The following is a 103,459-nucleotide window of genomic DNA, read 5'->3' on the forward strand; positions in this document are numbered from 1 at the left end:
CGTGGTTCGACAGGATGGGTCTGGTGCGTCTCTCATAACCTCAATCTCTCGAACCGCCCGGTGCGGACCCGCATGCCGGGTGGTGTGGCAGGGGCGCGGCCTATGAAGGCCGCCCCCTATGCCGATTGTGCCTGAAAGGAATGCTGTGGGGGTATTTCCTGGCGTTACAGCGGACACATCCGGGTTCAGTCGAAAGCGTCCACCACTGTTGGCACAGTTCTTTTTCGTGTAGGCCTTCGCTTACTCGTTATGTAGGAAATCGCAGTAGGCTTTAGTAAATCGTTGTCTTTTTCATTGTGAGTTTTTTTGTAACTCATTGATGTAGTGGGAATTTGTTGTTTGTTTCAGTAAGGTCTCCGCAGCTTTTTGAGAGCTTTGACCCGTTGCTGGAAATACTGCAGAGGCTAGTATCTTAACTGTGTCTACGGACTGACACAGGCTTTCAAGGATGACGGCCAAGGACATCGCAGGATGCGATTCATCAGGATGATGAAAGGGAACAAAGGGACTACGGAAAAAATGTGGGCGGGTTAAACCGCCCCTTTTTTTGCCCGCAATAAACATGAAAAAAGGCCCTCGCGAAGGGCCTTTTTTGTTGATCCGGGGCGCTTAGCGCTCCAGGTCGGCAATCTTGCCTGGCTTGCCATCCCACTCTGCGGCGTCTGGCAGCGAATCTTTCTTTTCGGTGATGTTCGGCCAGATTTCCGCCAGCTCGGCATTGAGCTCGATGAAGTTCTCCATGCCGCTCGGCACTTCGTCCTCCGAGAAAATGGCAACGGCGGGGCATTCAGGCTCGCACAGTGCACAGTCGATGCACTCATCCGGGTGAATGACCAGGAAGTTCGGGCCTTCGTAAAAGCAGTCCACCGGACAGACTTCTACGCAGTCGGTGTACTTGCACTTGATGCAGTTGTCGGTGACGACGAAGGTCATTTCTAGTTCTCTCCTCAGGCGACGGCAGCGATACCCTTCCAGACAGGGTCGCTCGGTTTGGTCGTTCGGCTGCAGGCCAGGCTAGTAACCTGCAGCACCGCCAAACCGCGCGGGATTCTATCAGCTTGTGCGGGCTCGCGTTATAACAGAGTCTTCAGTGTATAGAGCATTTCGATAGCTTGACGCGGCGTCATGTTGTCCAGGTCGAGCTTCCCGAGCTTCTCGATGGCCGGGTGTGGCAGGCTGGCAAACAGATCGCTCTGGTGCGGAACATCTGGCGCACCCTTGGGCAGCACAGGCATTTCATGGGGCAGGCTGGCGGTTTCCAGTCGGCCCAAGTGTTCGCGTGCGCGCTGGATGACTGGTGTCGGTACCCCAGCCAACTGGGCCACGGCCAGGCCGTAGCTCTGGCTGGCAGGCCCCGGCAGCACATGGTGGAGGAACACGATGCGCTCATTGTGCTCGGTGGCGTTCAAGTGCACGTTGGCCACCAGTGGCTCGTTCTCCGGCAGCACCGTGAGTTCGAAGTAGTGGGTGGCGAACAGGGTATAGGCACGCAGTTGCGCCAGGCGTTCTGCGGCGGCCCAGGCCAGGGACAGGCCGTCGAAGGTGCTGGTGCCGCGGCCGACTTCGTCCATCAGCACCAGGCTGCGGTCGCTGGCGTTGTGCAGGATGTTGGCGGTTTCGCTCATCTCGACCATGAAGGTCGAACGCCCACCCGCCAGGTCGTCGCTGGAGCCGATACGGGTGAAGATCCGGTCGACCAGTGACAACTCGCAACTGGCAGCCGGCACGAAGCTGCCGATATGCGCCATCAGTACGATCAGGGCGGTCTGGCGCATGTAGGTGGATTTACCGCCCATGTTCGGGCCGGTGATCACCAGCATGCGGGTGTTGTCGTCCAGCGCCAGGTCGTTGGCCACGAATGGCGTGGTCAGTACCTGCTCGACCACCGGGTGGCGGCCCTGAGTGATGCGCATGCACGGCTCGTCGACGAAGGACGGGCAGTTCAGGTCCAGGTTCAGCGCGCGCTCGGCGAGGTTGCTCAGCACATCCAGCTCGGCCAGGGCGGCGGCAGTGTCCTGCAGCGGTGCCAGATGGCCGATCAGGGTTTCCAGCAGCGCATCGTAGAGCATCTTCTCGCGGGCCAGGGCACGGCTCTTGGCCGACAGTGCCTTGTCTTCGAAGGTTTTCAGCTCAGGGGTAATGAAGCGCTCGGCGCCCTTGAGGGTCTGGCGGCGAATATAGTCGGCAGGCGCCTGCTCGGCCTGTTTGCTCGGCAGCTCGATGAAGTAGCCGTGCACGCGGTTGTAGCCGACCTTCAGGTTGGCAAGCCCGGTGCGCGCTTTTTCCCGCGCTTCAAGGTCGATCAGGAACTGGCCAGCGTTCTCGCTCATCGCCAGCAATTCGTCCAGTTCGCTGTCGTAGCCGGTCTTGAGCACGCCACCGTCGCGGATCACCGCGGGCGGGTTGTCGATGATGGCTTTTGCCAGCAGGTCGGCCAGCTCTGGATAAGTTCCGGCAATGGCCGCCAGCAGCGCCAGGTGTGGCGCTTCCAGTTCGGCCATGGCGCTCTGCAGCTCCGGCAGCGCGCCGAGGGCATCGCGCAGGCGCGCCAGGTCCCGTGGGCGGGCGTTGCGCAGGCCGATGCGGGCGAGGATCCGCTCGATATCGCCGATTTCCTTGAGCTGCGGTTGCAGCTTTTCAAAACGGTAGCTGTCGAGCAGGCAGCGAATCGAACCCTGGCGCGCTTGCAGCACCTTCAGGTCGCGCAGCGGACGGTTCAGCCAGCGGGTCAGCAGGCGGCTGCCCATGGCGGTCTGGCAGCGATCGATGACCGACTGCAAGGTGTTGTCGCGGCCACCGGCCAGGTTCACGTCCAGTTCGAGGTTGCGGCGGCTGGCGCCGTCGAGTACCACAGTGTCGTCCAGGCGTTCATGCTTGAGGCTGCGCAGGTGCGGCAGGGCAGTGCGCTGGGTTTCCTTGGCGTAGCCCAGCAGGCAACCGGCGGCGCCGATGGCCAGGGTCAGCTTCTCGCAGCCAAACCCCTTGAGGTCCTGGGTTGCGAATTGCTGGCACAGGCTCTTGCGCGCCGAGTCGCGGTCGAAATCCCAGGGCGCCCGACGGCGCGTGCCGCGGCGCTTCTCTGCGGGCAGGCCTTGGGGCCAGTCGTCGGGGATCAACAATTCCACCGGGTTGATGCGCTCAAGCTCGGCCAGCAGGTTCTCCCAGCCCTTGATCTCCAGCACCGTGAAGTTGCCGCTGGTGATATCCAGCACGGCCAGGCCGAACAGGCGCTCGTCACCCAGCACGGCGGCGATCAGGTTGTCGCGGCGCTCATCGAGCAGCGCCTCGTCACTGACCGTGCCCGGGGTGAGGATCCGCACCACCTGGCGTTCCACCGGGCCTTTGCTGGTGGCCGGGTCGCCGATCTGCTCGCAGATCACCACCGATTCGCCCAGCTTCACCAGCTTGGCCAGGTAACCTTCGGCCGCGTGAAAGGGGATACCACACATGGGAATCGACTGGCCCGCTGACTGCCCTCGGGCGGTCAGGGTAATGTCCAGGAGTTTTGCGGCCTTCTTCGCGTCTTCATAGAAGATTTCGTAGAAGTCGCCCATGCGGTAGAACATCAGTTGATCTGGGTGCTGGTTTTTCAGCCTCCAGTACTGTTGCATCATCGGAGTGTGTGCGGAAAGATCGCTCATTACAGAAACTTGGCTCACAGTGTCGTTTAGACCAAAGGCAAGCGCGCAATGGTACAGGGATTTTGCCCTCGATGCCGAGGCCAACAGCCCCGCCGCGACCATTTGTCCATGCATTTGCGTGCATATCGGCAATTGCATTTTGCATAAACCGGTTGCATTATGCGGGTTATGCAAAAACGCAACGTAGCATCTGTCTTGAGAGCGCTGCTCGACCGTCACGGTATCTCCCCCACGGAGCTGTACCGGCGTACCGGCGTGCCGCAATCCACCCTGTCGCGCATTCTCAGCGAGAAGATCGTCGATCCTTCCGACAAGCATGTGTCGAAGATCGCCGAGTATTTCGCTGTAAGCACCGATCAACTGCGCGGCCGCGTCGAGCTCGGTGAAAGCCGAGAGGCCGCGCCTGCACGCAGCCATGCCGAGTTGCGCGATATCAGCCTGTGGGATGACGACACGCCTGTCGAGGACGATGAGGTATCCATTCCGTTTCTTCGTGAGGTTGAGTTGGCAGCAGGATCAGGACGATTCGTCATTGAAGAAAGCGAGAAGGCCAGCCTGCGTTTTGGCAAGCGCAGCCTGCGCCATAACGGCGTGCAGTTTGACCAGGCCAAGTGCGTCACGGTGCGCGGCAACAGTATGTTGCCAGTGCTGCGTGATGGCGCCACGGTGGGGGTCAACGCTGGCAAGAGTGGCATTGGCGATATCGTCGACGGCGACCTGTACGCCATCAACCACAACGGCCAGCTGCGGGTGAAGCAGCTTTATCGCCTGCCTACCGGCATACGCCTGCGCAGCTTCAACCGCGATGAACATCCAGATGAAGACTACAGCTTCCAACAGATGCAGGAAGAGCAGATCAGCATCCTCGGCCATGTGTTCTGGTGGGGCATGTACGCTCGCTGATTCACACCCAGGTCGTCAGAAAACCCGCTTCGGCGGGTTTTTTTTCGTCTGCGGGAAAGCGCTTCAAGCCACGCGGGATAAGGCCTACATGCACTTTCGCATTTTCTTATGCATAAATATTTCCACAAGTGCATTGACAGCCTATGCATCAATGCATAATCTTTATCTCAAGCCGGTCGACACCGGCAGCGGCAAAGGCAGCGATGAACAGGCCTGAACTGTTCAGAGGGTTGGCAACTGGCCCGGGTGTGCAGCGTAAAGCACCACAAGCAGTTATCCGGCGGGCAGGCGGCCGCGGTCGGAGGAACAATTTGAAGCGGAGTTGCCCGGGTACCAGTCGTGGCGGGCGGTTCGACAACGCATTACTGAAAAGCCTGGGAGACCGGGCTTTTTGGAATGCCGAGTGATCGGCGCTTGAACATCAGAACAACCCCACCGGCCGCAAGCCTGAGTGGGATAGCAAAAAGGAGACAGGACAGTGACAAACGAACAACAGACGTTGCTGGAAATGCCGATCTGGTTGGTGGTCGTCCTGGCATTGCTGGGCGGAGTGTCCGGCGAGATGTGGCGTGCGGACAAGGCGGGCGCCCATGGCTGGGCGTTGTTTCGGCGGCTGGTATTGCGCTCGGGAGCCTGCATGGTGTGTGGCGTCTCGACAGTGATGCTGCTGTACGCCAGCGGGCTGTCGATCTGGACTGCCAGCGCTTTTGGTTGCCTGACCGCGATGGCTGGCGCCGATGTCGCCATCGGCTTGTATGAGCGATGGGCGGCCAAACGCTTGGGGCTGGAGCAACCGGCAGCGGGGCAAGCGGGTGGTTGTGAACGGGAGGACCGCCAATGAGCGAATTGCAGACCTTGCACGGTGCCATCACCGCGACAATCAAGGCCGCCATGCCTCAGTTTGAAACCGTTGAAGCCTATGCAACAGCGGACCAGAACACAGCGCTTCCGGCGCTGATTCACGCCGTCACCGGCCTCAAGCCGGGAGCTGATCCGGGCGATGGTCGCGCTTGCGTCCTGGCAACCTTCGAAGCGTGCATCCTGGTCGACGCCAGCCATCCACAGGCAGCATTGCAGGCGGCCATGCTGGCAACGCGACTGACAGTTCTGTTGCGCCAGCAGTTCTGGCAAATGGACTTTGTCGAAGCAGTGAAAAGTGTTCAGGCCTTACCTGTTCAACCTACCACAGCCTCGACTCACCCAATCATCTGGCGGGTGCAGTGGGAGCAGGCTCTGTACCTGGGCGCCGCGCAATGGTCATGGCCCGATGAGCCGGGCCCGCTGGCCTTTGCGTTCAGCCCCGATACCGGTCCAGGCCACGAAGCGGGCTACCAGTCACCGGAGGACATGCAATGAGTTACGCCAGCGCCATGCATGACCGCATGCTCGCCGGCCTGGTCATTCCCTGTCGGGTGGTGGCGGTGGATCTTGCCGCCGCCCGGGTAAGGGTTTGCGATGGTGTCGGCTGGACCAGCACCTGGCTGCGCTGGCACAGCCAGGCCGCCGGCAAGGCCCGCCACTGGCGCGCGCCGAGTCTTGATGAGCAGGGGGTGTTGGTCAGCCCAAGCGGCGAACCTGCGCAAGGTACCTTTGTGCCAGGCCTTTACGGCAACGCCGGCGCGCCACCGGACAACCGCGACCATGTCGAGGTCTGGCGCTTCGAAGATGGCGGCTCGCTGGTCTACGACTGGCAGGCCAGCAGCTACACCATTGACCTGCCCGGCGGCATCCTGACCCTCAGGGTCGGTGGCAGTTCGGCAGTGGTTACCGCCGAGTCCATTGATGTTAAAGCCACCAATATTTCCTTGACCGGTGAGGTGCAGATCAACGGGCCGTTACGGGTAACGGGCGACATCCTTGGCGGCGGCAAGATCATCGACACCGCTGGCAACACCGCCAATCACAAGCACTGAAACCAGCCCGCCGACGCGGGCTTTTTTACGCCTGGAGCAACCATGGTCACACAAAAGAAGGAGTAAGCCGATGATCGGAGTGAATCGCCGTACCGGCGCATCGCTGTCGGGCATCGAGCATGTGCGCCAATCCATTGAAGACATCCTGACCACACCGCTGGGCAGCCGGCGCATGCGCCCGGCCTATGGCAGCGCGCTGCGACGCTTTGTCGATCTGCCGGTCAATGACGGCTGGAAAAGCGCAGTGCAGGCCGAGGTGGCGCGTTCTCTCAGCCGTTGGGAGCCGCGCCTGAAACTGGAGCGGGTCCGGGTGCTGGCGGTGGTGGGCGGGCAGATCACCTTGCAGCTCAGCGGGCAGTACCTGGGCGATAGCCGGATGCTGGAGGTGACGGCATGAGTAGTCTGGATCTGTCGGCGCTGCCCGCGCCGCAGGTGCTGGAAGACCTCGATTTCGAGGCCATTTTCCAGGATGACCTGGCGACCTTCCGGTCGCACATGGGCGAAAACTGGGACGCGTTGCTGGAGAGCGATCCGGTGACAAAACTGCTGGAAGTCGGCGCCTATCGCAAGCTGCTCAACCGGGCGCGGGTCAATGACGCCGCCAAGGCCTTGCTGCTGGCTTATGCCCAAGGCACTGACCTGGACCAACTCGCCGCTAACGTGCGCCTTGAGCGGCTGGTCGTGCAAGCCGAGAACCTGAGCTCGGTGCCGCCGACGTCCAAGGTACTTGAGGAGGACCAGGCCCTGCGTGAGCGGGTCCAGCTGGTCTATGAAGGCCTGAGCACCGCAGGGCCACGCAATAGCTACATCTTGCATGCGCGCAATGCGTCCGGGCTGGTGGCCGACGCCACGGCGCAAAGTCCTTCGCCTGCCCAGGTGGTGGTCACGGTGCTGGCGCTTGAAGGAAACGGCAGTGCCGGGCCTGAGCTGCTGGAGGTTGTTCGGCTCAAGCTCAATGATGACGACATACGCCCCGTAGGTGATCGACTCACGGTGCAGAGCGCAGAGGTGTTGCGCTACCGCATCGACGCCGTGGTGCACATGAGCGGCAGCGGCCCGGAAATCGAGGCAACGCTGGCCGAATGCAAGCGCCGCCTGCAGGCCTGGGTCAATCCCCGTCGACGTCTGGGCGTTGAGGTGGCGCGCTCGGGTGTGGATGCCCAGTTGCACATCAACGGCGTGAGCCGGGTCGATCTGAACGACTGGACCGACATTCGCCCAACCCAGGCGCAAGCGGCCTGGTGCGAAGGGATCACCGTGACGCGGGGGGGCTGACATGGACAGCCTGCTCCCGCTCAACAGCAGCGCCCTTGAACAGGCCATCGAGGCGGCTGGCTTTGAAACCACCGAGATTCCACTGCGTGCGCTGTACAGCCCCGACACCTGTCCGGCGCACTTGCTGCATCAACTGGCCTGGGCCTGGTCAGTGGACCGCTGGGACGATACCTGGTCCGAGGCCATCAAGCGCTCGGTGATTCGTTCGGCGTTCTACGTGAATGCGCATAAAGGCACCATCGGCGCTTTGCGCCGGGTGGTCGAGCCGCTGGGCTATCTGATCGAGGTTCGCGAGTGGTGGCAGGGCGTGCCCGAGGGCGTGCCGGGCACTTTCGAGCTGCAGGTGGGGGTGTTGGATACCGGCATCACCGAGGAAATGTATCAGGAGCTGACGCGGCTGATCGATGACGCCAAGCCGGTCAGCCGTCACCTGATCGGCCTGGCCATTTCCTTGGCCAGCACCGGCTACATGCGGTTGGGCGTGGGCCTGTATGAGGGCGAGGAAATCGACGTTTACCCGCCCATGTCACACGACATCGAGGTCAGTGGCAGCTTTGGCCATGTTGGCTGTGAACATCAAATCGAATATCTGGATGTGTACTCATGACTACTGCGAACAGTCAGTTTTTCGCCATCCTCACGGCAATAGGCGAGGCCAAGCAGGCCAACGCCAATGCCCTGGGCGTGCCCTGGACGTTTTCCCAACTGGGGGTTGGCGATGCCAACCTGACCGACCCGCTGCCTTCCCGCGAGCAAACCCGGCTCATCAACGAGCGGCGCCGGGCACCGCTGAATCAGCTCAAGGTCGATCCGGCCAACCCGAACCTGATCATTGCCGAGCAGGTGATTCCGCCAGATGTCGGTGGCTGGTGGATTCGCGAAATCGGCCTCTACGATGCAGATGGCGATCTGGTAGCGGTGGCCAACTGTGCGCCGAGTTTCAAGCCGTTGCTCAGTCAGGGCACGGGCAAGACTCAGGTGGTGCGGTTGAACATCATCGTCACCAGCACGGCCAATGTGCAGCTCAAAATTGACCCGTCGGTGGTCCTGGCGACGCGCAAGTATGTTGATGAGGTGCTGATCAACGTCTTGCCAGCCAACAAGACCGCAGGCACCTGGGCCCGTGTCAGGACCAATGACCGGGGCCTGGTGGTCGAGGGTGACAACCCGTTGACGCTGGCTGGCAATGGCATCACCGACGCTTACACGCGTGAGCAAGTCGACGCCATCATTGCCCAAGCTTCGGCGTTGCCGGTCGGCGCTATGGTGGCATTCCCCAGGGAGTCGGTGGCGCCGGGCTTCCTTGAGGTTGATGGCAGCGTGAAGAGCATCGCTGTCTATCCCGATCTGGCTGCCTACCTGGGGACTACGTTCAACAAAGGTGATGAGGGCGCTGGTAACTTCCGGATGCCTGAGTCGCGCGCCGAGTTCCTGCGGGGCTGGGACCATGGGCGCGGGGTGGATGTTGGTCGAGCTATTGGGACGTACCAGCTAGACGACTTCAAGTCGCACACCCATGACTTGACTGCTACCCCTACTAACTGGGGTGGCCGTACAGACACGCTGTCTGGCGGCACCGGCATCTACGTTTCAAACTCACCTACTACCAAGGTCAGCGCTGCAACTGGTGGCACTGAAACCCGTCCGCGAAACTTTGCGGCGATGTGGTGCATCAAGGCCTGGAACGCACCGGTGAACCAGGGGCAGATCGATGTCGCAGCATTGGCCGCCCAACTCGGCCAGGCCACCGAGGTGAAGCCCGGCATCGCCAAGGTCGCGACCCAGGACCAGGCCAACGCTGGCGATAGCGATGAGGTGATGATCACCCCGAAAAAGCTACGCAAAGGGGTGACGCTTTTTCGAAGCGGCAAGGCATTTTGCTTGGCTCTACCAACCTGGCTGGGCGGCTACATCCTTCAGGTCGGAAAGACCGCGCCGGGCTCCGTCAGCCCAAGCGGCCAGTCATTTACTGCTGCTTGGCCGGTGACGTTCCCGAATGAGTGCATCTTCGCCGCAGCGAGCTGCGATACCACCGGCGCCACGTCAAACTCGATCAGCTCATCAGTCTTCAATGTCGCGCCGGAAACCGTGGGGATTGCACTCACCAATAGCAGCGCAGGCGCGCTACTCACGAACGGAACCTTCTACTTCGGTATTGGACGGTAATCCATGCACTTTTCAATCGATAGACAAGCGTTCTACAGCACGAAGCTCGGCGGAGTGATGCCGAGTGATGCGATCGAAATCACTGATGAGGACTATCGCGCGCTGTACGACGGGCTCATGCAGGGCAAGCGCGCCCAGCGAATTGATGGGCTGTTCGTGTTCGCTGATCTGGCTGTGTACCCGGCGCCTTCTGAGCGCGCCTGGCGTGACGCCGAGCTGGCCAACCTGGTCTGGTTGCGTGACCGTCACCGCGATCAACTGGAGATAGGCGCTGCCACCACCCTGACCGCCGAGCAGTTCACCGAGCTGCTGACGTACATGCAGGCCCTGCGCGACTGGCCCCAGTCGGAGCAGTTCCCCGAGATCGAGCACCGCCCCGTGGCGCCGCCGTGGATCGCCGAACAAACCCAATAGAACTCGCACTGTCGGTGCTTCTTCTTTCCCGCAACACACTTTGGCCCTGCACTGCAGGGCCTTTTCATTTCTGGAGCATGTTCATGAGTGGATTTTTTCACGGCGTTACCGTAACCAACGTCGACACCGGCGCACGTACCATTGCGCTGCCATCGTCCTCGATCATCGGCCTGGTCGACACCTTTACCGAAGGTCCGACGGCCAAGGCCAAGGCCAATGAGCTGGTACTGATCACCAGCGAGCGAGAGGCCATCGCCGCCTTCGGCGCGAATGCGGCAATCACCAAGGCCTGCCAGGCCATCTACAGCCGCGCCAAGGCAGTCATCGTCGCCTGCGGCGTAGCCAAGCTTGAGGATGCTGCCGAGCAGACTTCGGCGATTATCGGCGGGGTATTGGCCGACGGCAAACGCACTGGCCTGCAGGCGCTACTCGACGGCAAAAGCCGCTTCAACGCCCAGCCGCGCCTGCTGGTGACCCCAAAGCACAGCGCGACCCAGGCTGTCGGTACTGCGCTGGTGGCCCTGGCTGACAAGCTGCGTGGCCTGGCCATCCTCGATGGTCCGAACACTACCGACGAAGCGGCAATTGCCTATGCCGAGAACTTCGGCGCCAAGCGCGCTTTCCTGGTCGATCCGGGGGTCAAGTACTGGGACACCACGGCAGACGCCACAGTCGACGCGCCGGCCTCGGCCTGGGTCGCCGGCCTGTTTGCCTGGACCGACAGCGAGTACGGCTTCTGGGCGTCGCCGTCGAACAAGGAGTTTGTCGGCCTAACCGGCACCAGCCGCGCCATCGAGTATCTGGACGGCGACGCCACGTGTCGGGCCAACCTGCTCAACAACGCCAACATCACCACGATCATTCGTGATGACGGTTACCGCCTGTGGGGCAACCGCACCCTGAGCAGCGACCCGAAATGGGCCTTCGTCACCCGCGTGCGGACCATGGACATCGTCATGGACGCCATCCTCTACGGCCACAAGTGGGCGGTCGACCGCTCGATCACCCGCACCTATGTCAGTGATGTCACCGAAGGCCTGCAGGCCTTTATGCGTGATCTCAAAGCCCAGGGCGCGATCATCAATTTCGAGGTGTTCGCCGATCCTGAGCTGAACACCGCCAGCCAGCTGGAGCAGGGCAAGGTGTACTGGAACATCCGTTTCACCGACGTGCCGCCAGCCGAGAACCCGAACTTCCGTGTCGAGGTCACCAACCAGTGGTTGACCGAAGTCCTCGACCAAGCCGCTTAATCAAGGAGCAACAAGCATGGCAATGATTCCCGAAACCCTGGCGAACCTGAACCTGTTCGTCGATGGCGTCAGCTTTCAAGGCGACGTCCCCAGCCTGACCCTGCCCAAGCTGACCCTGAAGATGGAAGAGCACCGTGCCGGCGGCATGGACATGCCCATCGAGCTCGACATGGGCATGGAAAAACAGGAGGCCGGGTTCGTCACCACCGGCGTACGCCGCGAGTCGCTGAAGTTCTTCGGTCTGGCTGACGGCTCGGCCTTCAACGGTACCTTCCGTGGCGCGTTCAAAGGCCTCAAGGGCAGCGTTACCCCGCTCATCGTGACCCTGCGTGGGGCATTGAAGGAAGTCGACATGGGCGACTGGAAGTCTGGCGACAAGGCTGAGATCAAACACAACGTCGCGTTGACCTACTACAAGCTGGAAGTGGACGGTCGCCTGGTTTACGAAATCGATCCGCTGGGTATGAAGCGGGTCATCAACGGTGTCGACCAGCTCGCCGCCCAACGTTCGGCCCTGGGCCTGTAAGGAGATCCCATGAATCAGGCAAACAAGACGCCGAGCTGGTTGGCGGTGAGCACCGAACGCGTGGTTGTGACCCTTACCAAGCGGTCCGAGGCCAATGGTGTGCAGGTCGACAGCCTGTCCCTGCGTGCACCCACGGTGCGTGACATTCGTGCCGCGCAATCGGCTGCGAATAGCGACGACGAACAGCGTGAGCTGAACCTCTTCGCCTCGCTGGCCGAAGTGGGCGTCAAGGACCTCGAAGGGCTTGCCCTGAAAGACTACAGCCGCTTGCAGGCCGGGTATTTTCGCCTGGTGCAAGACGACGAGGTTTGACCCCGCCGTGCAGAAAGCGGCGGCAAAGCGGCTCGCCAAGGAGCTGAATTTTTCCGCCGCCGAAATCATGACCATGTCGTTCAGCGACATGGTCTGGTGGCTCACGGATTAAGCCTGTGGCGTGGCTATAGGGGAATCAGATGGCGAGCAATCCGGCATTGAAACTGGAGCACGGTGCTGCCGTGGCGTTTACGGTAGGCATCGCGTTCAAGTCGGTCGAAGACCGAATCAAGAAAAATACCAAGGTAGTGGAGAACATTTTCGCTGAAGTCTTTCGCCTGCGTAACGAGGTGAAGCCTGCACCGAGCAGTGGCGTTAACGAGGTGGGCGTGTTGCGACCGTACCTGCAAGCAACGCTCAACCTGCTTCAGCAACAGCTCGTTGCGCTGCGTCAGCAGCACCAGGTACCGGTATCGGTGGGGCAGACTGGCACACCGGCAAAAGCGGAAGTACCTGAGCGGGATAACCTGAAGGTCTTCGAGGGCCTTGCGCTGATCGGCCAGCCGGTAACGATTGGGCGGGCGATGGTGTTACCTGCTCAGATCAGCGCGCAATACCAGAAGATCACCCGCGACATTGCGATCAGCGCGGGAGTAGCTGACGGTGTTGCACCTTCGCAGCAAGAGCAGAAAGTGATCGGCACAGTGAGCGCGATCAACGAGGCTGCCGGGATGGAGCGTAACCAGGCGGCCACTTTGATCAAACAGCTGTACGGCACCGGCATGGGGCTGGACAAGGTCTTGGCCTACGCCCCCGTGGCGGCCAGGTTTTCGGTTGGGCAGGATGCCTCGACCGATGACACAGCACGCTTGATCGGCGAGTTGCAAAACAACCCGAAGATCAAAGGGCCGGCTGAATTGGAAAAGGCGCTGGAGTACATCGTGTTCCAGCGCAAGGGAACGGGCGAGGGCGTTACTGACAGCTTGTCCGCGTCGCAGAATCAGGGCCTGGACCAGGCGCTCGACAGCACTCAGCCCGAGGGTGGCAAAGGTATCCTCGACAGGGACCTGATCTCGCGGCGTGGGACTTCTGATCGACGCTTGAGCGAAGCGTCCGACGCAGTTGACGACTCGCTCCGCAGCCTGGGTGATTCCATTCGACCGTTGTCGGACGGATTGGCCGAGGGGATCACCGCCACGGCAAAAGCATTCACCGGCGCCCCGGATGCAATCAAGTGGTTGATCACCGGGGCCACGGTTCTCGGTACGGCTTTCCTGGCGCTCAAAGGACGTGGATGGTTCAAGGGCACACCGATCCCGGAAGGGGCTGGTAACGGCCCAGGGCAGGGCACCGATTTGTCGAAGGTGTTCGTGCTCAACGACCCGCTCAATGTAGTCGTGGTCAATGCCGGCGACATCGGTTGCTGCATGGGCCCGCGGGGGCGTGAACGAAAACCTCCCTCCCGGAGCGGAAGAAAGGCGCCGCAACGTCAGTCGCCCTCATCGAGACGGCGCGGGCGTTCTCGCTCGGCACCTGCTCCATCCGCGCCGCCGACCAAACCGCCGGCACCCAACCGTTCGGTGAGTACTGCGGGCAAGATCGGCGCCGCGATCAAGGAGGTTCGTGGCCCTGCGGTTCTGGAGGCGGGGATCAAGGGCGTCGCTACGCTTGTGACTGCCGATACCCCTGAAGAGAAGGCCGAGGGTTACGGTGCTGCCGCTGGCGGTTTGGTCGGATCGGTGCTGGGTGGGATGCTTGGGGCATTCGTGCCGGTGATCGGGCCGCCGATTGGCGCCTTGCTCGGCGGCATGGCGGGCGATGCAATAGGTGGCTGGCTGGGTAAGAAGATGGTGGCACCCCGCGATGAGCCAGCGCCAGCCGCTACACAACCGGGTGACGTGGTGCGTTCGCTGGAGAGTACGCTGCCCGTCCCGGCCCCTCTGGCAACGCTCAGCCAATCGACGGGGCCGCAGCCTGGCCCACCGCAACAGGTCAGTCAGCAGTTCACCTTCACCCCGAGCATGCCCATCACCATTCAGGGCAGCGTCAGCGATCCGATGCTGCTTGCCCAGAATCTGCAAGCCATGGTCCGCCGTGAGTTCGAGGAGTTGATGCGCATGGCGACCGCGCGGCAACTGTCCGATATCCCCCACGTCAACTAAGGAGCGCTCATGAACTACATGCAACAGCTGCAGTCGTCGCTGCGCTACCTAGTGGCGGCAGGGCAGGCGGGGCGGCGCAGTGCCGATGAAATGCTGGCGCCGATGAATGGTGCGGTCAGTGACATCACCGGTGCTGTGGCCGAGCTTGAAGGCATTCCCTTTGTCGGTCCGCTGATCGGCGCCAAGCTGCAACGCACGATGCGCGCTATTTATAGCGCGCAAGCGACGGTCAATCAGGTTTCGGCCAAATATGACCAGGCGCTGGCGGTGGTGGTCCAGGTTCAGGACCGGGTTCAGGCCTTCGGTGAGCAGGTGGACAAGGCCGCGGCAAAGATCAACCAGATTGCCGGCAAGATCAGTCCGTCGCTGAGCAACATCCTGCCCAGCGGCAGTTTCGCGCCTCCTGTTAGCCCGGCCGCGGAAGCGGTCAAACCTTTCCCTCATTTGTTGATCCTGCAACCGCTGGATGGCAAATCACCGGGTTACTACTTCAACCTCGACACCGCCGCTTTCGAAGAGCTGCGGCGCCAGACCAGCTTTCGCTGGGTCGGCCAGGAGCGCCTGACGCGCAGTGCCGCCCAGCAGGCGGTGAGTCTGGGTGAGGAAAAAATCAATATCAGGGGGGCGATATTCCCGGCGCTCAAGGGCGGCCTTGGTCAGTTGCAGACGTTGCGCAGCATTGGCCGGTTACTGCGGCCACTGAGCCTGATCACCGGCTATGGTGAGGTGCTGGGCAACTGGTGCCTGACTGGCATCGATGAAGAGCAGAGCTACCTTTTGGCTGGCGGCATTCCCCGAAAACAGGCTTTCACACTGGAGTTTGTGAGCTATGGCGACGACCTGCAGAACCTCTGAGGGGGACTTGCTCGACACCTTGTGTCAGCACTACTACGGGCACCTGAACGGCAGCGTCGAGGCGGTGCTCAATGCCAATCAAGGCCTGGCCGACGAACCGCAGCCGTTTCACACCGGGGTGCTTATCCAACTGCCGGAACTGACCAGCGCTGCCGATGCCACGGTGCAGCTATGGGATTGACGCTCCGGCGTTACCTGCAACCGGCCGACCCCGCCTTGTGCGGGGTCGGCTTTTTTCTGGAGCATGAGCCATGCAACCTGTGTTTCGTATCGTCGCCGACGGCAACGACATCACTGCCGTGATCAACGACCGGCTGTTGCTGCTGCGCACCTCGGACAAACCAGGGATGGAGTCGGACGATTTCGAGCTGCGCATCGATGATCGCGACGGCGCGGTGACCCTGCCCGCACGCGGGGCGCTGATCGAGATTCATCTGGGCTACGCCGGCCAGACACTGACCCGTCTGGGGCGCTACACCGTGGATGAAGCCGAGCTGTCCGGCCCCCCCGATAGCGTGATCATTCGTGGCAAGGCCAGTGACATGCGTGGTACCGGCAAGACCACGCGCAGCGGCAGTTGGGAGAACGTCCCGTTGCAGCAGATCGTGCGCGATATCGCCGCGCGCAATGGCTGGCAGCCGGGGTGTCCAGTGCTGACCAAGGTGCTGCGGGTCGATCAGTTCAACGAATCGGACTTCAACTTCATCACCCGCCTGGCCAAGCAGTACGACTGTACCGCCAAGATCGGCGACGGCACCTTGTTGGTGTTGCCGCGTCAGGGCGGGCAGAGCGCCAGCGGCAGGGCCCTGGGCGTTGTCAGCCTGCGCCGCGCCGATGTCACGCGCTGGCAGTTTCGCCTGGCTGACAAGGGGACGTACAAGGCCGTGCAGACCCGGTATCAGGACCTGCGCAGCGGTCAGCTCAAGGTAGTCGACCTGGCCAACGACGAAGCGCCGCAGGGCATGGTGCCAGTTCACACCGACCGCCATCTCTATCCGGACCAGGCGTCGGCGCAGCAGGCGGCCAAGGCCAGGCTGGCGGCGCTCAACCGCAGCACGGCCAATGTGCGTCTGGACATGCCAGGACGCAGCGATGTGTTCACTGAGCGGACGGTCGATCTGAAAGGTTTCAAGAACGGACTTGATGGGGAGTACTTGGTGGAGTCGGTGGAACAGGTTTTCAGCGCTTCTGGCTGGACAACCACGGTCGAGTGCAATGGCGGCAAGCAGGGCAAGGCCAAGGTCAAGGGCGCCAAGCCGCGCAAGACCGGCGCTTCGCGTTGAATGGACTGGTGATACAAGCGAGGTAGCTATGGAAATAACTGAAAAAACGCTGTTGTCGATTTTCCCCAACGCCCGCCAGCAAGCGGGCGTTTTTGTTCCTGCGTTGAATGCCGCCATGCAGCGTTGGGAAATCGATTCCCCGCGGCGCATGTCGGCTTTCCTGGCGCAGGTCGGCCATGAGTCCGGCCAGCTGCGTTATGTGAAAGAGCTGGGTGGTGAGCGCTACCTGTCGCGTTATGACACCGGCAACCTCGCCCTGCGTTTGGGCAATACCTCCGAAGCCGATGGCGATGGCCAGTTGTATTGCGGCCGCGGCCTGATCCAGGTCACCGGCCGCAACAACTACCACGCCTGCAGCATGGCGCTGTTTGGCGACGAGCGTTTGCTGGCGCTGCCGCAGCTACTTGAACAACCCCAATGGGCGTGTGAGTCGGCGGCCTGGTTCTGGCATTCGCGTGGGCTCAATCAGCTCGCCGATCGTGGCGAGTTCAACCGTATCACTCGCCACATCAATGGCGGGCTCAATGGCCTTGAGGATCGTCTGAAATTCTGGGCACGGGCCCGCGAGGCACTGTGTTGAGCCGCTTGCGGGTCGTGCTCGTGATGATGCTGTTGCTGCTGATTGCAGTGCTGACTTGGCAGGTTCAGGCATGGCGATACGGCACGCAGTTGGCACAGCAGGCGCGCGCCCACGCCCAGGAGCGCCAGCAACAGGCCGAGGCCTTGGCCAGCCAGCAGCTTGGCGAGCGTCAGCAGCGTCAGGTACTGGAGCAGCAGATACAGGCCAACGACCAATCCCATTATCAGGAGCTACTTGATGCGCAACAGACTCAAGCTCGCCTGCGTGACCGCCTGGCTACTGCTGATCTGCGGCTGTCAGTCCTGGTCGCAGGTGACGCCGGCGGTTGTTCCGGTCTGCCTGCCAGCACCGGCACCGGCAGCCTGGATCATGACCCCATACGCGCCCGACTTGAGCCGGCGCATGCTCGACGAATTGTCGCCATCACCGACCACGGCGATCAGGGACTGATCGCCCTGCGTGCCTGCCAGGCTTATGTGCGGGCGCTGCAGCGCTGAGGATTTGTACCGGACGGCAGCTGGTGTAGGGTAGGCGACAGTCTTTCAAGGAGCTTGCCATGGACCCGATCACTGCGCTTTCCGCCCGCCTGGGCGAACACCTGCGGCGCTTCAATGCCCAGGTGACCACCGCCGAATCCTGCACCGGCGGCGGCATCGCTGAAGCCATCACGCGGATTCCGGGCAGTTCGGCCTGGTTTGAAGCCGGCTATGTCACCTATTCCAATGCGCAGAAGACCCGCCAGTTGGGCGTACCTGAAACCTTGTTCGCCCAGGTCGGGGCGGTCAGCCAGGAAGTGGTCGAGGCCATGGTCCGCGGTGCCCAGGCCGCCAGCGGCGCCCGCTTCGCCGTGGCGGTCAGTGGTGTGGCCGGGCCGGACGGCGGCTCACCGGCGAAACCGGTGGGTACCGTATGGCTGGCCTGGGCCGATGGCAGCCATGTCAGCACCGAGCACAGGCACTTCGACGGCGACCGCGACGAGGTACGCCGACAAACGGTAATCGCCGCGCTAGAGGGCTTGTTACAGCTTGGTGCAGAGTAAATCGCAATTCGGGGGTAGGCGGGAAGAAAACCCTGTGGAATAATACTGGCTACTTATACAGGTGTTCTGGCCGTCAGGCCCTATCGATTACGTGAGGACTCAATGGACGACAACAAGAAGCGCGCCTTGGCTGCGGCCCTGGGGCAAATCGAGCGTCAATTCGGTAAAGGCGCGGTCATGCGCATGGGCGACCACGAGCGTCAGGCGATTCCGGCCATTTCCACCGGCTCCCTGGGCCTGGACATTGCCCTGGGCATTGGCGGTCTGCCAAAAGGCCGTATCGTCGAGATCTACGGTCCTGAGTCGTCCGGTAAAACCACGCTGACCCTGTCGGTCATCGCCCAGGCCCAGAAGATGGGCGCTACCTGCGCCTTCGTCGACGCCGAGCATGCTCTCGATCCCGAGTACGCCGGCAAGCTGGGTGTGAATGTCGACGATCTACTGGTCTCGCAGCCTGACACCGGCGAACAGGCCCTGGAAATCACCGACATGCTGGTGCGTTCCAACGCCGTTGACGTGATCATCGTCGACTCCGTGGCCGCCCTGGTACCCAAGGCCGAAATCGAAGGCGAAATGGGCGACATGCACGTGGGCCTGCAAGCCCGCCTGATGTCCCAGGCGCTGCGCAAGATCACCGGTAACATCAAGAACGCCAACTGCCTGGTGATCTTCATCAACCAGATCCGCATGAAGATCGGCGTGATGTTCGGCAGCCCGGAAACCACCACCGGTGGTAACGCGCTGAAGTTCTACGCTTCGGTCCGTCTGGACATCCGCCGTACCGGCGCGGTGAAGGAAGGCGACGAAGTGGTCGGCAGCGAAACGCGGGTCAAGATCGTCAAGAACAAGGTGGCGCCTCCTTTCCGTCAGGCTGAATTCCAGATCCTCTACGGCAAGGGCATCTACCGCAACGGTGAGATCATCGACCTCGGCGTGCTGCACGGCTTCCTGGAGAAATCCGGCGCCTGGTACAGCTACCAGGGCAGCAAGATCGGTCAGGGCAAGGCCAACTCGGCCAAGTTCCTCCAGGAAAACCCGGAAATCGCCGCCACCCTCGAGAAGCAGATCCGCGACAAACTGCTCAATGCAGGTGCTGTTGAGGCTGCTGGTAAGGCTGCTGCGGTTAGTGTCGAACCTGAAGACGACCTGGCAGACGCCGAAGCCGGCTACTGATCGTTCCCATGTCCGTCGTACTCGACACTCCCGTCGCCGTAAGGCGGACAGCCATGGACCTGCTCGCACGTCGCGAGCACGGTCGAGTCGAGCTGACGCGCAAGTTGCGTCAGCGCGGCGCTCCCCCCGAATTGATTGACCAGGAACTCGACCGCTTGACGGAAGAGGGCCTGCTCAGTGAAGCCCGTTACCTGGAAAGCTTCATCAGCTATCGCTCGCGTTCCGGCTACGGCCCTGCACGCATTCGCGAAGAGCTGGGCCAGCGCGGCCTGCAACGCGGCGATATCGACCAGGCCCTGCGCGAGAGCGGTGTGGATTGGGCGGGGCAGTTGCAGGATGTCTGGCAGCGCAAATTTTCCGGTCAGTTACCCATCGATCCGCGCACCCGCGCACAGCAAACCCGTTTTCTGGTCTACCGTGGCTTTTCCATGGAGATGATCGGCCGCCTGTTGAGCGGCCGAGGGCTGGACGACTAGGGTTTGTACAAAAGTCGCCGAGCGGCGATCAGGCAAGGCGAAAACAGGCGAGGAAGCGGAGTTTACTGGCTGTAAATGAGCATTCCGAGCCTGTTTTCAACGCAGCATGATCGACGCGCAGGCACTTTCGTACAAGGCCTAGCCGCGCACCAGTGTCAAGTGACCTTCAGTGCTTCGCGGGCGTGTTGTGTGGTGTGCATCGGCTCGGGCTTGGCCCAGTTTTCCGACAGATTGATGAAGTCCACCAGCTCGCGCAGGCGCCCCTGGTCACGGCCATTGAAGGCGAAGGTCAGGCGTGTCAGGTGGCTGAACCTGGGCTCGTCGTGGTGTTCGCCAGCATAGGCGTGCTGATGGTATTGGCCGCTCAGGCGCAGGTCGGCAAAACCATCCTGAAGATCGAGCAACGCGCCCCCGCTGAGCGGGTGGTGCATGCGGATCACGAACTGGTTTTTCAACCAGCGGCTGGAGTGGTAGTTGCGGTAGAACTGGTTGATCTCCTCCACGGCTTCTTCGGCACTTTGCACCAGGCGCAGCAGCTTCAGGTCGCTGGGCAGGATGTAGCGGTTTTCTTCCAACTGCCGGGTAATGAAATTCAGTGCGTCTTGCCAGAAGTTGCCGCCCGGGGAATCCAGTAGCACCACAGGCACCAGCGGGCTCTTGCCAGTCTGGATCAGGGTAAGGACTTCCAGCGCTTCGTCCAGGGTGCCGAAGCCACCCGGGCAGAGCACCAGGGCATCGGCCTCCTTGACGAAGAACAGCTTGCGCGTGAAGAAGAAGTGAAACGGCAGGAGCTTGTCGGTGCCGTCTACGGTGGCGTTGGCATGCTGTTCGAACGGCAGGGTGATGTTAAAGCCCAGGCTGTGATCGACGCCTGCGCCTTCGTGAGCAGCGGCCATGATGCCGCCGCCAGCGCCGGTGATGACCATCAGGTTCGAACGGGCCAGAGTCGCACCCAGTTCCCTGGCCAGTGCGTACATGGGGTGTTCGATCGGGGTGCGGGCTGAACCGAACACGGTGACCTTGCGCCGGCCCTTGTACTGTTCGAGGGTGCGGAAGGCATGGTCCAGCTCGCGCAGGGCTTGCAGGGTGATCTTGGCGTTCCAGCGGTTGCTGTCGTCCTGGGCCATGCGCAGGACGGTCAGAATCATGTCACGGTACAGCGGCAAGTTGGGGCTCTCAGGTGCAACCAGCTTCAGTTGTTCTTCCAGCTTGCTCAGGTCTATTCCGTTGTTCTTGAAATGACTCGATAGCAGTTCGTTCGGTTGGTAAGGCATTCAACGTCTCCTTCTGCAGCAAAACCTCTGACCGGATCTTTGGGGTTCCGGCCGCGACACTGCGTGTGTCGCTGGCTGCCGTGGCCCGAGTGTGCGCCTCGGGCATTGCAGTAGACCTGCAAGGTCTTAGTGCAGTGATAATGGGCTCTTTGTTGTTTTCGCTCAGCAATGCTGATGCAAGGCGTCGGCAGGCATCCCCCTGTGCGAGCCCAAGAATGGGCAGACGCTTGCTATCAATCTAGACCCTGGCGGGTGTTTATGCCGAAAGGATCTTCACTGTATCGGGTAAGAAGAGGAATTGAACACAGACCGCTCGTCAGCCGGGATCCAATCCTGGTGTGGGTCTGGTTAACTGGAAGTCCGAGCGACTGTCGCGGTGCAGGGAGGCTGTCACATGCAACGGCTTAATCTGGAGCTCGATGCACAGCTGTTCGAGCTGCTCGAGCGCTCGGCCCAGGCGAATAACCTGAGCCTTGAAGAAGAGTGCCTGCGTCGCTTGGGGGGTGGGGTGCGGCACTCACGTTACGTCCAGGCCCTGGTGGCTGAACTGCGCGCCGATGAAAAGCAGCGGCGCGACAGCGAGCAACTGGTTTAGGCTTACTTGGTAATCTTAAGGCCGCAGCTGGCGGCATTGAAGGCCTGCTCACCCACCAAACGGTTGGTCTTGTACTCGGTGAAGCGATAGGTCAGCACTGCGCCTTTGGTGAGCAACTGGCGAAAGCCGGTGTTCTTGCAGATGCTGTCACCCAATTGGCTGCGCACCCTGTTCGGGTCGGCTTGCATCTTTTCGGCATGGCTGGCACGCACGCTCAGGTGGTTGATCAGTTGCTTGCCTTCGACGGTATAACCCTGGTCAAGGATGTCTTCGTTGATCGCTCGCGGCGTGCCCACGCTGCTTTCCGTGGCAACTTTTTGCAGCATCTTGCTTAGCTCGTATTCCTGCTTGGAGGCAGCATTGGCAGCCAAGGGCAGGGTGAGCAGCAAGCTCAGGGACGGGGCGATGAAACGCAACATGAATTTCTCCTGGTTCGGTAACTGGCGATTGGACCGGCAACTGCGCACGGTGTTCCCTCACGCACGTAGTCGTGGTGCCAGCGGGTAGCGACAGGGGGAGGATTATAGGGAGTCGGCACGCTGGCTGCACAGCAAATACCGTCTGCCCACGGGCAGGCTCTGATAAACTGGGGCGGATTTCCTGTCTTGCCGAGTTCGCGCAGTGCCATCCCTTTCTTGCCTACCCCTTTCTTGTCTACGCAGTCTGCTGCCATGAGCCATGCCGTATCGCGCCTGCGCGCCGAGCGCCTGGCGCGCAGTGTCAAACCTTTCGTTGCTCGTGGATCACGGGCGCCACGCTGTCCGCAGTGTCGGGTGATTTTCAGCCATTGCCTGTGTGCCTGGCGTCCGCAGGTGCCGTCCGATTCGGCCATGTGCCTGTTGATGCACGACACCGAGCCATTGAAGCCGAGCAACACCGGCTGGCTGATCGCCGACTTGATTGGCGACACCTCGGCGTTCGGCTGGCAGCGTACTTCGGTCGATGAAACCTTGCTGGCCTTGCTCGATCAGCCGCACTGGCAGCCTTACATCGTCTTTCCCGGTGAGTTCGTTGCGCCGCAAAGAGTGGTCAGCGAGGTGGTACGCGAGCCTGGCAAGCGGCCTTTGTTCATCCTGCTCGATGCTACCTGGACCGAGGCACGCAAGATGTTTCGCAAGAGCCCTTACCTGGATCGCTTCCCGGTACTCAGCCTGCAGCCCGAGCAACTGTCGCGCTACCGCTTGCGCCGTTCCAAGCGTGACGATCATTTCTGCACCGCCGAGGTAGCGGCCATGTGCCTGGAGCTGGCCGGCGACCAGCGCGCTGCGCAGGCCCTGGGTGCTTACCTGGATGTGTTCAGTACGCACTACTTGAGTGCCAAGCACCAATGGCCAGTGGATGAACAGGATGCGGTACACCAGCGTTTGCATACCTTCCTATAGTACAAGGGGCAGGTGCTGCACATTGCGTCATAATGGGCAGGCTGGCGACCATGGCGTGCTTACCGCGACCGGGCAATCAACTTGACCACCCGGTCCTGGCTCGGCATCCTTGGCGCCGATTCTTCCTCGCTGCGCTTGCACAGAACAGGACCATTAGATCGATGGCCACATACGAAATCCTGATTGCCGATGACCACCCGCTGTTTCGCAGTGCCCTGCGCCAGGCTGTTACCTTGGGCCTGGGCCCGGATGTACGTCTGGTAGAAGTGGCGAGCATCGCCGAACTGGAAACCCATCTTACCGAAAAGTCCGATTGGGACCTGGTGCTGCTGGACCTGAACATGCCCGGTGCCTATGGATTCTCCGGCCTGGTCCTGCTGCGCGGGCAGTACCCACAGATTCCGGTGGTGATGGTCTCGGCGCAGGAAGAAGCCGCAGTCGTGGTGAAATCACGCGAATTCGGCGCCAGCGGTTTCATTCCTAAGTCCAGCCCCCTGGAAGAGATCCAGGAAGCGGTGCACAAGGTGCTCGACGGTGACGTCTGGTGGCCACCGCAAGCCTTCGAGAAGGTCGATGTGTCGGCTGAAGCCAAGGCCGCCAGCGAAGGCTTGGCCAGCCTCACGCCGCAGCAGTTCCGCGTGCTGACCATGGTCTGTGAAGGTTTGCTGAACAAGCAGATCGCTTATGAACTGAGCGTCTCGGAAGCCACCATCAAGGCCCACGTAACCGCAATCTTCCGCAAGCTCGGCGTGCGTACCCGGACTCAGGCCGCACTGCTCTTGCAACAACTGGAATCGGTTTCAACGAGTTGAGGCTACTGCCTTCACTGTTTTTTGACCCGACCTACACTAGGCTGAAACGCATTTTCAGTGGATGAAGTGACCTTCTATGTCATCGCCTTTCAAGGGCCAGACCGGCCTCAAACGTATTATCAACGCTGCCGGCTATTCGTTTGACGGTCTGCGCGCGGCCTTTACCGGTGAAGCGGCTTTCCGCCAACTGGTGTTGCTCAATGTGGTGCTGATCCCGTTGGCGTTCTGGCTGCAGGTCAGCCGTGCCGAACGGGCAATCCTGATCGCGGTGTGCCTGCTGGGCCTGATTGTTGAATTGCTCAACTCGGCGGTCGAGGCGGCGATCGACCGGATTTCCCTGGACCGTCACCCACTGTCGAAAAATGCCAAGGATATGGGCAGCGCCGCCCAGCTCGTCGCCCTGACGATGGTGGCGCTGGTCTGGGCGGTGATCCTTCTCTAGGCAATGCTGGGCAGGACAATTTCATCGCTGCGCTGCACGCCAGCGGTAAAGCTGCGGCACAGTTCGAGGAACTCGCGCATGGCAGAGGTCTGGTACTTCTGCTTGTGCCAGATGAAGTAGAACTGCCGGGCCAGGTCCAGCTCTGGTGTTTCCACTGCCACCAGGCTGCCGCGACGAAATGCGTCGCGCAATGCCAGGCGTGAGATACAGCCGATGCCCAGGCCCGACTCTACGGCGCGCTTGATGGCTTCGGTGTGCTCAAGCTCCAGGCGGATGTTCAGGTTGGAGCGGTGATGGCGCATCGCCTGGTCAAAGGTCAGGCGGGTGCCGGAACCCTGTTCGCGCAGAATCCAGGCTTCGTGGGTCAGTTCTTCCAGGCTGGCCTGGCCGCGGCGGGCCAACGGGTGCTGCGGCGCACAAAACACCACCAGTTCGTCCTCAACCCAAGGTTGTACTTCAAGATCTGGATGGTTGCAGTCGCCTTCGATTAGACCCAGATCAATTTCATAATGGGCAACCTGGTGCACGATATTCGCAGTGTTCTGCACATGCAGCTTGACCTGACTTTCCGGGTGGACCTGCATGAAACTGCCGATCAGCAGCGTGGCCAGGTAATTGCCGATGGTCAGGGTGGCGCCGACCGCCAGGGAGCCGAAGCCGGACTTGCCGTTGAGCAGGTCTTCGATTTCCTTGGCCTGGTCGAGCAGGGCCACTGCCTGTGGCAGCAGTTGATGACCCAGGGCGTTGAGGCTCAGGCGTTTGCCGGCACGGTCGAACAGCTGGCAGCTGGACTGGCGCTCAAGTTCGGTGATCGAGGTACTGGCGGCCGACTGCGATAACGCCAGTATTCCCGCGGCTCGTGAGACGCTTTGATGCTGGGCTACGGCGACGAACACCTGGAGCTGACGAAGGGTAAATCGCATATCTATATAACCGATAAGACATATCTTGATAATTCAGTTAACAGATATTGTCGCTCGCACTAAACTATCGCGCAATCGCGCTCTAGGTTAGCGCTGCGTTTTATTTCAGGAGCCCGTACATGAGCAACATGAACCACGAACGTGTCCTCAGTGTTCACCACTGGAATGACACCCTGTTCAGCTTCAAGTGCACCCGCGATCCGGGCCTGCGCTTCGAGAACGGTCAGTTCGTGATGATCGGCCTGCAACAGCCCAACGGCCGCCCGCTCATGCGCGCCTACTCGATCGCCAGCCCAAACTGGGAAGAGCATCTGGAGTTCTTCAGCATCAAGGTGCCGGACGGCCCGCTGACCTCGCAGTTGCAGCACCTGAAGGAAGGCGATGAGATCATCATCAGCAAGAAGCCTACCGGCACCCTGGTACTGGACGACCTGAATCCGGGCAAGCACTTGTACCTGCTGAGCACCGGTACTGGCCTGGCGCCGTTCATGAGCGTCATCCAGGATCCGGAAACCTACGAGCGCTTCGAAAAAGTGATCCTGGTCCACGGTGTCCGTTACGTCAACGAAGTCGCCTACCGCGAGTTCATCACTGAGCACCTGCCGCAGAACGAGTTCTTCGGCGAGGCGCTGCGTGACAAGCTGATCTACTACCCGACCGTGACCCGTGAGCCGTTCGAAAACCAGGGGCGTCTGACCGACCTGATGCGCAGCGGCAAGCTGTTCAGCGACATCGGCCTGCCACCGATCAACCCGCAGGACGACCGTGCGATGATCTGCGGTAGCCCGAGCATGCTGGATGAAACCAGTGAAGTGCTCGACAGCTTCGGCCTGAAGATCTCGGCGCGCATGCGTGAGCCGGGCGACTACCTGATCGAGCGTGCATTCGTCGAGAAGTAAGCAGCGCTGAAACAAGAAAGCAGGCCTCGGCCTGCTTTCTTGTTTCAGCCCGCTCCCACCCCAATAGTTTTTTAGAGATCGATAACCACTTCCAGCACCCGGATCTGCTCCGGCTGCGGATAGTGCCAGCGTACCTGCACATCCCAGAACTTCACCCCATACACACGCTCCGGTGGTGGGTTCTGGTAAGCCGGGCGCGGGTCCTGGGCCAGGCACTGTTCGATCAGCTCAACCAGCGGCTCGCCAAGGCGTAAGGCATGTTCGCGGGCCTGGGGCTGGGCAGTCTCACTCCAGGCGACTGGAATCGGCGCTGGTGGCGCGCTGGCCATCTGGTTGGTTGCGCAACTGACCGCGTCGGCGTAAGGCACATAGGGCTTGATGTCGAGCACCGGGGTGCCGTCGAGCAGGTCGATGCCCGACAGCAGCAGGCGTCCGGCTTCAACCTTCTCCAGTCGCACAACCGATTGGCCGATGCCGTTGGGCCGATGAGTCGCTCGGGTGGCGAACACGCCCATGGACGTGTTACCACCCAGACGCGGTGGACGTACCTTGAGCCGTGGCTTGTCTTCCAGGGCCTGGTGGAACATGAACAGCAACCAGACATGGCTGACCTGTTCGAGCCCGGCCACCGCATCACCGTTGTCGAAGGGTGGCAGCAGCTCCAGCACGCCGCGCGCCGCTGGCGCCAGCTGGGGCTGGCGCGGGATGGCGAACTTTTCCTTGAAGCAGGAACGGACGAAGCCGATCGGTGCAACGCTGTAGTTCATCGACGTATTAGCCACGGACTCGCAGGGTCAGGCCCTTGAGGAAGTTGCGCAGCAACTGGTCGCCACACGGACGGTAGTTGTTGTGCCCGACCTTGCGGAACAGGGCGCTGAGCTCCGGCTTGGATACCGGGAAATCGGCAGCTTTGAGGATCGCATGCAGGTCGTCTTCCTTCAGCTCGAAGGCCACTCGCAGTTTCTTCATGATGATGTTGTTGGTCACTGGCAGTTCGACTTGCTGCGCGGGGCGGCTGTCGTCCTTGCCACGCTTGAAGATCACCAGGCCATCGAGAAAGTGTGCGATGACTTCGTCGGGGCAGCGCACGAAGCCTTCTTCTTCGTCTTTCTTGAGGTAGGAGACGATATCGTCCGTGGCGACTTCGAAGCCGCTGAGCTTGATGATATCGCTCAGTTTGGCGTCGTTGACGTCCAGCAGGTAGCGCAGGCTGCGCAGTACATCGTTGTGAATCATGGTGACAATCCTGTTCGGGGCGCTACCCGGGTGGTTGCGCCTTGTTGCTAGAATTTTTCGCTGGCCGACAGATAGCGCCACTGGCCCAGGGGCAGCTTGCTCATGGACACGCCACCAAGGCGAATCCGCCGCATGCTCAACGGAGTGACCCCAACGCTGTTGCACAGCAAGGCGATCAGGCCCGGCTGCGGGTTTTTCAAGACCATGCGCAGGCGCGTCTCGTTCTGCCAGCTGGCCTTGATCTTTGGCAGCTCCTTGCCCTTCCAGGTGAATCCGCGGTTCAGCCGCTCCAGGCCGTGTGCAATCATTTCGCCACTGACTTCAACCACATACTCCTGTTCGAGCTTGGCCAGGTCGGCGTCGAGCTTGCGGGTGATCCGCCAGTCCTGGGTGAACACCTGCAGGCCGCTGGCGCCTTGTTGCAACGGCGCCACGCTGCTCAGGCGGGCGAAGTGGCCCTTGAGTGGGCGACGGCCATGACTGTGTTCTTCTGAAAGGCTGGCGGCCGTAATACTGTTGCAGGCGCTGTCGATGTCCAGGCCGGACGGCTGGTTGAGCAGCAGGGTGACCGGTTCCAGGGCTTCGGCGCGGGCGCCGGCCTGCAATTGGACCTGCTGTTCGCTCACCTTGAATTGCGGCTCGTCGACCACCGCGCCGTCCACGGTGACCCAGCCGCCTTCGATATACAGCTCGGCCTCCCGCCGGGAACAACCGACCAGTTCGATAAGGCGTTTGGAAAGGCGAATGGGTTCAGACATGACGACAGCCGTAGGTACAGGGAAAGGTGCCTATTGTAACCGTGCGGACAGGCCGAGGTCCGGCAACATTCGCCCATCGGGTCATTAATCTGCGATTTCGCTGCATTTCAGAAAGGTATAACGCTTTCTGTCAGCCAGTTTGGACGGCTTTTGTCTGAATCAGTCTCAGATGCAGCAAGGGATAGGGTTGACCCATGCCATCCGTTTCCGAGCGTCCGACGACCTCGAACCCCTGGCGCAGATAGAAGCCCAAAGCCTGGGGGTTCTGTTCGTTGACATCGAGCTGGACAGCGTTGAGTTCGTCGATGGCGTAGCGCAACAGGAGTTTACCCAGGCCCTGGCCGCGCATGGACGGATCGATGAAGAGCATTTCGACCCGCCCGGCGGCAACGCCGGCAAAGCCGGTGATCCGCTGCTGGGCATCCTTGCAGCAGATCAGCATCACCGCATCCAGATATTGGCTGAGCAACAGCTCGCGTAACAGGCAGATGTAGCTGTCGGGCAGGAAGTCATGGGTCGCACGCACAGACGCTTCCCATACGCACGCCAGCTCCGGGTAGTCGCTAAGCCTCGGGGTTTGCACGCTGCTGTGCTTGTACATCGCTCCGCTCTCCTTGGGTAACAGGGAAACGATAGTTGCAAAAAAAAGCCCCGCCAGGGGCGGCAGGGCTATTTTTCAGCGGGTCGGGATCAGATCGGCTCGGCCCACATGTCGTACTCGTCGGCGTCGGTGACCCGGCAGCGCACGGTGTCACCAGGCTTGAAGCCGTGGTTACCGTCGATGAACACGTTACCGTCGATCTCCGGCGCGTCGAAGTAGCTGCGGCCGACCGAGCCTTCTTCTTCCACTTCATCGATCAGTACATCGATTTCGCGGCCAATGCGCAGTTGCAGGCGGGCACTGCTGATTGCCTGCTGGTGGGCCATGAAACGATCCCAGCGTGCCTGCTTGATGTCGTCAGGGACGATATCCAGCCCCAGGTCGTTGGCCGGAGCGCCTTCGACCGGCGAGTACTGGAAGCAGCCGACGCGGTCGAGCTGGGCTTCGGTCAGCCAGTCGAGCAGGTACTGGAAGTCTTCTTCGGTTTCACCCGGGAAGCCGACGATGAAGGTGGAGCGGATGATCAACTGCGGGCACTGCTCGCGCCAACTCTTGATGCGCGCCAGGGTCCGGTCTTCGAAGGCCGGACGCTTCATCGACTTGAGCACTTTCGGGCTTGCATGCTGGAATGGAATGTCCAGGTACGGCAGGATCTTGCCGGCAGCCATCAGCGGGATGATGTCGTCGACGTTCGGGTACGGGTAGACGTAATGCAAGCGCACCCAGGCACCCAGGCTGCTCAGCGCTTCGCACAGTTCGAGCATGCGGGTCTTGACCGGGCGACCGTTCCAGAAGTCGGTCTTGTACTTGACGTCGACGCCGTAGGCGCTGGTGTCTTGGGAGATCACCAGGATTTCCTTGACCCCGGCCTTGACCAGGCGTTCGGCCTCGCTGAGGACTTCACCGACCGGGCGGCTGACCAGCTTGCCGCGCATCGACGGGATGATGCAGAAGCTGCAGCTGTGGTTGCAGCCTTCGGAAATCTTCAGGTAAGCGTAGTGGCGCGGGGTCAGCTTGACGCCTTGCGGCGGCACCAGGTCGATCAGCGGGTTGTGGTCCTGGCGCGGCGGCACCACTTCGTGCACGGCGTTGACCACCTGCTCATACTGCTGCGGGCCGGTTACCGCCAGCACGCTCGGGTGCACGTCGCGGATGCTGCCTTCCTCGACACCCATGCAGCCGGTGACGATGACCTTGCCGTTTTCCTTGATGGCTTCGCCGATAACTTCGAGGGACTCGGCCTTGGCGCTGTCGATGAAGCCACAGGTGTTGACCACCACCACATCGGCGTCCTGATAGGTGGGCACGACTTCATAGCCTTCCATGCGCAGTTGGGTCAGGATGCGCTCGGAGTCGACCAGGGCCTTGGGGCAACCCAGAGAGACGAAGCCGACCTTAGGCGTGGTGGGCGTAGGAGTGGTGGACATGACTAACCTCGGTGTAATGGGGACAGTCGTGCGAGCGCCGCTGTCCTGTTGGGCGCTAGGCTTTGTACGAAAAGTGCCTGCGCGTCGATCATGCTGCGTTGAAAACAGGCTCGGAATGCTCATTTACAATCAGTAAACTCCGCTTCCTCGCCTGTTTTCGCCTTGCCTGATCGCCGCTCGGCGACTTTTCGTACAAACCCTAGCAGCGCCTCTGATCAAAAAGTGCGCAATTCTAGCGGTGCGCAACGGAGTTGACCAGCTTTAAACAGGGAAATGTGACGAGTGCTGTGCGCTGGAGTTCGGCGTTACTGCGCTTTGAAAGCCGCTTGCGCCTCAGGACAGGCAAGAATCGAGTAGCGCTTCGTGCGAGAGACCTTTGTGCTGAGGAAACGTTCGAACACAGGCACGAATACACCGCGGTCCAATGCCGGCTGCTCGGCACTTAAATAGTGCTCGCAGCAAGTCCGGTAGTCGTCCATGGAAATGAATCGCTTGATCCAGTAGTGGAAAAAATAACCCATCAGAAACCCCAGGCTAAAGTCGCGATCAATCACCGAGTGCGCACAACATTCGAAATCAATCAGTCGCAGCTGACCATCGGGGGCGATCAGGATGTTCTTGGGGTGGGGGTCCATGTGCACGAAGCCTTCATCGAGCATGCGTGCGAACAGATGAAAGACCTGCGGCAACAGTGTTGAGGCCTGTTCGGGGTGGGCAATCAAACGATCATCGACGCTGCAGTGATCCTCTAGAAAGTCAACCAGCAGATACTCTTCCTTGAGAAACGGAAACCGCCCCTTGTAGCCAAAGGCTGCAACTTTAGGGGCGTAAGCGGATTTGGCGGACACCGCTGAGAGGTTGATGAACTCGTTGGTCAAGTCATGCAGGCCAAAGGCCTTCTTCAGGCCCAGATAGTTCCGCAGCTGCTTTTTCCAATGGATCAAGCGATTGTGCTTGAGCACCCATTTGCGCTCACCTTCCAGCAGGAAAACCCCACGGGTCGCTTCTGGGGTGTCCAAGGGAATGTGCTGTTCCGGGGTAGCAAAAAAGCGCTGCACAGCTGTGGAAAGCGCGTGGTGATGGTGCGGATCAAAATGAAAGGTGACGCCCTCAATCCGCTGTTTGTGGAGCGTTCGGGTAAGGCTCCTGAGGTGACGCATGTGCCGCTCCTGAATCAAGACAAAATGGCCAGCGCCTCTGTTCTCCCTGGGACTGATTGGGAGGGATAAGGGCCTCTGATCGAAAAGTGCGTAATCCTAGCGAGCGTGATGCTACTTGGCCAGCAGAGGTGCGAACTACCCACAGACAGATAGTTGCTTGCACAGGTCAATTTTGTTTGGCGACGCTGGTTTTGCCTTGGCGATTCTCGATATCACCGATCAAGCGCTTGGCCAGCGCCGGGTAGTTCTCGTCGAAATGATGTCCACCCGGCAGTTTCAGGCGCTCGCCAACCGCCGTGTGGTCCGTGCAGCCACTTTCACCGGCTTCTTCCTCGCCATAGATGCAGACCACTTTGGCTGCCGGCAGCTTGGCCATTTCCGGCCCGGTAGGCGCTTCTTTGCCGGCATTGCCCAGCCAGCCTTCGACTTCGATCTCGAAGCTGCCACTGCGGGCGAAGGCCAGCAGGATTACCGCGTCGATACGTTTCTGGTCTTCAGTGGGAAGGCGGTTGTAGATGGCAGGCAAGACGTCTGCGCCAAAGGAGTAGCCGGTCAGCACGAAACGCTTGGTGCCCCATTTCTGCCGGTAGTGCTGCATCAGTTCCGACAGGTCGACGGCGCTTTGTTCTGGGGTTTTGTGCTGCCAGTAGTAACGCAGGGTGTCGATGCCGACCACCGGGTAGCCAAGTTTGGCCATCTCACCGGCCACGTCGCGGTCCAGGTCGCGCCAGCCGCCGTCGCCGGAGAGGAACAGGGTCACGGTGTCGGTGGTCTGGCCAGCCGGGACTTCCACCACCGGGATGCTCAAGGCGTTGCCTTCTTTGCCCACCAGGGCCTGGATCAGTTGTGCCTTGAGCACTTGCGGCAGGTGGATGTCGTAATCGCTGATGCTGGTTTCGGCGTTGGGCTGATCGCGCACGAAGGCTGCGCTGGCGTCGTCCGGGTTGTCGTTCCAGGCCACGCTCCAGTGGCCGTGGGCAGCTGACTTGGGCAGCGGTGTGGTGCAGCCGGGGCGTTCGACGCTGAAATCTACCGAGATAGCCTGGGCCTTATCGTCGTTCTGGCTGGCCAGCCAATCCCAGGCTTGAGCGGCACCCGGGCCGATACCCGCAACCAGGGTCGCAGGGCCTTGCAGTTGTTGCAGCGCTTGTTTCAAGGCGGCTTGTTGCAAGGTGCAATCGGCTGGCGGCAGGATTACCTGAACCAGCTGCGCTTCACCGCTCTGGCTCAGGTTTAACAGTTGCTTGTCAGTCAGGGCCTGGTCCTGGGGCACGGCAATGGCCACCAAGGCTTTAGTGTGGGTACCAGGGGTAACCCGGCTCAGGCTGCTGCCATCGCCCAGGCTCAGGTGTTCCAGGCGTGGCTCAGGCGCTGGGCGGGTCCATAGCCAGAAGCCCAGGGCAGCGGCCAGCAAGCCCAGGGCCAGTGTTGCCAGGAGGTACAGCCAGTAGCGTCGGATCATCAGCGTTTCACCAATCCGGTTAGGCCGCCTGCGATCAGGGCGGCGGTGTCAGCCAGTGCCACCAGCGGATCGAGTCCGGCAGGCACAGCCATGTAGCGAGGTTCCCAATCAGGTTGGAACTTGTCCTTGAAACGACGCAGGCCCTGGAAATTGTAGAGCTGCTCGCCACGCTGGAACACTATCGAACCCAGGCGTTGGGTCAGGGGCGCGCCACGGCGGGGTTGCAGGCCTGAGAGTGGCACCATGCCCAAGCTGAAGCGGGCGTAAGCCTGGCTCTTATAGTGCTGGATCAGGCCGATCATCATGAACTCCATGGTCAGCTTCGGGGCTTGTGGATGGGCGCGCATCAGGTCGAGGCTGGCCAATTCGCGGCTGTGGGTTTCGAGCAAGTTGGCAAAGGCTACCGGGCGCCCCTCGAAGCGGATCAGGGCAATGCGGAAATGTTGCAGGTACTCGGGGTTGAATCGGCCAAGGGAAAAGCCTTTCTCACGCACGTTCTTGCCGCTCAGCCAGGCGTCGGAGATGACCTTGAGTTCCTCAAACGGGGCTTGCCCCGGCTCATGCACTTCCAGGCTCAAACCATCGCGGCCACCGCGGTTCCAGGTGTAGCGCAGGTCTTTCATCTCCTTGCCCTTGGTATCCAGGTCAAAGCGCTTGAGGTCGACCCGCGCCTCTTCGCCCAGCTTGATCGCGGTCAAGCCGATGTCCATGTAGAACGGCAGGTTCTCGGCACGCACCTGATAGAACACGGGGCGGGCGTGGTGCACGTCACACAGGTCGCGGAACTGCCAGATCATCTCGGCGCGCTTGTGCGCCGGGCCGATCGGATCGTACAGGGCGACCAGGCTGCGACCACGGCGGGCGTACATGAGGAAAGCGTCGTCATCGGGATGGAACAACAGCGCCTTGTCGCCGGTCAGCACCAGGCCGCCGTCAGGTTGGTCCGAGGCCTGCAGAATGCGCTTAGCGTGTTGCAGCTCTTCAGTGTTTGGCAGGTCAATCACCGGGCGTGCGGTACGCAGCAACCAGGTCAGAGCGACCGCCACCAGCAATACCGCGCTGCCCAGGGCTGAGCGCAGGCCACGTGGGGCGTCGGCGTCCAAGGTGAATTGCCACCACAGTTGATGGCTGTAGGGTACATCTTGATAGGCGAACAGCAGCAGCCAGATCGACGCACCGAGTACACAGGCACTGGCTGCCAGGTAAACAGGCGAGAAGGGCAGCTCCAGCAAGCGGCTGGGGCGGTAGAAGGCGCGACGGAACAGCGCCAGCAGGCAGGCAGTGAACGTCAGGATAGTGGCTTCTTCCCAGTCGAAGCCTTTAAGCAGCGAGAGCAGGGCACCGGCCAGCAGCAGGATGGTGGTCAGCATCCAGGCGGCGGACAAGCGTCGACGCAGGCCCTGCGCCAGCAGCAGGCAAAGCACGCCAATCAGGCTGGCGCCGAAATGCGATGCGTCGATCAGTCGATGGGGTATGAGAAAGCCCAGATGTTCGAGGCGTTCGTCGATCTCCGGGGTAGCACCGGAAAACAGCAGCACCACACCGGAGAGGAACACCAGCACTGCCAGCACCGGGGTAGCCAGTCCCGATGCCACCTTGATGGCCTGCCGGGCTACCAGAAAACGCCGCGCCTCGCTGGCCAGCAACAAGGCGCAGGCCAGCAGCAATGGCAGTACCACGTAAATCAGGCGATAAAGCAGCAGGGCGGCGGCCAGGGGGGCAGCGCCGAGCTGATCGGCGAAAGCGGCCAGCAGGATGGCCTCGAATACCCCGACGCCCCCGGGTACATGGCTTAGCACGCCCGCAGCCAGGGCCAGCAGGTACACCAGCAGGAATGCAGCGAAGGGCGGCGCTTCAGGCAGCAGCAGGTACAGCACGGTCGCCGCAGCGGCGACGTCGAGGGCGGTGATCAACAATTGCAGGAAGGTCAGGCGTGCGCCCGGCAGGCGCAGGGTGCGTCGGCCGATCTGCACCAGCAGGTTGTCTGCTTGCGGCTGCTGCTGCAGGCGTCGACGGTACAGGCCGTAAGCCAGCAGAGCGCTCAGGGCCAGAACCGCCAGTGCAATGCTTGTCAGCAGTGCTTGAGGAAAATGCAGGGCTGTTGCCGCCGCTGGCAGGTTGCTCAGGGTTGCCAGGGCCGCCAGCGGCGGCAGCGCACAACCCAGCGAGAGGCTGGCGAACAGTGTCATGCGCGCGACTTCAGCAGCACCAATACCCTGGCGGGCATACAGTCGGTAACGCACTGATCCACCGGAGAGCAGCGACAGGCCGATGGCGTTACCAATGGCGAAAGCGCTGAATCCACCCATGACCAAGGTCTGTGGTGGCAACCGAACGCCGGCATAACGGCTGGCTGACCACTCGTAACCCAGCAGGATGATGAAGCCGACGACAGTTGTCAGGAAGGCTCCGGCCAGGGAGGCGGGGGGGACGCTGAGCAGCGAATCATGCAGGGCATAGATGTCCAGTTCGCTGAGCAGGTGACGGCAGGCGATCAGGGCGATGCTGAACAACAGCAGGGTCACGGCCAGGCCGATGGGCTGTCGATAGCGGCTCAAGCGCTCAAGCCAGCGCAAATGCTGGGCGGCGTTGGGCAGGGCGGAGGTGAAGGGCGCTTCTGTTTCGGATGTCTGGCTGCGCATCAAGCACCTCGTGGAGGGTGCACGCCAGGAGGAGAGAATCCAGCCAAGGTACCGATCCCTATGGAAAGTAGTGGCGACTATGATTGGGCCGCTGCCTGCCAAGAGGATAGTTAAAGAAAATTTATATTGCCGCGTGGGCTTGAAAGGGGGGAAGCTGAATCGCAGATGCAAAAAAGGCCACTTTTTGCAAAGTGGCCTTTTCTGTTGTTTGGTTGCGGGAGCCGGATTTGAACCGACGACCTTCGGGTTATGAGCCCGACGAGCTACCAGACTGCTCCATCCCGCGTCTGATTTGGCGGATTCTACAGCCTTTGGCTAAGCTGTCAACGCTTAATTGTTGATTTACAATAAATTTATGTCTGAGCACTTTCTTCAGCGCAAAGAAAAAGGCCACTCCGAAGAGTGGCCTTTTCTTAATCTGGTTGCGGGAGCCGGATTTGAACCGACGACCTTCGGGTTATGAGCCCGACGAGCTACCAGGCTGCTCCATCCCGCGCCTGTGAGATGAATTCTACAGTTATGCGCTGGGGTGTCAAGCACTCATTTTAAGAAAACCTTTTTTCTTCAAATGCTTAGCGCTTTGATTGGGGGCTACAAGGCAGCTCTGGTGGGGGATGAAGGTTTTTAGTGTGTATATTTATCCAGTGTCTGTGGTGCATGGGCACAGTGGGGTGAGATACTGCCTACACCATTGTTTACCTGTGGCTACGGTTGCTGATGTCCCTGCGCAAGATCATCCACATCGATTGCGATTGCTTTTATGCCGCTATTGAAATGCGTGACGACCCACGCCTGGCCGGGCGGCCGCTGGCGGTCGGTGGTTCGGCTGAGCGCCGTGGTGTGATCGCGACCTGTAACTATGAGGCACGGGCCTATGGCGTACGTTCGGCAATGTCCTCCCGGCACGCCCTTAACCTGTGTCCCGATCTGTTGATCGTAAAGCCACGCATGGATGCCTATAAAGAAGCATCCAGGGAAATACACACGATCTTTCGCGATTACACCGATCTGATCGAGCCGCTGTCCCTGGATGAAGCCTACCTGGATGTTTCAGACAGTTCCTGGTTTGCCGGCAGTGCGACGCGGATTGCCGCCGATATTCGCCGCCGGGTTGCCCAACAACTGCATATCACCGTGTCGGCCGGGGTGGCACCGAACAAGTTCCTGGCCAAGATTGCCAGTGATTGGCGCAAACCCAATGGCTTGTTTGTGATTACCCCTGATGAAGTCGAAGCATTTGTTGCTGCGCTGCCGGTCAGCAAGTTGCACGGTGTGGGTAAGGTGACTGCGGACAAACTCGGGCGCCTGGGCATCATCAGTTGCCTGGATCTGCGTGACTGGAGTCGCCTGGCCCTGGCCCGCGAGTTCGGCAGTTTTGGTGAGCGGCTGTGGGGGTTGGCGCGGGGCATCGATGATCGAGTGGTGCACAATGACAGTCGCCGCCAGTCAGTCAGTGTTGAAAACACCTACGACACGGATCTGCCTGATCTTGCCTGTTGCCTAGAGAAGCTGCCGGAACTCATGGAAACCCTGGCCGGGCGCATGGCGCGTATCGACGACAGCTACCGTCCGGGCAAACCCTTCGTCAAAGTGAAGTTCCACGATTTCACCCAGACCACCCTGGAGCAGGCCGGCGCCGGGCGCGACCTGGGCAGTTACCAGCAACTGCTCAGCCAGGCGTTCGCCCGGGGTGGCAAGCCTGTGAGGCTATTGGGTATTGGTGTGCGCTTGCAGGATTTACGCGGTGGGCATGAGCAGTTGGAGTTGTTTAGCCGTGATTGAATGAAAAAACGCCAGCAAGCTGGCGTTTTTTCAGAGCAGGGGCATCAATGCACGCCAGGGTCGGCGACCAGGCGGCCGGCATCCTTGGTCAGTGACTGGAGAAATTCCTGCTGCAGCTCGGGATCGTTGCGGGTGAGTTCGATCAGGCTCTGTTCCAGCTCGCTGGCTTCTTCTTCCAGACCCAGTTCGGACAGGCGCTTGACCCGGTGCACCCACTGACTGACTTCATCGTCTTCCAGATCGTCGAAGATCAGGTCGTGGGCTTCCACCAGCTTGTTGCGCAAGGTGCTGCTGATCAACAGGCTGGCATCGCCACGGACGTTGTTGTCCTCATCGGCGACCTGCAGGTGCAGGGTGCCGATGTGGGTCAGGTTCTGTTCGGAGAACGGGCTGTTGAGCAGGTTCAGGAGCAGCACCCCGTTGCGATCGGTAGTCAGCATATGGCTGATCTTGCCAGCTTTGACCTCAACTGGACGATCACTCCATGGCAGGCTGGTGTACTCCTGGCGTTTGTCCTTCTGTACCTCGGTGATCCCGGCAAGGTTCTGCTGGGCGCGGCCATTGGACTGGGCATTCATCAACGGGTTGAGTCCGTCGACACCATAGCTGAACCAGTCGCGCGTGACGCTATCGGGCAGGTTGCCCAGGGCGAAGATATTGACCACGTTGGCACCGACGCCGGCAACCACCGCCACCGCGCCCAGGGGAATCTCGTAGATTTCCCGCCAGGGTTGGTAGGGCGTGTAGCGATCATAACGACGGGTGACTTCGAATTCGGTGACTTCGAAGTTCTTCTGTTCGTGAATGCGTACACGCCGCTGAGGCAGTTCGATCACCTTGGGGTCCCCGACATCGATCTGCAGGCTGTGTTCGAGCAGCTTGCGCTCGATGCGTTCCTCATGCTCGCTGCGCTGGGACATCTGGTTGGCGCAACCGCTGAGCAACAGGGCACCGCACAGTGCGGCGCCCCCCAGGGTAAAGGTACTTCGCTTGAACATGATTACTCTTGCGTTGGCTTAGCGGCGGATGCGGGCTTGCAGGAACGACAGCACCTCGGCCACTGGCAGCGGTTGCGCGTCACGTTCGGTGCGGTGCTTGTATTCCAGGTTGCCGTCGGCCAGGCCGCGGTCGCTGACCACGATCCGGTGCGGAATGCCGATCAGTTCCATGTCGGCGAACTTGATCCCCGGGCTGGTTTTCTTGTCGCGGTCGTCCAGCAGTACCTCGAAACCGGCAGCGGTCAGCTCGGCGTAGAGCTTGTCGGTGGCTTCGCGGACCTGTTCGGTTTCGTAGCGCAGCGGTACCAGAGCGATCTGGAACGGGGCCAGGGTGTCGCTCCAGATGATGCCGTTGTCGTCGTAGTTCTGCTCGATGGCCGCAGCCACCACGCGGGACACACCGATACCGTAGCAGCCCATGCTCAGGGTCACTGGCTTGCCGTTTTCGCCCAGTACCTGGCACTTGAGCGCTTCACTGTACTTGGTGCCCAGCTGGAAGATGTGTCCGACCTCGATGCCGCGCTTGATCACCAGGGTGCCCTGGCCATCGGGGCTTGGGTCGCCTTCGACGACATTACGCAGGTCAGCGACTTGCGGAACGGGCAGGTCGCGTTCCCAGTTGACGCCGAAGTAATGCTTGTCATCGATGTTGGCGCCGATGCCGAAGTCGCTCATCAGTGCCACCGAGCGGTCGATGATGCATGGCAGTGGCAGGTTCAGCGGGCCGAGGGAGCCTGCGCCGGCGCCGATGGCGTCACGTAGCTCTTCGTCTGTGGCCATGACCAGTGGGCTGGCGACTTCTGGCAGGTTGGCGGCCTTGATTTCGTTCAGCTCGTGGTCGCCACGCACGATCAGGGCAATCAGCTTGCCTTCTTCGGCGCCGTGGACGATCAGGGTCTTGACGGTCTTTTCGATCGCCAGGCCGTAGTTTTCCACCAGTTGGGCGATGGTCTTGGCGTCCGGGGTATCGACCAGGCGCAGTTCTTCGCCAGGCGCAGGACGCACGGTTTCCCGTGGAATGGCCTCGGCTTTCTCGATGTTGGCGGCGTAGTCGGAGCTGTCGCTGAAGATCACATCGTCTTCACCGGACTCGGCCAGTACATGGAATTCGTGGGAGTAGCTACCGCCGATCGAGCCGGTGTCGGCTTGCACAGGACGGAAGTCCAGGCCCAGGCGGGTAAAGATGTTGCTGTAGGCCAGGTGCATGCGGTCGTAGGTTTCCTGCAGGGAAGCCTGGTCGGCATGGAAGGAGTAAGCGTCCTTCATGATGAACTCGCGGCCACGCATCAGTCCAAAACGCGGACGGATCTCGTCACGGAACTTGGTCTGGATCTGGTACATGTTCAACGGCAGCTGTTTATAGCTGTTGAGCTCGTTGCGGGCGAGGTCGGTGATCACTTCTTCGTGGGTCGGGCCCACGCAGAAATCACGACCGTGCCGGTCTTTCAGGCGCAGCAGCTCAGGGCCGTACTGCTCCCAACGGCCAGATTCCTGCCACAGCTCTGCAGGCTGGATGCTCGGCATCAGCACTTCCAGGGCGCCAGCAGCGTTCATTTCCTCGCGGACCACGGTTTCAACCTTGCGCATTACCCGAAGGCCCATCGGCAGCCAGGTATAAAGGCCGGATGCGAGCTTGCGGATCATGCCGGCACGCAGCATGAGCTGGTGGCTGATGACGACCGCGTCGGACGGGGTTTCTTTCTGGGTAGCGAGCAAATATTGACTGGTGCGCATGGTAGGCCGTTGTCGGTTGCTTAAGACTTTAAATGACCCCGCATTGTACGGGGGCGATTCGGTGGCGTACAGGATGCCGCAGCACGAAGGCGTTGTCAGCCCGAATCGAGACAAGAAAAAGCCCGGCAGTGCCGGGCTCTTTCGTACTGGGAATACTGAAAGCTCGGGGCTTACAGGATGCTCAGCGGGTACTCGACGATCAGACGCAGTTCGTCGATCGATGGCGAACCGTAGTAAACGCCATCCCCGGAGCGGTAGGTGGCTTGACGGATGCGGAAGCTCAGGTCTTTGGCCGCGCCTTCTTGCAGCACGTACTTGGCCTCGATGTCGCGTTCCCATTCCTTGCCGTTGTTGGTGCCTTCGACGTTGGCGTCGGTACCTTTGGCATAACGGGTCATGAAGCTCAGGCCTGGCACGCCGTAGCTGGCCATGTTCAGGTCATAGCGAGCCTGCCAGGATTTCTCGTCTTCGGCGTTGAAGTCGGAACGGGCAATGGAGTTGGCCAGGAAGATAGTGCCGCCACCGTCGATGCCGTAGGCGTAGTCGCCGTCACCGCTAACACGCTGGTGAGCAAGGGTGAAGGTGTGGGCGCCGATGTTGTAGGCAGCCGACAGGCTGAACGCACGGTTGTCCAGTTTGGTTACACCGTCAAAGGTGCGGACTTTGCCTTCGCCGTCGCTCTTGGTGTCATAAATGTTGAAGTCGAACACCAGGCCTTGTTCGTCATTGATCGGCAGTGCCCAGTTGACGTTGGCGTAGTACTTGCGCCAGTAGTCTTCGACCTTGGAGTAGTAGAGGCTGGTGCTCAGGGTGTCAGTGAAGGCATAGGTGCCACCGAAAACATCGGCCTGGGTCAGACCAGGGTTCTTCACGCGGTCGTCGTTAAGACCACCGATACTGTCGTGATAGGACTGCGATTGGGCATTCAGCGCGGTGAAGTGACCGGCATTCAGTTCCAGGCCTTTGATTTCCTTGCTGGTCACCAAGAAACCTTCAACGGTTTCCGGCAACAGGCGGCTGTCGTCGGTGGCCAGGACAGGCAGCGCAGTGAACTGGGTACCGTATTTCGCTACGGTGTCGGAAATACGCAGTTTGACTGCGCCGCCACCTTCGGAGAACGAGTCTTCGGAGCGACCGTCGGAGCCGGTAGGGAACTGGCCGGTACCGGCAACGTTTTTACCGCTGTCCAGTTTCAGGCCAAGCATGCCGATGGCGTCGACACCGAAACCGACGGTGCCTTGGGTAAAGCCGGATTCGTAGGTACCGAGGAAGCCCAGGCCGGTTTCTTCGCGGCGGCTCTGTTCGTCGTGCGGGTTGTTGCGGAAGTCGCGGCTGAAATACAGCATGCGGGTTTTGACGTTCAGTTGGCTATCTTCGACAAAGCCCTTGGATTCACTTTGAGACGAGGCCACTGCCATCTGCGAGGTGCCCGCTGCAACAGCCAGGGCGATAATGCTCCACTTCATCACGCGCATCGTGATTTGCTCCTTTGGTTTTTAGGAAGAGTACTGCCGTCGCCGGTTGGTTTTTTTATGCGGCGCGGCTCTTTCTTTTTTTGTCGGCGGAAATGTATATCACGCAGACTGTTGTTGGCGATATGGGGGGGAAGAACCTTTCGGTAACTTTACGGTCATGTCGCTAACGGTTATGTCCCTGTCGCAAATCACGCCCCGATTTTACGGGCCGTACAACTCCAGCGCTGTCCCGGACGGCTTAAGGATAGGTAAAAACAATCTAGCCCCCTGACCCCAGAACTCCCTGGTTTACCCATGCAACTGTTGTTATTTGTCGCGCTCCACCGCATCAATGCAGGTGTCGTGCCGACTGTGGCGGATCAGAATGCAACAAGCGTGCTCAAACGCCGGGTTAGTTCACAAAATTTTCACGTTCGCGCCGGCGGAGGGCTCAAAACGCCGTAAATACGGGGGGTTAAGATCCATTGGTTCGCGTGTGTGGGTTGTTCTGGAATAAGAGAGAAAGTTGTCTTTTCAGTCAAAGCGTTACCGTAAAAACGGGGCACTGAGTAGTTTTCGGATATTTTAGGCGCCCGACGCTCAAAGTGAGCCTCATTTTGGTGCGAAAAGTAGCGTTTCGGGATGCGTCAGGCTGTTACCTGTTGATTTGTCGGGAAAAAAGGGGCGAGAAATGGCCAAAGTGGTGCATTTCTTCCTGTTGGCGACTGTCTGGCAATGCTCCGGCGCGTGATCAGGGGTATCCTAGCGCATCCGGTCTGTGGCACGGGGTTAGCTGTGCGCGGGCAAAGTATTAAACAGTTGTAGGAGATTCCCCTGTGTTTGGTCTTGATCCACGTCTTCAGGAAGACACCTATGTGCTGGGGGACTTTCCTCTTTGTCGGCTGTTACTGAGCAAGGATGCCAACTATCCCTGGTTTATTTTGGTGCCGCGTCGTGCCGATATCAGTGAGTTGTTCCAACTGAGTGACAGTGATCAGGCGCAACTCTGGAAAGAAACCACCTTTCTGGCTGAAACCCTGAAAGACAGTTTTGCCGCCGACAAAATGAATGTCGCGACGCTGGGCAATGTGGTCAGTCAGCTGCATATGCATGTCATTGTGCGCCGCCGTTCCGACCCTGCCTGGCCGGCACCGGTCTGGGGCAGCAAACCTGCTGTGGCTTATGAAACCGAACAGGTTGTGCAGGTTCGCGAGCGTCTGAAGACGGTGCTCAGTAATAATGACGACATCACATTCGCCGAGGTGTGAGAGATGACACTTGAAGCGCGGGTAACCGAGCTGGAAAGCCGCCTGGCCTTTCAGGACGATACAGTACAGGCCCTCAATGATGTGCTGGTCGAGCAGCAGCGGGTGGTTGAGCGTCTGCAGCTGCAAATGGCGGCATTGCTCAAGCGTTACGAGGAAATGGTCGGCCAGTACCAGAGTGGCGAGGACGAGGCGCCGCCGCCTCATTATTGATTCGCGTCGTGTTCCGGTATGAAAAAAACCGCGGTCGCCCAGGCGCCGCGGTTTTTTTGTTGCCGCAGGATCAGCGCCGTGGGGCGGCGATCACGTCTTCGGCCTGCAGGCCTTTGTCGCGGTTCATCACCGAGAACTCCACGCGTTGGCCCTCGACCAGGACGCGGTGGCCTTCACCGCGAATGGCGCGAAAGTGCACGAAGATGTCATCACCTGAATCACGGGAGATGAAGCCGAAGCCTTTGGAGGTGTTGAACCACTTGACCGTACCGGTATCGCGGTTGCTCATGTCGTACTGGGTGTGCTGGCTGCGCGCGCTGCCGGTTCTGAGGAAGCCGGCGACCAAGTGCAGCGCGACGGCCAGCAGGGTGCTCGCCAATGCCGGCAGGTTGCCCAGCTCCGGGCGGGCCAGCAGGGTCAGGGTCTGCAGCACCACGGCCAGCACCAGCAGGGCACTGGCCAGGCGCTGAAGGTGCAGTCGTGCGCCTTTGTAGTGCTGGGGCACCACAGGGGCGAGGAGCAGGTTGAGCAGGCCGAAGAGTGCCAGGTAAACGGCCTCCGGTTGTTGCAGCAGGGGGACAGCGTCGGTTCTTAGACTAGGTATGAAGGACAGCAGCAAAGCTGCAGCGCCCGTCAGCAGGTGGACGATCTTGAACATGTTGGTTGGCTCACATTGATAAGGCATATCACAGGAAGAGCTGACATCACGGCGCACATTGGCTTGAGAAGCGCAAAAACGTGAGAAAAGGTCAGCCTATGCGCCCCTGCACTGACAATCGTCAGGGACGGCACGCCGCCTATTTAACAGCAAAGCCCGGGGCTTCTCAAATCATCGGCAAGCCGTGTGTCGCTTGCTCCGGGCCCGAGCCCCCGGTGCCTGCAGCGCTGTGTCGCAGGCGCGAGGCTGCAGCCGGTGGCAAGTCTTGATACAGTGGGGTGTACCTGCTTGATCATCAAACATCATGGAAAGGGGCGTCGCATGGCTATTGATATCGGTATCAGCGAAGAAGATCGCAAGTCCATTGTTGATGGATTGTCGCGGTTGTTGTCGGATACTTATGTACTTTATCTGAAGACCCATAATTTCCACTGGAACGTTACCGGTCCGGCCTTTCGTACATTGCACTTGATGTTCGAAGAGCAATATAACGAACTGGCCCTGGCGGTGGACTCCATTGCCGAGCGCATTCGTGCCCTGGGTTTCCCGGCGCCGGGTGCTTATTCGATTTATGCGCGCTTGTCTTCGATCAAGGAAGAAGAGGGTGTGCCGGCTGCAGAGGAAATGATCAAGCAGCTGGTGGAAGGGCAGGAGGCGGTGACCCGTACGGCTCGCAGCATCTTCCCGCTGCTCGATAAAGTCAGCGACGAGCCAACCGCAGACCTGCTCACCCAGCGTATGCAAGTGCATGAAAAAACCGCCTGGATGTTGCGCTCACTGCTGGAAGGTAAATAGTCCGGTCGCGTAATTAGCGGTTTAGCATAAATGCTCGGGCTCATCGCTGACTCGGGCATTTATCATTAATAGGGAATGTGTTCTATCGTGATGCTATTCCTTGCCTCTTGCCGAGCAACCCTACAACCAGAGCCAGCCGGTCTGCTGGAAGCAAACAGCACTGCAGCGCTTTATTAGGGTATGTCTCTGAGTGAAAAATTACTCAGGGTTATTTCCCTGTTAGTTAAATCCTGTGGTGTTTTTATGTCTGCATGGATGAATCGCGGAGGACGTGTGGCGGGCGGGACGGGCAAGGAGGGAGTCGATCCAGGCGAACTTCAATATGGGCTTGGCCCAGCCGTTGTCCCGCTCGGTGCGCTTGAACGGGTTTGCCACTTGTCTGCGTCTGGAGCAAATCTACTGGCGCATCCTCGAGCGGATTGCCGAGGTAAACCAGTGCACCGTCAGCGCCTCTGCTCGGCACACAGGTGACACGCTAGTCGGTTGCCGGGCTGCACAGCACACCTTAACCATATATAATCCCGCGCTTTACTGCCTGAACCAGCCTGCGCTGTGGTTAACGAGACACGCCTATGCCCCTGTACGACTATCAATGTGCTTCCTGTGATCACCAGATGGAAGTCCTCCAGAAGATCAGTGCCGCGCCGCTGAGCGATTGCCCGGCATGTCAGAAGCCCGAGCTGAAGAAGCTGATTTCTGCCCCGGGATTCCGCCTGGGCGGTACAGGCTGGTACGAAACCGACTTCAAGACCGGTGCGAAAAAGAACCTTGCAGGCGGCGACAAAACCGACTGAGTTGAATTGCACCGGCAGGGTCTTGCACTATTAGCCTTTTGGGGCGCCAAGGCCTCCACTGAACACACGAATGACGAGAAGCGAAACCACCATCATGATGCGCAGCCATTATTGCGGCCAACTGAACGAGAGCCTGGAAGGTCAGGAAATTACCCTTTGCGGATGGGTCCATCGTCGCCGCGACCACGGCGGGGTGATTTTCCTCGATATCCGTGACCGCGAAGGCATGGCTCAGGTCGTTTTCGACCCGGATCGCGCAGACAGCTTCGCCGCCGCGGATCGCGTGCGCAGCGAATATGTGGTGCAGATCACCGGCAAGGTACGTCCGCGTCCAGCTGGCGCTGTGAACGCCAACATGGCCTCCGGCGCCATCGAAGTGCTGGGTTACGAGCTGACCGTACTGAACGAAGCTGAAACCCCGCCGTTCCCGCTCAACGAGTACTCCGACGTCGGTGAAGAAACCCGCCTGCGCTATCGCTTCATCGACCTGCGTCGTCCGGAAATGGCCGAGAAGCTGCGCCTGCGCTCGCGGATCACTTCCAGTATCCGTCGCTACCTCGACGAAAACGGCTTCCTCGACGTTGAAACGCCGATCCTCACTCGTGCCACCCCTGAGGGGGCGCGTGACTACCTGGTGCCGAGCCGTACCCACGCTGGCAGCTTCTTCGCCCTGCCGCAATCGCCACAGCTGTTCAAGCAATTGCTGATGGTTGCCGGTTTCGACCGTTACTACCAGATTGCCAAGTGCTTCCGCGACGAAGACCTGCGCGCCGACCGTCAGCCGGAATTCACCCAGATCGACATTGAGACCAGCTTCCTCAATGAATCCGAGATCATGGGCCTGACCGAGAACATGATCCGCAAGCTGTTCAAGGAAGTCCTGGACCTGGAGTTCGGTGATTTCCCGCACATGACCTTCGAAGAAGCCATGCGCCGCTACGGTTCCGACAAGCCGGACCTGCGTAACCCGCTGGAACTGGTTGACGTCGCCGATCAGCTCAAGGACGTCGAGTTCAAGGTCTTCAGTGGCCCGGCCAACGATCCGAAGTGCCGCGTTGCCGCCCTGCGTGTGCCTGGCGCTGCCAGCATGCCCCGTAGCCGCATCGACGAGTACACCAAGTTCGTCGGCATCTATGGTGCCAAGGGCTTGGCGTACATCAAGGTCAACGAACGCGCCAAGGGCGTCGACGGCCTGCAGTCGCCAATCGTCAAGAATATCCCTGAGGCCAACCTCAACGTGATCCTCGATCGCGTCGGTGCGGTCGACGGCGACATCGTGTTCTTCGGCGCCGACAAGGCCAAGATCGTCAGCGAGGCGCTGGGTGCCCTGCGGATCAAGGTCGGTAACGACTTCAACCTGCACACCTGCGAGTGGGCACCAATGTGGGTTGTCGACTTCCCGATGTTCGAAGAAAACGACGACGGCAGCTTCACTGCGCTGCACCACCCGTTCACCGCGCCCAAGTGCTCCCCTGAAGAGCTGGCGGCCAACCCGGCCACCGCGCTGTCGCGCGCCTACGACATGGTCCTCAACGGTACCGAACTGGGTGGCGGTTCGATCCGTATCCACCGCAAGGAAATGCAACAGGCAGTCTTCCGTCTGCTGGGTATCGAAGCGGCAGAACAGGAAGAGAAGTTCGGCTTCCTGCTTGACGCCCTGAAATTCGGTGCGCCGCCGCACGGTGGTCTGGCCTTTGGTCTGGACCGTCTGGTAATGCTGATGACCGGCGCGCAGTCGATTCGTGAAGTCATTGCCTTCCCGAAAACCCAGAGCGCCGCCTGCGTCATGACCCAGGCCCCTGGCCTGGTCGATGCCAAGGCCCTGCGTGAGTTGCATATCCGTCTGCGCGAACAGCCCAAGGCTGAGTAAGCGGACCCGGGCGCATCCAAATGGATGCGCCTTTGCGTTGAGCAGTACGGAATTTATGGTTCCTGCCCGGTTTGCGCCGGGCAGGGGCGTGGCATTGTTTCAAAGGATTCGGAGTCGTTATGGCTGGTCATTCCAAATGGGCAAACATCAAGCACCGCAAAGAGCGTCAAGACGCCAAGCGGGGCAAGATCTTCACCAAGTGGATCCGTGAGCTGACCGTCGCCGCCAAGCAGGGCGGTGGCGATCCGGGCTCCAACCCGCGTCTGCGCCTGGCTCTGGACAAGGCGTTGGGTGCCAACATGAGCCGCGACATCATCGACAGGGCAGTTGCCCGCGGTGCTGGCGCGACCGAGGCCGACAACGTCGAAGAGCTCAGCTACGAGGGCTACGGTCCGGGTGGCGTGGCGATCATGGTCGAGGCCATGACCGACAATCGCAACCGCACTGCGGCTGCCGTACGTCATGCCTTCAGCAAATGCGGCGGCAACCTCGGGACCGACGGCTCTGTGGCTTACCTGTTCGAGCGCAAGGGGCAGATCAGTTTTGCCGCGGGCGTTGATGAAGATGCGTTGATGGAAGCGGCGATGGAGGCCGATGCCGACGACGTGGTCAGCAACGAAGACGGCTCCTTCGATGTGTTCACCTCCTTTGCCAGCTTCTATGCCGTGCGCAACGCGCTGGAAGAGGCGGGCTTCAAGGCCGCGGACGCGGAAATCGTCATGCAACCGACCACCAGTGCCGAACTGGATCTGGAGGGTGCGCAAAAGGTGCTCAAGCTGATCGACATGCTCGAGGACCTGGACGACGTGCAGAACGTCTACTCCAATGCCGAGATTCCCGACGAAGTCATGGAAAGCCTCGGCTAAAGTACAGCCCTGGCTGGTTGGAAGCCGGATCCGCCTGCAGTCGTGTTGCGACTGCGAGCGGGTCCGGCTTCTGTCTTTGCAACGACGCGACTCGCGTCAATGAATACGCAGGCGTTATGACTCTGATTCTTGGCATCGACCCCGGATCGCGCATCACTGGATACGGTGTGGTGCGTCAGGGCGCGCGAGGCTGCGAGTATGTGGCTTCAGGATGCATTCGAACCGGCAGCGGCGAGTTGCCCGAGCGCTTGCAGATCGTGTTTCGCGGCGTACGCGAGATCATCAGCCAGTACGGCCCGGTGACCATGGGTATCGAGCGCGTGTTCATGGCCCGTAACGCCGACTCCGCGCTGAAGTTGGGCCAGGCCCGTGGCGTGGCCATCGTCGCGGCCATTGAAGAAGGGCTGGAGATCGCCGAATACAGCGCAACCCAGGTCAAGCAAGCCGTTGCCGGTACTGGCGGGGCCAACAAGGAGCAAGTGCAGATGATGGTCATGCACCTGCTCAAGTTGACCCAGAAGCCACAGATCGATGCCTCCGATGCCCTGGCCATTGCCCTGTGTCATGCTCATACCCGCTCCAGCCTGTTGCCTCACGGTCTGAGCACCGCTCGCAGTCGTAGCGGACGTTTGCGGCTCTGATAGCATCATGCGCTGAAACAATTTTTGACCGGGCAATGCCATCGGCCATTGCATTTGCTGTTAGGGTTGACCGGTTGTTTGCCGGCGCCCATGAGGAAGGATCGCAACGTGATTGGACGTTTGCGCGGCACACTGGCTGAAAAGCAGCCGCCGCACCTGATTGTTGATGTCAATGGCCTGGGCTATGAGCTCGAAGTGCCGATGACCACCCTGTACCGCCTGCCCAAGGTCGGTGAGGCAGTAACCTTGCACACCCACCTGGTGGTGCGCGAGGACGCTCATCTGCTGTATGGCTTCCATGAGAAGCGCGAGCGCGAGCTGTTCCGTGAATTGATCAGGCTCAACGGCGTCGGTCCCAAACTGGCCCTGGCCTTGATGTCGGGCCTGGATGTCGATGAACTGGTACGCTGTGTCCAGGCCCAGGACGCCTCGGCGCTGGTCAAGGTGCCGGGTGTCGGCAAGAAGACCGCCGAGCGCCTGATGGTCGAACTCAAGGACCGTTTCAAGGCCTGGGAAACCTCCCCAGCCATGTTCACCCTGGTGGCCAACGGGCCTCTGCCGTTGGCCACTGTCTCCAGTGCCGAAGCCGATGCCGTCAGTGCCCTGATTTCCCTGGGTTACAAGCCCCAGGAAGCCAGCAAGGCCGTGGCCGCCGTCGACGCCAAGGGCCTGAGTAGCGAAGAGCTGATCCGTCGCAGCCTGAAGGGAATGATCTAAGTGATTGAAGCCGATCGACTGATAGCCGCCAGCGGGCGCGACCGAGAAGAGGTTCAGGACCGGGCGATCCGCCCGCTGCGCCTGGCCGAGTACATCGGTCAGCCGGTGGTGCGCGAGCAGATGGCCCTGTTCATTCAGGCGGCCCGCGGGCGCAGCGAGTCCTTGGACCACACCTTGATCTTCGGCCCGCCGGGGCTGGGCAAAACCACCCTGGCCAACATCATTGCGCAGGAAATGGGCGTGTCGATCAAGAGCACCTCGGGGCCTATCCTTGAGCGTCCGGGCGACCTGGCAGCGTTGCTGACCAACCTCGAGCCCCACGATGTGCTGTTCATCGATGAAATCCACCGCCTGTCACCCATCGTCGAAGAAGTGCTGTACCCGGCCATGGAAGACTTCCAGCTTGACATCATGATCGGTGAGGGGCCGGCGGCGCGCTCGATCAAGCTCGACCTGCCACCGTTCACCCTGGTCGGCGCCACCACCCGGGCCGGCATGCTGACCAACCCGTTGCGTGACCGTTTCGGTATCGTCCAGCGCCTGGAGTTCTACAATACCGACGACCTGGCGACCATCGTCAGCCGCTCCGGTGGCATTCTCGGTTTGCCGATCGAAGACGAAGGCGCCTTCGAGATCGCCCGTCGTGCCCGTGGCACGCCGCGGATTGCCAACCGCCTGCTGCGCCGGGTGCGAGATTTTGCCGAAGTGCGTGGCAAGGGCCATATCACCAAGCCGATTGCCGACATGGCGTTGAACCTGCTGGATGTTGACGAACGCGGTTTCGATCACCAGGACCGCCGTTTGCTGCTGACCATGATCGAGAAGTTCGACGGTGGCCCGGTGGGCGTCGATAGCCTGGCAGCGGCCATCAGTGAGGAACGCCACACCATTGAGGACGTGCTCGAGCCCTACCTGATCCAACAGGGCTACATCATGCGCACGCCGCGGGGCAGGGTGGTGACCCGGCACGCCTATCTGCATTTCGGTCTGAACATCCCCGGTCGCCTCGGCGAGTCGGTCAGTGGCGAAGGTTTTTCCACCCAGACCGATGAATGACAGATTTATCTGCTGTTTTCGTGGTCCTATCGCCAGTCATGGAAGGACCACGCTGGCAATACGACATAAATGATGAAAAACAGTTGCCGGGGCGGATTGGCAAGCTGAGGAGTAAGCACTAGAGTATGCGCGCGCAAAATGGGCTTGAGTCGTTCGCACACCGTTGTCGGGTCTACTACGAAGACACTGATGCGGGCGGCGTGGTGTATTACGTCAACTATCTGAAATTCATGGAGCGTGCCCGCACCGAGCGGTTACGCGCACTGGGCTTTGCCCAGTCGGCACTGGCGCAGGACAACCTGCTGTTCGTGGTCCACTCCAGCGAGGCGCGCTATCACGCGCCGGCACGGTTGGACGACGAGTTGCGGGTGACCGCGCAAGTGCTTGAGTTGAATCGGGCCAGCCTGCGTTTCGTACAGCAGGTCTGGCGCGAAAAAGATGCAACGCTGCTCTGCGAGGGGCAGTTCCTGGTGGCCTGTGTGCGCGCCGATACTTTCAAACCCCGGGCCATTCCCCCAGCGCTGCGAGCGGCCTTTGCCGAGGCGGGCGATCCGGGTACTCATTCAAATGCAGGAGATTAAGCGTGGAAGCTAACGTCGTCGACCATACCTCCATGTGGAGCCTGGTCAGCAATGCCAGCATCGTGGTGCAGCTGGTCATGCTGATTCTGGTTGCCGCATCGGTAATGTCATGGATCATGATTTTCCAGCGTAGCACTATGCTGCGCGCCGGTCGTCGAGCCCTGGAAAGCTTCGAAGAGCGCTTCTGGTCGGGTATCGACCTGTCCAAGCTGTACCGTCAGGCAGGCAGCAACCCGGACCCGGATTCGGGTGTAGAGCAGGTCTTCCGCGCCGGCTTCAAGGAATTTTCCCGTCTGCGCCAGCAGCCAGGCGTTGACCCTGATGCGGTGATGGAAGGCGTTGGCCGGGCCATGCGCGTGGCCATCTCCCGTGAGGAAGAAAAGCTCGAACAGAGTCTGCCATTCCTCGCCACCGTCGGTTCGACCAGCCCGTATATCGGCCTGTTCGGTACCGTCTGGGGCATCATGAACTCCTTCCGCGGCCTGGCCTCGGCGCAGCAAGCGACCCTGGCCACCGTGGCCCCGGGTATCGCCGAAGCCCTGATCGCCACCGCGATCGGCCTGTTCGCCGCCATTCCAGCGGTTATTGCCTACAACCGTTTCGCTGCCCGCAGTGAAGTCTTGATCGGTCGTTACTACACGTTCGCCGACGAGTTCCAGGCCATCCTGCACCGTAAAGTGCACACCAGCGAAGAGTGATCAGGTAAAAGCCCATGGCCCGAGTTCGCCACAAACGCAAGCCGGTCGCCGAGATGAACGTGGTGCCCTACATCGACGTGATGTTGGTACTGCTGGTCATTTTCATGGTGACCGCACCGATGCTCAACCAGGGCGTGAAGGTCGACCTGCCCAAGGTTTCCAGCGAAGCCTTGCCGCAGGACAACAACGTCCAGGTCCTGACCATTTCGATCAAGGCTGACAAGACCTACTTCTGGAACCTTGGCAGCGAAGTCGACACCGAAAAGCAGATGGACAAGGCGATGACCTTGCCGCAAATGACCGACGCCGTGACCAAGATCATCGCCGCCGGACGTGACCAGGGCAAACAGACTCAGGTCTTCATCCGTGGCGACAAGTCCGTCGACTACGGCGCGGTCATGGGTGCCATGGGCGGGTTGCAGAAGGCAGGTGTCGGTAACGTTGGCCTGATTACCGAGGCGCCCTGATGCAACAGCGAGAGCCATCCGCCTCGGAAAGCTATTTCTGGCCCAGTGTCTGGGCCATTGCACTGCACGTTCTGGTGTTCGGCATGCTGTTCGTCAGTTTTGCCATGACCCCGGAACTGCCGCCGGCCAAGCCTATTGTCCAGGCAACCCTGTACCAGCTGAAATCGAAAAGTCAGGCCACCACCCAGACCAATCAGAAGATTGCGGGTGAAGCGAAGAAAACCGCTTCGCGTCAGACCGAAGAAGAACAGATGGAACAGAAGAAGGTCGAGCAGCAGGCAGTAAAAGCTGCGGAACAAAAGAAGGAAGAAGCTGCTCAAAAGGCCGAAGAAGCGCGCGCCGAAGCCGAGGCGAAGAAGTCCGAGGAAGCCAAGAAGGCTGACGAAGCCAAGAAAACCGCCGAAGCCAAGAAAGCCGAAGAGGCCAAGAAGGCCGCCGAAAAGCAACAGGCTGATATCGCCAAGAAAAAGGCCGAAGAGGAAGCCAAGAAAAAGGCTGACGAAGAGGCCAAGAAGCAGGCGGCTGAAGAGGCCAAGAAAAAAGCAGCCGAGGACGCCAAGAAGAAGGCGGCCGAGGATGCCAAGAAGAAAGCAGTGGCCGAAGAAGCGAAGAAAAAGGCCGCTGAAGACGCGAAGAAGAAAGCTGCAGCTGATGCGGCCAAGAAGAAGGCACAGGATGCAGCCCGCAAGGCGGCGGAAGACAAGAAAGCCCAGGCCCTGGCCGAGCTTCTGTCCGATACCACCGAACGGCAACAGGCATTGGCTGACGAGCAGGGCGACCAGGTAGCCGGCGACTTCGACGACCTGATCCGAGCGCGTGCGGCCGAGGGCTGGGCACGTCCGCCTTCTGCGCGCAAGAACATGACGGTGGTTCTGCAGATCGGCATGCTGCCTGATGGCACCATTACTTCAGTGAGCGTAGCCCGCTCCAGTGGTGATGGTCCGTTTGACAGCTCGGCAGTTGCCGCGGTCAAGAACATTGGTCGTTTAACCGAGATGCAGGGCTTGAAACCGAGCGAATTCAATCCCTATCGTTCATTCAAGATGACATTCACACCTGAGGATCTAGCCTTGTGATTAAACTTCTTCGAGGACTGCTGGTCGTTCTCTGCTGCGCAGCGGGAATGGCCGTGGCAGAAGAAAAGAACATTCTGGTCACCAGCGGCAGTGATCGTGCCACGCCTATCGCGGTCGTGCCTTTCGCTCTGCAGGGCGGTAGCGTGCTGCCCGAAGACATGGCGGACATCATTGGTAATGACCTGCGCAACTCCGGTTATTACTCGCCGATTCCACGGCAGAACATGATCGGTCAGCCAAGCCAGGCCAGCGAAGTGATCTTCCGTGACTGGAAAGCCCTGGGCGCCCAGTACGTCATGGTCGGAAGCATCGTGCCAGCCGGCGGTCGCCTGCAGGTGCAGTACGCCCTGTTCAACGTCGCCACCGAGCAGCAAGTGCTGACCGGCAGCGTCTCGGGCGGCGTCGATCAGCTGCGCGACATGTCGCACTACATTGCCGATCAGTCGTTCGAGAAGCTCACCGGCATCAAGGGCGCGTTCTCCACCCGCATGCTGTACGTGACGGCTGAGCGCTTCTCCGCCAACAACACCCGCTACACCCTGCAACGTTCGGACTACGACGGTGCCCGTGCAGTGACCCTGCTGCAATCGCGTGAGCCGATCCTGTCGCCACGTTTTGCACCTGATGGCAAGCGTATTGCCTATGTGTCGTTCGAGCAGAAGCGTCCACGCATCTTCGTCCAGCATATCGACACTGGTCGTCGTGAGCAGATCACCAACTTCGAAGGCCTCAACGGTGCACCGGCCTGGTCACCGGACGGTTCGCGCCTGGCATTCGTGCTGTCCAAGGACGGCAACCCGGACATCTACGTGATGAACATGGGCTCGCGTCAGCTGTCGCGCGTTACTGCAGGTCCAGGTATCAACACCGAACCGTTCTGGGGTAAAGATGGCTCGACCATCTATTTCACTTCCGACCGTGGCGGCAAACCACAGATCTATAAAACCAGTGTTTCTGGTGGTGGCGCCGAACGTGTAACTTTTGTCGGTAACTACAACGCCAACCCTAAACTTTCGGCGGATGAAAAGACTCTGGTGATGATTCATCGTCAACAAGGGTTCACCAACTTCAAGGTGGCTGCACAAGATTTGCAACGCGGCAGTGTAAAGATTCTCTCAGAAACAAGTCTTGATGAGTCTCCTACTGTTGCGCCCAACGGCACCATGCTAATCTACGCCACCCGCCAGCAGGGCCGGGGAGTCTTGATGCTCGTCTCTCTCAACGGACGCGTGAGGCTCCCGCTTCCTACCGCTCAAGGCGAAGTCAGAGAACCGTCCTGGTCCCCTTACCTGAACTGACGCGGCGCTTTACGTTGTACTTAACACATTGGGGTTCATTAGGAGTTTCACGATGGAAATGCTGAAGTTTGGTAAGTTTGCTGCGCTGGCTCTGGCCATGGCCGTAGCTGTAGGTTGCTCTTCGAAAGGCGGCGACGACGCTGGTCAAGGCGCTGTTGATCCTAACGCTGGCTACGGTGCCAACACTGGCGCTGTTGACGGCAGCCTGAGCGAAGAAGCAGCTCTGCGCGCAATCACCACCTTCTACTTCGAATACGACAGCTCGGACCTGAAGCCAGAAGCCATGCGCGCTCTGGACGTTCATGCCAAGGATCTGAAAGGCAACGGCGCTCGCGTCGTGCTGGAAGGTAACACCGACGAGCGTGGTACTCGCGAATACAACATGGCTCTGGGCGAGCGTCGTGCGAAAGCCGTTCAGCGCTACCTGGTACTGCAAGGCGTTTCTCCTGCCCAACTGGAACTGGTTTCCTACGGCGAAGAGCGTCCAGTTGCCACCGGCAACGACGAGCAGTCCTGGGCTCAGAACCGTCGCGTCGAACTGCGTAAGTAATTCGATATGCGAATGTGCCGTCGTGCTGTAACCGTCCTGGCGCTCAGCCTGCCACTCGTGGCTTGGGCTGAGGTTCCTGTTGTTGATGACAACGCTGGCTATAGCGGCGCAAGCAGCTATCCGCCATCGGGTTATGGTACGAACGGCGCCTACGCCGGGGGAGGGGTTACGGCCCCTGCCTCGGCGCAGGGTCAGCTGTTCATGCAACTGCAGCAGATGCAGGATCAGCTGTCGCGTCAACAAGGCATCATCGAAGAGCTGCAAAACGATGTTGCGCGCATGAAACAGGAAAGCCTGGAACGTTATCAGGACCTGGATCGGCGTATCGGAACCGGTGCTCCTGCCGAGGCTCCACAGAATTCTCCCGCAGGTGGCGAAGCCACCGGCGCCGCTGCAGGTGCCGCCGCCGCGCAACAACCTGCAGCCAGTAGCGAACCTGGCGATCCGGCCAAAGAGAAGCTCTACTACGACGCTGCTTTTGACCTGATCAAAGCCAAGGATTTCGACAAGGCCAGCCAGGCGTTCAACGCCTTCCTGCGCAAGTACCCCAACAGTCAGTACGCGGGCAACGCCCAGTACTGGCTGGGTGAAGTGAACCTGGCCAAGGGCGACCTGCAAGCGGCAGGGCAAGCCTTTGCCAAGGTCAGCCAGCTGTATCCCAAGCACAACAAGGTGCCGGATTCGCTGTACAAGCTGGCCGACGTAGAACGCCGCCTGGGTCACACTGACCGGGTCAAAGGTATTCTTCAGCAAGTCATTACCCAGTACCCGGGTACTTCGGCTGCACAACTGGCCCAGCGCGACCTGCAGAAACTCTAAGTCAGCCGTTTCAAAAGAAACCCGCGCGAATCGCGGGTTTTTTCGTTAGAATCTCTACCCTTTTATTGATATACGCTGCTGTGAACTACGCGATGACGGGTTCTCAGCAGTGCCTGACGGAGGCGGACAGCCTGTTTAGCTGTTACGCCCGTGGCGACTATGCAAGACACATTACGAATTACCGAAGTTTTTTACTCTTTGCAGGGTGAAACGCGTACCGCTGGCCTGCCCACGGTATTTGTCCGTCTCACCGGCTGCCCGCTGCGCTGCCAGTATTGCGACAGCGAATACGCCTTCAGCGGCGGCAGCATTCGTACCCTCGATTCGATCCTCGAGCAGGTTGCAGGCTTCAGGCCGCGCTATGTCTGCGTCACCGGTGGTGAGCCGTTGGCCCAGCCCAATGCCATTGCTCTGCTCAAGCAGCTCTGTGATGCAGGCTATGACGTTTCGCTCGAAACCAGTGGGGCGTTGGATATTTCCAAGGTGGACACTCGTGTCAGCCGGGTCGTGGACCTGAAAACCCCTGGCTCCGAGGAAGTGCACCGTAACCGTTACGAGAACATCGAGCTGCTGACCCCAAACGATCAGGTCAAGTTCGTCATCTGTTCGCGTGAAGACTACGACTGGGCGGTGTCCAAACTCATTCAGTACGGTCTTGAAAAGCGGGCGGGCGAAGTGCTGTTCTCGCCAAGCCATCATCAGGTGAGCGCCACGGATCTCGCCGACTGGATCGTAGCCGACAATTTGCCGGTTCGTTTTCAGATGCAGTTGCACAAGCTGCTCTGGAACGATGAGCCGGGACGCTGACAGGAGTGAATGCAATGACTGAGAAACGTGCGGTAATCCTGCTTTCCGGTGGCCTCGACTCGGCCACTGTGGTGGCGATGGCCAAGGCTGAAGGTTACAACTGTTACACCATGAGTTTCGACTACGGCCAGCGTCATCGTGCTGAACTGAACGCCGCAGCGCGGGTAGCTCGTGACCTGGGCGTGGTCGAGCACAAGGTTATCGGCCTGAACCTGGACGGCATCGGCGGCTCGGCCCTGACCGACAGCAGCATCGACGTTCCCGAGGCACCGAGTGAGGGTATTCCGGTCACCTACGTGCCGGCGCGCAACACCGTGTTCCTGTCCCTGGCCCTGGGCTGGGCTGAGGTGCTCGGGGCGCGGGATATCTTCATCGGCGTCAACGCCGTGGACTATTCGGGTTATCCGGATTGCCGCCCGGAGTTCATCGAGGCGTTCGAGCGCATGGCCAACCTGGCCACCAAGGCCGGTGTCGAAGGCCAGGGCTTCCGCATCCAGGCGCCGCTGCAGAACCTGAGCAAGGCGCAGATCGTCCAGGCTGGTATCGCCCGTGGGGTCGATTACAGCCTGACGGTTTCCTGCTATCAGGCCGACGATGAAGGCCGCGCGTGTGGCAAATGCGACAGTTGCCGCCTGCGTGCCGACGGCTTTAAAGCGGCGTGTGTCGAAGACCCAACGCGATATTTTTAAATTAATGTGCGATGGGGTATTGATTTCCTGTTAGAAATCAGTACTATACGCGCCATCCAACGGGTCGTTAGCTCAGTTGGTAGAGCAGTTGGCTTTTAACCAATTGGTCGTAGGTTCGAATCCTACACGACCCACCATACGCTGTAAGAAAAAGCCCGCATCCTGCAAAGGTCGCGGGCTTTTTCGTTTCTGCGGTTCTTGCCGCACTGACTCTGTCTCTGGCAGCAGCCCCGTGCGTACAGGGCTGCTGCATCCATTCAGAACGCGTAGGTGGCCGAGAGGATCGCCGAACGCGCATCGCCGTATTCGATGGCCGAAGAGCGAGCACTGGTACCATTTTGCTGGCGCACACGTTCGACGTAGTCCTTGTCGAACAGGTTGTTGACGTTCAACTGCAGGTCGAGGTCGTCGTTGACCCGGTAGGCGACCATGGCGTTGTGCAGCCAGTAGGCATCGAGCTTGGCGCTGGTGCTGGAAGTTACGTTGCGTTCGCTGACGTAACGCGCGCCATAACCGAGGGTCCAGCCGGCAGGCAGTTCGTAGGTGGTCCAGAGGTTGAGCGAGCGCGGCGGGGTGTTACCCAGCGCCTGGCCTTCACGGGCAATACCGGCTGCGGTGTTGGCGGCCTTGAGCGTTTCACTGTCGAGGAAGGTGTAGTTGGCAAACACATCCCACTGCTCGGTGATGTGCCCGGTCACGCCCACTTCCACACCTTGCACGCGTTGCTTGCCGGCCAGTTGCGTCGAACCGTCGGCCATGGTTTCACGAGCGTTGGTCTTCTCTACGCGAAACAGCGCAGCGTCCAGCTCCAGGCGCTTGTCCAGCAGCTCCCATTTGGTGCCCAGTTCCCAGGTTTCGTTTTTCTCCGGGGCGAGGTTTTCGGTCGCGGCACTCAGGCCACCACCGCTGGAGGCCAGGCTTTCGGCCGAAGGGTTGAAGGAGTTGCCCCAGGCCAGGTAGATGCGTCCGTTCTCGGTCGGCTTGTAGACCAGGCCGGCACGACCGCTGAGCTCCTCGTCGGTGGAGTCGAGGTCGGAGGTTTTCACGTGAGCGGCAGAGTAGCCCTGGGCTTGGCCTTTGAACTTGTCATAGCGCAGCCCCAGGTTCAGGTCCCATTGCTCGTGCAGGGCAATGGTGTCGAACACATAGAGCGCCTGGTTGGTCAGCTCGGTTTCGGTGTAGCCGCTGGTGGTCTTGTTGGCCGGCCCCGACCAATGACCGGGCGGGTTGCTCAGGTCGTAACCGTTGGCCGGGTAGAGGGCATTGCTCAGGCCGTAACCGTAGGTTTTCAGGTCCAGGGTTTCTCGCGAAACCTCCATGCCAGTGACCAGGTCGTGGCGCATGCCCAGCACATTGAAGTTGCTGATCAGGTTGGTCTGGTTGATCCACATTTCTGTGGTAGCGTCGCGGCCATAGCCTTGCGGACCGGCAGGGCGGTAACGGCCCGCCGGGACACCCGCGGTGTTGACTTGGGAAGCGGACACTGTGGTGTCGCGAGCGATGTGGCTGAAGCGCGTGAGGTTCTGCAGGCGCAGGTTGTCGTTGAAGTCATGCTCGAAGTTGGCGGTGAAGGCGCTTTGCTCGATTTCCTCTTTGTCGAGGTTCTTCCAGCCGAAATAGTCTTCACGACCGACGCCGCCCAGGCGCTTGCCATCCAGGGCCGGTACGCCGTAGTCGGGCAAGTTGTCATCGACCTGGTGGAACGCACTGAGGGTCAGGCGCGTGGACTCGCTCAGGCCCAGGCGCAGGGTAGGTGCGATGCCCCAGCGTTCGCGCTCGATTTGTTCACGTCCGGCCACGTCATTCTGGTGGCCCATGAGGTTGATGCGCAACGCGCTGTTGTCACCCACGCCTTCCAGCGGCTGGTTGCTGTCCAGGGTCATGCGGTAGTAGTTGTCGGTCCCGACACTGCCACCCAGGCGGGTAAAGGCCCGGTCCTGGGGCTGCTTGCTGATGATGTTGATGCTGCCGCCGGTAGTGCCGGCACCGCCGAACACCGAATTCGGCCCCTTGATGACTTCGACCTGCTCGACGTTGAAGGTATCGGTGCGGTTGGTCTGGGCGCTGTCGCGCAAGCCGTCGATCTGGATGTTGCTGTTGGCCGAGAAGCCGCGGATGTTGATGCTGTCGCCCGAGCCACCACCGCCTTCGCCGGCGTTGAAGGTGATGCCGGAGACGTTGGACAACACCTGGCGCAGGCTCAGTGCCTGCTGCTCCTGGATCACCTGTGCAGGTACCACGGTTATGGTCTGCGGTGTATCGAGCAGCGGCGTGGCGATTTTGCTGGAGGCCGAGCGTTCGGTTTTATAGGGGCTGCCGGGCTCGGCGTCGACGTTGATGTTGTCCAGTTGCAGAGGCTTTTGCCGGGACTGTTCGGCGAGCGCATAGCTGCTCGTGGCAGCAACGGCCAGACTGAGTGCTGAAGCCATGAAGGGGCGGGATGAGCGAGTGAGGGCGAGCGAGCTTGTCATGTTGAGGGAGGCCTGGTGAGATCAAGATGCATTTATTATTGAGACTCATTAACAATCATATCCATTCTTGCACACAGGTGAGAATCATTACCAGTAGCAGTGATTGTAAGTAAATATTTCCAATCTCGATTGCTTTCACTGGCCACCACGGACTGATTTATAGTGGCCGCCTCGTCAATGGTGTCTGCGGGTAAAGGAAGTGGTGTGTTTTTCAGGATTGTTCTGATCGCCTGTGTGCTGGCGATATCTGCATGTAGTTCCCACTCCCCGGACCCTGGTGCCTCTGCCAGCAAAGTCGTGAGTGGGGTGTACCAGGTCAAGCGTGGCGACACGCTGTACTCGATCGCCGCACGCCATGGCTGGAGCTTCAAGGAGCTGGCGCGCCTCAACCGGATCAATCCGCCCTACGCGGTGAATGTCGGCCAGACCATCCGCTTTGGTGGTGGCAAGGCGCCGAGCCGAACCATCAGCACGAGCGCCAGCAAGAGTAAGCCCGCAGCCGTCACCAAGGTGAACTTGCGCGGCTGGGACTGGCCGGTGAAAGGCACGGTGATCCGCCGCTTCTCAGCCGCCGACAAACTCAACAAGGGCATCCGCATTGCCGCCACCGAGGGCCAGCCGGTCTATGCCAGCCTGGGCGGCAAAGTGGCCTTCGCGGTGAATATCCGCGGCTATGGCAACCTGATCATTCTCCAGCACGGCACCTCTCACGCCAGTGTCTACGGTCACAACAGCAAATTGCTGGTCAAGGAAGGGCAGACGGTCAGCAAGGGCCAGAAGATTGCCGAGGCAGGTTCTCTGGATGCTGAGCGTGTGCAGCTGTACTTCGAGATTCGCCAGAACGGCAAGCCGATCGATCCTTTGAGCGTGTTGCCGGCAGCCGGTTGAAGTCAGCTGCCGTTCACCTGCTTTGGCTGCAGCACGGGTCATGGGGGTGGGTGCAGTCAGCCCAGCACCTCACGCAGCCGATACCACATCATCCCCAACGCCAGCAGCGGCGAGCGCAGGGCCTTGCCCCCCGGAAAGGTCATGTGTGGTACCGCGCTGAACACATCCATGCCCTGGCTGTGGCCGACATCAATCGCCTCGGCCAGCAGGCGCGCGGTCCAGTGGGTGACGTTCAGGCCATGGCCGGAATAGCCCTGGGCGTAGTACACATTGGGGTGCTGAGACAAGCGGCCAACCTGGGGGAAACGGTTGGCAGTGATGCCGATCTTGCCGCCCCATTGGAACTCGACGCGCGTGTCGGCCAGTTGCGGGAAAACCTTGAGCATCTTCGGTCGCATGTACGCGGCAATGTCCAGCGGGTCGCGCCCGGAGTAGTGACAGGCGCCGCCGAACAGCAGGCGCCGGTCCGCCGTGAGCCGGTAGTAATCCAGGCCGACTTTCTGGTCGCACAGCGCCAGGTTCTGTGGGATCAGTTCATTGGCCAGCGCCGCTGACAGCGGTTCGGTGGCGATGATGTAACTGCCGGCGGGAAGTACCTTGCCGCTCAGGCGCGGCTCGAGTTCGTCCAGGTGGGCGTTGCAAGCCAGCACCAGGCTGCCAGCACGCACACTGCCCTGGGCACAGCGCACCTGCACGGTAGCGCCGTGGTTGATCTCCAGCACCGGGCTGTGTTCAAAGATCCGCACCCCCAGGGTGGCTGCCACACGCGCTTCGCCCAGCACCAGATTGAGCGGGTGCAGGTGGCCCGAGCCGCGGTCGATCAAGCCGCCGGCGTAAACCGCGGAGGCGACCACTTCGTGCATCTGCTCAGGGCCGACCAGTTGCGTTTCATGGCCATAGTCCAAGGCTGCCAGGCTGTCCTGCTCGGCGCGAAAAGCGGCGAACTGGGCCGGGGTATTGGCCAGTTCGCAGAAGCCCCAGCGCAGGTCGCAGTCGATGCCATGTGCCTGTATGCGCTTGGCGACCACCTCAACCGACTCTATGCCGGCTCGCTGCAGGTACTTCACCCCGTCCTGGCCAACATACCGGGCAAAACCCTCGACCTCATGGCCGATGCCGCGGATCAGTTGGCCGCCGTTGCGGCCGCTGGCACCCCAGCCGATGCGCCGGGCCTCCAGCAGAATCACCGACAGCCCGCGCTGGGCCAGTTCGATGGCGGTGTTGACGCCGGTAAAGCCGCCGCCGATCACGCACACATCGGCGCTCAGCTCAGCATTCAGTGATAGGTGTTCAGGCATCGGACCGACCGATGCCCGGTAGTAGGAGCTGGCATGTTGCGCAGCAGGATTCATCGTGGCTTGCTGGTTCATTTGTTCGACTTCACTTTGCTCCAGGAGCGGGTCATCAGGCGCATGATCGCCGGGGTCGGAGTGCTGGAGACGTACAGCTTGTCCAGCACCTCTTGCGGCGGATACACCTCGGGGTTGTTGACCAGTTCAGCATCCATGTACTGCTTGGCCGCCGGGTTGGCGTTGGCATAACCGACTACGGTGCTGACCTTGGCGATCACTTGCGGGTCGAGCAGGTAGTTGACGAAGGCGTAGGCCTCTTTCGGATTGCTGGCGTCTGAGGGGATGGCCAGCAGGTCAAACCACAGGTTGCTGCCTTCCTTGGGAATGGCATAGGCCACCTTGACGCCGTTGTTGGCTTCCTTGGCGCGGTTGGCAGCCTGGAACACGTCGCCCGAGTAGCCGAAGGCCACGCAGATCTCACCGTTGGCCAGGTCCGAGACGTACTTGGAGGAGTGGAAGTAGGTGATGTAGGGGCGCAGGGTCAGCAGCTTGGCTTCGGCCTTCTTGTAGTCTTCAGGGTTGCTGCTGCGTGGGTTCATGCCCATGTAATTGAGGATCGCCGGGAACAGTTCGTCGGCCGAGTCCATGAATGACACGCCGCACTGGCTGAGCTTCTTCAGGTTTTCCGGTTCGAACATCACCGCCCAGGAGTCGATGTGATCGACCCCCAGCACCTGTTTTACCTTGTCGACGTTGTAGCCGATGCCGTTGGTGCCCCACAGGTAAGGCACCGAATGCTGGTTACCGGCGTCATTGTTTTGCAGGGCCTTGAGCAGCACCGGGTCAAGGTTCTTCCAGTTCGGCAATTGCTCGCGGTCGAGCTTGAGGAACGCGCCGGCTTCGACCTGACGCGCCAGAAAGTGGTTGGAAGGCACGACCACGTCGTAGCCGGTGCGACCGGCCAGCAACTTGCCCTCCAGGGTTTCGTTGGAGTCGAACACGTCATAGATGACCTTGATACCGGTACTGCCCTGGAAATCCGCCAGGGTGGTTTCACCGATATAGTCGGTCCAGTTGTACACGCTGACACTGGGCTGGGCCTGGGCTGCGGCGCTGACCAGCAGCGCCAGGGTCGCACTTGCAACTGTTTTCAATGAACGCATATCGACACCTCTTGGAATTGTTTTATCGATGTTTGTTACGCGGTAGGGCTCAGACGCTGAACAGCAAGAACTCCCGCTCCCAGGAACTGATCACGCGCTTGAAGTTTTCGTGTTCGGCACGCTTGACCGCCACATAGCCACGAACAAACTTGCTGCCCAAGTGCTGCTCGACGCTCGGGCAATCTTCCATGTGTGCCAAGGCGTCTTCGATGGTGATCGGCAGGCGCAGGTTGCGCCGCTCATAAGCGCGGCCCTGGACCGGGGCGCTGGGATTGATCTTCTCGACCATGCCCAGGTAGCCGCACAGCAGGCTCGCAGCAATCGCCAGGTAAGGGTTGGCGTCAGCGCCCGGCAGGCGGTTTTCCACGCGCATGGCCTCTGGGCTGGAGGTTGGCACGCGCAAGCCTACGGTACGGTTTTCTTCACCCCACTCGACGTTCACCGGTGCCGAGGTATCGGGCAGGAAACGGCGGAACGAGTTGACGTTAGGGGCGAACATCGGCAACACCTTGGGGATGTACTTCTGCAGGCCGCCGATGTGCTGCAGGAACAGCTCGCTCATCTGCCCCTCTTCATTGACAAAGATCGGCTTGCCGGTGGCGATGTCGACCACGCTCTGGTGCAGGTGCATGGCGCTGCCTGGTTCGTCGCCGACAGGCTTGGCCATGAAGGTGGCGGTGACATTGTGCTTGAGGGCCGCCTCACGCATGGTGCGTTTGAATACGGTGATCTGGTCAGCCAGGTCCAGGGCGTCGCCGTGGCGGAAGTTGATCTCCATCTGCGCCGGGCCGTCTTCGTGGATCAGCGTGTCGATGTCCAGGCCCTGGGCTTCGCACCAGTCGTAGACATCTTCGAACAGCGGGTCGAATTCGTTGGCGGCATCAATGGAGAACGATTGCCGACCGCTTTCGGCGCGGCCCGAACGGCCCAGTGGCGCCTGCAGGGGCAGGTCAGGGTCTTCGCAACGCTGGGTCAGGTAGAACTCCATCTCCGGCGCGACGATTGGCCGCCAGCCCTTGTCGGCATACAGCTTGAGGACTTTTTTCAGGACGTTGCGCGGCGACAGTTCAATCGGGTTGCCCTGCTTGTCGAAGGTGTCGTGGATGACGATGGCGGTCGGCTCGATGGCCCACGGCACCACGTAAACGGCGGCTGAATCCGGGCGGCAGATCATGTCGATGTCGGCGGGATCAAGCAGGTCGTAGTAGACGTCGTCGTCGACAAAATCCCCGGTTACCGTTTGCAACAACACACTTTCCGGCAGGCGCATGCCTCGCTCATGCAGGAACTTGTTGGTGGGTGCGATTTTGCCGCGGGCGATACCGGTCAGGTCACTGACCACGCACTCGACTTCGGTAATCTTGTGTTCTTTCAGCCACGCAGACAGCTGATCGAAAGGGGCATTCATAAAGACCTCGTTATTGGTTTTATTCCGCGCCAGGACCAGCTATCAAGGCCGGTATGCCGTCTGGACGACTTCCCCTGCAGCGCGTTGAGGTCTATCTTGGGTGAGCCTTGCACATCCATCTATCCACTTTTCGCAGGATAAAACGCACCAAAAGAGTGCGTAACGAGCAGCTCATGACAGCGGTTAATCCGTTCCAGGTACAAGCTTTCAGCACCGCCGACGTAGGCGAACAAGTGCGTGCCACGCCCAGTTGGACCCAGCATTACCAGCAAATGTCACCCGGGCATTTCGCCGGGCAGATTCGTTGCCTGGACTTGCACGGGGTGGAGGTCTACGAAGAGTTCATGAACACCCGGGTCGAGCAGAATTTCAGCGCACCCGCTGGTGCCCTGGCGTTCTGTTTCGATCGCACCGACAACAGCCTGTACCTGCTCAACGGCGAGAGCCGCAACATCTGGATCACGCCGGAGAACTACCAGGAAGTGGCCGTGGTGTTCGGTCCGGAGTTCGTCCAGCGCCATAGTCTGGACATCACCCGTCTCGAAGGGCTGTTCATGGCCCCGCTCAACTCGATGCAGAACGCACTGTTCGGGCGCTGGTTGAGCAGTACCCTGACGCGCCTGGGGCAGGAGATCGACCCGCCGAGCCGTGAAGCCTTGGCCGAGCAGTTGTTCGAAGATTGCCTGTTTATCCTCGACAACGCCTGCGTGTGCCTGGATCGCGGTGCCCTGTGGCGGCGCGCCGAAGAGCGTACAATCATGCGCAGGGTCGGCGAGTGGGCCGCCGATTGCCCCGAGGACACCCTCAATTTGCTGGAGTTGGCGCAGGTCGCCGGCGTGTCTTTGCGCCAGCTGCAACAGGCGTTCAAGGCCTTCACCGGCATGACCCCGGCGCACTGGCTGCGCTTGCGTCGCCTGAACAGCGCACGCCGTGAGCTGCTTGGCAGCCGGGCGGGGGGCAGTACGGTGGCGGAAGTGGCCATGCATTGGTCGTTCTGGCACCTGGGGCGGTTTTCCAACAGCTACCAGCAACTGTTCAAGGAGTTGCCCAGCGAAACCCTCAAACGCGCCCAGCAGCGCACTTGAACTGGCAAAAGCCGGGTATCTGACCCTGTCGGCCATAGGGCCTGCAGTGGTATGTTCTGTCCAATAAATGAAGTCGATAGATTGGAAAGACCATGCCAAGAGCCTCCCACCAAGACCTGCGTCGCGCGTTTCGTCAACTCCTTGCTTCACCTGCCTGTTACCACACGGCTTCCGTGTTTGACCCGATGTCGGCGCGAATCGCCGCAGACCTGGGTTTTGAGGTAGGTATCCTTGGTGGTTCGGTCGCTTCCCTGCAGGTGCTGGCCGCACCTGATTTTGCCCTGATCACCCTCAGCGAGTTTGCCGAGCAGGCCACGCGTATTGGCCGAGTGGCCCAGTTACCGGTGATTGCCGACGCCGACCACGGCTATGGCAACGCCTTGAACGTAATGCGTACGGTAACCGAGCTGGAACGTGCCGGTATCGCCGCGCTGACCATTGAGGACACCCTGCTGCCGGCCCAGTTCGGGCGCAAGTCCACCGACCTGATCAGCATTGCCGAAGGCGTCGGCAAGATCCGTGCGGCCCTGGAGGCACGCGTCGACCCGGAGCTGGCGATCATCGCCCGGACCAACGCTGCGCTGATCCCGGTCGAAGAAGTGATTGCCCGTACCGTGGCCTACCAGAACGCGGGTGCCGATGCCCTGTGCATGGTCGGCATCCGCGATTTCGACCACCTTGAGCAGATTGCCACGCACCTGAGTGTGCCCTTGATGCTGGTGACCTACGGCAACCCGCAGCTGCACGACGATGCGCGCCTGGCGCAACTGGGCGTACGCATTGCCGTGGACGGCCATGGCGCTTACTTTGCCGCTATCAAGGCCACCTACGACTGCCTGCGCGAACAGCGCCGGATCACCAGCAGCGCCTCGGACCTCAGCGCTACCGAACTTACCCATACCTACACGGTACCTGGCGACTACATCGTCTGGGCCCGTGAGTTCATGGACGTCAACGAATAGGCCACAGGCCTTGCTGCAACAACTCTCAACAAATGGACAAGCGGAACAATTCATGAAGAAGACAGTAGGTGTACTTTCAGCGCTCGTAGTCGCCTTGGCCGCAGCCTGCACAGCTGGCGCCTGGTACACCGGCAAGCAACTGCCCGAAGTGCTCGGCAAGGCCATGGCGCAAGCCAACGCCCAGCTCTCTCAGTCGGCCGGGGTGGCCGGTAACGTTACCCTGGAACTGGCGTCGCTGGAATCGCACCTGTACTCAAGCACTGCGCATTACCGGGTCAAGGTCAAGGACATGGTGGTCGGTGATCAGCTGCAGAGCTTCGAGCTGGGCTTTGTCGATCGCATCGAGCATGGCCCCTTGCCCTGGACCCGGCTCAAGGCGTTGAAACTGATGCCAGTGATGGCTAGCAGCAACTATGCCCTGGAAAAAGATGCGCTCACCGCCGAGTGGTTTGCCGCCAGTGGTGATGTTGCGCCGGTGTACGGCCAGAACAGCCTGGGTTACGACGGCTCGACAGACGGCACGCTGAGCATGCCGCCAATGGAGCTGAACGAGGCGGGTGCTTCACGCATAAAGTTCTCGGGGCTGGAGGTCCAGGCCAGCGGTACCCGGGATGCCGAGCAGATCAAGTTCAGTGGCGGTTCGGCTAGCCTGAGCCTGAACCTGATTGACGCGAACAATGCGCCGTTGAAGCTGGAGCTCAAGGGCCTGAACCTTGTCGGCGACATGAGCAAGACCGCCTTTGGTTTCTATGTTGGTACCATGAACATGGGCCTGGGCGAGGCCAGTGCGGCCATGGGTGAGCAGCAGAAAGTGCTGCTCATGAAGCACCTTGAGCAGAACAACGAGTACCGGGCCGACGGCGATAAGTTTTCCGGCAACATGGTCTACAAAGTTGGCGATATCAACTTTGACGGCAAACCGGTAGGTTCCAGTGAGATGGTCTGGAGCATGAAGAACCTTGATATACCTGCTATGCAGGCCCTGATTGTCTGGTACCAGAGCCGTCTGCCGGAATTTCAAGCCGCAGCAGCCCAAGGCCAGGCAATACCGTCATTGCCGATGACCGAGGCGGAAAAAGCCCAGGTCAGCGCCAACGTTCAGCAGATGCTGGCTGCCAAGCCGCACATTGCCCTGGAGGACTTCTCGTTCAAGACTGCCAATGGTGAAAGCCACTTCAGGTTGAGTGTCGAGCTGGACAAACCGGCTTCCCTGGATCTGCCGCCAGCGGAGTTGTACAAGCAGATGATCACTCAGGTGCAGAGCAAGCTGCAGCTGTCCAAGCCAATGATTGGCGACCTGGCCACCTTGCAGGCCCGTCTCGAGGGCCAGAGCGATGCGCAAGTGCTTGCCCAGCAAGCGTCCCAGGCGGGTGAGATGGTCGGTATGATCGCGCTGCAGAGTCAGATGGCCACGGTGCAAGGCAACGACATCCTCGCCAATCTGCACTATGCCGACGGCATGGTGGACTTCAACGGCCAGAAGATGACCGTCGAGCAGTTTGCCAGCCTGATCATGGCCAACCTCGGTGCGATGCGTCCGACCGAGGGTTGATGGCAGGCTCCGGGGGCGGCAGGCCAGCCGCCCCTGGGCTTGTTTCACTAAAAAAACCTTTTGAATTCATCCGATTATCTGTAGCCTTCGGCATCCCATAAAAACCCGAGGCCGCAGAAGGTCTTTGGTTCTGCCTGCAGCGCCGTTCAGCGCCTTGTATGCGGAGCCTGTAGCCGATTTGCCAGGGCTCGGTGATACACTCGACTTACGCGCACAAGCGCCTGCAGGTCCAGCGATCATGACCCATATTTCCGAACGCCTTTTGGTCCAAGCCCACCTCGATGCCAAGCAGCCCAAGCCGCTGACACCCGAGCAAGAGGCCGACTACCGCGCCGCCATCGCCGCCGAACTCAAGGCGCAGAACGCGGTGCTGGTTGCCCATTACTACTGTGATCCGGTGATCCAGGCACTGGCCGAGGAGACCGGCGGCTGCGTGTCCGACTCGCTGGAAATGGCCCGCTTTGGCAACAAGCACCAAGCCAGCACGGTGATTGTCGCCGGTGTGCGCTTCATGGGCGAGACGGCGAAAATCCTCAACCCGGAAAAGCGCGTGCTGATGCCGACCCTGGAAGCGACCTGTTCGCTCGACCTGGGCTGCCCGGTGGAAGAGTTTTCGGCGTTCTGCGACAAGCACCCGGAGCGCACCGTGGTGGTTTATGCCAACACCTCGGCGGCGGTCAAAGCCCGTGCCGACTGGGTGGTGACCTCCAGCTGCGCCCTGGAAATCGTCGAGAGCCTGATGGACAACGGCGAAACCATCATCTGGGGCCCGGACCAGCACCTGGGTCGCTACATCCAGAAACAGACCGGTGCCGACATGCTGCTCTGGGATGGCGCCTGCATCGTTCATGAAGAGTTCAAGTCGCGCCAGTTGGCGGACATGAAGGCGCTGTACCCCGATGCGGCGATCCTGGTGCATCCGGAGTCGCCGGAGGCGGTGATCGATCTGGCAGATGCCGTTGGCTCCACCAGTCAGCTGATTGCAGCTGCGCAAACCCTGCCGAACAAGACCTTCATCGTCGCCACCGACCGCGGCATCTTCTACAAGATGCAGCAGTTGTGTCCGGACAAGGTCTTCATCGAGGCGCCTACGGCCGGCAACGGTGCGGCCTGCCGCAGCTGCGCCCACTGCCCGTGGATGGCCATGAACACCCTGGAGCGCACCTTGCAGTGCCTGCGAGAGGGCAGCAACGAGATCTTCGTTGAACCTGCGCTGATTCCCCAGGCCATCAAGCCGCTCAAGCGCATGCTTGACTTTACCCAGGCGGCGCGGATGAAGCTTTCGGGCAACGCCTGAGGGCCGTTGTGGGGATTTATCCGCGAAGGGCCGCGCAGCGGCCCCGGGAAATGGGACTGTTGCACAGTCCTTCGCGGATGAATCCGCTCCTACAATAGCCTGTGACCCTGAGCAGTCTCAGCGCATCATGTCCTTGACCATCCGCTGCTGCTCCAGCAACTCGCGCTGACGCGCATCGATCTTCGACGCCAGCACAAAGTTGTTGCCGGCCCGTTGCTTGGCATAGTCGAGCTGCTGCAGCGCCTGGTCAAAGTCGCCCACCAGGGCAAAGTACTCGGCACGCGCCTGGTGCAGGCCGATGGTGTTGCCGGACAGCCCGCGAACCTCGGCCACGTCGTACCACACGTCCGGATCATACGGGCGGTTCTTGAGCAAAGCATCCAGGGCTTTTTCCGCTTCTGCCGGACGGTTCTGCTTGAGCAGCAGGTCAATCCGCGCCTGCTGCAGCGGGTAGTTCGCCGGGTACTGCGCACGCATGCGCTCGACCCGCTGCTGAGCATCGGCCAGGCGATTGTTGGTGACGTCCAGGTCGATCTGCGCCAGGTTGTAGGTGACGTCGTTGGGTGCCTTGTCCAGCAAAGGCTTGAGCGCCTCACGCGCCTCGTTGAGGCGCCCCCCTTTGATCAGGGCAAGGGCCAGGCCGTAGCGGGCCGAGTCGAGCTTCGGATCCTCATCCAGTTGGGCACGGAAGCGTTTGGCGGCAAGGCCAGGGGTGCCTTCATAGATCAGCGCGACACGGGCGCGGATCAACTGATAACGCTTACTGTCTTCGGTGCCACCCTGGGGCGCTTGTTCTGCGCGGTTGCGCGTGTCGGCGATACGCGATTCGGTCACCGGGTGCGTCAGGAGAAATTCCGGCGGCTTGGCGTCGTAGCGGTACTGACGCATCAGGCGTTCGAACATGCTCGGCATGTTGCGTGGATCGTAGCCGGCCTTTTCCAGGTTGAGGATACCGATGCGGTCGGCTTCCTGTTCGTTCTGCCGGGAGAAGCGCCGCTGTTCCTGGATGGCGGCGGCCTGGGTGCCGGCAATCGCGGCGATACCGGCGTCGCCGGCACCGGCTGCGGCAGCGACGATGCCGATCAGCAGTGCGCCCATCATCGGCAGTTGCATGCGCTGCTGGGCTTCGACACCACGGGCAAAGTGGCGTTGTGACAAGTGCGCCAGTTCGTGGGCCAGTACCGAGGCATATTCGCCTTCGGTCTGGGCATTGAGGAACAGCCCGCCGTTGACCCCGACAATCCCGCCAGGGGCGGCAAAGGCGTTGAGCTCGCGGCTGTCGATAAGAATGAATTCCAGGCGGCGGTCCTGCAGCTGGCTGGTTTCAGCCAGGCGATAGACGCTGGTTTCGACATAGTCCTTGAGCTGGGGATCGTTCAGTTGGTTGACATTGCCCCGCAGCAAGCTGAGCCAGGCGCGGCCCAACTGATGTTCCTGTTGCGGGGAAACAATGGCAGAACTGGCGTCGCCAAGTGACGGCAGGTCGTCGGCATGACTGGGCAGCGCCATCAAGCAGGCCAGCGTCAGCAGGGTGGGGCGCAGTAAATTCATGCACGAAGCTCTGGTCGACAAAGAACCTTACTGTAGCTGGCTCACACGTTGGCGACCAGTGGCGGTATTCTACCAAGCTTGGTCGAACGTGCCTGCCTGGAGCCCCCGATGAGCGATACCCCGACTTTTGATGCCGAACTCGATGCTTGCGGCCTGAACTGCCCGCTACCGTTGCTCAAGGCGAAGATGGAACTCAATCGCCTGGCCAGTGGCGCCGTGCTCAAAGTGCTGGCCACCGACGCCGGATCGCAGCGCGATTTTCGCACTTTTGCCAAATTGGCCGGTCATACGCTGCTGCTCGAAACAGCCGAGGAAGGTGTGTACACCTACTGGCTGCGCAAAGCCTGAGTTTTCTCTCCTAAGGATCGTCAATGTTCAAGGTGCTTCGCGACTGGATGCAACGCTACTTCTCGGATGAAGAAGCAGTGGTATTGGCGGTCTTGCTGGTTCTGGCCTTCACCGCCGTCCTGACCCTGGGCGGTATGCTTGCTCCGGTGCTTGCCGGTATGGTCCTGGCGTTCCTCATGCAGGGGCTGGTCAATGCCCTGGAGCGTCTGCGGGTGCCGACCCGCTATGCCGTCGGCCTGGTCTTCACCCTGTTCATGGGCGCCCTGGCGGTGTTCTTGCTGGTTCTGGTGCCGTTGCTCTGGCATCAGTTGATCACCCTGTTCAACGAGCTGCCGGGCATGCTGGGCAAGTGGCAATCGCTGTTGCTGCTGTTGCCCGAGCGCTATCCGCACCTGGTTTCCGATGAGCAGGTGTTGCGCGCGATCGAAGTCATGCGCGGGGAAATCGGCAAGTTCGGGCAGTGGGCATTGACCTTTTCGCTCTCCAGCCTGCCGTTGCTGGTCAACATCATGATCTACCTGGTGCTGGTGCCGATCCTGGTGTTCTTCTTTCTCAAGGACCGCGAGCTGATTGCCCGTTGGGTCAGCGGTTACCTGCCGCGTGAGCGGGCGTTGATGACCCGGGTGGCCGAGGAGATGAACCGGCAGATTGCCAATTACATCCGCGGCAAAGGCATCGAGATCCTGATCTGTGGCGTGGCGACCTACATCGCCTTCATTGCCCTGGGGCTCAACTATGCGGCGTTGCTGGCGTTGCTGGTGGGTTTGTCGGTGGTGGTGCCGTATGTCGGCGCAGTGGTGGTGACGGTGCCGGTCACCCTGATCGCGCTGTTCCAGTGGGGCTGGGGTGATCAGTTCATCTACCTGATGGCGGTGTACGCGATCATCCAGGCGCTTGATGGCAACGTGCTGGTACCGCTGTTGTTCTCTGAAGCGGTGAGCTTGCACCCGGTGGCGATCATCTGCGCAGTGTTGCTGTTTGGTGGGCTGTGGGGCTTCTGGGGGATCTTTTTCGCGATTCCGCTGGCGACCTTGTTCAAGGCAGTACTTGATGCCTGGCCGAGGCAAGAGCCTGCTGTCGCGCCTCTGCTTTGAAAGCATCGCGGGCTTGCCCCGCGATGGCCTCAGGCCTTGTTCAGTGCCTGCGCTTCAGCCAGCACCGCATCCACATGCCCCGGCACCTTCACCCCGCGCCATGCCTTGCGCAGTATGCCGTTCTTGTCGATCAGGAAGGTGCTGCGATCAACGCCCAGGTATTCCTTGCCGTAGAGCTTTTTCAGCTTGATCACGTCGAACAGCTGGCACAGGGTTTCGTCCTTGTCGCTGATCAGCTCGAACGGGAACGCCTGCTTGGCCTTGAAGTTCTCGTGGGACTTGATGCCATCACGTGAAACACCGAATACCACGGTGTTGGCCGCTTCGAAAGCCTCGTGCTGGTCACGAAAGCCCTGGCCTTCGGTGGTGCAGCCCGGGGTGCTGTCCTTGGGATAGAAGTAGATCACCACCTGCTTGCCCTTGAGTTCAGCCAGGCTGACGCTCTGGCCGCTGGTGGCCAAGGCCTGGAAATCGGCGACGGGTTGGTCGAGTTCAACGGCCATGGAAAGCTTCCTTACAGTGGGTTCTGTGGGCGCCAGGGTTCGATCAGCGCATCCAGGTTCAGGGCATCGGAGAAGTCCAGGAACTGGTCACGCAGCCAGCTGATCTGGGTGCCGGCCGGCAGGGTCACGGTGAACGTGGCGTTGAGCATGGTGCCGCCGGTCTGGGGTGCCTGGTAGGTGTCGCAGGTCAGGTTTTCCAGTTCGACATGGTGGTCGATGAAAAACTGGCACAGCTCGTTGATGATGTCCGGGCGATAGGCGGCGCTGACATAGGCCACATACGGCAGGGCCAGCGGGCGCACGTCCAGCTCCGCGCTACGCACCACATTCACCGTGAAGGTGTGCTTTTTGGCCAGGCCCGGCAGGGCGCCCTCGAAGCGCGCCAGGGCGTCCCAGCTGCCGGAAACCTGCAGGACCAGCGCGCTGCATTCGCCGTGACGGGTCAGGCGCGAGGTGACGACCGAGCAGCGATTGTCGTTGCTGGCCCGGCACAGAATGTTGGTCAGCTCCATGGGATTGGCACCCAGGGCGCTGATGACAAGGAATTGTTCGCGAACGGTGGGGGTGGACATGCAGCATTCCTAAAGCGATGAGCGGTCGGTACCTGACGGGTCAGAATGGCGGGAGGGCGTGGTCCCGGGGCTCAGGATCGAGGCTTTGGGCACTGCCTGCGCAGGTTGTCGGCAGCCCGGCGGGCCGCTGTGTACCGATCAAAGAGAGAAGGGTAGCGAAAATGGCCGCCGAGGGGAATGCTCCAGGCGCCTGCTTCGCTTGTGCAAGGCCGATGGCGCCAGTACCATTACCGCTCTCTTTTTCCGGCAGGAGCAGTTTCATGATTGCGGGCAGTATGGTGGCATTGGTCACACCCATGGATGCACAAGGGCGTCTTGATTGGGACAGCCTCGACAAACTTGTAGACTTCCACCTGGAAAACGGCACCCATGCGATCGTTGCAGTCGGCACCACTGGTGAGTCCGCGACCCTGGATGTCGAAGAGCACATCCTGGTCATCAAACACGTGGTCGAGCGCGTCAAGCACAGCAAGCACCCCGTACCGGTGATCGCCGGCACCGGCGCGAACTCCACCACTGAGGCCGTGCACCTGACCCGCAACGCCAAGAATGCCGGCGCCGATGCCTGCCTGCTGGTGGTGCCGTACTACAACAAGCCGACCCAGGAAGGCTTGTACCAGCATTTCAAGCACATTGCCGAAGCCGTCGACATCCCGCAGATCCTCTACAACGTTCCTGGCCGCACCTCCTGCGACATGCAGGCCGAGACCGTGATCCGTCTGTCGAGCGTGCCGAACATCATCGGTATCAAAGAAGCCACCGGCGACCTGAAGCGCGCCAAGGCCATTCTTGACGGCGTGAGCAAGGACTTCATCGTGCTGTCCGGCGATGATCCGACCGCTGTCGAGCTGATCCTGCTGGGCGGCAAAGGCAACATCTCGGTTACCGCCAACGTCGCCCCGCGCGAAATGGCCGATCTGTGCGAAGCCGCCCTTGCGGGCAATGCCGAGAAGGCTCGCGCGATCAACGAAAAACTCATGCCCCTGCACAAGGACCTGTTCATCGAAGCCAACCCGATTCCGGTGAAGTGGGCTTTGGTCGAAATGGGCCTGATGCACAAAGGCATCCGCCTGCCGCTGACCTGGCTGAGCGAATCCTGTCACGATACGGTACGCCAGGCGATGCGCCAGTGCGGCCTGAAGTTTTAATTGAGGACGTACACCGCATGAAGCGATTGGCTGGTCTTTCCGCCCTTGCCTTGATCATCTCCAGCACCAGTGGTTGTGGCTGGCTGTGGGGCGAAGAGGGTTACTTCCGTGACCGTGGCAGCGATTATCTGGAGGCCACGCAGAAGGCGCCGATGCAGCTGCCACCGGACATCAGCAGCGCCAAGCGCCTTGATCCGCTGCTGCCGATCCCGCGTAACGTCGCCGACGACAACGTCAAGGGCGAGTTCGAGGTGCCGCGTCCACTGCCATTGAGCGCGGGTGCCGATATCAGTGACTTCAGCCTGCAGAAGAGCGGCAGTGCCCGTTGGGTCCTGGCCCAGCGTGCCCCGGCCGAAGTCTGGCCGGTGGCCCGGCAGTTCTTTGAAGACAACGGTTTCCGCATCGCTGAAGAGCGTCCGCAGACCGGTGAGTTCAACACCACCTGGCAGCGTTTTGACGAGCTTTCCGGTGCCATGGCCAGCCGCCTGGCCAGTGCTTCGAGCAGCCGCGACAACGAAGTGCGTACCCGCGTGCGCATTGAGCCGGGCGTGCAACGCAACACCAGTGAAGTCTATGTCGTCAGCGTCGAGCGTCCGGCCGGTAGTACCGCCGAGCCTGGTTTCCCGGCGCGTTCGGAAAACACCGGGGTCGATGCCATGCTGGTCGACGAAATGCTTGCCAGCATGACCCGCAGCGCCGAGAAGGGCGGTTCGGTGTCGTTGCTCGCCGCACGTGATTTCGATGCGCCTAGCCGTGTCAGCCTCAGCGAAGACGGTAGCGGCAACCCGGTGCTGAACCTGGGTGCTGACCTCGATCGCGCCTGGTCCAGCGTTGGCCGCGCCCTGGAGCAGGGCGAATGGCGTGTCGAAGACATCAACCGCAGCCTGGGCCTGTACTACATCAACCTGGCTGAAAAAGCCGAGACCAAGGACCAGGAGCCGGGCTTCTTCGGCAAGCTGTTCGGCAGTGCGCCGAGCAAGGAAGAGCGTGAAGCCCGTGCCGAACGTTACCAGGTGCGCCTGAGCAAAGTCGGCGACAGCGTCCAGGTCACCGTCGAGAAGAACATCAACACCGTGGCCCCGGCTGACGTCGCCCGCCGCGTGCTGAGCGTGATTCAGGACAACCTGGGTTAAGTGCGCTTCGCCGTACTTGGAAGTGGAAGCCAGGGAAATGGCACGCTGATCGCCAGTGACAACACCCTTGTCCTGGTTGATTGCGGCTTTTCCCTGCGTGAAACCGAGCGGCGCCTGGCGCTGCTCGGCGTTTCTGCCCGGCAGTTGAATGCTGTACTGGTTACCCACGAACATGCCGACCACGTGCATGGGGTCGGGTTGCTGGCACGGCGCTACAATGTACCGGTCTACCTCAGCCGCGGCACCTTGCGCGGCATGCGCAAACCGGTTGAGGCAGCAGGCTTCCTGGCGGCAAACGAGACACTGCAGATCGGTGCCTTGAGCATTCGTGCCGTGGGCGTGAGCCACGATGCGCTGGAGCCGTTGCAATACGTGTTTGACGACGGCAGCCGGCGTCTCGGCGTGCTGACCGACCTCGGCTCCTACGACGCAGCCCTGCTGGAAAGTTACCAGGGCCTGGATGCCTTGCTGATCGAGGCCAACCACTGTCGCGACCTGCTCGGACGCGGGCCTTACCCGATGTTTCTCAAGCAGCGGGTGGGTGGCGACTACGGACATTTGAACAACCACCAGGCCGCTCGCCTGGTGTCGGAGCTGGACTGGCAGAACCTGCAACATCTGGTGCTGGCCCATCTCAGTAGCAAGAACAACCAGCCACAGCTGGCCCGGCAATGTTTCGTCGACACCCTCGGGTGCGACCCGGACTGGCTGCAAGTGGCCAACCAGGATTGCGGGCTCGACTGGCGCGAAATCGCCTAGCCCATCTTATTTAGCAAGCGGAGCCCATCATGGAAAAACGTGAAGAACTCTACCGCGGCAAAGCCAAGTCGGTTTACAAAACCGACGACGCTGACCGCTTGATCCTGCTGTTTCGCAACGACACCTCGGCGTTCGACGGCAAGCGTATCGAACAGCTCGACCGCAAGGGCATGGTGAACAACAAGTTCAACGCCTTCATCATGCAGAAGCTTGAAGAAGCCGGCATTCCTACTCAGTTCGACAAGCTGCTGGGCGACAACGAGTGCCTGGTCAAGAAGCTCGACATGATCCCGGTTGAATGCGTCGTGCGTAACTACGCCGCCGGCAGCCTGGTCAAGCGCCTGGGCGTGGAAGAAGGCATCAAGCTTGAGCCTTCGACCTTCGAACTGTTCCTCAAGAACGACGAGAAAGGCGATCCGTTCATCAACGAATCCCACGTTGTCGCCTTCGGCTGGGGCACCGCCGAGCAACTGGTGAAGATGAAAGCCCTGTCGCTCAAGGTCAACGAAGTGCTGAACAAGCTGTTCGATGACGCAGGCCTGTTGCTGGTCGACTTCAAACTGGAGTTCGGCGTATTCCACGGCGAGATCGTTCTGGGCGACGAGTTCAGCCCGGACGGCTGCCGCCTGTGGGACAAAGAAACCCGCAAGAAGATGGACAAGGACCGTTTCCGTCAGGGTCTGGGCGACGTTATCGAAGCCTACGAAGAAGTTGCCAAACGCCTGGGCGTGCCGCTGTAAGCGGCAAGTTCACGCAAGCGCCTGATACCACGCGAATTTTTTTCGCAAACAGGCTTTGCCTTTGGGCAAACTGCTGGTATCATGCGCGCCACTGGAGAGATGCCGGAGTGGCCGAACGGGACGGATTCGAAATCCGTTGTACTGGCAACAGTACCTAGGGTTCAAATCCCTATCTCTCCGCCATTATTGAATAAGACTAAGCCCCTGTAATCGTTGAAGATTACAGGGGCTTTTTCGTTTCTGGTGTTTCGTTTAGGGCATTTTTAGGGCAAAAAAACGTCCCTGTACGCCGCCGTAATCCGTGATAGGCCATCAAAACCTATTGGCTTGATTGATTCGACTTCCGGGATCGATGTCAATTTGTCAGTATGCGCAAGCCTACATCGCCCTTATGACAAGGGCTCGTTCCGTAGGCTCTTGGATTAGGAGCAAGGAAATGCAACCTACTGCAATTGAACGGCTTACCGTGCAAATGCTTTGTGCGATCTACAAGAAGCTTGGGATTGAAGATAGTTTCGATCCTGATCTTGTTAGCAGCGCTATTGCATCTAACAATCTTTGGGTTCTTGACTGGGCATACGACATTAAAGACGAGAATACCGTTACTCCTCCGCACGTGACTGCTGTCGTAAATACCTTAGATATGTACGCATTTCTTCGGGATAGCTTTAATGGTCTGTCAGCTGAAGACCGGGCGCTAGTCGAGGCTGAAATCCCACGTGCAAGCCACCAGGTTGAGTTCCGTGGCTATGACGGTAACAATGAAACCGAGTATCGATCAGCTGCGCGTTATCTGGTTAAGGATCTTGAGCGATTCCAGTCTATGCGAGAGGTTGCCACGGCTAACTCACATTGCCCCGTCGTTACAATGTATGCGCGGATGTATCAGGTGTTTGAACCAATTAGGGCGACGCTTATCGATCGATTGATGAGCCCGCAAGAAATTACTGCTGTCCTGAATGCTGCGGTACATCCAGACAATCGCTAATAATTTTTTCATGCCCACGTTGAGTGGGCATGCTTTCAGTCCTCTCTAAAGCCGAGCATTTTTGAAACGATACCCGCCATGCTCTTGGTGTCCTTCGGTATCCATCTCCCGTAATGCTTTCGCACCATCGTTGTATCGGCGTGCCCCAGTTGCCTGGCCACCCATTCGACCGGGACGTAGCTCGACAGCATCTGGCTGGCAAAGGTGTGGCGACATTGGTTCGCGCCGCGGTGACGCACCTCTGCCTTTTTCAGATGGGCAGTAAACCAGTTGCTCAAGGTCTTACCGCTCCAGAGCAAACCGCTGGTCGAACTCCTGAAAAGGAATCTAACTTTCATCTTCCTTGACGTGATGTTATCGCGCTGGATAACGGTGATCTCGACAGCAGGTGCTTCCTTGGCTGCGGCAACAATCTCTCGCATCAGTTCGAGGGCTGGATCTATCATTTCGATGACACGTACCCTGGAGCGTTCTTTGGGGACTTTGAATTCACCGACGACCAGTGCCCGGCGTACGTGCACCAGGCCGGTTTCAAGATTAATGTCTTCGACCGCGAGTCCAATCAGTTCGGACAGGGACAGCCCGGCCCAGCAGTTGAACTCGATCATGCGAGTGTCAGCTCGTCGGTCGGGATCTGCTTTGCCGATCAGCGCGATCTCGGTGCGACTGAATGGATCGGCATGTTCTAGGTCGACATCCGAGCCGACGTTGCTGATCCTGTCTAGGGGGTTAGCCTTCAGGATGCCGTCACCGAAGGCGTCAGCCCAAACCCCGCGCACGACGGTGAAGATGTCGTTCACTGTCTTTGGGGCTAAGCCTTGCTTGAGCAATTGCGCCTGGAACAATTCGATATCGCTTTTGCTGATGTCGACGATTCGGCGTTTGCCGAACTTGTTCTCAACGTGCACGGCCTTGCTCACGTAGTTGACCACCGTGCTTGATGCTTTGAGGGCGCGCTGAACCTCCAGCCATCGATCAATGCCTTCCTTCACTGTGCGCTTGAGCGACGGGCCGCCGGTGCCGGTGAACATGGCGGCCCTGGGTGAGTTGGGGAAGTGGGCCGCGTAGTCGAAGCGGCCCTCTTTGATCTCCGCGAGGATGGTGCGGCGCTTATTGTCGGCATAGGCGATCGCGGCCTTGTTTACTTTCGAGATCCCTTCCAGAGGCTCCCGGCACCGTTGACCGTTGAAGATGAACCAGATGCGCAGCTGCTTGCCGTTCATTTCAACGCCTGTCGGCATCTTGTCGATCATGGTTTCCCTTCCATCCAACGTTCAATGGCGACACGGTTGTAGACGATCACGTTTGCTGGATCCTTACGCCAATGTTTACCCTCAAGCCAGAGCCCGCGGGTGCGGTACTTGCGAACAGCTTCGGTGCTCAGGCCAAACACTGGGTACAGCAGGTCCTGGCGGAACCAGGCACCTGGTGTGATTTGGAAGTCGAGTTTCTCTGCTGCGCTCATTGTGCTTTCTCCCCGACGCGCCGTTCGATGCCTTCAGCCTGGCGCAACTTGCTGCATTTTTTGTGGTTGCCATGTGCCCGCGATGGCGGGCACGCTCGCTCCCTAGGTTGCTGACCAGCAGGTTTGCGCGGACTTGCTGGATAAATCTGTAATCTGTGACGCCTTTGGCAGTGCGCAAATTTTGCTATCAGACAGACCTGAAAGTTCTGCTGAATGTGCCGACACTCAAGGCAAGGACCTTTTCCTGAGGAGTGTCTACATGAGCGGTAAGCTGAAGGTAACCAGTGTGGCCGTGCTGTTCAGTCTTTGTGCCGTGTGCCAGGCTGCAACCCCGATGGCTCAGGGGACGATCAGGTTTACCGGCAGCATCGTTGAGTCATCCTGCCAGACATCGTCCCAGCCAGGCGGTTGGCGAATGGACGGCTGTCCCGCACTGGCTCGGGAAACTGCCATCGATGTGCGTCGGATAGATCCACAGGCTTCAGTCAGTGCGCTGGGTAGCACTTCAGTACAGGTCAAGCTGGTGGCCGAGAATGCCGAGGGCCGTTACTACGATCAACACTATGCGCTGGTCGATCACGCAGGCAAACCGGTTACCAGCGGCAACTACCTGATTACGCTCACCTCGCCGTAACTCATCTAAAACTCAGTGCATCATCGCGGGTAGTTTCCGCGATGATCGGCTTTGCCCTACATGCCTGGTGTCATTTTCCTGCTCACACTATTGGCCAATTCTTGCTTGGGTGTTATCTCCAGGCAGCCGGCCCTTTGGGAAGGCAGCCGTGAGATCTGTTAATATGCCCGGCTTCAACATCAGACCGGCGCATTTGCTCCTGCATGCTGGTCAATCCGAGCCCTCGCGCTCGACATCATTCATCACCCTGGCGGTGGTGCCGAAGTGATTACTGAAGCAGTGGGCATTTCCCATTGTTCCAGGCCATTCATATTGAAAAGGCACGGGTCGTCCTCTGGCGCCGGTTGCTTTACAGACTGAGCAGGGCGCTTTACGGCCCTGCGCTTTATTTGGGAACAGACAATGACAGCCGTGATCAACACACTGAATACCTTTTTCTGGGGGTATGTCCTGATCTATGGCCTGCTGGCTGCAGGTATCTACTTCACTGTCCGCTTGGGCTTTATCCAGTTTCGCCATCTGCCCGAGTTCTTCCGCTCGGTGCTGCGCGCACCGGCGAACGATCCAGGTGGCATCACGCCGTTTCAGGCGTTGTGCACCAGCCTGGCCTCGCGGGTCGGTACCGGTAACCTTGCGGGTGTGGCGGTAGCCATTACCCTCGGCGGGCCGGGTGCAGTGTTCTGGATGTGGGTGGTGGCCTCGCTGGGCATGGCCACAGCCTACGCGGAAAGCACCCTGGCGCAGCTGTACAAAGTCCGTAACAGCAAGGGTGAGTATCGCGGTGGTCCAGCGTTCTATATCGCCAAGGGTTTGAATGCGCCTTGGGCGGCGGCGATTTTTTCGGTCTGCCTGATTATCGCTTTCGGCCTGGTGTTTGGCGCAGTGCAGGCCAATTCCATTGCCGATGCAACGCTGGGCGCCTTTGGTGTGCCGAAGCTGACCACGGGTGTGGTGGTGGCCGTGCTGGCCGGGCTGGTGATTTTCGGCGGCATCAAGAAAATCGCGCGTATTGCCGAATGGATCGTGCCGTTCATGGCCGGTGCTTACCTGCTGGTGGCGGTCTATGTGATCGTGACCAATCTGGATGAAGTACCGGGCGTGCTGATGCTGATCGTCAAGAGTGCCTTCGGCATCGAGTCGGCGGTTGGCGGTGTGGCCGGGGCCTTGCTCAATGGCGTCAAGCGCGGCCTGTTCTCCAACGAAGCGGGTATGGGCTCGGCGCCGAACATTGCCGCGGTGGCGACCCCCAATCCTCACCATCCCTCCTCGCAAGGCTTTGTCCAGGCCCTGGGCGTGTTCATCGATACGTTGCTGATCTGTACCGCCACCGCCATCATGATCCTGCTGTCCGGTGTGGTGCCTGGCCCTGACATGACCGGCACACCGCTGACCCAGGCGGCGATGAACGAACACATCGGCTGGGCCGGGCAGTACTTTATTGCCATTGCGATCTTCTTCTTTGCCTTCACCTCAATCATCGGCAACTACACCTATGCCGAAAACGCCATGGTGTATCTGCAGCTGAACACTCGCCTGGGCCTGACCGTGCTGCGCACCGCGGCATTGTTGATGGTGGTCTGGGGCGCTTATGAAAGCGTGGCCACGGTGTTCGATGCGGCCGATGCGGCGATGGGCCTGATGGCGACCATCAACCTGATCGCGATCTGCTTGCTGTCGGGTGTGGTGGTCAAGCTGACCCGCGACTACTTTGCGCAGAAGGCTGTGGGTACGCCGGAGTTCAACGCCAAGGATTATCCGGAGCTGGCGGGCAAGATCGATGCAGAAATCTGGGGGGCTGCCGATAGCACCGAGCAACCCCTGCAAGCGCTGAAAGAGCAGTAATACGGAAAATGAAGCCCCGCCAATAGCGCGCAAGGCGGGGCTTTTTATTATTCTGCGGGACCTCAGGATTTCACATGGGCGACGATTTCGTCTTTGATCAACAGGCGTTTTTTTCGCAGGTGGGTGATCTGGTCGTCGCTGGCGCTGCTCGATTCTGCCTTGAGCACCTCGGTGTCGATGGCGTTGTACTTGTCGTGCAGGTCGCTGAGCCGTGCGTCGGTTTTCTTTTTGGCATCGAACGCGTCCCTGGTCATGTTCAGGTCTGCGAGTAGATCGTGCTTTACCGGCATTTCTTCACCTCTCCGGGGGTTTGGGGTGGAAGTCATGAACTATGAGGATAGCCGGGTTTGTCGGGTTCCGTGGTTGAGGCAGTCTGTTGCAATATTTCTGAGCCGAGGGTCCCTGCAATGCCTCATCTCCACGTGGAATACAGTGAAAACCTGCGTGAACTGGACGTCGATCGCCTGCTGCTGCGCTTGAACCACGCGCTGGTCGGCAGCGGCCAGTTCGCCGATGAACTGGACATCAAGAGCCGTGCCGTGGCCCTGGCCAGTTTCCGCGTGGGCACTGCCCTGCAGGAGCGCGCTTTCGCCCATATCAAGCTGGCGCTGCTCAGCGGCCGATCGCCAGAGGTGAAGCGACAATTGTCGGCAAGCCTGCTGGAGGTGCTCAAAGAAGCGATTCCGGGCACGCCAGGCGTGGATATTCAACTGTGTGTTGAAGTCCTTGATATAGATCGTGACGCTTATTCCAAAACGCACTTGCCCGCTTAGTGGCTGGGCATGACTAATGTGAAAAAAATGTAATGATTAAATTGACGTCAAGCCACTAAACGTTGGCGTCTTTTTCACAAAAAATTTATCCTGTTGCAATTAACGTTCGCCTGGTCCAAAGGCCGTGCCGCAACGGCACGCTTACCGATCAATAGCCAAGCGAGCATCATGTTAAAGATCAAACCCCTGCAGGCCGAATGGGTCACCCTGTTTGCCAGCCTCTACTTGCTGGTCGCGTTCAATTCGGTACTCTGGCAGCATTTGTCGAGTGTTGTAGAACCTGGCGTGTCGGGTGTTTTCCTGCGTCTGGCGTTTGCCGTGCTGATCTTCTGTGCGTTCAACCTGGTGTTGACCTTTGTTGCTTTTCGCAGGGTGTTGAAACCGGTACTTGTTGTGCTCTTTGTGCTGAGCGCCGGCGCGGCTTATTTCATGAATCAATATGGTGTGTTGATTGATGTTGGCATGTTGCGCAATACCGCTGAAACCAACGCCACGGAAGTGCGTGATCTACTGTCGCTGAAACTTGGGTTTTATATAGTGTTGTTGGGTGTTGTGCCTTCGCTGTTGCTCTATAAAACCCCGATCAACTACCGGGTCTGGTATCGCGAACTGTTTGGCAAATTGCTCACCAGTGTTGCTTGTGTCGCCTTGCTTGGCGTGGTGGCGTTGCTCAATTACCAAGGGCTGGCTTCGCTGTTTCGCAACCATCATGAGATTCGCCTGATGTTGGTGCCCAGCAATCTGGTAGGTGCCTCTTTTGGTTATGTCGGTGAACGGCTCGGCACGGCGGCCAAGCCTTTTGCCAAGATCGGTGAAGACGCCCAGCGCGATCCGGCCTGGCAATATCATGCACGCAGGTCACTGACGGTGCTGGTGGTGGGGGAGAGCGCGCGGGCACAGAATTTCGGGCTGTTGGGTTACAGTCGTGACACCACACCGCAATTGAGCAAGGAAGCAGGGCTTATCGCTTTCAGTGATGTCCATTCCTGTGGCACCGAGACGGCGGTATCGGTGCCTTGCATGTTCTCCGGCTTGACCCGCAAGGATTACCAGGCCAGTAAGGCAAAGAACCAGGAAGGCTTGCTGGATGTACTTCAGCGCGCCGGTTTGAGTGTTCGCTGGCGCGACAATCAGTCAGGCTGCAAGGGCACCTGCGACCGGGTCCAGTTTGAAGATGTCAGTAATGCCAAGGATCCGGCGCTGTGCACCAACAGCGAGTGCCATGACGAGATCCTTCTGCAAGGCCTGGCGTCGATGATCGACAACCTGCAGCAAGATACCGTGCTGGTGTTGCATCAGATGGGCAGCCATGGCCCGGAGTACTTCAAACGCTATCCGATGCAGTTCGAGCGCTTCACGCCTGTATGCCCCAGCAACGCGTTGAACCAGTGCAGCGAACAAAGCATCATCAATGCCTATGACAACACCCTGGTTTACACCGACCATGTACTGTCATCGCTGATCGACATCCTGCGCAGTAAGCAGGACAAGGTCGACACGGCCATGCTCTACCTCTCCGACCATGGCGAGTCGCTGGGCGAGTACAACCTGTTCCTGCATGGCACGCCTTACATACTGGCGCCGGAACAACAGAAACACGTGCCGATGCTGGCCTGGTTTTCCGACAGCTACCGTGAGGACTTTGCTGTCGATACCGACTGTCTGAACAAGGTGCGCGACGAGCCACTGAGCCAGGACAACCTGTTCCACTCGATGCTCGGGCTGTTGCAGGTACGCACCGGCGTCTACGATCAACAACTGGACCTGTTCGCCGCTTGCCGACCGACGCTGTGGAAGCGGGCTTGACCCGCGATCGGGGACGGTCAGCCAGATTACATCGCGGGGCAAGCCCGCTCCCACCGAGTGGTTTCCCGGCAGTGGCCCGCGGCGTATATACTGCGCGCCATTGTTTGTGGGAGAGCCTTGTGGCCATCGAAATACACTGGATTTGCGACGACAGCAGTCTGGCCGAACACTGCCAGCAGTGGCGCCAGCTGCCCTTCGTGGCCGTCGACACCGAGTTCATGCGGGTTGATACCTTTTATCCGATTGCCGGGTTGATCCAGGTTGGCGACGGCGCGCGTGCTTATCTGATCGACCCTTTGCGGATCGGCAACTGGCAGCCGCTGGCCGAGCTGCTAGAAGACACCCGGGTGATCAAGGTTCTGCACGCCTGCAGCGAAGACCTTGAAGTGCTGTCGCGTCTGACGGGCAGCCTGCCGACGCCGCTGTTCGACACCCAGCTGGCCGCTGGCTACCTGAACCTCGGTTTCTCCATGGGCTATTCGCGTCTGGTCCAGGAAGTCCTCGGGCTCGAGCTGCCCAAGGGCGAAACCCGTTCCGACTGGCTGCAACGCCCGCTGTCGGAAACCCAGGTCAGTTACGCCGCCGAAGACGCGGTCCACCTGGCCGAGTTGTACGAGCGTCTGCGCCCGCAACTGTCGGACGAGAAGCATGCCTGGGTGCTGGAAGACGGCGCCGAGCTTGTGGCTCAGCTGCGTCGGGAAATCGACCCCAACGAGCTGTACCGCGACGCCAAGCTGGCCTGGAAGCTGTCCCGGGCGCAGTTGGCGGTGCTGCGCGAATTGTGCGCCTGGCGCGAGCGTGAAGCCCGCACCCGTGACCTGCCGCGCAACCGTATCCTGCGTGAGAATGCCCTGTGGCCCATGGCCAAAACTCAGCCGGATTCGCTGTCGGCGCTGGCGAAAATCGAGGACATGCACCCGCGCACCATTCGTCAGGACGGTGAGTTCCTGCTCGGCCTGATCAAACAGGCCGCTAGCATGCCGCCGTCGGAGTGGCCAGCGGCGGTGCCCGAGCCGCTGCCGATCGAAGCTTCGGCGTTGCTCAAGCAACTGCGCGCCATCGGCCAGGCCGAGGCCGAGCGCCTGAACATCGCCCCGGAGCTGATGTTGCGCAAGAAACTCCTCGAGTTGCTGCTCAAGAGCGGCTACCCCTCCGGACCTTATCAACTTCCCGATGCGTTGCGCGGCTGGCGCCGTGAGCGCATGGGGCAAGCGCTGCTCGACTGTCTGGCCAGCGCTGGAGAACCGCAATGAAACGCATCTGCTCGATCTACAAGAGCCCACGCAAGAACGAAATGTACCTCTACGTGCTCAAGGCCGATGGCCTGGAGCGTGTGCCCGAAGGCCTGCTGCCGTTCTTCGGCAAGCCGGTGCACGCCTTCGACCTGGTCCTGACCCCGGAGCGCCAACTGGCCCGCGAGGACATCACCAAGGTCCTGGAGAACCTCGAGCAGCAGGGCTACCACCTGCAGATGCCGCCGGTCGAGGACGAGTACATCGAACACCTGCCCGAAGAGCTGTTACGCCGCAACGACCCGGTCTGAGCCCGGCCTGCCTGATGTGATGCCGCCTGGCCCCAAGCCTTGCGGCCTTCGTTGTTATTGCCAAGGTTGTAAAGAACATGCGTATTTTGATCGCTGAACAGGATCATGCCCTCTACGCTCGCCTGCTGCGCGAAGTTGCACCGGACCTTGAGGTCCTGACCAGTAGTGACTCGGCCGAACTGGCTAACCAGGCCGCCCAATGCCCAGTGTGGCTGGGGCAGCCGGACCTGCTGGCGACTTTGTTGCGCCAGGGTCACCAGCCACAATGGCTGCAGTCGACCTGGGCCGGAATCACCCCGCTACTGGCCGACGGCTTGCAGCGCGACTACCGCCTGACCCGTGCGGTCGGCATCTTCGGCCAAGTGATGGCCGAGTACGTCCTGACCTACATGCTTGGTCATGAGCGGGAAGTGTTGGCGCGCCTGGTCAGTCAGGTCGAGCGCAAGTGGGATGATCGGCCCGGACGTAGCCTGGAAGGGCGTCGGGTGTTGATCGTCGGTACCGGTGATATCGGCCAGCGGGTCGCCGAGTTTCTCCTGCCGTTTAGCGTCAAGCTCTACGGTATCGCCAGCCAGGCCCGTGAGCAGTCCCCGTTTATCGAAGTGGCTGCCATGAGTGAACTGGGGCGTTTGGTGGGGGAGGTCGATTACATCGTCAATCTGTTGCCGGACACCCCTGCAACCCATGACCTGTACGATGCTGCGCTGTTCGCCCGCTTCAATCCCGAGGCGTTGTTCATCAACGCCGGACGCGGTGTGGCGGTGGTTGATGGCGATCTGGTCGAGGCCTTGAAACTGGGCCATCTGGCCGGTGCGGTGATCGATGTCTGCCGCCAGGAGCCGCTGCCGGCCCGTCATCCGTTCTGGACCGCCTGGGGCCTGCTGTTGACCGGGCACAGCTCGGCGCCGACCTCGCCAATAGCGATGGTGCGTCTGTTTGTCGAGAATTTGCGGGCGTATCAGGCGGGCGAGGCGTTGCGCGGGGAAGTGGATTTCCAGCGCGGCTATTAAGGGCATCGCTCGCTCCCACAGCGGGTCTGTGTGGGAGCGGGCTTGCCCCGCGATTGATCTTACAAGCTGAAATCACCCTCAGCCGCCAGCTCGCTCAGCGAACGACGCGGGCTGGGCACTTCACGGGCTTGCAGGGCTTCAGCCAGGCTGGCCTTGTCGCCCAGTTTGCCAATCGCCACCACCGCATGCAGGGCATAGCCTTCGGGGATCTTCAGTTCCTTGCGGGTCAGCTCCTGGTCGAAACCGGCCATGCCATGGGTGTGCCAACCGCTGAGGCTGGCCTGCAGGGCCAGGTGGCCCCAGGCGGAACCGGTGTCGAAGGTGTGCCACAAGGCCGGGGTTTCTTCACTGGCGCCCGGGGCGGCGAAGGTGGTCTTGGAGATGACGATCACCAGGGCTGAGGCATGTTGTGCCCAACTGCGGTTGAATTCATTGAGCAGGCCCAGGTAGCGCTCCCAGTTCGGCGTATCGCGGCGCGCATAGAGAAAGCGCCATGGCTGCGAGTTGTAGGCCGAAGGGGCCCAACGGGCGGCTTCGAGGAAACTCAGCAGGGTGGCTTCGCTGATCGGTTCGGCGGTAAAGGCGCGTGGCGACCAGCGCTTGATGAACTGATCGTCGATGGCATGTTCGGCAACGCGAGGATTAGCACTCATGGCGAGTTCCTGAACGAATGGAAAAGGTGGTGAGCAACCGCCGGTCAAACTACTGCGTCGTGCCAGCGCTGACAAGCGGTCTGGCAATGGTGCAAGACTCGCCCTAGACTGGCGCCGCCGCACAGCGGCACCTCTATTGAAACAGGACCCCCGTTACATGATTGCCAGCGCCGATTCCTTCTGGAAGCGTAAAACCCTCGAACAGCTCGACCGCCAGGAATGGGAGTCGCTGTGTGACGGCTGTGGCCTGTGCTGTCTGCAAAAGCTCGAAGACGAAGACGACAACAGCGTTTATTACACGCGTATCGCCTGCAAACTGCTGGATCTGCAGACCTGCCAGTGCAGCGACTACCCGAACCGGCTCACGCTGGTGCCCGACTGCATTCAGCTGACGCCGGGCAAGGCCGACCAGTTCAAATGGCTGCCGACCACTTGCGGCTATCGTCTGGTCAGCGAAGGCAAGGACCTGCCGGGCTGGCACCATCTGGTCTGTGGCGATCGTCAACAGGTGCATAAACAGCGCATTTCCCAGTCCGGACGTATGTTGAGCGAGAACAGTGTGGATGAGGATGACTGGGAAGATTATCTGATTTTCCGCGCGGGTTGAGCCGCCCAGGCTTGCCGGGTAGCGCGTCAAGGGAACAAGGAGTTGCTGTATGCGTGTGCGTTGCCATTGGCTGTTGGCTCTGGCCCTGTTGGCCAGTTCGCCGGCCTGGGCGAAGAAGGTCAATCTGGATTATCACGTCCGTCTGTTCCCGCAAAGCGAGCAGGCCGAGGTGCGTCTGACCCTGGCCGAAGGCGCGGCAGTGCGCAGCCTGGATTTCGACCTGGGCAAGGAGGGCGCCTACAGCGACTTCAAGGCCGACGGCCAATGGCAGTTGCAAGGCGAAGGCCTGCGCGGCCGTTGGCAGCCGGCGCCCGGCAAGAGCCAGTTGAGCTACCGTGTGCGCCTGGGGCATCGGCAGAGCAATGGCAGTTATGAAACCCGGGTGACACCTGACTGGGCGCTGTTTCGTGGCGACGATCTGGTTCCTCCGGCGCGGCTTGATCAGCAGGATGGCACCGAGCTGGTGGCCCGCCTGAGTTTCGAGCTGCCCAGTGGCTGGAAGAGCGTCGAGACACCCTGGCCGCGTATCGGCAAGCAGCGTTTTCGCATCGACAACGTCTCGCGCCTGTTCGACCGTCCCACTGGCTGGATGATCGCAGGCACCATTGGCACCCGGCGTGCGCGCCTGGGCGAGACTGAAGTCAGTGTTGCCGCTCCCCAGGGCCAGGGCATGCGCCGGCTGGATAACCTGACCCTGTTGACCTTCGTCTGGCCGCAGTTGCAGGCGGTGTTCCCGCGCAACCCGCCGAAATTGCTGCTGGTCGGCGCCCGGGACCAGCTCTGGCGCGGCACCCGCGCCGGGCACAACTCGATCTACCTGCACAGTAGTTTGCCGCTGGTCAGTGAAAACGGTTCAAGCCCCTTGCTGCGTGAGCTGGTGGATGTCTTTGCCCAAATCAATGACCGCCAGGCCAGCGACTGGATTGGTGAAAGCATCAACGAGTACTACGCCATCGAGTTGCTCCGCCGTGCCGGTGGTATCACCGAGGAGCGCTACCAGGCCCAGCAGGCCGGTCTTGAACATCGCGGCGCCAAGGTCATCAGCCTGCGCGGCGAGCAGGTCGACAGCGCAGTGACGGCGCGCGGCGTGCTGCTGTTGCAGGCGCTGGACCGGGAAATCCGCCTGCACACTCACAACCAGCGCTCGCTGGACGATGTCACCCGCGCGCTGATGCGCCTGAACAGTGTCAGTACCGAGGAGTTCATCCAGCTCAGCGAAAGCGTGCTGGGCCGCGAATCCGCAGTGCTGTCGAGCAAGCTGCTGCGTTTGCCCAGGGCTACTTGAACTTCGGCCCGGAGCGCGTGTTCAGACCCTTGGCCAGGCGGTCGTAGAGCACCACATTGACCGTGGCAGCGAGGTTCATGCAGCCGTTGGTCGGGATGTAGATGGTCTCTTCGCACCAGTCCCGCACGCTCGGGTCGAGGGAGCCGTCTTCGGGGCCGAAGATGTAGATGGCGCGGTCTGGGTGGGTGTACTCGGGCAGCGGGCGGGCGCCGTCGATCAATTCCACCGCCACTGGCGTGCAGCCCAGGGGGATGATCTTCTGCAGGTCGTCGATGCCGATCAGCGGAATGTCGTAGTGCACGCGCTTGGTATCGGTGACGAAGTCGCGGGCGCGCTCATAGCGCTTGCCGGTGTAGAACACCGAGTTGACGCCGTAGCAACCCGCCGCGCGCATCACTGAACCGACGTTCTCCGCTGACTTGGGGTTGAACAGACCAATGCAGCTGTACCGTTTGTTCGCCACGTGCCGGGGCCCTTCGCAAAAAAGAACGCGATTATACGGACTTGCCGGCAGCCGTGGGGCAGGGGATTGGGTTCAATCCTTTTTCAGCAGGCCGGCCAGCCCCGCGAATGGATTGTGAGTGGCCTTGGCAATGCTCGGGCTGCTGGTGGAGCCTTCGCTGAAGTACTGCTGGTCGGTGTAGCGGGAATGCTCATTGTCGTGACAGTACAGGCACAGCAGCTCCCAGTTGGAACCGTCCTGGGGGTTGTTGTCGTGGTTGTGGTCACGGTGGTGCACGGTCAGCTCGCTCAGGCGCTTGCCGGAGAACTCCCGGGCGCACCGACCGCAAACGTGCGGGTACATTTTCAGGGCCTTGTCGCGATAGCCCATCTCCTTGTCGCGCTTGGCGTCGGCGAGGATGCGGTCGAGCCGTGCGGTGGCGGCGGCAGAGGATGGCGAACTCATGGGATTACCTTTTCTCGGGCTTGTTACGGTTATGCCTTGAAGTTTAGCGTGATGACGGGCCATTCGGACAGGCAAACCGCTACGCTTGGGAGTAGCCTGTGAGAAGGTGTTACAAGGAGTCTGCGCATGCGCTGTTTGACCATTGCCGTCCTGCTCTTCACCAGCCTGCAAGCGGCCCTGGCCGCCGACCTGCAACCGCGGCCGATCGCCCCGGTGCCGGGGGCGCCGGGGACGGCCACGCCGACACCTTACCCGCAGGTCACCCCCAGCAGCGTACCGCGGGCCGGTGATGCGCGGCCGGGGTCGCCGTTGCTGCCAGCCATTCCAGTGCCCACGCCACCCAGGGACCAGCCCTTGCCGGGGCTGACACCGGAGGACAGCAAGAGCAAGGCGAAATCGGATTAGTTGGTCAGGTGATTGCGATGCGATTTACACCACGCCAAGTACTTTAAAGACGAAACCATACTCCAGCGCCACATCCCGCAGCCCCTGATAGCGCCCGCTCATGCCGCCGTGTCCGGCGTCCATCTCGGTTTTGAGCAGCAACAGGTTGTTATCGGTCTTGGTCACCCGCAGCCTGGCCACCCATTTGGCCGCTTCCCAGTACTGCACGCGGCTGTCGTTGTAGCCGGCCACCACCAGCAGCGCCGGGTAGGCCTGGGCCTTGACGTTCTCGTAGGGCGCATAAGCCTTGATCCGCTCATACACCTCGGGCGCTTCGGGATTGCCCCATTCGTCATACTCGGTGATGGTCAAGGGCAACTCCGGGTCGAGCATGGTGTTGAGCACATCGACGAACGGCACCTCGGCAATCGCCGCCTTGAACAGCTCGGGGCGCTGGTTGAGCACCGCGCCGATCAGCAGGCCGCCAGCGCTGCCGCCGCTGATGGCCAGTTGGTCGGCGCGGGTCACGCCTTGGCTGATCAGGTGTTCGGCACAGGCGATGAAATCGCTGAAGGTATTGTGTTTGTGTTCCTGCTTACCCGCCCGGTACCAGGCTTCGCCCAGTTCGCCACCGCCACGCACGTGGGCAATGGCGAAGGCGACGCCGCGTTCGAGCAGGCTCAGACGGGCATGGGAGAACCACGGGTCGAGGCTTTCGCCATAAGCGCCGTAGCCATACAGGTACAGCGGCACCGGCTTGCCCAGATCGCTGTGACGCTGGACCAGGCTGATCGGCACCTGGGTACCGTCACTGGCCGTGGCCCAGAGACGCTGGCTGACGTAGGCGTCGGGGTCGAAGGGGCCGAGCACCGGGGTTTCCTTGAGTACCTGCTGGACGCCATCGGCCAGTTCCAGCTGGCGCACCTGGGCCGGACGGTTCAGGGCCTGGTAGCGCAGGCGGATACGGGTGCTGGCAAACTCCAGGCTGTCCTGCACGTACAGGCTATAGGCCGCATCCGGCAATTCCACCCGATAGGGGGCAAGCCCTTGCGGGTGCACTTCGATGATCGGCAGGCCGCCTTCGCGCAGGCTCAGGCTCAGGGCGCTGGCGTTCAGGCTCAGGCCTTCGAGCATCACGCTGTCGCGGTGCGGCACCAGCAGTTGCCACTGCTCGCGGCTCGGTACCGTTTCGCTGTCGGCCTGGTACAGGGCGAAGTTGATGCCGTCCTGGTTGGTGCGAATGAACCAGCGCCACTGGCCGTCGAGCTGGCCGTGGTCGGGGAAGTATTCATGGCCTTCGACGCGAGGTGCCAGGCAGGTGAAATCGCCGTCAGGCTGTTCGGCATCGAGCACCCAGGCTTCGCTGGTGGTCTTGCTGTTGAGCAGCAGGATCAGTTGGCGCTCGGAGCTGGAGCGGTAGCAATGCAGGAAGAAGCGCCCGTCGGTTTCTTCGAAAATCGCTTGGCAGCCTTCGCGCCCGAGGCGATGGCGCAGCAGTTTGTGCGGGCGCTGGGTGTCGTCCAGCTCGGCGAAGAACAGCGTCTGGCTGTCATTGGCCCAAGTCATGCTGCCGTCGCAATCTTCGAAGGGCAGTTGCTCGATGGCGCCGCTGGTCAGGTCCTTGACGTACAGGGTGTAGATTTCGTCGCCGGTGGTATCGAGGCTGTAAGCCAGGCGCTGATGATCGGGGCTGACGTTGAAGGCGCCCAGCGACAGGAAGCCGCCGTTGGCCAGCGGGTTGGGGTCCAGCAGCAGTTGTTCCTGGCTCTCGTCGACAGTCGGCGAGTCGTCGGCCGGGCGCGGGCAGCGGTAATGGCGTGGATACTCTTCACCCGCCGTGGTGCGGCTGTAGTAGAGGTAAGGGCCCCAGGGTGAGGGCACCGACAGGTCGGTCTCCTGGATACGGCCCTTGATCTCTTCGAACAGATGTTCGCGCAATTGCGCCTGGTCGGCCAGCTGCGACGCCTGGTAGGCATTCTCGTCGTTCAGGTAAGCAATGACTTCGGCGCTATCGCGTTCCTGAAGCCAGGCATACGGATCAGCGCCTTCGGCCTTACGGGCAATCGGGGCGCGGGGAGCGGTGGCGTCTGCGGACATGCGGGGATCTCTTGGCTGGGGGGCGCCTGCGCGCTGAAATGTGTTTATCATAAGCGTCTATTTGCCTAGCTTGCCACGGACACCATGACCGAGAACGACTATCTGCTCGCCTGGGGCTTTTACGCCCTGGCCGCCCTGGGTTGCCTGGCGGTGGGCTTTCGCCTGACCCGCTGGATGTGGCGCTGGTTGCGCGAACCGCTGCGGGTACTGATGGCAGTCTTGCTGCTGACCCCGACCATTATCGATCCGGTCAAGGACAAGTTCGCCCCGGCCATTGCCATTACCGCCCTCGACCTGCTGTTCAAGGTCGGTAACAACCTCTTGCGCGCTGCCGCTGACCTTGCCATGTACGGCATGATCGCTTTCGCCCTGTACGGGATGTTCGTGGTGCTGCGCTGGCCAGTGGAAAAACGCGCCAAGGCCCGCCGTGAACAGGCAGAGGCCGCGGCAAAGCGTGATGCCGAAGAGGCGCCGGCCGATGAGGCATTTGCTGCCGACAGCCGCGACCGCTACCGCAACCCGCCTGAAGCACCGCAGGGCGGCAGCCGCCCGCGGGTTGAGCCGCGCTTGTAGGATTTGCCCGGGAGCAGCCAAGCATGTGTGAACTACTGGGCATGAGTGCCAACGTACCGACCGATATCGTCTTCAGTTTCACTGGGCTGATGCAGCGCGGTGGCCGCACCGGTCCGCATCGCGACGGCTGGGGCATCGGCTTCTATGAAGGCCGTGGCCTGCGCCTGTTCCAGGACCCGGCGGCGAGCTGCGAATCGGAAGTGGCTAACCTGGTTCAGCGTTATCCGATCAAGAGCGAGGTGGTGATCGGCCACATTCGCCAGGCCAACGTCGGCAAGGTCTGCCTGTCCAACACCCATCCCTTTGTCCGTGAGTTGTGGGGGCGCAACTGGTGTTTCGCCCATAACGGTCAATTGGGCGAGTTCAAGGGCCAGGCGACCTTCTATCGGCCGATTGGCGACACCGACAGCGAAGCAGCCTTCTGCGACCTGCTCAACCGGGTACGCGAGGCGTTTCCGGAGCCGGTGCCGATTGAAGTGCTGTTGCCGGTGCTGGTCAAGGCCTGCGCCGAGTACCGCGGCAAGGGTGTGTTCAACGGCCTGCTCAGCGATGGCGACTGGCTGTTCTGCTTTTGTTCGACCAAGCTTGTGCATATCACTCGCCGTGCACCGTTCGGGCCGGCGCGACTCAAGGATGTCGACATGATTGTCGACTTCCAGGCTGAAACCACGCCCAACGACGTGGTTACGGTGATCGCCACCGAGGCGCTGACCGAGAACGAGACCTGGCAGCGCTACGAGCCCGGCCAGTGGGCATTGTGGCGCCGCGGTGAGTGCATCGCCCAAGGACAACGCTAAGGAAAGGAATAGTTCATGTTCAGAAGTTACCTGCGGTTACTGCTGTTCACCTTCGGGTTGCTGGTAGGGGTGCAGGTTCCTGGCCTGATCAATGACTACAGCCAGCGGGTCGAGGCGCACCTGCTGGAGTCCCGCGAGGGCCTCAAGGGTTTCGAGGCAACCGCCCGGCGTTTCTTCAATGGTGATCTGCAGGCCCTGGTGCGCCATTACCGCAGCAGCGACGATCCGGTGTTCAACAGCGATGCCAACAGCATCGACAGCCTGCTGATCCGTAATCGCCTGTTCGAACGCGAGTGGCAGGTCCTCCAGGGGCCGTGGCTGGAGCGCACCTGGCACGTACTGGTACGTGCCGACAGCCAGTTGCGTGACGAAACCCTCAACGGCTACAGCTACCAGATCCTGTTGACCCCCGAGGCCCTGGCCTGGGGGCTGAGTTGTGCCTTGCTGCTGGCGCTGCTGGTGGAAAGCCTGCTGTTGCTGATCGGCTGGGTGGTGCTCGGCGGTCGGCGCAAACCGGTGGCGGAGAGCTGGCGCTAAACCAGCACGATCCGTTCTGGCCCGGCGTTGGCGGCATAACGTTCAAGCACATTGCGACACAACGCCACCACTTCATCGACCAGCTCGACCCCGGTCTGCCAGGCCACCACCAGCTCCAGGCTCGGCGGTTGTTGCGCCAGGGGCAGTTGGGTGAGTTCACCCCTGGCCAGTTCTTCGCTGACCAGGGCAGGCGGCAGGGCGCCGATGCCGAAGCCGTCACGCAGCAAGCGGGTGATGGCCGCCACCGAGTTCACACAGTTCAGGCGTGGCGCGCTGACGCCTTCAGCCTGGAGCAGGCTGAGCACCTCCTGGTGCGGCCGGGAGTTTTTCGAAAAGGTCACGATGCGCTCACGAGCAAGCTCGGCGAGGGAGGCATAGTCGCGGTTGTAGATCGACTGGCTGGCGACAATCCAGCCCATGGGATAGCGCGCCAGGTCCAGGCTACGGATCGATTCCTGGCGTAGCAGGTCAGTTTGCAGGATCACATCGAGAAAGCCTTTTTGCAGCTGTTCGCGCAAGTTGAGTGCTGTATCGGCGACCAGCTCGATTTCCACCTGTGGGTAGCGCTCCATCAATTCTGACACCAGCGGGCTCATCCAGGTGTGGATCACCGTGTCCATCACCCCCAGGCGCACCCGGCCGACCTTGGCCCGGTCACTGTCCAGCGATTGCTTGAGGGCCTTGGCGGTGTCGAGCATCTGCTCGGCGTACTCAAGCACCTTGCTGCCCTCGGGCGTCAGGCTGACCCCGCGTGAGTCGCGCAGCAGCAGCTTGACCCCGAGGTCGGCCTCAAGCGCCGCGATACGGCTGGAAATCGAAGCCTGGGTAGTGAAGAGCTTTTCGGCGGTCAGGCGAAAGCTCTTGAGTCGGGCAACCCAGACGAAGGTTTCGAGGAACTTGAGGTTCATGGCGCGCTCACTGATCAATTTTTTCTTATGCCAGACCGCTGGTTTTTCTCGTTGGACGGCAACCCAAGGCCATCGAAAAATGTCGGTCACGGTTGCGACAAAGATCGCCGCCTTTAAAACAATACCAACAAGCTGAGGCAACCATGAACCCATCGGGCGTGCAGCACCAGGTCAAATCCAGATCAGTGGCGGGGCCTTTCGACTGGTACCGCAACATCAACAAGCAGGAACGACGGACCTTCTGGAGCTGCAAGATCGGCTACGGCCTGGATGGCATGGACACCCAGATGCTCAGCTTCGTCATCCCCACCCTGATCGCGCTGTGGGGCATCACCACCGCCGAAGCCGGGTTGATTCACACCACCACCCTGATCGCCTCGGCCCTGGGCGGCTGGGTCGCCGGCATCCTCTCCGACCGCATCGGCCGGGTGCGCACCCTGCAACTGACGGTGCTGTGGTTCGCCTTTTTTACCTTCCTCTGCGGTTTCGCCCAGAATTATGAACAATTGTTGATTGCTCGCACCCTGATGGGCTTTGGTTTCGGCGGTGAATGGACCGCCGGTGCGGTGCTGATCGGTGAAGTCATTCGCGCCAAGGATCGCGGCAAGGCCGTGGGCATGGTGCAGTCTGGCTGGGCCATTGGCTGGGGCATGACGGCGATTCTCTACGCTGTGCTGTTCACCCTGCTGCCGCCCGAAGACGCTTGGCGCGCACTGTTCCTGCTGGGCATCGTGCCTGCGGTATTTGTCATCTTCGTCCGCCGCCTGGTCAAGGATCCGGAAATCTACCGTCAGGCCAAGGCTGCGGAAAAAACCGCAGCACCGTCGCATTTCTATGAAATCTTCGCCCCCGGTATGCTCTTCACCACTATTCGCGCTTCGCTGCTGACCACCGGTGCCTTGGGCGGTTACTACGCCATCACCTCCTGGCTGCCGACCTTTCTCAAGAACGAGCGCGGTCTGAGTGTGCTCGGCACTGGCGGCTATCTGGCCATGGTGATCTTCGGCTCCTACGTCGGCTATGTGATCAGCGCCTATCTCACCGACCTGCTGGGACGCAAAAAGAACTTCATCCTGTTCGCCGTGGGTTCGTTCATTATTGTTCTGCTGTACACCCAGATGCAGGTCAGCGATGGTGTGATGCTTTGGCTGGGCTTCCCTCTGGGCTTTTTTGCCTCGGGTATTTTCAGCGGCATGGGCGCTTTCCTCACCGAACTCTTTCCCACTCGTATCCGTGGTTCGGGACAGGGCTTTTGCTACAACATCGGTCGAGCCCTGGCGGCATTCTTCCCGCTGCTGATCGGTATGCTCAGCCAGAAGATACCGTTGGGCCTGGGTATCGGTGCATTTGCAGCGGTGTCCTACGGGGTGGTAATCCTGGCGGCACTGAGCTTGCCGGAAACCCGCGGTAAAGAACTTGAAGCCCGTTAAGGCCGAGCCTGAAGGAGTTACAGACGTGAGCCGCCTGCTACTGAATTGTGATATGGGTGAGAGTTTTGGCAGTTGGACCATGGGCCTGGACGCTCAGGTTATGCCCTTCGTTGATTGTGCCAACATCGCCTGCGGTTTCCATGCCGGAGATCCAGGCATCATGCGCAAGACGGTGGCACTGGCCATCGCTAACAACGTACGCATCGGCGCTCATCCGGCCTACCAGGACCTGGCGGGCTTCGGTCGCCGCTCCATGGCCTGCAGTGCCGAGGAAATCCGTGACCTGCTGCACTACCAGATCGGTGCGCTGGAGGGTATCTGCCGAACCCAGGGGGCTCGCGTTGCCTACGTCAAGCCCCATGGCGCGCTGTACAACGACATGATGGCTGACCCGCTGAAACTGCGCGCCGTACTTGAAGCCGTAGCCGGTTATGACCAGCAGTTGCCGCTGATGCTCATGGCCACGGCCGACAACAGCGCCGCCCAGGCCCTGGGTGACGAGTACGGCATCACCTTGTGGTTCGAGGCCTTTGCTGACCGCGCCTACGATGCCGCAGGCCATCTGCTGTCGCGGCGCTTGCCGGGCGCAGTGCATCACGACCCGGCGCGGATCGTCGACCAGGCCTTGCGTCTGGCCCGTGGCGAAGCACTGATTGCGATAGACGGCAGCGAACTGCGCCTGCAGGCCCAGACCCTGTGTGTGCATGGCGACAACGACAGTTCGGTCGCGGCGGTACAGCAGATTCGCCAGGCCCTTGATGCCCTGGTGAAGTCATGAGCTACCGCATTGAAACGGTAGCCATCGACTGCCTGATGGTGCGGCTGTTCGACGCTATCGATGAAGCCAATATGCCCTGGATGCTGGCAGCCAGTCAGCGTTTGTGCACGGTGTTCGCCGAGCATTTAATTGATCTGGTGCCGTCCTACACCACAGTGATGGTGCATTTCGACCTGCTGCAACTGTCGCCGGACCAGGCCCGCAGCTTGATTCGCGAAGCCCTGGAAAACCTGCAGCCGGATAACGGCAGTGGCGGGCGTCAGCACGAGATTCCAGTCTGGTACGACCTGAGTGTCGGTCCGGAACTGAGCCTGTTGGCTGAGCGTTGCCGCACCTCGGTGGCTGATATTGTGCGCCGTCATAGCGAACGGGAATATCAGGTGTTTGCCCTGGGTTTCGCCCCCGGTTTTGCGTTTATGGGGCTGGTTGAAGACGCGTTGGCCACGCCGCGCCTGGCTACCCCGCGCAAGCGCGTGGCGGCAGGCAGCGTGGGCATCGCTGAGCGCCAGACCGCGGCTTACCCTGCGGTTTCGCCCGGTGGCTGGAACCTGATCGGCCGCACCCCGAGCAAGCTTTTTGACCGCGAGCGTGATGGCTATAGCCTGTTGCAGCCGGGTGATCGGGTGCGATTCGTGGCCGTGGATCGCGCCACCTTCATCAACCTGGGTGGCGACGACACTCCGCTGGAGGTACAGGAATGAGCCGCTTGTCGATCGAAGCCAGCACACCGCTGTGCCTGTTGCAGGACGCCGGACGCTTTGGTGTGCGTCATTTGGGTGTTACCCAGGGCGGGGCGCTGGACTGGGTATCGATGCGCTGGGCCAACTGGCTGCTGGGCAACCCTGCCGATGCCGCGGTGGTGGAAGTCACCCTGGGTGGCTTCAGCCTGGTCGCCGAGCAGGATTGCTGCCTGGCGTTGGCGGGGGCCGACCTGGATGCGCGCATCGACGCTGAGCCGCTCAAGCCTTGGTCCAGCTTTACCTTGAGTAAAGGCCAGCGTCTGCACTTGAATCAGCCGTTGCAGGGCGCTCGGGCGTATCTGGCCGCGCCTGGCGGATTCTGCGCGCCACAGGTGCTGGGCAGTTGTGCCAGTGTGGTGCGCGAGGAGCTGGGTGGGCTTGATGGTCTGGGATCGGCGCTGGCCAAGGGCCAACAACTGGAGTACAGCGGTGTGGCGCCTGCGTTGAAAGCAGTGCCTGATGCGTTGCGGCCAGACCTGACCGATAGCAGCGCACTCGATCTGGTGCTGGGTGCACAGATTGGCGATTTCAGCGGCATGAGCCTGTTTGAAGCGTTCAACCGTAACTGGATCCTGGACAGCCGCGCCGACCGCATGGGCATGCGCTTGCTGGGGCCTGCCTTGCAGTATCAGGGGGCGCCGATGATTTCCGAAGGAATCCCGCTGGGCGCGGTACAGGTGCCACCGGATGGTCAGCCGATTGTATTGCTCAATGATCGCCAGACCATTGGTGGTTATCCGCGTTTGGGCGCTTTGACGCCTTTGGCCTTGGCTCGGCTGGCGCAGTTGCTGCCGGGAAGTGTGGTGAGGTTCAGGCCGGTGGTGCAGGAGCTGGCTTGGCGGGAGCAGCGGGATTATCTGCAGCGGTTTGAGGGTTGATGGCGGGGCAAGCCCGCTCCCACAAAGTGATTGCAACCTCTGTGAGAGCGGGCTTGCCCCGCGATGATGTCACTTGGACAAAAACCGCATCCCTTCCTCCAACCCGCGCAAGGTCAGCGGAAACATCCGGTCCTCGATCAGCTCGCGAACGATGTTGGTCGAAGCGGTGTAGCCCCAGGTGTCCTTGGGATAAGGGTTGATCCAGATGAGCTTCTTGTACTTCTCCATGAAGCGCTGCATCCACACGTAACCGGCTTCTTCGTTCCAGTGCTCGACGCTACCGCCCGGCTGGGTGATCTCGTAAGGCGCCATGGCCGCATCGCCGACGAACACCACTTTGTAGTCGGCACCGTACTTGTGCAGCAGGTCCATGGTCGAGGTGCGCTCGGAGGTGCGGCGCATGTTGTTCTTCCACACCGACTCATAGACGAAGTTGTGGAAGTAGTAATACTCCAGGTGTTTGAACTCGGTCTTGCAGGCCGAGAACAACTCTTCGCAGATCTTCACGTGGGCATCCATCGAGCCGCCGATATCGAACAGCAGCAGCAACTTGACGCTGTTGCGTCGCTCCGGGCGCATCTGGATGTTAAGCAGGCCGGCATCGCGGGCCGTATGGTCGATGGTGCCGTCGATGTCCAGCTCCTCGGCCGCACCCTGGCGCGCGAACTTGCGCAAGCGGCGCAGGGCCAGCTTGATGTTGCGCGTGCCCAGCTCGACCTGGTCATCGAGGTTCTTGTACTCGCGCTGGTCCCAGACCTTGACCGCCTTGCCCTGGCGTTTGCCGGCATCGCCCACCCGAATACCTTCGGGGTTGAAGCCCCCCGAGCCGAACGGGCTGGTACCACCGGTGCCGATCCACTTGTTGCCACCGGCATGGCGTTCCTTCTGTTCTTCCAGGCGTTTCTTGAACTCTTCGATCAGCTTGTCCAGGCCGCCCAGAGACTGGATCTGGGCGCGTTCCTCATCGCTGAGCGAACGCTCGAACTCCTTGCGCAGCCAGTCTTCGGGAATCAAGGCTTCCAGGTGCCGGTCGAGGTTCTCCAGGCCTTTGAAATAGGCGGAGAAGGCACGGTCGAACTTGTCGAAATGGCGTTCGTCCTTGACCAGGATCGCCCGCGACAGGAAGTAGAACTCGTCCATGTCGGCGAAGGTAACCCGTTGCTTGAGGGCATTGAGCAAATCAAGCAGCTCGCGTACCGACACCGGCACTTTGGCCGCGCGCATTTCATTGAACAGATTGAGCAGCATGGCAATTGCCCCCCGGCTCAGCGGTTACCGCGACGGCTCATGAAGGCCAGGCGCTCAAGCAGTTGCACGTCCTGTTCGTTTTTCACCAGGGCGCCGGCCAGTGGCGGGATGGCCTTGGTCGGATCGCGCTCACGCAGCACGGCTTCGCCGATGTTGTCGGCCATCAGCAGCTTGAGCCAGTCGACCAGTTCCGAGGTGGACGGCTTTTTCTTCAGGCCCGGCACCTTGCGCACGTCGAAGAACACATCCAGCGCTTCGCTGACCAGGTCTTTCTTGATGTTGGGGTAGTGCACATCGACGATCTGCTGCAGGGTGTCGCGGTCGGGGAAAGCGATGTAGTGGAAGAAGCAGCGGCGCAGGAAGGCGTCCGGCAGTTCTTTTTCGTTGTTCGAGGTAATGATGATGATCGGGCGCTGCTTGGCCTTGATCGTCTCGTCGGTCTCGTAAACGTAGAATTCCATCCTGTCCAGTTCCTGCAACAGGTCGTTGGGGAACTCGATGTCGGCCTTGTCGATTTCGTCGATCAGCAGAATCACCCGCTCCTCGGATTCGAACGCCTCCCAGAGCTTGCCTTTCTTCAGGTAGTTACGTACGTCGTGGACCTTGTCCACGCCCAGTTGCGAATCACGCAGGCGGCTGACTGCATCGTACTCGTAGAGGCCCTGATGGGCCTTGGTGGTCGACTTGATGTGCCAGGTGATCAGCTTGGCGCCAAAGGATTCGGCCAACTGTTCGGCGAGCATGGTCTTGCCGGTGCCGGGTTCGCCCTTGACCAGCAGTGGCCGTTCCAGGGTGATCGCCGCGTTGACTGCCAGTTTCAGGTCGTTTGTGGCGACGTAGGTGCTGGTGCCTTCGAACTTCATGAACCGATCCTCTAACGTAACGCCGGGGTGCATGGCCCCTGGCAGAAAAATTGTCATGCGCGACTATAACGCGGGCTCTGCTTGACAGGGAACGCAGACGCTTCATTCAGTCTCTGAATGGAGCGTCACTTGGTGACCTGGTCAGGGCGAGGGCATTGTTGGATGTGTCAGGGGTGGACTCACCCAGGAGGCAGGCTTACCCTTGAAGTTTTCTGTTCTGGTGCTAAAAGGACCCTCGTCATGAGCCGTATCTTTGCTGACAACGCGCACTCCATCGGCAATACACCGTTGGTCCAGATCAACCGCATCGCCCCGCGCGGGGTAACCATCCTGGCCAAGACCGAAGGGCGCAACCCGGGCTATTCGGTCAAATGCCGGATCGGCGCAAACATGATCTGGGACGCTGAAAGCAGCGGCAAGCTCAAGCCGGGCATGACCATTGTCGAACCCACCTCGGGTAACACCGGCATTGGCCTGGCGTTTGTCGCCGCGGCCCGCGGTTACAAGCTGTTGCTGACCATGCCGGCGTCGATGAGCATCGAGCGGCGCAAGGTGCTCAAGGCGCTGGGCGCCGAACTGGTGTTGACCGAACCTGCCAAGGGAATGAAAGGGGCGATTGAAAAGGCCGGTGAAATTGTTGCCGGTGATCCGTCCCAGTACTTCATGCCTGCCCAGTTCGACAACCCGGCCAACCCTGCAATTCACGAAAAGACCACCGGTCCGGAAATCTGGAACGACACCGATGGCGCGGTCGATGTGCTGGTTTCGGGTGTCGGCACCGGCGGCACGATTACCGGGGTTTCCCGCTATATCAAGCAGACCCGGGGCAAGGCGATCCTTTCCGTGGCGGTCGAGCCGCTCGTTTCACCGGTGATCACCCAGGCGCTGTCTGGACAGGAGATCAAGCCCAGCCCGCACAAGATTCAGGGTATTGGTGCCGGCTTCGTGCCGAACAACCTCGACCTGACGATGGTCGACCAGGTCGAGCTGGTCAGTGACGAGGAGTCCAAGGCCATGGCCCTGCGCCTGATGCAGGAGGAGGGGATCCTCTGCGGGATTTCCTCTGGTGCGGCGATGGCGGCGGCCGTGCGCCTCGCTGAGAAGCCGGAAATGCAAGGCAAGACCATCGTCGTGATCCTGCCCGATTCCGGTGAGCGTTATCTGTCGAGCATGCTCTTCAGCGACCTGTTTACCGACCAGGAGAACCAGCAGTAATGCGCCCTGGCGCTGATCAAGAGCAATAAGCAGCACCGGGCTTTGTTGCACAATCCTTAAGGAAACTCTGAAGAAGACTTCCAGATTTGGCAGAATGCTTAACCTCAAACGCCGAGACACCTGATGAAGCAGATGACCTTCGCCGACGCCGAGTACGCCGGCAAGCGCAAGCAGACCCGCAAG

General features: G+C 60.4%; 108 protein-coding genes, 4 tRNA genes and 2 pseudogenes. 78 read left to right on the forward strand and 36 right to left on the reverse strand.

From position 1 onward, the window contains the following. Nucleotides 1–609: 609 nt before the first annotated feature. Complete coding sequence (gene fdxA, locus ACRESH_RS09210) at nucleotides 610–933, reverse strand: ferredoxin FdxA (RefSeq protein WP_431741698.1); 324 nt, start codon at nucleotides 931–933, stop codon at nucleotides 610–612. Between the two features lie 140 nt (nucleotides 934–1,073). Next, a complete protein-coding gene (gene mutS, locus ACRESH_RS09215; RefSeq protein ID WP_431741699.1) occupies nucleotides 1,074–3,641 on the reverse strand; it encodes a DNA mismatch repair protein MutS in 2,568 nt (855 codons plus the stop codon). A 159-nt stretch (nucleotides 3,642–3,800) separates the two neighbouring features. Here mutS and ACRESH_RS09220 point away from each other — a divergent pair, with 159 nt between their 5' ends. From ACRESH_RS09220 to recX, 21 genes are all read left to right on the forward strand, one after another. Further along, the gene (locus ACRESH_RS09220) at nucleotides 3,801–4,544 is read left to right on the forward strand and encodes a LexA family transcriptional regulator (protein WP_431741700.1); all 744 of its coding nucleotides are present in this window, start codon (nucleotides 3,801–3,803) and stop codon (nucleotides 4,542–4,544) included. Between the two features lie 478 nt (nucleotides 4,545–5,022). Beyond that, on the forward strand, nucleotides 5,023–5,385 hold the full coding sequence (locus ACRESH_RS09225) for a phage holin family protein (protein WP_431741701.1): 363 nt from the start codon (nucleotides 5,023–5,025) through the stop codon (nucleotides 5,383–5,385). Then, a complete protein-coding gene (locus tag ACRESH_RS09230) occupies nucleotides 5,382–5,900 on the forward strand; it encodes a hypothetical protein (protein WP_431741702.1) in 519 nt (172 codons plus the stop codon). The genes ACRESH_RS09225 and ACRESH_RS09230 overlap by 4 nt, the downstream gene beginning before the upstream one ends. After that, the gene (locus tag ACRESH_RS09235) at nucleotides 5,897–6,457 is read left to right on the forward strand and encodes a phage baseplate assembly protein V (RefSeq protein WP_431741703.1); all 561 of its coding nucleotides are present in this window, start codon (nucleotides 5,897–5,899) and stop codon (nucleotides 6,455–6,457) included. The genes ACRESH_RS09230 and ACRESH_RS09235 overlap by 4 nt, the downstream gene beginning before the upstream one ends. Before the next feature lie 70 nt (nucleotides 6,458–6,527). Further along, complete coding sequence (locus ACRESH_RS09240; RefSeq protein ID WP_431741704.1) at nucleotides 6,528–6,854, forward strand: GPW/gp25 family protein; 327 nt, start codon at nucleotides 6,528–6,530, stop codon at nucleotides 6,852–6,854. Continuing rightward, on the forward strand, nucleotides 6,851–7,732 hold the full coding sequence (locus ACRESH_RS09245) for a baseplate assembly protein (RefSeq protein ID WP_431741705.1): 882 nt from the start codon (nucleotides 6,851–6,853) through the stop codon (nucleotides 7,730–7,732). The genes ACRESH_RS09240 and ACRESH_RS09245 overlap by 4 nt, the downstream gene beginning before the upstream one ends. Before the next feature lies 1 nt (nucleotide 7,733). Beyond that, on the forward strand, nucleotides 7,734–8,339 hold the full coding sequence (locus ACRESH_RS09250) for a phage tail protein I (RefSeq protein WP_431741706.1): 606 nt from the start codon (nucleotides 7,734–7,736) through the stop codon (nucleotides 8,337–8,339). Next, a complete protein-coding gene (locus tag ACRESH_RS09255) occupies nucleotides 8,336–9,898 on the forward strand; it encodes a phage tail protein (RefSeq protein WP_431741707.1) in 1,563 nt (520 codons plus the stop codon). Before ACRESH_RS09250 ends, ACRESH_RS09255 begins: the two co-directional genes overlap by 4 nt. 3 nt (nucleotides 9,899–9,901) lie before the next feature. Further along, nucleotides 9,902–10,312, forward strand: coding sequence for a phage tail assembly chaperone (locus tag ACRESH_RS09260; RefSeq protein WP_431741708.1), 411 nt, complete (start codon nucleotides 9,902–9,904; stop codon nucleotides 10,310–10,312). An 83-nt stretch (nucleotides 10,313–10,395) separates the two neighbouring features. Next, nucleotides 10,396–11,562 carry a phage tail sheath subtilisin-like domain-containing protein gene (locus ACRESH_RS09265; protein ID WP_431741709.1) on the forward strand — a complete coding sequence of 389 codons (1,167 nt, stop codon included), beginning with the start codon at nucleotides 10,396–10,398 and terminating at the stop codon, nucleotides 11,560–11,562. Nucleotides 11,563–11,578: 16 nt separating this feature from the next. Next, nucleotides 11,579–12,088 carry a phage major tail tube protein gene (locus tag ACRESH_RS09270; RefSeq protein ID WP_431741710.1) on the forward strand — a complete coding sequence of 170 codons (510 nt, stop codon included), beginning with the start codon at nucleotides 11,579–11,581 and terminating at the stop codon, nucleotides 12,086–12,088. 9 nt (nucleotides 12,089–12,097) lie between these two features. Then, entirely contained in the window at nucleotides 12,098–12,400 is a 303-nt protein-coding gene (locus ACRESH_RS09275; RefSeq protein ID WP_431741711.1) for a phage tail assembly protein, read from the forward strand. Nucleotides 12,401–12,540: 140 nt separating this feature from the next. Next, nucleotides 12,541–14,502: a hypothetical protein gene (locus tag ACRESH_RS09280; protein ID WP_431741712.1), complete on the forward strand. Its 1,962-nt coding sequence runs from the start codon at nucleotides 12,541–12,543 to the stop codon at nucleotides 14,500–14,502. Between the two features lie 9 nt (nucleotides 14,503–14,511). Beyond that, on the forward strand, nucleotides 14,512–15,357 hold the full coding sequence (locus ACRESH_RS09285) for a phage tail protein (protein ID WP_431741713.1): 846 nt from the start codon (nucleotides 14,512–14,514) through the stop codon (nucleotides 15,355–15,357). Continuing rightward, nucleotides 15,332–15,538, forward strand: a complete 207-nt coding sequence (locus ACRESH_RS09290; protein WP_431741714.1) for a tail protein X — start codon at nucleotides 15,332–15,334, stop codon at nucleotides 15,536–15,538. The genes ACRESH_RS09285 and ACRESH_RS09290 overlap by 26 nt, the downstream gene beginning before the upstream one ends. Nucleotides 15,539–15,608: 70 nt before the next feature. After that, nucleotides 15,609–16,640 (forward strand): phage late control D family protein, encoded by a 1,032-nt coding sequence (locus ACRESH_RS09295; protein WP_431741715.1) that lies wholly within the window; start codon nucleotides 15,609–15,611, stop codon nucleotides 16,638–16,640. A 28-nt stretch (nucleotides 16,641–16,668) separates the two neighbouring features. Continuing rightward, nucleotides 16,669–17,220, forward strand: coding sequence for a glycoside hydrolase family 19 protein (locus tag ACRESH_RS09300; protein ID WP_431741716.1), 552 nt, complete (start codon nucleotides 16,669–16,671; stop codon nucleotides 17,218–17,220). After that, a complete protein-coding gene (locus tag ACRESH_RS09305) occupies nucleotides 17,217–17,717 on the forward strand; it encodes a lysis system i-spanin subunit Rz (protein WP_431741794.1) in 501 nt (166 codons plus the stop codon). The genes ACRESH_RS09300 and ACRESH_RS09305 overlap by 4 nt, the downstream gene beginning before the upstream one ends. Nucleotides 17,718–17,776: 59 nt before the next feature. Beyond that, nucleotides 17,777–18,259 carry a CinA family protein gene (locus tag ACRESH_RS09310; RefSeq protein WP_431741717.1) on the forward strand — a complete coding sequence of 161 codons (483 nt, stop codon included), beginning with the start codon at nucleotides 17,777–17,779 and terminating at the stop codon, nucleotides 18,257–18,259. A 102-nt stretch (nucleotides 18,260–18,361) separates the two neighbouring features. Continuing rightward, nucleotides 18,362–19,432, forward strand: a complete 1,071-nt coding sequence (gene recA / locus ACRESH_RS09315) for a recombinase RecA (RefSeq protein ID WP_431741718.1) — start codon at nucleotides 18,362–18,364, stop codon at nucleotides 19,430–19,432. Between the two features lie 8 nt (nucleotides 19,433–19,440). Next, nucleotides 19,441–19,908 (forward strand): recombination regulator RecX, encoded by a 468-nt coding sequence (recX, locus tag ACRESH_RS09320; protein WP_431741719.1) that lies wholly within the window; start codon nucleotides 19,441–19,443, stop codon nucleotides 19,906–19,908. A gap of 155 nt (nucleotides 19,909–20,063) precedes the next feature. On the opposite strand, the gene ACRESH_RS09325 is transcribed toward recX, so the two are convergent. Then, complete coding sequence (locus tag ACRESH_RS09325; RefSeq protein WP_431741720.1) at nucleotides 20,064–21,182, reverse strand: LOG family protein; 1,119 nt, start codon at nucleotides 21,180–21,182, stop codon at nucleotides 20,064–20,066. A gap of 394 nt (nucleotides 21,183–21,576) precedes the next feature. On the opposite strand from ACRESH_RS09325, the gene ACRESH_RS09330 reads away from it, so the two are divergent. Further along, nucleotides 21,577–21,777 carry a hypothetical protein gene (locus tag ACRESH_RS09330; protein ID WP_431741721.1) on the forward strand — a complete coding sequence of 67 codons (201 nt, stop codon included), beginning with the start codon at nucleotides 21,577–21,579 and terminating at the stop codon, nucleotides 21,775–21,777. Between the two features lie 2 nt (nucleotides 21,778–21,779). Here the strand turns inward: ACRESH_RS09330 and ACRESH_RS09335 are convergent, their stop codons facing one another. After that, the gene (locus ACRESH_RS09335; RefSeq protein ID WP_431741722.1) at nucleotides 21,780–22,196 is read right to left on the reverse strand and encodes a quorum-sensing-regulated virulence factor family protein; all 417 of its coding nucleotides are present in this window, start codon (nucleotides 22,194–22,196) and stop codon (nucleotides 21,780–21,782) included. Between the two features lie 252 nt (nucleotides 22,197–22,448). Here ACRESH_RS09335 and ACRESH_RS09340 point away from each other — a divergent pair, with 252 nt between their 5' ends. The 3 genes from ACRESH_RS09340 to ACRESH_RS09350 all read left to right on the forward strand — a co-directional run bounded on the left by ACRESH_RS09340 (nucleotide 22,449) and on the right by ACRESH_RS09350 (nucleotide 24,413). After that, entirely contained in the window at nucleotides 22,449–23,159 is a 711-nt protein-coding gene (locus ACRESH_RS09340; RefSeq protein WP_431741723.1) for a tRNA-uridine aminocarboxypropyltransferase, read from the forward strand. A gap of 161 nt (nucleotides 23,160–23,320) precedes the next feature. Next, nucleotides 23,321–23,971: a response regulator transcription factor ErdR gene (gene erdR, locus ACRESH_RS09345; RefSeq protein ID WP_431741724.1), complete on the forward strand. Its 651-nt coding sequence runs from the start codon at nucleotides 23,321–23,323 to the stop codon at nucleotides 23,969–23,971. Between the two features lie 76 nt (nucleotides 23,972–24,047). Continuing rightward, nucleotides 24,048–24,413, forward strand: coding sequence for a diacylglycerol kinase (locus ACRESH_RS09350; RefSeq protein WP_431741725.1), 366 nt, complete (start codon nucleotides 24,048–24,050; stop codon nucleotides 24,411–24,413). Here ACRESH_RS09350 and ACRESH_RS09355 read toward each other — a convergent pair. Then, the gene (locus tag ACRESH_RS09355) at nucleotides 24,410–25,336 is read right to left on the reverse strand and encodes a LysR family transcriptional regulator (RefSeq protein WP_431741726.1); all 927 of its coding nucleotides are present in this window, start codon (nucleotides 25,334–25,336) and stop codon (nucleotides 24,410–24,412) included. The two genes, ACRESH_RS09350 and ACRESH_RS09355, sit on opposite strands and share 4 nt — an antisense overlap. Nucleotides 25,337–25,455: 119 nt before the next feature. On the opposite strand from ACRESH_RS09355, the gene fpr reads away from it, so the two are divergent. Continuing rightward, nucleotides 25,456–26,235 carry a ferredoxin-NADP reductase gene (gene fpr, locus ACRESH_RS09360; protein ID WP_003222277.1) on the forward strand — a complete coding sequence of 260 codons (780 nt, stop codon included), beginning with the start codon at nucleotides 25,456–25,458 and terminating at the stop codon, nucleotides 26,233–26,235. 71 nt (nucleotides 26,236–26,306) lie between these two features. On the opposite strand, the gene tsaA is transcribed toward fpr, so the two are convergent. The 10 genes and pseudogenes from tsaA to ACRESH_RS09410 all read right to left on the reverse strand — a co-directional run bounded on the left by tsaA (nucleotide 26,307) and on the right by ACRESH_RS09410 (nucleotide 36,017). Then, complete coding sequence (gene tsaA / locus ACRESH_RS09365) at nucleotides 26,307–27,002, reverse strand: tRNA (N6-threonylcarbamoyladenosine(37)-N6)-methyltransferase TrmO (protein ID WP_431741727.1); 696 nt, start codon at nucleotides 27,000–27,002, stop codon at nucleotides 26,307–26,309. A gap of 7 nt (nucleotides 27,003–27,009) precedes the next feature. Then, nucleotides 27,010–27,471 (reverse strand): DUF1456 family protein, encoded by a 462-nt coding sequence (locus tag ACRESH_RS09370; protein WP_431741728.1) that lies wholly within the window; start codon nucleotides 27,469–27,471, stop codon nucleotides 27,010–27,012. Nucleotides 27,472–27,518: 47 nt separating this feature from the next. Next, complete coding sequence (locus ACRESH_RS09375; RefSeq protein ID WP_431741729.1) at nucleotides 27,519–28,229, reverse strand: rRNA pseudouridine synthase; 711 nt, start codon at nucleotides 28,227–28,229, stop codon at nucleotides 27,519–27,521. Between the two features lie 130 nt (nucleotides 28,230–28,359). Further along, complete coding sequence (locus ACRESH_RS09380; RefSeq protein WP_431741730.1) at nucleotides 28,360–28,830, reverse strand: GNAT family N-acetyltransferase; 471 nt, start codon at nucleotides 28,828–28,830, stop codon at nucleotides 28,360–28,362. A gap of 89 nt (nucleotides 28,831–28,919) precedes the next feature. Next, the gene (gene rimO, locus ACRESH_RS09385) at nucleotides 28,920–30,257 is read right to left on the reverse strand and encodes a 30S ribosomal protein S12 methylthiotransferase RimO (protein ID WP_431741731.1); all 1,338 of its coding nucleotides are present in this window, start codon (nucleotides 30,255–30,257) and stop codon (nucleotides 28,920–28,922) included. 305 nt (nucleotides 30,258–30,562) lie between these two features. After that, nucleotides 30,563–31,435: a lipopolysaccharide kinase InaA family protein gene (locus ACRESH_RS09390; protein ID WP_431741732.1), complete on the reverse strand. Its 873-nt coding sequence runs from the start codon at nucleotides 31,433–31,435 to the stop codon at nucleotides 30,563–30,565. 148 nt (nucleotides 31,436–31,583) lie between these two features. After that, on the reverse strand, nucleotides 31,584–32,879 hold the full coding sequence (locus ACRESH_RS09395; RefSeq protein ID WP_431741733.1) for a virulence factor family protein: 1,296 nt from the start codon (nucleotides 32,877–32,879) through the stop codon (nucleotides 31,584–31,586). After that, a pseudogene (mprF, locus tag ACRESH_RS09400) lies at nucleotides 32,879–35,434 on the reverse strand (bifunctional lysylphosphatidylglycerol flippase/synthetase MprF); the annotation flags it as partial. The pseudogene mprF and the gene ACRESH_RS09395, both read right to left, overlap by 1 nt. 296 nt (nucleotides 35,435–35,730) lie before the next feature. Further along, nucleotides 35,731–35,807 (reverse strand) — tRNA-Met (locus ACRESH_RS09405). A gap of 133 nt (nucleotides 35,808–35,940) precedes the next feature. Beyond that, a tRNA-Met gene (locus ACRESH_RS09410) sits at nucleotides 35,941–36,017 on the reverse strand. 227 nt (nucleotides 36,018–36,244) lie between these two features. On the opposite strand from ACRESH_RS09410, the gene dinB reads away from it, so the two are divergent. Beyond that, nucleotides 36,245–37,303 carry a DNA polymerase IV gene (gene dinB, locus ACRESH_RS09415; RefSeq protein WP_431741795.1) on the forward strand — a complete coding sequence of 353 codons (1,059 nt, stop codon included), beginning with the start codon at nucleotides 36,245–36,247 and terminating at the stop codon, nucleotides 37,301–37,303. Nucleotides 37,304–37,347: 44 nt separating this feature from the next. Here the strand turns inward: dinB and ACRESH_RS09420 are convergent, their stop codons facing one another. The 3 genes from ACRESH_RS09420 to ACRESH_RS09430 form a co-directional block, all read right to left on the reverse strand. Continuing rightward, a complete protein-coding gene (locus tag ACRESH_RS09420; RefSeq protein WP_431741734.1) occupies nucleotides 37,348–38,301 on the reverse strand; it encodes a hypothetical protein in 954 nt (317 codons plus the stop codon). Nucleotides 38,302–38,319: 18 nt separating this feature from the next. Then, on the reverse strand, nucleotides 38,320–40,035 hold the full coding sequence (locus tag ACRESH_RS09425) for a proline--tRNA ligase (protein ID WP_431741735.1): 1,716 nt from the start codon (nucleotides 40,033–40,035) through the stop codon (nucleotides 38,320–38,322). A 170-nt stretch (nucleotides 40,036–40,205) separates the two neighbouring features. Continuing rightward, entirely contained in the window at nucleotides 40,206–41,510 is a 1,305-nt protein-coding gene (locus ACRESH_RS09430) for an OprD family porin (protein ID WP_431741736.1), read from the reverse strand. A gap of 815 nt (nucleotides 41,511–42,325) precedes the next feature. On the opposite strand from ACRESH_RS09430, the gene ACRESH_RS09435 reads away from it, so the two are divergent. After that, entirely contained in the window at nucleotides 42,326–42,757 is a 432-nt protein-coding gene (locus ACRESH_RS09435; protein ID WP_431741737.1) for an HIT family protein, read from the forward strand. Between the two features lie 3 nt (nucleotides 42,758–42,760). Next, nucleotides 42,761–42,967, forward strand: a complete 207-nt coding sequence (locus tag ACRESH_RS09440; RefSeq protein ID WP_431741738.1) for a SlyX family protein — start codon at nucleotides 42,761–42,763, stop codon at nucleotides 42,965–42,967. A gap of 70 nt (nucleotides 42,968–43,037) precedes the next feature. On the opposite strand, the gene ACRESH_RS09445 is transcribed toward ACRESH_RS09440, so the two are convergent. Next, nucleotides 43,038–43,625: a cold shock domain-containing protein membrane protein gene (locus ACRESH_RS09445; protein WP_431741739.1), complete on the reverse strand. Its 588-nt coding sequence runs from the start codon at nucleotides 43,623–43,625 to the stop codon at nucleotides 43,038–43,040. Nucleotides 43,626–43,946: 321 nt separating this feature from the next. Here ACRESH_RS09445 and ACRESH_RS09450 point away from each other — a divergent pair, with 321 nt between their 5' ends. The 18 genes and pseudogenes from ACRESH_RS09450 to ACRESH_RS09535 all read left to right on the forward strand — a co-directional run bounded on the left by ACRESH_RS09450 (nucleotide 43,947) and on the right by ACRESH_RS09535 (nucleotide 57,486). Further along, a complete protein-coding gene (locus ACRESH_RS09450) occupies nucleotides 43,947–44,420 on the forward strand; it encodes a Dps family protein (RefSeq protein ID WP_038996657.1) in 474 nt (157 codons plus the stop codon). A gap of 259 nt (nucleotides 44,421–44,679) precedes the next feature. After that, nucleotides 44,680–44,883: pseudogene (locus ACRESH_RS09455) on the forward strand (ribbon-helix-helix domain-containing protein); the annotation flags it as partial. A gap of 109 nt (nucleotides 44,884–44,992) precedes the next feature. Continuing rightward, nucleotides 44,993–45,214 carry an FmdB family zinc ribbon protein gene (locus tag ACRESH_RS09460; protein WP_431741740.1) on the forward strand — a complete coding sequence of 74 codons (222 nt, stop codon included), beginning with the start codon at nucleotides 44,993–44,995 and terminating at the stop codon, nucleotides 45,212–45,214. A 94-nt stretch (nucleotides 45,215–45,308) separates the two neighbouring features. Further along, nucleotides 45,309–47,084: an aspartate--tRNA ligase gene (gene aspS, locus ACRESH_RS09465; RefSeq protein WP_431741796.1), complete on the forward strand. Its 1,776-nt coding sequence runs from the start codon at nucleotides 45,309–45,311 to the stop codon at nucleotides 47,082–47,084. 119 nt (nucleotides 47,085–47,203) lie between these two features. Beyond that, nucleotides 47,204–47,950, forward strand: a complete 747-nt coding sequence (locus ACRESH_RS09470; protein WP_431741741.1) for a YebC/PmpR family DNA-binding transcriptional regulator — start codon at nucleotides 47,204–47,206, stop codon at nucleotides 47,948–47,950. Between the two features lie 116 nt (nucleotides 47,951–48,066). Beyond that, nucleotides 48,067–48,591 carry a crossover junction endodeoxyribonuclease RuvC gene (gene ruvC, locus ACRESH_RS09475; protein WP_431741742.1) on the forward strand — a complete coding sequence of 175 codons (525 nt, stop codon included), beginning with the start codon at nucleotides 48,067–48,069 and terminating at the stop codon, nucleotides 48,589–48,591. A 108-nt stretch (nucleotides 48,592–48,699) separates the two neighbouring features. Continuing rightward, a complete protein-coding gene (gene ruvA / locus ACRESH_RS09480; protein ID WP_431741743.1) occupies nucleotides 48,700–49,308 on the forward strand; it encodes a Holliday junction branch migration protein RuvA in 609 nt (202 codons plus the stop codon). Then, nucleotides 49,309–50,364, forward strand: coding sequence for a Holliday junction branch migration DNA helicase RuvB (ruvB, locus tag ACRESH_RS09485; protein WP_431741744.1), 1,056 nt, complete (start codon nucleotides 49,309–49,311; stop codon nucleotides 50,362–50,364). 125 nt (nucleotides 50,365–50,489) lie between these two features. Continuing rightward, nucleotides 50,490–50,945 carry a tol-pal system-associated acyl-CoA thioesterase gene (gene ybgC / locus ACRESH_RS09490; RefSeq protein ID WP_431741745.1) on the forward strand — a complete coding sequence of 152 codons (456 nt, stop codon included), beginning with the start codon at nucleotides 50,490–50,492 and terminating at the stop codon, nucleotides 50,943–50,945. A gap of 2 nt (nucleotides 50,946–50,947) precedes the next feature. Next, entirely contained in the window at nucleotides 50,948–51,643 is a 696-nt protein-coding gene (gene tolQ, locus ACRESH_RS09495; protein ID WP_431741746.1) for a protein TolQ, read from the forward strand. A 14-nt stretch (nucleotides 51,644–51,657) separates the two neighbouring features. Next, nucleotides 51,658–52,110, forward strand: a complete 453-nt coding sequence (gene tolR, locus ACRESH_RS09500; protein ID WP_028943072.1) for a protein TolR — start codon at nucleotides 51,658–51,660, stop codon at nucleotides 52,108–52,110. Further along, on the forward strand, nucleotides 52,110–53,186 hold the full coding sequence (gene tolA / locus ACRESH_RS09505; RefSeq protein WP_400173291.1) for a cell envelope integrity protein TolA: 1,077 nt from the start codon (nucleotides 52,110–52,112) through the stop codon (nucleotides 53,184–53,186). The genes tolR and tolA overlap by 1 nt, the downstream gene beginning before the upstream one ends. Before the next feature lie 47 nt (nucleotides 53,187–53,233). Further along, the gene (tolB, locus tag ACRESH_RS09510) at nucleotides 53,234–54,484 is read left to right on the forward strand and encodes a Tol-Pal system beta propeller repeat protein TolB (protein WP_431741797.1); all 1,251 of its coding nucleotides are present in this window, start codon (nucleotides 53,234–53,236) and stop codon (nucleotides 54,482–54,484) included. A gap of 52 nt (nucleotides 54,485–54,536) precedes the next feature. Then, on the forward strand, nucleotides 54,537–55,034 hold the full coding sequence (gene pal / locus ACRESH_RS09515) for a peptidoglycan-associated lipoprotein Pal (protein WP_028943075.1): 498 nt from the start codon (nucleotides 54,537–54,539) through the stop codon (nucleotides 55,032–55,034). Nucleotides 55,035–55,040: 6 nt separating this feature from the next. After that, on the forward strand, nucleotides 55,041–55,853 hold the full coding sequence (gene ybgF, locus ACRESH_RS09520) for a tol-pal system protein YbgF (RefSeq protein WP_431741747.1): 813 nt from the start codon (nucleotides 55,041–55,043) through the stop codon (nucleotides 55,851–55,853). A 159-nt stretch (nucleotides 55,854–56,012) separates the two neighbouring features. Then, nucleotides 56,013–56,660: a 7-carboxy-7-deazaguanine synthase QueE gene (queE, locus tag ACRESH_RS09525; protein ID WP_431741748.1), complete on the forward strand. Its 648-nt coding sequence runs from the start codon at nucleotides 56,013–56,015 to the stop codon at nucleotides 56,658–56,660. A 14-nt stretch (nucleotides 56,661–56,674) separates the two neighbouring features. Beyond that, nucleotides 56,675–57,349 (forward strand): 7-cyano-7-deazaguanine synthase QueC, encoded by a 675-nt coding sequence (gene queC / locus ACRESH_RS09530; RefSeq protein WP_431741749.1) that lies wholly within the window; start codon nucleotides 56,675–56,677, stop codon nucleotides 57,347–57,349. A gap of 61 nt (nucleotides 57,350–57,410) precedes the next feature. After that, nucleotides 57,411–57,486: transfer RNA gene (locus tag ACRESH_RS09535), tRNA-Lys, on the forward strand. A 120-nt stretch (nucleotides 57,487–57,606) separates the two neighbouring features. Here the strand turns inward: ACRESH_RS09535 and ACRESH_RS09540 are convergent. Further along, the gene (locus ACRESH_RS09540) at nucleotides 57,607–59,820 is read right to left on the reverse strand and encodes a TonB-dependent receptor (protein ID WP_431741750.1); all 2,214 of its coding nucleotides are present in this window, start codon (nucleotides 59,818–59,820) and stop codon (nucleotides 57,607–57,609) included. Nucleotides 59,821–60,024: 204 nt separating this feature from the next. Here ACRESH_RS09540 and ACRESH_RS09545 point away from each other — a divergent pair, with 204 nt between their 5' ends. Beyond that, complete coding sequence (locus ACRESH_RS09545; RefSeq protein WP_431741751.1) at nucleotides 60,025–60,708, forward strand: peptidoglycan DD-metalloendopeptidase family protein; 684 nt, start codon at nucleotides 60,025–60,027, stop codon at nucleotides 60,706–60,708. A 56-nt stretch (nucleotides 60,709–60,764) separates the two neighbouring features. Here the strand turns inward: ACRESH_RS09545 and ACRESH_RS09550 are convergent, their stop codons facing one another. Genes ACRESH_RS09550 through ACRESH_RS09560 form a run of 3 tightly spaced genes read right to left on the reverse strand, consistent with a single transcriptional unit; the run spans nucleotide 60,765 to nucleotide 64,571 of the window. After that, a complete protein-coding gene (locus tag ACRESH_RS09550; protein ID WP_431741752.1) occupies nucleotides 60,765–62,078 on the reverse strand; it encodes an NAD(P)/FAD-dependent oxidoreductase in 1,314 nt (437 codons plus the stop codon). After that, nucleotides 62,075–63,163: a polyamine ABC transporter substrate-binding protein gene (locus tag ACRESH_RS09555; protein WP_431741753.1), complete on the reverse strand. Its 1,089-nt coding sequence runs from the start codon at nucleotides 63,161–63,163 to the stop codon at nucleotides 62,075–62,077. The genes ACRESH_RS09550 and ACRESH_RS09555 overlap by 4 nt, the downstream gene beginning before the upstream one ends. Before the next feature lie 49 nt (nucleotides 63,164–63,212). Further along, a complete protein-coding gene (locus ACRESH_RS09560; RefSeq protein ID WP_431741754.1) occupies nucleotides 63,213–64,571 on the reverse strand; it encodes a glutamine synthetase family protein in 1,359 nt (452 codons plus the stop codon). Nucleotides 64,572–64,744: 173 nt separating this feature from the next. Here ACRESH_RS09560 and ACRESH_RS09565 point away from each other — a divergent pair, with 173 nt between their 5' ends. The 4 genes from ACRESH_RS09565 to nadA all read left to right on the forward strand — a co-directional run bounded on the left by ACRESH_RS09565 (nucleotide 64,745) and on the right by nadA (nucleotide 69,467). Further along, nucleotides 64,745–65,656 (forward strand): helix-turn-helix domain-containing protein, encoded by a 912-nt coding sequence (locus tag ACRESH_RS09565; protein ID WP_431741755.1) that lies wholly within the window; start codon nucleotides 64,745–64,747, stop codon nucleotides 65,654–65,656. 92 nt (nucleotides 65,657–65,748) lie between these two features. Further along, entirely contained in the window at nucleotides 65,749–66,618 is an 870-nt protein-coding gene (locus tag ACRESH_RS09570) for an isocitrate lyase/PEP mutase family protein (protein ID WP_431741756.1), read from the forward strand. Between the two features lie 52 nt (nucleotides 66,619–66,670). After that, nucleotides 66,671–68,170 (forward strand): YdgA family protein, encoded by a 1,500-nt coding sequence (locus ACRESH_RS09575; protein WP_431741757.1) that lies wholly within the window; start codon nucleotides 66,671–66,673, stop codon nucleotides 68,168–68,170. 238 nt (nucleotides 68,171–68,408) lie between these two features. Beyond that, entirely contained in the window at nucleotides 68,409–69,467 is a 1,059-nt protein-coding gene (gene nadA / locus ACRESH_RS09580; RefSeq protein WP_431741758.1) for a quinolinate synthase NadA, read from the forward strand. 117 nt (nucleotides 69,468–69,584) lie between these two features. On the opposite strand, the gene ACRESH_RS09585 is transcribed toward nadA, so the two are convergent. After that, nucleotides 69,585–71,018, reverse strand: coding sequence for a M48 family metalloprotease (locus tag ACRESH_RS09585; protein ID WP_431741759.1), 1,434 nt, complete (start codon nucleotides 71,016–71,018; stop codon nucleotides 69,585–69,587). Nucleotides 71,019–71,126: 108 nt separating this feature from the next. Between ACRESH_RS09585 and ACRESH_RS09590 the strand changes: the two genes are divergently transcribed. Both ACRESH_RS09590 and ACRESH_RS09595 read left to right on the forward strand, forming a co-directional pair. Next, nucleotides 71,127–71,366, forward strand: coding sequence for a sulfurtransferase TusA family protein (locus ACRESH_RS09590; protein ID WP_431741760.1), 240 nt, complete (start codon nucleotides 71,127–71,129; stop codon nucleotides 71,364–71,366). Between the two features lie 23 nt (nucleotides 71,367–71,389). Then, nucleotides 71,390–72,460 carry an AI-2E family transporter gene (locus ACRESH_RS09595; RefSeq protein WP_431741761.1) on the forward strand — a complete coding sequence of 357 codons (1,071 nt, stop codon included), beginning with the start codon at nucleotides 71,390–71,392 and terminating at the stop codon, nucleotides 72,458–72,460. Between the two features lie 29 nt (nucleotides 72,461–72,489). Here ACRESH_RS09595 and ACRESH_RS09600 read toward each other — a convergent pair whose 3' ends face one another. Both ACRESH_RS09600 and ACRESH_RS09605 read right to left on the reverse strand, forming a co-directional pair. Then, nucleotides 72,490–72,963, reverse strand: a complete 474-nt coding sequence (locus ACRESH_RS09600; RefSeq protein ID WP_431741762.1) for a peroxiredoxin — start codon at nucleotides 72,961–72,963, stop codon at nucleotides 72,490–72,492. 11 nt (nucleotides 72,964–72,974) lie between these two features. Beyond that, nucleotides 72,975–73,535: a glycine cleavage system protein R gene (locus ACRESH_RS09605; RefSeq protein WP_431741763.1), complete on the reverse strand. Its 561-nt coding sequence runs from the start codon at nucleotides 73,533–73,535 to the stop codon at nucleotides 72,975–72,977. A 260-nt stretch (nucleotides 73,536–73,795) separates the two neighbouring features. Between ACRESH_RS09605 and dapA the strand changes: the two genes are divergently transcribed. The 6 genes from dapA to ACRESH_RS09635 all read left to right on the forward strand — a co-directional run bounded on the left by dapA (nucleotide 73,796) and on the right by ACRESH_RS09635 (nucleotide 78,303). Continuing rightward, nucleotides 73,796–74,683, forward strand: coding sequence for a 4-hydroxy-tetrahydrodipicolinate synthase (gene dapA, locus ACRESH_RS09610; protein ID WP_431741764.1), 888 nt, complete (start codon nucleotides 73,796–73,798; stop codon nucleotides 74,681–74,683). A gap of 17 nt (nucleotides 74,684–74,700) precedes the next feature. After that, nucleotides 74,701–75,816: an outer membrane protein assembly factor BamC gene (gene bamC / locus ACRESH_RS09615; protein ID WP_431741765.1), complete on the forward strand. Its 1,116-nt coding sequence runs from the start codon at nucleotides 74,701–74,703 to the stop codon at nucleotides 75,814–75,816. Beyond that, nucleotides 75,817–76,575: an MBL fold metallo-hydrolase gene (locus ACRESH_RS09620; protein ID WP_431741766.1), complete on the forward strand. Its 759-nt coding sequence runs from the start codon at nucleotides 75,817–75,819 to the stop codon at nucleotides 76,573–76,575. A gap of 29 nt (nucleotides 76,576–76,604) precedes the next feature. Continuing rightward, complete coding sequence (purC, locus tag ACRESH_RS09625) at nucleotides 76,605–77,315, forward strand: phosphoribosylaminoimidazolesuccinocarboxamide synthase (RefSeq protein ID WP_038613804.1); 711 nt, start codon at nucleotides 76,605–76,607, stop codon at nucleotides 77,313–77,315. Between the two features lie 93 nt (nucleotides 77,316–77,408). After that, nucleotides 77,409–77,498, forward strand: a tRNA-Ser gene (locus ACRESH_RS09630). A 253-nt stretch (nucleotides 77,499–77,751) separates the two neighbouring features. Then, nucleotides 77,752–78,303, forward strand: a complete 552-nt coding sequence (locus tag ACRESH_RS09635) for a YfbU family protein (protein WP_431741767.1) — start codon at nucleotides 77,752–77,754, stop codon at nucleotides 78,301–78,303. 35 nt (nucleotides 78,304–78,338) lie between these two features. Here ACRESH_RS09635 and ACRESH_RS09640 read toward each other — a convergent pair whose 3' ends face one another. Both ACRESH_RS09640 and xisR read right to left on the reverse strand, forming a co-directional pair. Further along, nucleotides 78,339–79,556: an Arm DNA-binding domain-containing protein gene (locus tag ACRESH_RS09640; RefSeq protein WP_431741768.1), complete on the reverse strand. Its 1,218-nt coding sequence runs from the start codon at nucleotides 79,554–79,556 to the stop codon at nucleotides 78,339–78,341. After that, complete coding sequence (gene xisR / locus ACRESH_RS09645; protein WP_431741769.1) at nucleotides 79,553–79,768, reverse strand: excisionase family protein; 216 nt, start codon at nucleotides 79,766–79,768, stop codon at nucleotides 79,553–79,555. Before xisR ends, ACRESH_RS09640 begins: the two co-directional genes overlap by 4 nt. Nucleotides 79,769–80,027: 259 nt before the next feature. On the opposite strand from xisR, the gene ACRESH_RS09650 reads away from it, so the two are divergent. Both ACRESH_RS09650 and ACRESH_RS09655 read left to right on the forward strand, forming a co-directional pair. Then, complete coding sequence (locus ACRESH_RS09650) at nucleotides 80,028–80,402, forward strand: type 1 fimbrial protein (RefSeq protein ID WP_431741770.1); 375 nt, start codon at nucleotides 80,028–80,030, stop codon at nucleotides 80,400–80,402. 402 nt (nucleotides 80,403–80,804) lie between these two features. Next, nucleotides 80,805–82,244 (forward strand): alanine/glycine:cation symporter family protein, encoded by a 1,440-nt coding sequence (locus tag ACRESH_RS09655; protein WP_431741771.1) that lies wholly within the window; start codon nucleotides 80,805–80,807, stop codon nucleotides 82,242–82,244. A 62-nt stretch (nucleotides 82,245–82,306) separates the two neighbouring features. Here the strand turns inward: ACRESH_RS09655 and ACRESH_RS09660 are convergent, their stop codons facing one another. Next, nucleotides 82,307–82,534, reverse strand: coding sequence for a YdcH family protein (locus ACRESH_RS09660; protein WP_431741772.1), 228 nt, complete (start codon nucleotides 82,532–82,534; stop codon nucleotides 82,307–82,309). Between the two features lie 117 nt (nucleotides 82,535–82,651). On the opposite strand from ACRESH_RS09660, the gene ACRESH_RS09665 reads away from it, so the two are divergent. The 5 genes from ACRESH_RS09665 to ACRESH_RS09685 all read left to right on the forward strand — a co-directional run bounded on the left by ACRESH_RS09665 (nucleotide 82,652) and on the right by ACRESH_RS09685 (nucleotide 87,376). Next, nucleotides 82,652–83,017, forward strand: coding sequence for a 5-carboxymethyl-2-hydroxymuconate Delta-isomerase (locus tag ACRESH_RS09665; RefSeq protein ID WP_431741773.1), 366 nt, complete (start codon nucleotides 82,652–82,654; stop codon nucleotides 83,015–83,017). A 168-nt stretch (nucleotides 83,018–83,185) separates the two neighbouring features. Beyond that, nucleotides 83,186–84,823: a phosphoethanolamine transferase gene (locus ACRESH_RS09670; protein WP_431741774.1), complete on the forward strand. Its 1,638-nt coding sequence runs from the start codon at nucleotides 83,186–83,188 to the stop codon at nucleotides 84,821–84,823. A 119-nt stretch (nucleotides 84,824–84,942) separates the two neighbouring features. Further along, complete coding sequence (gene rnd / locus ACRESH_RS09675; RefSeq protein WP_431741775.1) at nucleotides 84,943–86,076, forward strand: ribonuclease D; 1,134 nt, start codon at nucleotides 84,943–84,945, stop codon at nucleotides 86,074–86,076. Continuing rightward, a complete protein-coding gene (locus ACRESH_RS09680; RefSeq protein ID WP_431741776.1) occupies nucleotides 86,073–86,366 on the forward strand; it encodes a YcgL domain-containing protein in 294 nt (97 codons plus the stop codon). Before rnd ends, ACRESH_RS09680 begins: the two co-directional genes overlap by 4 nt. A gap of 77 nt (nucleotides 86,367–86,443) precedes the next feature. Beyond that, a complete protein-coding gene (locus tag ACRESH_RS09685) occupies nucleotides 86,444–87,376 on the forward strand; it encodes a D-2-hydroxyacid dehydrogenase (protein ID WP_431741777.1) in 933 nt (310 codons plus the stop codon). Nucleotides 87,377–87,435: 59 nt separating this feature from the next. Here the strand turns inward: ACRESH_RS09685 and ACRESH_RS09690 are convergent, their stop codons facing one another. Further along, a complete protein-coding gene (locus ACRESH_RS09690; protein WP_431741778.1) occupies nucleotides 87,436–88,029 on the reverse strand; it encodes a nitroreductase family protein in 594 nt (197 codons plus the stop codon). Nucleotides 88,030–88,186: 157 nt separating this feature from the next. Here ACRESH_RS09690 and ACRESH_RS09695 point away from each other — a divergent pair, with 157 nt between their 5' ends. Beyond that, nucleotides 88,187–88,636: a YcgN family cysteine cluster protein gene (locus ACRESH_RS09695; RefSeq protein WP_431741779.1), complete on the forward strand. Its 450-nt coding sequence runs from the start codon at nucleotides 88,187–88,189 to the stop codon at nucleotides 88,634–88,636. 55 nt (nucleotides 88,637–88,691) lie between these two features. Then, nucleotides 88,692–89,921, forward strand: a complete 1,230-nt coding sequence (locus ACRESH_RS09700) for a hypothetical protein (RefSeq protein ID WP_431741798.1) — start codon at nucleotides 88,692–88,694, stop codon at nucleotides 89,919–89,921. On the opposite strand, the gene ACRESH_RS09705 is transcribed toward ACRESH_RS09700, so the two are convergent. Together ACRESH_RS09705 and ACRESH_RS09710 are read right to left on the reverse strand one after the other, a co-directional pair. Beyond that, entirely contained in the window at nucleotides 89,914–90,384 is a 471-nt protein-coding gene (locus ACRESH_RS09705) for an RNA methyltransferase (protein ID WP_431741780.1), read from the reverse strand. The two genes, ACRESH_RS09700 and ACRESH_RS09705, sit on opposite strands and share 8 nt — an antisense overlap. 72 nt (nucleotides 90,385–90,456) lie before the next feature. Beyond that, the gene (locus ACRESH_RS09710) at nucleotides 90,457–90,828 is read right to left on the reverse strand and encodes a YajD family HNH nuclease (protein ID WP_431741781.1); all 372 of its coding nucleotides are present in this window, start codon (nucleotides 90,826–90,828) and stop codon (nucleotides 90,457–90,459) included. A gap of 126 nt (nucleotides 90,829–90,954) precedes the next feature. On the opposite strand from ACRESH_RS09710, the gene ACRESH_RS09715 reads away from it, so the two are divergent. Then, nucleotides 90,955–91,233 (forward strand): hypothetical protein, encoded by a 279-nt coding sequence (locus ACRESH_RS09715; RefSeq protein ID WP_431741782.1) that lies wholly within the window; start codon nucleotides 90,955–90,957, stop codon nucleotides 91,231–91,233. Nucleotides 91,234–91,257: 24 nt separating this feature from the next. Here ACRESH_RS09715 and ACRESH_RS09720 read toward each other — a convergent pair whose 3' ends face one another. Next, nucleotides 91,258–93,309 carry a S9 family peptidase gene (locus tag ACRESH_RS09720; protein ID WP_431741783.1) on the reverse strand — a complete coding sequence of 684 codons (2,052 nt, stop codon included), beginning with the start codon at nucleotides 93,307–93,309 and terminating at the stop codon, nucleotides 91,258–91,260. An 84-nt stretch (nucleotides 93,310–93,393) separates the two neighbouring features. On the opposite strand from ACRESH_RS09720, the gene ACRESH_RS09725 reads away from it, so the two are divergent. The 3 genes from ACRESH_RS09725 to ACRESH_RS09735 are packed head-to-tail and all read left to right on the forward strand — an operon-like array spanning nucleotide 93,394 to nucleotide 95,216. Then, entirely contained in the window at nucleotides 93,394–93,882 is a 489-nt protein-coding gene (locus tag ACRESH_RS09725; protein WP_431741784.1) for an MFS transporter, read from the forward strand. A 23-nt stretch (nucleotides 93,883–93,905) separates the two neighbouring features. Continuing rightward, nucleotides 93,906–94,679: a class II glutamine amidotransferase gene (locus ACRESH_RS09730; RefSeq protein WP_431741785.1), complete on the forward strand. Its 774-nt coding sequence runs from the start codon at nucleotides 93,906–93,908 to the stop codon at nucleotides 94,677–94,679. A 15-nt stretch (nucleotides 94,680–94,694) separates the two neighbouring features. Next, nucleotides 94,695–95,216, forward strand: coding sequence for a DUF2937 family protein (locus tag ACRESH_RS09735; protein WP_431741786.1), 522 nt, complete (start codon nucleotides 94,695–94,697; stop codon nucleotides 95,214–95,216). Here ACRESH_RS09735 and ACRESH_RS09740 read toward each other — a convergent pair. Then, the gene (locus ACRESH_RS09740; protein ID WP_431741787.1) at nucleotides 95,213–96,124 is read right to left on the reverse strand and encodes a LysR family transcriptional regulator; all 912 of its coding nucleotides are present in this window, start codon (nucleotides 96,122–96,124) and stop codon (nucleotides 95,213–95,215) included. The genes ACRESH_RS09735 and ACRESH_RS09740 overlap by 4 nt on opposite strands. Nucleotides 96,125–96,267: 143 nt before the next feature. On the opposite strand from ACRESH_RS09740, the gene ACRESH_RS09745 reads away from it, so the two are divergent. The 4 genes from ACRESH_RS09745 to ACRESH_RS09760 are packed head-to-tail and all read left to right on the forward strand — an operon-like array spanning nucleotide 96,268 to nucleotide 99,950. After that, nucleotides 96,268–97,554 carry an MFS transporter gene (locus ACRESH_RS09745; protein ID WP_431741788.1) on the forward strand — a complete coding sequence of 429 codons (1,287 nt, stop codon included), beginning with the start codon at nucleotides 96,268–96,270 and terminating at the stop codon, nucleotides 97,552–97,554. Between the two features lie 25 nt (nucleotides 97,555–97,579). Continuing rightward, complete coding sequence (locus tag ACRESH_RS09750) at nucleotides 97,580–98,332, forward strand: 5-oxoprolinase subunit PxpA (RefSeq protein ID WP_431741789.1); 753 nt, start codon at nucleotides 97,580–97,582, stop codon at nucleotides 98,330–98,332. Next, nucleotides 98,329–99,033, forward strand: a complete 705-nt coding sequence (gene pxpB / locus ACRESH_RS09755; RefSeq protein WP_431741790.1) for a 5-oxoprolinase subunit PxpB — start codon at nucleotides 98,329–98,331, stop codon at nucleotides 99,031–99,033. The genes ACRESH_RS09750 and pxpB overlap by 4 nt, the downstream gene beginning before the upstream one ends. Continuing rightward, nucleotides 99,030–99,950, forward strand: a complete 921-nt coding sequence (locus tag ACRESH_RS09760; protein ID WP_431741791.1) for a biotin-dependent carboxyltransferase family protein — start codon at nucleotides 99,030–99,032, stop codon at nucleotides 99,948–99,950. Before pxpB ends, ACRESH_RS09760 begins: the two co-directional genes overlap by 4 nt. A gap of 69 nt (nucleotides 99,951–100,019) precedes the next feature. Here ACRESH_RS09760 and ACRESH_RS09765 read toward each other — a convergent pair whose 3' ends face one another. Next, on the reverse strand, nucleotides 100,020–101,198 hold the full coding sequence (locus ACRESH_RS09765; RefSeq protein WP_431741792.1) for a vWA domain-containing protein: 1,179 nt from the start codon (nucleotides 101,196–101,198) through the stop codon (nucleotides 100,020–100,022). Nucleotides 101,199–101,215: 17 nt separating this feature from the next. Then, nucleotides 101,216–102,061, reverse strand: a complete 846-nt coding sequence (locus tag ACRESH_RS09770; protein WP_107025666.1) for an AAA family ATPase — start codon at nucleotides 102,059–102,061, stop codon at nucleotides 101,216–101,218. Nucleotides 102,062–102,301: 240 nt separating this feature from the next. On the opposite strand from ACRESH_RS09770, the gene cysK reads away from it, so the two are divergent. Next, on the forward strand, nucleotides 102,302–103,276 hold the full coding sequence (gene cysK / locus ACRESH_RS09775; protein ID WP_431741793.1) for a cysteine synthase A: 975 nt from the start codon (nucleotides 102,302–102,304) through the stop codon (nucleotides 103,274–103,276). Nucleotides 103,277–103,459 lie beyond the last annotated feature (183 nt).

This window comes from Pseudomonas sp. (genome assembly GCF_050739775.1).
Lineage (GTDB): Bacteria > Pseudomonadota > Gammaproteobacteria > Pseudomonadales > Pseudomonadaceae > Aquipseudomonas.

Coding starts and splice junctions, on each gene's coding strand:
- bamC (WP_431741765.1), top strand. CDS start 74,701: ATGAAGCGATTGGCTGGTCTTTCCGCCCTTGCCTTGATCATCTCCAGC.
- ACRESH_RS09450 (WP_038996657.1), top strand. CDS start 43,947: ATGGCTATTGATATCGGTATCAGCGAAGAAGATCGCAAGTCCATTGTT.
- ACRESH_RS09635 (WP_431741767.1), top strand. CDS start 77,752: ATGCAACCTACTGCAATTGAACGGCTTACCGTGCAAATGCTTTGTGCG.
- ACRESH_RS09255 (WP_431741707.1), top strand. CDS start 8,336: ATGACTACTGCGAACAGTCAGTTTTTCGCCATCCTCACGGCAATAGGC.
- ACRESH_RS09765 (WP_431741792.1), bottom strand. CDS start 101,198: ATGCTGCTCAATCTGTTCAATGAAATGCGCGCGGCCAAAGTGCCGGTG.
- ACRESH_RS09350 (WP_431741725.1), top strand. CDS start 24,048: ATGTCATCGCCTTTCAAGGGCCAGACCGGCCTCAAACGTATTATCAAC.
- ACRESH_RS09715 (WP_431741782.1), top strand. CDS start 90,955: ATGCGCTGTTTGACCATTGCCGTCCTGCTCTTCACCAGCCTGCAAGCG.
- ACRESH_RS09300 (WP_431741716.1), top strand. CDS start 16,669: ATGGAAATAACTGAAAAAACGCTGTTGTCGATTTTCCCCAACGCCCGC.
- ACRESH_RS09565 (WP_431741755.1), top strand. CDS start 64,745: ATGACAGCGGTTAATCCGTTCCAGGTACAAGCTTTCAGCACCGCCGAC.
- ybgC (WP_431741745.1), top strand. CDS start 50,490: ATGCGCGCGCAAAATGGGCTTGAGTCGTTCGCACACCGTTGTCGGGTC.
- ACRESH_RS09685 (WP_431741777.1), top strand. CDS start 86,444: ATGCGTATTTTGATCGCTGAACAGGATCATGCCCTCTACGCTCGCCTG.
- recA (WP_431741718.1), top strand. CDS start 18,362: ATGGACGACAACAAGAAGCGCGCCTTGGCTGCGGCCCTGGGGCAAATC.
- ACRESH_RS09540 (WP_431741750.1), bottom strand. CDS start 59,820: ATGACAAGCTCGCTCGCCCTCACTCGCTCATCCCGCCCCTTCATGGCT.
- fdxA (WP_431741698.1), bottom strand. CDS start 933: ATGACCTTCGTCGTCACCGACAACTGCATCAAGTGCAAGTACACCGAC.
- ACRESH_RS09745 (WP_431741788.1), top strand. CDS start 96,268: ATGAACCCATCGGGCGTGCAGCACCAGGTCAAATCCAGATCAGTGGCG.
- ACRESH_RS09445 (WP_431741739.1), bottom strand. CDS start 43,625: ATGTTCAAGATCGTCCACCTGCTGACGGGCGCTGCAGCTTTGCTGCTG.
- ACRESH_RS09575 (WP_431741757.1), top strand. CDS start 66,671: ATGAAGAAGACAGTAGGTGTACTTTCAGCGCTCGTAGTCGCCTTGGCC.
- ACRESH_RS09670 (WP_431741774.1), top strand. CDS start 83,186: ATGTTAAAGATCAAACCCCTGCAGGCCGAATGGGTCACCCTGTTTGCC.
- ACRESH_RS09355 (WP_431741726.1), bottom strand. CDS start 25,336: ATGCGATTTACCCTTCGTCAGCTCCAGGTGTTCGTCGCCGTAGCCCAG.
- ruvC (WP_431741742.1), top strand. CDS start 48,067: ATGACTCTGATTCTTGGCATCGACCCCGGATCGCGCATCACTGGATAC.
- ACRESH_RS09735 (WP_431741786.1), top strand. CDS start 94,695: ATGTTCAGAAGTTACCTGCGGTTACTGCTGTTCACCTTCGGGTTGCTG.
- ACRESH_RS09690 (WP_431741778.1), bottom strand. CDS start 88,029: ATGAGTGCTAATCCTCGCGTTGCCGAACATGCCATCGACGATCAGTTC.
- ACRESH_RS09710 (WP_431741781.1), bottom strand. CDS start 90,828: ATGAGTTCGCCATCCTCTGCCGCCGCCACCGCACGGCTCGACCGCATC.
- ACRESH_RS09740 (WP_431741787.1), bottom strand. CDS start 96,124: ATGAACCTCAAGTTCCTCGAAACCTTCGTCTGGGTTGCCCGACTCAAG.
- ACRESH_RS09560 (WP_431741754.1), bottom strand. CDS start 64,571: ATGAATGCCCCTTTCGATCAGCTGTCTGCGTGGCTGAAAGAACACAAG.
- fpr (WP_003222277.1), top strand. CDS start 25,456: ATGAGCAACATGAACCACGAACGTGTCCTCAGTGTTCACCACTGGAAT.
- ACRESH_RS09240 (WP_431741704.1), top strand. CDS start 6,528: ATGATCGGAGTGAATCGCCGTACCGGCGCATCGCTGTCGGGCATCGAG.
- ACRESH_RS09655 (WP_431741771.1), top strand. CDS start 80,805: ATGACAGCCGTGATCAACACACTGAATACCTTTTTCTGGGGGTATGTC.
- recX (WP_431741719.1), top strand. CDS start 19,441: ATGTCCGTCGTACTCGACACTCCCGTCGCCGTAAGGCGGACAGCCATG.
- ACRESH_RS09220 (WP_431741700.1), top strand. CDS start 3,801: ATGCGGGTTATGCAAAAACGCAACGTAGCATCTGTCTTGAGAGCGCTG.
- ACRESH_RS09340 (WP_431741723.1), top strand. CDS start 22,449: ATGAGCCATGCCGTATCGCGCCTGCGCGCCGAGCGCCTGGCGCGCAGT.
- pal (WP_028943075.1), top strand. CDS start 54,537: ATGGAAATGCTGAAGTTTGGTAAGTTTGCTGCGCTGGCTCTGGCCATG.
- ACRESH_RS09590 (WP_431741760.1), top strand. CDS start 71,127: ATGAGCGATACCCCGACTTTTGATGCCGAACTCGATGCTTGCGGCCTG.
- ACRESH_RS09570 (WP_431741756.1), top strand. CDS start 65,749: ATGCCAAGAGCCTCCCACCAAGACCTGCGTCGCGCGTTTCGTCAACTC.
- ACRESH_RS09640 (WP_431741768.1), bottom strand. CDS start 79,556: ATGATCGACAAGATGCCGACAGGCGTTGAAATGAACGGCAAGCAGCTG.
- ACRESH_RS09440 (WP_431741738.1), top strand. CDS start 42,761: ATGACACTTGAAGCGCGGGTAACCGAGCTGGAAAGCCGCCTGGCCTTT.
- ACRESH_RS09760 (WP_431741791.1), top strand. CDS start 99,030: ATGAGCCGCTTGTCGATCGAAGCCAGCACACCGCTGTGCCTGTTGCAG.
- ACRESH_RS09585 (WP_431741759.1), bottom strand. CDS start 71,018: ATGAATTTACTGCGCCCCACCCTGCTGACGCTGGCCTGCTTGATGGCG.
- tsaA (WP_431741727.1), bottom strand. CDS start 27,002: ATGAACTACAGCGTTGCACCGATCGGCTTCGTCCGTTCCTGCTTCAAG.
- tolA (WP_400173291.1), top strand. CDS start 52,110: ATGCAACAGCGAGAGCCATCCGCCTCGGAAAGCTATTTCTGGCCCAGT.
- ACRESH_RS09665 (WP_431741773.1), top strand. CDS start 82,652: ATGCCTCATCTCCACGTGGAATACAGTGAAAACCTGCGTGAACTGGAC.
- ACRESH_RS09420 (WP_431741734.1), bottom strand. CDS start 38,301: ATGTTCAAGCGAAGTACCTTTACCCTGGGGGGCGCCGCACTGTGCGGT.
- ACRESH_RS09275 (WP_431741711.1), top strand. CDS start 12,098: ATGAATCAGGCAAACAAGACGCCGAGCTGGTTGGCGGTGAGCACCGAA.
- ACRESH_RS09600 (WP_431741762.1), bottom strand. CDS start 72,963: ATGGCCGTTGAACTCGACCAACCCGTCGCCGATTTCCAGGCCTTGGCC.
- ACRESH_RS09395 (WP_431741733.1), bottom strand. CDS start 32,879: ATGATCCGACGCTACTGGCTGTACCTCCTGGCAACACTGGCCCTGGGC.
- ACRESH_RS09280 (WP_431741712.1), top strand. CDS start 12,541: ATGGCGAGCAATCCGGCATTGAAACTGGAGCACGGTGCTGCCGTGGCG.
- ACRESH_RS09250 (WP_431741706.1), top strand. CDS start 7,734: ATGGACAGCCTGCTCCCGCTCAACAGCAGCGCCCTTGAACAGGCCATC.
- rimO (WP_431741731.1), bottom strand. CDS start 30,257: ATGTCCACCACTCCTACGCCCACCACGCCTAAGGTCGGCTTCGTCTCT.
- ACRESH_RS09235 (WP_431741703.1), top strand. CDS start 5,897: ATGAGTTACGCCAGCGCCATGCATGACCGCATGCTCGCCGGCCTGGTC.
- ACRESH_RS09380 (WP_431741730.1), bottom strand. CDS start 28,830: ATGTACAAGCACAGCAGCGTGCAAACCCCGAGGCTTAGCGACTACCCG.
- mutS (WP_431741699.1), bottom strand. CDS start 3,641: ATGAGCGATCTTTCCGCACACACTCCGATGATGCAACAGTACTGGAGG.
- ybgF (WP_431741747.1), top strand. CDS start 55,041: ATGCGAATGTGCCGTCGTGCTGTAACCGTCCTGGCGCTCAGCCTGCCA.
- ACRESH_RS09335 (WP_431741722.1), bottom strand. CDS start 22,196: ATGTTGCGTTTCATCGCCCCGTCCCTGAGCTTGCTGCTCACCCTGCCC.
- ACRESH_RS09310 (WP_431741717.1), top strand. CDS start 17,777: ATGGACCCGATCACTGCGCTTTCCGCCCGCCTGGGCGAACACCTGCGG.
- ACRESH_RS09230 (WP_431741702.1), top strand. CDS start 5,382: ATGAGCGAATTGCAGACCTTGCACGGTGCCATCACCGCGACAATCAAG.
- xisR (WP_431741769.1), bottom strand. CDS start 79,768: ATGAGCGCAGCAGAGAAACTCGACTTCCAAATCACACCAGGTGCCTGG.
- ACRESH_RS09295 (WP_431741715.1), top strand. CDS start 15,609: ATGCAACCTGTGTTTCGTATCGTCGCCGACGGCAACGACATCACTGCC.
- ACRESH_RS09470 (WP_431741741.1), top strand. CDS start 47,204: ATGGCTGGTCATTCCAAATGGGCAAACATCAAGCACCGCAAAGAGCGT.
- ACRESH_RS09770 (WP_107025666.1), bottom strand. CDS start 102,061: ATGAAGTTCGAAGGCACCAGCACCTACGTCGCCACAAACGACCTGAAA.
- ACRESH_RS09370 (WP_431741728.1), bottom strand. CDS start 27,471: ATGATTCACAACGATGTACTGCGCAGCCTGCGCTACCTGCTGGACGTC.
- aspS (WP_431741796.1), top strand. CDS start 45,309: ATGATGCGCAGCCATTATTGCGGCCAACTGAACGAGAGCCTGGAAGGT.
- erdR (WP_431741724.1), top strand. CDS start 23,321: ATGGCCACATACGAAATCCTGATTGCCGATGACCACCCGCTGTTTCGC.
- ACRESH_RS09330 (WP_431741721.1), top strand. CDS start 21,577: ATGCAACGGCTTAATCTGGAGCTCGATGCACAGCTGTTCGAGCTGCTC.
- ACRESH_RS09730 (WP_431741785.1), top strand. CDS start 93,906: ATGTGTGAACTACTGGGCATGAGTGCCAACGTACCGACCGATATCGTC.
- purC (WP_038613804.1), top strand. CDS start 76,605: ATGGAAAAACGTGAAGAACTCTACCGCGGCAAAGCCAAGTCGGTTTAC.
- ACRESH_RS09680 (WP_431741776.1), top strand. CDS start 86,073: ATGAAACGCATCTGCTCGATCTACAAGAGCCCACGCAAGAACGAAATG.
- dapA (WP_431741764.1), top strand. CDS start 73,796: ATGATTGCGGGCAGTATGGTGGCATTGGTCACACCCATGGATGCACAA.
- ACRESH_RS09425 (WP_431741735.1), bottom strand. CDS start 40,035: ATGCGCACCAGTCAATATTTGCTCGCTACCCAGAAAGAAACCCCGTCC.
- pxpB (WP_431741790.1), top strand. CDS start 98,329: ATGAGCTACCGCATTGAAACGGTAGCCATCGACTGCCTGATGGTGCGG.
- ACRESH_RS09695 (WP_431741779.1), top strand. CDS start 88,187: ATGATTGCCAGCGCCGATTCCTTCTGGAAGCGTAAAACCCTCGAACAG.
- ACRESH_RS09260 (WP_431741708.1), top strand. CDS start 9,902: ATGCACTTTTCAATCGATAGACAAGCGTTCTACAGCACGAAGCTCGGC.
- ACRESH_RS09290 (WP_431741714.1), top strand. CDS start 15,332: ATGGCGACGACCTGCAGAACCTCTGAGGGGGACTTGCTCGACACCTTG.
- ACRESH_RS09725 (WP_431741784.1), top strand. CDS start 93,394: ATGACCGAGAACGACTATCTGCTCGCCTGGGGCTTTTACGCCCTGGCC.
- ACRESH_RS09605 (WP_431741763.1), bottom strand. CDS start 73,535: ATGTCCACCCCCACCGTTCGCGAACAATTCCTTGTCATCAGCGCCCTG.
- ACRESH_RS09325 (WP_431741720.1), bottom strand. CDS start 21,182: ATGCCTTACCAACCGAACGAACTGCTATCGAGTCATTTCAAGAACAAC.
- cysK (WP_431741793.1), top strand. CDS start 102,302: ATGAGCCGTATCTTTGCTGACAACGCGCACTCCATCGGCAATACACCG.
- ACRESH_RS09720 (WP_431741783.1), bottom strand. CDS start 93,309: ATGTCCGCAGACGCCACCGCTCCCCGCGCCCCGATTGCCCGTAAGGCC.
- tolR (WP_028943072.1), top strand. CDS start 51,658: ATGGCCCGAGTTCGCCACAAACGCAAGCCGGTCGCCGAGATGAACGTG.
- ACRESH_RS09460 (WP_431741740.1), top strand. CDS start 44,993: ATGCCCCTGTACGACTATCAATGTGCTTCCTGTGATCACCAGATGGAA.
- ACRESH_RS09595 (WP_431741761.1), top strand. CDS start 71,390: ATGTTCAAGGTGCTTCGCGACTGGATGCAACGCTACTTCTCGGATGAA.
- nadA (WP_431741758.1), top strand. CDS start 68,409: ATGACCCATATTTCCGAACGCCTTTTGGTCCAAGCCCACCTCGATGCC.
- ACRESH_RS09285 (WP_431741713.1), top strand. CDS start 14,512: ATGAACTACATGCAACAGCTGCAGTCGTCGCTGCGCTACCTAGTGGCG.
- ACRESH_RS09430 (WP_431741736.1), bottom strand. CDS start 41,510: ATGCGCGTGATGAAGTGGAGCATTATCGCCCTGGCTGTTGCAGCGGGC.
- ACRESH_RS09660 (WP_431741772.1), bottom strand. CDS start 82,534: ATGCCGGTAAAGCACGATCTACTCGCAGACCTGAACATGACCAGGGAC.
- tolB (WP_431741797.1), top strand. CDS start 53,234: ATGGCCGTGGCAGAAGAAAAGAACATTCTGGTCACCAGCGGCAGTGAT.
- ACRESH_RS09375 (WP_431741729.1), bottom strand. CDS start 28,229: ATGTCTGAACCCATTCGCCTTTCCAAACGCCTTATCGAACTGGTCGGT.
- ACRESH_RS09555 (WP_431741753.1), bottom strand. CDS start 63,163: ATGCGTTCATTGAAAACAGTTGCAAGTGCGACCCTGGCGCTGCTGGTC.
- queC (WP_431741749.1), top strand. CDS start 56,675: ATGACTGAGAAACGTGCGGTAATCCTGCTTTCCGGTGGCCTCGACTCG.
- queE (WP_431741748.1), top strand. CDS start 56,013: ATGCAAGACACATTACGAATTACCGAAGTTTTTTACTCTTTGCAGGGT.
- ACRESH_RS09550 (WP_431741752.1), bottom strand. CDS start 62,078: ATGAACCAGCAAGCCACGATGAATCCTGCTGCGCAACATGCCAGCTCC.
- ACRESH_RS09265 (WP_431741709.1), top strand. CDS start 10,396: ATGAGTGGATTTTTTCACGGCGTTACCGTAACCAACGTCGACACCGGC.
- ACRESH_RS09245 (WP_431741705.1), top strand. CDS start 6,851: ATGAGTAGTCTGGATCTGTCGGCGCTGCCCGCGCCGCAGGTGCTGGAA.
- ACRESH_RS09270 (WP_431741710.1), top strand. CDS start 11,579: ATGGCAATGATTCCCGAAACCCTGGCGAACCTGAACCTGTTCGTCGAT.
- ACRESH_RS09650 (WP_431741770.1), top strand. CDS start 80,028: ATGAGCGGTAAGCTGAAGGTAACCAGTGTGGCCGTGCTGTTCAGTCTT.